This is a genomic window from Rhizobium sp. 22-785-1, assembly GCF_053521965.1.
Genome location: NZ_JBNWDI010000004.1, coordinates 56,005 through 171,347, shown reverse-complemented (window position 1 = coordinate 171,347; position 115,343 = coordinate 56,005). Strand labels below are relative to the sequence as shown.

At 57.6% G+C, this 115,343-nt stretch carries 97 protein-coding genes and 1 tRNA gene (2 of these 98 only partly in view); 56 read left to right on the top strand and 42 right to left on the bottom strand.

Features of this window, described 5'->3' with window-relative positions:
* Both ACQZ5M_RS10565 and ACQZ5M_RS10560 read right to left on the bottom strand, forming a co-directional pair.
* A protein-coding gene (locus ACQZ5M_RS10565; protein WP_449079697.1) for an oligosaccharide repeat unit polymerase crosses the window boundary here: on the bottom strand, positions 1 to 953 show its 5' portion. Its footprint begins 346 nt before the window's first position; only the first 953 of its 1,299 coding nucleotides appear in the window; the start codon lies at positions 951 to 953; its stop codon lies beyond the left edge, outside the window.
* Positions 954 to 1,102: 149 nt separating this feature from the next.
* Entirely contained in the window at positions 1,103 to 2,365 is a 1,263-nt protein-coding gene (locus tag ACQZ5M_RS10560; RefSeq protein ID WP_449079696.1) for a glycosyltransferase, read from the bottom strand.
* A gap of 180 nt (positions 2,366 to 2,545) precedes the next feature.
* On the opposite strand from ACQZ5M_RS10560, the gene ACQZ5M_RS10555 reads away from it, so the two are divergent.
* The 4 genes from ACQZ5M_RS10555 (at position 2,546) to ACQZ5M_RS10540 (ending at position 8,051) form a co-directional block, all read left to right on the top strand.
* The gene (locus tag ACQZ5M_RS10555) at positions 2,546 to 3,745 is read left to right on the top strand and encodes a glycosyltransferase (RefSeq protein WP_449079695.1); all 1,200 of its coding nucleotides are present in this window, start codon (positions 2,546 to 2,548) and stop codon (positions 3,743 to 3,745) included.
* Positions 3,742 to 4,812, top strand: a complete 1,071-nt coding sequence (locus ACQZ5M_RS10550; protein ID WP_296081350.1) for a glycosyltransferase family 4 protein — start codon at positions 3,742 to 3,744, stop codon at positions 4,810 to 4,812. Before ACQZ5M_RS10555 ends, ACQZ5M_RS10550 begins: the two co-directional genes overlap by 4 nt.
* A gap of 71 nt (positions 4,813 to 4,883) precedes the next feature.
* Positions 4,884 to 6,164, top strand: a complete 1,281-nt coding sequence (locus ACQZ5M_RS10545; RefSeq protein ID WP_296016058.1) for a glycosyltransferase — start codon at positions 4,884 to 4,886, stop codon at positions 6,162 to 6,164.
* 72 nt (positions 6,165 to 6,236) lie between these two features.
* Positions 6,237 to 8,051, top strand: a complete 1,815-nt coding sequence (locus ACQZ5M_RS10540; protein WP_449079694.1) for an alpha/beta fold hydrolase — start codon at positions 6,237 to 6,239, stop codon at positions 8,049 to 8,051.
* Between the two features lie 129 nt (positions 8,052 to 8,180).
* On the opposite strand, the gene secA is transcribed toward ACQZ5M_RS10540, so the two are convergent.
* Complete coding sequence (gene secA, locus ACQZ5M_RS10535) at positions 8,181 to 10,898, bottom strand: preprotein translocase subunit SecA (protein ID WP_449079693.1); 2,718 nt, start codon at positions 10,896 to 10,898, stop codon at positions 8,181 to 8,183.
* A gap of 242 nt (positions 10,899 to 11,140) precedes the next feature.
* Here secA and ACQZ5M_RS10530 point away from each other — a divergent pair, with 242 nt between their 5' ends.
* The 6 genes from ACQZ5M_RS10530 (at position 11,141) to ACQZ5M_RS10505 (ending at position 15,379) form a co-directional block, all read left to right on the top strand.
* Positions 11,141 to 12,004 carry a peptidylprolyl isomerase gene (locus tag ACQZ5M_RS10530; RefSeq protein ID WP_296081344.1) on the top strand — a complete coding sequence of 288 codons (864 nt, stop codon included), beginning with the start codon at positions 11,141 to 11,143 and terminating at the stop codon, positions 12,002 to 12,004.
* A gap of 73 nt (positions 12,005 to 12,077) precedes the next feature.
* Positions 12,078 to 13,319 (top strand): bifunctional glutamate N-acetyltransferase/amino-acid acetyltransferase ArgJ, encoded by a 1,242-nt coding sequence (argJ, locus tag ACQZ5M_RS10525; RefSeq protein WP_449079692.1) that lies wholly within the window; start codon positions 12,078 to 12,080, stop codon positions 13,317 to 13,319.
* 18 nt (positions 13,320 to 13,337) lie between these two features.
* Positions 13,338 to 14,108: a GNAT family N-acetyltransferase gene (locus ACQZ5M_RS10520; protein ID WP_449079691.1), complete on the top strand. Its 771-nt coding sequence runs from the start codon at positions 13,338 to 13,340 to the stop codon at positions 14,106 to 14,108.
* Entirely contained in the window at positions 14,108 to 14,521 is a 414-nt protein-coding gene (gene mutT / locus ACQZ5M_RS10515) for an 8-oxo-dGTP diphosphatase MutT (RefSeq protein ID WP_449079690.1), read from the top strand. Before ACQZ5M_RS10520 ends, mutT begins: the two co-directional genes overlap by 1 nt.
* Before the next feature lie 142 nt (positions 14,522 to 14,663).
* Entirely contained in the window at positions 14,664 to 14,981 is a 318-nt protein-coding gene (locus tag ACQZ5M_RS10510; RefSeq protein ID WP_296020626.1) for a hypothetical protein, read from the top strand.
* A 185-nt stretch (positions 14,982 to 15,166) separates the two neighbouring features.
* Positions 15,167 to 15,379: a Flp family type IVb pilin gene (locus ACQZ5M_RS10505; protein WP_449079689.1), complete on the top strand. Its 213-nt coding sequence runs from the start codon at positions 15,167 to 15,169 to the stop codon at positions 15,377 to 15,379.
* Positions 15,380 to 15,486: 107 nt separating this feature from the next.
* Here ACQZ5M_RS10505 and ACQZ5M_RS10500 read toward each other — a convergent pair whose 3' ends face one another.
* Positions 15,487 to 16,368: a methyltransferase domain-containing protein gene (locus ACQZ5M_RS10500; protein ID WP_449079688.1), complete on the bottom strand. Its 882-nt coding sequence runs from the start codon at positions 16,366 to 16,368 to the stop codon at positions 15,487 to 15,489.
* Positions 16,369 to 16,449: 81 nt separating this feature from the next.
* Between ACQZ5M_RS10500 and ACQZ5M_RS10495 the strand changes: the two genes are divergently transcribed.
* The 4 genes from ACQZ5M_RS10495 to ACQZ5M_RS10480 are packed head-to-tail and all read left to right on the top strand — an operon-like array spanning position 16,450 to position 18,827.
* Positions 16,450 to 17,205 (top strand): ComF family protein, encoded by a 756-nt coding sequence (locus ACQZ5M_RS10495; protein ID WP_449079687.1) that lies wholly within the window; start codon positions 16,450 to 16,452, stop codon positions 17,203 to 17,205.
* 44 nt (positions 17,206 to 17,249) lie between these two features.
* On the top strand, positions 17,250 to 17,504 hold the full coding sequence (gene grxC, locus ACQZ5M_RS10490; protein WP_296020633.1) for a glutaredoxin 3: 255 nt from the start codon (positions 17,250 to 17,252) through the stop codon (positions 17,502 to 17,504).
* Positions 17,505 to 17,541: 37 nt separating this feature from the next.
* On the top strand, positions 17,542 to 18,402 hold the full coding sequence (locus ACQZ5M_RS10485) for a carbon-nitrogen hydrolase family protein (protein ID WP_449079686.1): 861 nt from the start codon (positions 17,542 to 17,544) through the stop codon (positions 18,400 to 18,402).
* Positions 18,399 to 18,827 (top strand): DUF1178 family protein, encoded by a 429-nt coding sequence (locus ACQZ5M_RS10480; RefSeq protein ID WP_296020637.1) that lies wholly within the window; start codon positions 18,399 to 18,401, stop codon positions 18,825 to 18,827. The genes ACQZ5M_RS10485 and ACQZ5M_RS10480 overlap by 4 nt, the downstream gene beginning before the upstream one ends.
* Before the next feature lie 928 nt (positions 18,828 to 19,755).
* Here the strand turns inward: ACQZ5M_RS10480 and ACQZ5M_RS10475 are convergent.
* On the bottom strand, positions 19,756 to 20,760 hold the full coding sequence (locus ACQZ5M_RS10475) for a substrate-binding domain-containing protein (protein WP_153310798.1): 1,005 nt from the start codon (positions 20,758 to 20,760) through the stop codon (positions 19,756 to 19,758).
* A 9-nt stretch (positions 20,761 to 20,769) separates the two neighbouring features.
* A complete protein-coding gene (locus ACQZ5M_RS10470) occupies positions 20,770 to 22,095 on the bottom strand; it encodes an ROK family protein (RefSeq protein ID WP_449079685.1) in 1,326 nt (441 codons plus the stop codon).
* Between the two features lie 218 nt (positions 22,096 to 22,313).
* Between ACQZ5M_RS10470 and ACQZ5M_RS10465 the strand changes: the two genes are divergently transcribed.
* From ACQZ5M_RS10465 to ACQZ5M_RS10440, 6 genes are all read left to right on the top strand, one after another.
* The gene (locus ACQZ5M_RS10465; protein ID WP_112953492.1) at positions 22,314 to 23,141 is read left to right on the top strand and encodes a sugar phosphate isomerase/epimerase family protein; all 828 of its coding nucleotides are present in this window, start codon (positions 22,314 to 22,316) and stop codon (positions 23,139 to 23,141) included.
* A 38-nt stretch (positions 23,142 to 23,179) separates the two neighbouring features.
* A complete protein-coding gene (locus ACQZ5M_RS10460; RefSeq protein ID WP_449079684.1) occupies positions 23,180 to 24,301 on the top strand; it encodes a substrate-binding domain-containing protein in 1,122 nt (373 codons plus the stop codon).
* Between the two features lie 121 nt (positions 24,302 to 24,422).
* Complete coding sequence (locus ACQZ5M_RS10455) at positions 24,423 to 25,589, top strand: levoglucosan dehydrogenase (protein WP_449079683.1); 1,167 nt, start codon at positions 24,423 to 24,425, stop codon at positions 25,587 to 25,589.
* The gene (locus tag ACQZ5M_RS10450) at positions 25,586 to 27,160 is read left to right on the top strand and encodes a sugar ABC transporter ATP-binding protein (protein WP_449079682.1); all 1,575 of its coding nucleotides are present in this window, start codon (positions 25,586 to 25,588) and stop codon (positions 27,158 to 27,160) included. Before ACQZ5M_RS10455 ends, ACQZ5M_RS10450 begins: the two co-directional genes overlap by 4 nt.
* A complete protein-coding gene (locus ACQZ5M_RS10445; protein ID WP_112953155.1) occupies positions 27,153 to 28,094 on the top strand; it encodes an ABC transporter permease in 942 nt (313 codons plus the stop codon). Before ACQZ5M_RS10450 ends, ACQZ5M_RS10445 begins: the two co-directional genes overlap by 8 nt.
* On the top strand, positions 28,091 to 28,426 hold the full coding sequence (locus tag ACQZ5M_RS10440; RefSeq protein WP_296103416.1) for a putative quinol monooxygenase: 336 nt from the start codon (positions 28,091 to 28,093) through the stop codon (positions 28,424 to 28,426). The genes ACQZ5M_RS10445 and ACQZ5M_RS10440 overlap by 4 nt, the downstream gene beginning before the upstream one ends.
* Before the next feature lie 810 nt (positions 28,427 to 29,236).
* Here ACQZ5M_RS10440 and ACQZ5M_RS10435 read toward each other — a convergent pair.
* The 5 genes from ACQZ5M_RS10435 to ACQZ5M_RS10415 form a co-directional block, all read right to left on the bottom strand.
* Positions 29,237 to 31,090, bottom strand: a complete 1,854-nt coding sequence (locus ACQZ5M_RS10435; RefSeq protein WP_449079681.1) for a UvrD-helicase domain-containing protein — start codon at positions 31,088 to 31,090, stop codon at positions 29,237 to 29,239.
* On the bottom strand, positions 31,087 to 33,054 hold the full coding sequence (locus ACQZ5M_RS10430; protein ID WP_449079680.1) for an ATP-dependent nuclease: 1,968 nt from the start codon (positions 33,052 to 33,054) through the stop codon (positions 31,087 to 31,089). The genes ACQZ5M_RS10435 and ACQZ5M_RS10430 overlap by 4 nt, the downstream gene beginning before the upstream one ends.
* A gap of 1,045 nt (positions 33,055 to 34,099) precedes the next feature.
* On the bottom strand, positions 34,100 to 35,311 hold the full coding sequence (locus ACQZ5M_RS10425) for a hypothetical protein (RefSeq protein WP_142858530.1): 1,212 nt from the start codon (positions 35,309 to 35,311) through the stop codon (positions 34,100 to 34,102).
* Entirely contained in the window at positions 35,308 to 37,644 is a 2,337-nt protein-coding gene (locus ACQZ5M_RS10420) for a hypothetical protein (RefSeq protein WP_449079679.1), read from the bottom strand. Before ACQZ5M_RS10420 ends, ACQZ5M_RS10425 begins: the two co-directional genes overlap by 4 nt.
* Positions 37,641 to 39,155: a hypothetical protein gene (locus ACQZ5M_RS10415; RefSeq protein ID WP_449079678.1), complete on the bottom strand. Its 1,515-nt coding sequence runs from the start codon at positions 39,153 to 39,155 to the stop codon at positions 37,641 to 37,643. The genes ACQZ5M_RS10420 and ACQZ5M_RS10415 overlap by 4 nt, the downstream gene beginning before the upstream one ends.
* A gap of 432 nt (positions 39,156 to 39,587) precedes the next feature.
* Here ACQZ5M_RS10415 and ACQZ5M_RS10410 point away from each other — a divergent pair, with 432 nt between their 5' ends.
* From ACQZ5M_RS10410 to ACQZ5M_RS10385, 6 genes are read left to right on the top strand one after another with little or no spacing between them, the layout of a single operon-like run.
* Positions 39,588 to 42,860 (top strand): helicase-related protein, encoded by a 3,273-nt coding sequence (locus ACQZ5M_RS10410; RefSeq protein WP_449079677.1) that lies wholly within the window; start codon positions 39,588 to 39,590, stop codon positions 42,858 to 42,860.
* The gene (locus ACQZ5M_RS10405) at positions 42,860 to 43,618 is read left to right on the top strand and encodes a DUF4391 domain-containing protein (protein WP_449079676.1); all 759 of its coding nucleotides are present in this window, start codon (positions 42,860 to 42,862) and stop codon (positions 43,616 to 43,618) included. Before ACQZ5M_RS10410 ends, ACQZ5M_RS10405 begins: the two co-directional genes overlap by 1 nt.
* A 10-nt stretch (positions 43,619 to 43,628) precedes the next feature.
* Positions 43,629 to 45,608, top strand: coding sequence for a site-specific DNA-methyltransferase (locus ACQZ5M_RS10400; RefSeq protein ID WP_449079675.1), 1,980 nt, complete (start codon positions 43,629 to 43,631; stop codon positions 45,606 to 45,608).
* 1 nt (position 45,609) lies between these two features.
* The gene (locus ACQZ5M_RS10395) at positions 45,610 to 47,274 is read left to right on the top strand and encodes an RNA-binding domain-containing protein (protein ID WP_449079674.1); all 1,665 of its coding nucleotides are present in this window, start codon (positions 45,610 to 45,612) and stop codon (positions 47,272 to 47,274) included.
* Between the two features lie 57 nt (positions 47,275 to 47,331).
* Entirely contained in the window at positions 47,332 to 50,433 is a 3,102-nt protein-coding gene (locus tag ACQZ5M_RS10390; RefSeq protein ID WP_449079673.1) for a type III restriction-modification system endonuclease, read from the top strand.
* Between the two features lie 33 nt (positions 50,434 to 50,466).
* Positions 50,467 to 51,390, top strand: a complete 924-nt coding sequence (locus ACQZ5M_RS10385) for a restriction endonuclease (protein ID WP_449079672.1) — start codon at positions 50,467 to 50,469, stop codon at positions 51,388 to 51,390.
* Positions 51,391 to 51,425: 35 nt separating this feature from the next.
* On the opposite strand, the gene ACQZ5M_RS10380 is transcribed toward ACQZ5M_RS10385, so the two are convergent.
* Positions 51,426 to 52,361 carry an HNH endonuclease gene (locus ACQZ5M_RS10380; protein WP_449079671.1) on the bottom strand — a complete coding sequence of 312 codons (936 nt, stop codon included), beginning with the start codon at positions 52,359 to 52,361 and terminating at the stop codon, positions 51,426 to 51,428.
* A gap of 355 nt (positions 52,362 to 52,716) precedes the next feature.
* Between ACQZ5M_RS10380 and ACQZ5M_RS10375 the strand changes: the two genes are divergently transcribed.
* The 8 genes from ACQZ5M_RS10375 to ACQZ5M_RS10340 all read left to right on the top strand — a co-directional run bounded on the left by ACQZ5M_RS10375 (position 52,717) and on the right by ACQZ5M_RS10340 (position 60,327).
* Positions 52,717 to 53,943 carry a hypothetical protein gene (locus ACQZ5M_RS10375; protein ID WP_449079670.1) on the top strand — a complete coding sequence of 409 codons (1,227 nt, stop codon included), beginning with the start codon at positions 52,717 to 52,719 and terminating at the stop codon, positions 53,941 to 53,943.
* A gap of 338 nt (positions 53,944 to 54,281) precedes the next feature.
* Positions 54,282 to 55,346: a hypothetical protein gene (locus ACQZ5M_RS10370; RefSeq protein WP_142858552.1), complete on the top strand. Its 1,065-nt coding sequence runs from the start codon at positions 54,282 to 54,284 to the stop codon at positions 55,344 to 55,346.
* Between the two features lie 117 nt (positions 55,347 to 55,463).
* Positions 55,464 to 56,000: a hypothetical protein gene (locus ACQZ5M_RS10365; RefSeq protein ID WP_449079669.1), complete on the top strand. Its 537-nt coding sequence runs from the start codon at positions 55,464 to 55,466 to the stop codon at positions 55,998 to 56,000.
* Complete coding sequence (locus tag ACQZ5M_RS10360; RefSeq protein ID WP_449079668.1) at positions 55,993 to 57,969, top strand: AAA family ATPase; 1,977 nt, start codon at positions 55,993 to 55,995, stop codon at positions 57,967 to 57,969. The genes ACQZ5M_RS10365 and ACQZ5M_RS10360 overlap by 8 nt, the downstream gene beginning before the upstream one ends.
* Positions 57,966 to 58,742, top strand: a complete 777-nt coding sequence (locus ACQZ5M_RS10355; RefSeq protein ID WP_449079667.1) for an ATP-dependent Zn protease — start codon at positions 57,966 to 57,968, stop codon at positions 58,740 to 58,742. Before ACQZ5M_RS10360 ends, ACQZ5M_RS10355 begins: the two co-directional genes overlap by 4 nt.
* Before the next feature lie 42 nt (positions 58,743 to 58,784).
* Positions 58,785 to 59,693 carry a DUF429 domain-containing protein gene (locus tag ACQZ5M_RS10350; protein WP_449079666.1) on the top strand — a complete coding sequence of 303 codons (909 nt, stop codon included), beginning with the start codon at positions 58,785 to 58,787 and terminating at the stop codon, positions 59,691 to 59,693.
* Positions 59,694 to 59,756: 63 nt separating this feature from the next.
* Positions 59,757 to 59,855, top strand: coding sequence for a hypothetical protein (locus ACQZ5M_RS10345; protein ID WP_449079665.1), 99 nt, complete (start codon positions 59,757 to 59,759; stop codon positions 59,853 to 59,855).
* A gap of 157 nt (positions 59,856 to 60,012) precedes the next feature.
* A complete protein-coding gene (locus tag ACQZ5M_RS10340; protein ID WP_234634312.1) occupies positions 60,013 to 60,327 on the top strand; it encodes a hypothetical protein in 315 nt (104 codons plus the stop codon).
* Positions 60,328 to 60,547: 220 nt separating this feature from the next.
* On the opposite strand, the gene ACQZ5M_RS10335 is transcribed toward ACQZ5M_RS10340, so the two are convergent.
* From ACQZ5M_RS10335 to ACQZ5M_RS10325, 3 genes are all read right to left on the bottom strand, one after another.
* Positions 60,548 to 62,623 carry a DUF6538 domain-containing protein gene (locus ACQZ5M_RS10335; protein WP_449079664.1) on the bottom strand — a complete coding sequence of 692 codons (2,076 nt, stop codon included), beginning with the start codon at positions 62,621 to 62,623 and terminating at the stop codon, positions 60,548 to 60,550.
* Positions 62,624 to 62,781: 158 nt separating this feature from the next.
* Positions 62,782 to 62,855, bottom strand: a tRNA-Gln gene (locus ACQZ5M_RS10330).
* A gap of 109 nt (positions 62,856 to 62,964) precedes the next feature.
* Complete coding sequence (locus tag ACQZ5M_RS10325) at positions 62,965 to 63,402, bottom strand: Lrp/AsnC family transcriptional regulator (RefSeq protein ID WP_449079663.1); 438 nt, start codon at positions 63,400 to 63,402, stop codon at positions 62,965 to 62,967.
* 132 nt (positions 63,403 to 63,534) lie between these two features.
* Here ACQZ5M_RS10325 and rocF point away from each other — a divergent pair, with 132 nt between their 5' ends.
* Both rocF and ACQZ5M_RS10315 read left to right on the top strand, forming a co-directional pair.
* A complete protein-coding gene (gene rocF, locus ACQZ5M_RS10320; RefSeq protein ID WP_449079662.1) occupies positions 63,535 to 64,455 on the top strand; it encodes an arginase in 921 nt (306 codons plus the stop codon).
* A 13-nt stretch (positions 64,456 to 64,468) separates the two neighbouring features.
* Entirely contained in the window at positions 64,469 to 65,557 is a 1,089-nt protein-coding gene (locus ACQZ5M_RS10315) for an ornithine cyclodeaminase (RefSeq protein WP_449079661.1), read from the top strand.
* On the opposite strand, the gene ACQZ5M_RS10310 is transcribed toward ACQZ5M_RS10315, so the two are convergent.
* Positions 65,552 to 66,436, bottom strand: a complete 885-nt coding sequence (locus ACQZ5M_RS10310) for a DMT family transporter (protein WP_296020645.1) — start codon at positions 66,434 to 66,436, stop codon at positions 65,552 to 65,554. The genes ACQZ5M_RS10315 and ACQZ5M_RS10310 overlap by 6 nt on opposite strands.
* Before the next feature lie 231 nt (positions 66,437 to 66,667).
* Here ACQZ5M_RS10310 and ACQZ5M_RS10305 point away from each other — a divergent pair, with 231 nt between their 5' ends.
* Complete coding sequence (locus ACQZ5M_RS10305; protein ID WP_449079660.1) at positions 66,668 to 68,950, top strand: heavy metal translocating P-type ATPase; 2,283 nt, start codon at positions 66,668 to 66,670, stop codon at positions 68,948 to 68,950.
* An 80-nt stretch (positions 68,951 to 69,030) separates the two neighbouring features.
* Here the strand turns inward: ACQZ5M_RS10305 and ACQZ5M_RS10300 are convergent, their stop codons facing one another.
* From ACQZ5M_RS10300 to ACQZ5M_RS10280, 5 genes are all read right to left on the bottom strand, one after another.
* Positions 69,031 to 69,492, bottom strand: a complete 462-nt coding sequence (locus ACQZ5M_RS10300) for a molybdenum cofactor biosynthesis protein MoaE (protein WP_296103383.1) — start codon at positions 69,490 to 69,492, stop codon at positions 69,031 to 69,033.
* A gap of 3 nt (positions 69,493 to 69,495) precedes the next feature.
* Positions 69,496 to 69,750 carry a molybdopterin converting factor subunit 1 gene (moaD, locus tag ACQZ5M_RS10295; RefSeq protein WP_296039281.1) on the bottom strand — a complete coding sequence of 85 codons (255 nt, stop codon included), beginning with the start codon at positions 69,748 to 69,750 and terminating at the stop codon, positions 69,496 to 69,498.
* Positions 69,750 to 70,337 (bottom strand): CDP-diacylglycerol--glycerol-3-phosphate 3-phosphatidyltransferase, encoded by a 588-nt coding sequence (gene pgsA, locus ACQZ5M_RS10290; RefSeq protein ID WP_296018134.1) that lies wholly within the window; start codon positions 70,335 to 70,337, stop codon positions 69,750 to 69,752. Before pgsA ends, moaD begins: the two co-directional genes overlap by 1 nt.
* A gap of 102 nt (positions 70,338 to 70,439) precedes the next feature.
* Positions 70,440 to 72,482 carry an excinuclease ABC subunit UvrC gene (gene uvrC, locus ACQZ5M_RS10285; protein ID WP_449079659.1) on the bottom strand — a complete coding sequence of 681 codons (2,043 nt, stop codon included), beginning with the start codon at positions 72,480 to 72,482 and terminating at the stop codon, positions 70,440 to 70,442.
* Entirely contained in the window at positions 72,479 to 73,246 is a 768-nt protein-coding gene (locus ACQZ5M_RS10280) for an SDR family oxidoreductase (RefSeq protein ID WP_449079658.1), read from the bottom strand. The genes uvrC and ACQZ5M_RS10280 overlap by 4 nt, the downstream gene beginning before the upstream one ends.
* Before the next feature lie 370 nt (positions 73,247 to 73,616).
* Here ACQZ5M_RS10280 and ACQZ5M_RS10275 point away from each other — a divergent pair, with 370 nt between their 5' ends.
* Entirely contained in the window at positions 73,617 to 74,267 is a 651-nt protein-coding gene (locus ACQZ5M_RS10275; RefSeq protein ID WP_296080184.1) for an outer membrane protein, read from the top strand.
* Between the two features lie 76 nt (positions 74,268 to 74,343).
* Here ACQZ5M_RS10275 and ACQZ5M_RS10270 read toward each other — a convergent pair whose 3' ends face one another.
* Positions 74,344 to 74,937: a glutathione S-transferase family protein gene (locus ACQZ5M_RS10270; RefSeq protein ID WP_296018126.1), complete on the bottom strand. Its 594-nt coding sequence runs from the start codon at positions 74,935 to 74,937 to the stop codon at positions 74,344 to 74,346.
* A gap of 18 nt (positions 74,938 to 74,955) precedes the next feature.
* Positions 74,956 to 75,684 (bottom strand): ribonuclease T2 family protein, encoded by a 729-nt coding sequence (locus ACQZ5M_RS10265; protein ID WP_449079657.1) that lies wholly within the window; start codon positions 75,682 to 75,684, stop codon positions 74,956 to 74,958.
* 205 nt (positions 75,685 to 75,889) lie between these two features.
* Between ACQZ5M_RS10265 and ACQZ5M_RS10260 the strand changes: the two genes are divergently transcribed.
* Positions 75,890 to 76,846, top strand: a complete 957-nt coding sequence (locus tag ACQZ5M_RS10260; RefSeq protein ID WP_296099503.1) for a lysylphosphatidylglycerol synthase domain-containing protein — start codon at positions 75,890 to 75,892, stop codon at positions 76,844 to 76,846.
* Positions 76,847 to 76,955: 109 nt separating this feature from the next.
* On the opposite strand, the gene ACQZ5M_RS10255 is transcribed toward ACQZ5M_RS10260, so the two are convergent.
* Positions 76,956 to 77,804, bottom strand: coding sequence for a 23S rRNA (adenine(2030)-N(6))-methyltransferase RlmJ (locus ACQZ5M_RS10255; protein ID WP_296103371.1), 849 nt, complete (start codon positions 77,802 to 77,804; stop codon positions 76,956 to 76,958).
* Positions 77,805 to 77,821: 17 nt separating this feature from the next.
* Here ACQZ5M_RS10255 and ACQZ5M_RS10250 point away from each other — a divergent pair, with 17 nt between their 5' ends.
* Both ACQZ5M_RS10250 and ACQZ5M_RS10245 read left to right on the top strand, forming a co-directional pair.
* Positions 77,822 to 80,020: a molybdopterin-containing oxidoreductase family protein gene (locus ACQZ5M_RS10250; RefSeq protein ID WP_449079656.1), complete on the top strand. Its 2,199-nt coding sequence runs from the start codon at positions 77,822 to 77,824 to the stop codon at positions 80,018 to 80,020.
* Between the two features lie 12 nt (positions 80,021 to 80,032).
* The gene (locus tag ACQZ5M_RS10245; RefSeq protein WP_449079655.1) at positions 80,033 to 80,650 is read left to right on the top strand and encodes an NUDIX domain-containing protein; all 618 of its coding nucleotides are present in this window, start codon (positions 80,033 to 80,035) and stop codon (positions 80,648 to 80,650) included.
* A gap of 11 nt (positions 80,651 to 80,661) precedes the next feature.
* On the opposite strand, the gene ACQZ5M_RS10240 is transcribed toward ACQZ5M_RS10245, so the two are convergent.
* Positions 80,662 to 81,513 (bottom strand): helix-turn-helix domain-containing protein, encoded by an 852-nt coding sequence (locus tag ACQZ5M_RS10240; RefSeq protein WP_449079654.1) that lies wholly within the window; start codon positions 81,511 to 81,513, stop codon positions 80,662 to 80,664.
* Between the two features lie 130 nt (positions 81,514 to 81,643).
* On the opposite strand from ACQZ5M_RS10240, the gene ACQZ5M_RS10235 reads away from it, so the two are divergent.
* Positions 81,644 to 82,582 carry a phytanoyl-CoA dioxygenase family protein gene (locus ACQZ5M_RS10235; protein WP_449079653.1) on the top strand — a complete coding sequence of 313 codons (939 nt, stop codon included), beginning with the start codon at positions 81,644 to 81,646 and terminating at the stop codon, positions 82,580 to 82,582.
* Between the two features lie 67 nt (positions 82,583 to 82,649).
* Here ACQZ5M_RS10235 and purN read toward each other — a convergent pair whose 3' ends face one another.
* Both purN and purM read right to left on the bottom strand, forming a co-directional pair.
* Positions 82,650 to 83,309 (bottom strand): phosphoribosylglycinamide formyltransferase, encoded by a 660-nt coding sequence (gene purN / locus ACQZ5M_RS10230; protein WP_296103361.1) that lies wholly within the window; start codon positions 83,307 to 83,309, stop codon positions 82,650 to 82,652.
* Positions 83,306 to 84,379 (bottom strand): phosphoribosylformylglycinamidine cyclo-ligase, encoded by a 1,074-nt coding sequence (gene purM, locus ACQZ5M_RS10225; RefSeq protein WP_296039306.1) that lies wholly within the window; start codon positions 84,377 to 84,379, stop codon positions 83,306 to 83,308. Before purM ends, purN begins: the two co-directional genes overlap by 4 nt.
* Before the next feature lie 234 nt (positions 84,380 to 84,613).
* Between purM and ACQZ5M_RS10220 the strand changes: the two genes are divergently transcribed.
* The 4 genes from ACQZ5M_RS10220 (at position 84,614) to ppx (ending at position 90,270) form a co-directional block, all read left to right on the top strand.
* On the top strand, positions 84,614 to 85,768 hold the full coding sequence (locus tag ACQZ5M_RS10220) for an AI-2E family transporter (RefSeq protein WP_296080211.1): 1,155 nt from the start codon (positions 84,614 to 84,616) through the stop codon (positions 85,766 to 85,768).
* The gene (gene hdaA, locus ACQZ5M_RS10215; RefSeq protein ID WP_449079652.1) at positions 85,768 to 86,481 is read left to right on the top strand and encodes a DnaA regulatory inactivator HdaA; all 714 of its coding nucleotides are present in this window, start codon (positions 85,768 to 85,770) and stop codon (positions 86,479 to 86,481) included. The genes ACQZ5M_RS10220 and hdaA overlap by 1 nt, the downstream gene beginning before the upstream one ends.
* A gap of 64 nt (positions 86,482 to 86,545) precedes the next feature.
* Positions 86,546 to 88,750 (top strand): RNA degradosome polyphosphate kinase, encoded by a 2,205-nt coding sequence (locus ACQZ5M_RS10210; protein ID WP_296018106.1) that lies wholly within the window; start codon positions 86,546 to 86,548, stop codon positions 88,748 to 88,750.
* A complete protein-coding gene (ppx, locus tag ACQZ5M_RS10205; protein ID WP_296080164.1) occupies positions 88,747 to 90,270 on the top strand; it encodes an exopolyphosphatase in 1,524 nt (507 codons plus the stop codon). The genes ACQZ5M_RS10210 and ppx overlap by 4 nt, the downstream gene beginning before the upstream one ends.
* A gap of 76 nt (positions 90,271 to 90,346) precedes the next feature.
* Here the strand turns inward: ppx and ACQZ5M_RS10200 are convergent, their stop codons facing one another.
* From ACQZ5M_RS10200 to rnd, 3 genes are all read right to left on the bottom strand, one after another.
* Positions 90,347 to 91,708: an esterase-like activity of phytase family protein gene (locus ACQZ5M_RS10200; RefSeq protein ID WP_449079651.1), complete on the bottom strand. Its 1,362-nt coding sequence runs from the start codon at positions 91,706 to 91,708 to the stop codon at positions 90,347 to 90,349.
* Positions 91,709 to 91,913: 205 nt separating this feature from the next.
* The gene (locus tag ACQZ5M_RS10195; protein ID WP_296018100.1) at positions 91,914 to 92,936 is read right to left on the bottom strand and encodes an adenylate/guanylate cyclase domain-containing protein; all 1,023 of its coding nucleotides are present in this window, start codon (positions 92,934 to 92,936) and stop codon (positions 91,914 to 91,916) included.
* A 170-nt stretch (positions 92,937 to 93,106) separates the two neighbouring features.
* On the bottom strand, positions 93,107 to 94,276 hold the full coding sequence (rnd, locus tag ACQZ5M_RS10190; protein ID WP_449079650.1) for a ribonuclease D: 1,170 nt from the start codon (positions 94,274 to 94,276) through the stop codon (positions 93,107 to 93,109).
* Positions 94,277 to 94,562: 286 nt separating this feature from the next.
* On the opposite strand from rnd, the gene aspS reads away from it, so the two are divergent.
* Positions 94,563 to 96,350, top strand: a complete 1,788-nt coding sequence (gene aspS, locus ACQZ5M_RS10185; RefSeq protein ID WP_296039319.1) for an aspartate--tRNA ligase — start codon at positions 94,563 to 94,565, stop codon at positions 96,348 to 96,350.
* Between the two features lie 5 nt (positions 96,351 to 96,355).
* Positions 96,356 to 96,832: an FUSC family protein gene (locus ACQZ5M_RS10180; protein ID WP_296080154.1), complete on the top strand. Its 477-nt coding sequence runs from the start codon at positions 96,356 to 96,358 to the stop codon at positions 96,830 to 96,832.
* A gap of 103 nt (positions 96,833 to 96,935) precedes the next feature.
* Here the strand turns inward: ACQZ5M_RS10180 and ACQZ5M_RS10175 are convergent, their stop codons facing one another.
* Both ACQZ5M_RS10175 and rpmB read right to left on the bottom strand, forming a co-directional pair.
* On the bottom strand, positions 96,936 to 97,571 hold the full coding sequence (locus tag ACQZ5M_RS10175; protein WP_449079649.1) for a queuosine precursor transporter: 636 nt from the start codon (positions 97,569 to 97,571) through the stop codon (positions 96,936 to 96,938).
* A 193-nt stretch (positions 97,572 to 97,764) separates the two neighbouring features.
* Complete coding sequence (rpmB, locus tag ACQZ5M_RS10170) at positions 97,765 to 98,055, bottom strand: 50S ribosomal protein L28 (RefSeq protein ID WP_296018092.1); 291 nt, start codon at positions 98,053 to 98,055, stop codon at positions 97,765 to 97,767.
* 251 nt (positions 98,056 to 98,306) lie between these two features.
* Here rpmB and ACQZ5M_RS10165 point away from each other — a divergent pair, with 251 nt between their 5' ends.
* Entirely contained in the window at positions 98,307 to 99,080 is a 774-nt protein-coding gene (locus tag ACQZ5M_RS10165) for a DUF3108 domain-containing protein (RefSeq protein WP_296018091.1), read from the top strand.
* An 11-nt stretch (positions 99,081 to 99,091) separates the two neighbouring features.
* On the opposite strand, the gene ACQZ5M_RS10160 is transcribed toward ACQZ5M_RS10165, so the two are convergent.
* Together ACQZ5M_RS10160 and gloB are read right to left on the bottom strand one after the other, a co-directional pair.
* Positions 99,092 to 99,523: a cupin domain-containing protein gene (locus ACQZ5M_RS10160; RefSeq protein ID WP_449079648.1), complete on the bottom strand. Its 432-nt coding sequence runs from the start codon at positions 99,521 to 99,523 to the stop codon at positions 99,092 to 99,094.
* Entirely contained in the window at positions 99,523 to 100,293 is a 771-nt protein-coding gene (gene gloB / locus ACQZ5M_RS10155) for a hydroxyacylglutathione hydrolase (protein WP_449079647.1), read from the bottom strand. The genes ACQZ5M_RS10160 and gloB overlap by 1 nt, the downstream gene beginning before the upstream one ends.
* A 101-nt stretch (positions 100,294 to 100,394) precedes the next feature.
* Here gloB and ACQZ5M_RS10150 point away from each other — a divergent pair, with 101 nt between their 5' ends.
* The 6 genes from ACQZ5M_RS10150 to ACQZ5M_RS10125 all read left to right on the top strand — a co-directional run bounded on the left by ACQZ5M_RS10150 (position 100,395) and on the right by ACQZ5M_RS10125 (position 105,124).
* Positions 100,395 to 101,168 (top strand): class I SAM-dependent methyltransferase, encoded by a 774-nt coding sequence (locus tag ACQZ5M_RS10150; RefSeq protein ID WP_296018084.1) that lies wholly within the window; start codon positions 100,395 to 100,397, stop codon positions 101,166 to 101,168.
* Between the two features lie 83 nt (positions 101,169 to 101,251).
* Positions 101,252 to 102,358, top strand: a complete 1,107-nt coding sequence (gene hisC / locus ACQZ5M_RS10145; RefSeq protein WP_296018082.1) for a histidinol-phosphate transaminase — start codon at positions 101,252 to 101,254, stop codon at positions 102,356 to 102,358.
* Positions 102,358 to 103,287 (top strand): prephenate/arogenate dehydrogenase family protein, encoded by a 930-nt coding sequence (locus tag ACQZ5M_RS10140; RefSeq protein WP_449079646.1) that lies wholly within the window; start codon positions 102,358 to 102,360, stop codon positions 103,285 to 103,287. The genes hisC and ACQZ5M_RS10140 overlap by 1 nt, the downstream gene beginning before the upstream one ends.
* Positions 103,288 to 103,399: 112 nt before the next feature.
* Entirely contained in the window at positions 103,400 to 103,996 is a 597-nt protein-coding gene (locus ACQZ5M_RS10135; RefSeq protein ID WP_449079645.1) for a hypothetical protein, read from the top strand.
* On the top strand, positions 103,993 to 104,556 hold the full coding sequence (locus ACQZ5M_RS10130) for a hypothetical protein (RefSeq protein ID WP_449079644.1): 564 nt from the start codon (positions 103,993 to 103,995) through the stop codon (positions 104,554 to 104,556). Before ACQZ5M_RS10135 ends, ACQZ5M_RS10130 begins: the two co-directional genes overlap by 4 nt.
* On the top strand, positions 104,543 to 105,124 hold the full coding sequence (locus ACQZ5M_RS10125) for a hypothetical protein (RefSeq protein WP_449079643.1): 582 nt from the start codon (positions 104,543 to 104,545) through the stop codon (positions 105,122 to 105,124). The genes ACQZ5M_RS10130 and ACQZ5M_RS10125 overlap by 14 nt, the downstream gene beginning before the upstream one ends.
* A 22-nt stretch (positions 105,125 to 105,146) precedes the next feature.
* On the opposite strand, the gene ACQZ5M_RS10120 is transcribed toward ACQZ5M_RS10125, so the two are convergent.
* Complete coding sequence (locus ACQZ5M_RS10120; RefSeq protein WP_449079642.1) at positions 105,147 to 106,451, bottom strand: hypothetical protein; 1,305 nt, start codon at positions 106,449 to 106,451, stop codon at positions 105,147 to 105,149.
* A gap of 88 nt (positions 106,452 to 106,539) precedes the next feature.
* Positions 106,540 to 107,541 (bottom strand): DUF2125 domain-containing protein, encoded by a 1,002-nt coding sequence (locus ACQZ5M_RS10115; protein WP_296018073.1) that lies wholly within the window; start codon positions 107,539 to 107,541, stop codon positions 106,540 to 106,542.
* 48 nt (positions 107,542 to 107,589) lie between these two features.
* On the opposite strand from ACQZ5M_RS10115, the gene ACQZ5M_RS10110 reads away from it, so the two are divergent.
* Positions 107,590 to 108,123, top strand: a complete 534-nt coding sequence (locus ACQZ5M_RS10110) for a gamma-glutamylcyclotransferase (RefSeq protein ID WP_112953097.1) — start codon at positions 107,590 to 107,592, stop codon at positions 108,121 to 108,123.
* Between the two features lie 78 nt (positions 108,124 to 108,201).
* Here the strand turns inward: ACQZ5M_RS10110 and ACQZ5M_RS10105 are convergent, their stop codons facing one another.
* The 6 genes from ACQZ5M_RS10105 to ACQZ5M_RS10080 form a co-directional block, all read right to left on the bottom strand.
* Entirely contained in the window at positions 108,202 to 111,357 is a 3,156-nt protein-coding gene (locus ACQZ5M_RS10105; protein ID WP_449079641.1) for a multidrug efflux RND transporter permease subunit, read from the bottom strand.
* A 9-nt stretch (positions 111,358 to 111,366) separates the two neighbouring features.
* Positions 111,367 to 112,500 (bottom strand): efflux RND transporter periplasmic adaptor subunit, encoded by a 1,134-nt coding sequence (locus ACQZ5M_RS10100; RefSeq protein ID WP_296018141.1) that lies wholly within the window; start codon positions 112,498 to 112,500, stop codon positions 111,367 to 111,369.
* Positions 112,501 to 112,589: 89 nt separating this feature from the next.
* Positions 112,590 to 113,147, bottom strand: a complete 558-nt coding sequence (locus ACQZ5M_RS10095; RefSeq protein ID WP_449079640.1) for a TetR/AcrR family transcriptional regulator — start codon at positions 113,145 to 113,147, stop codon at positions 112,590 to 112,592.
* A 197-nt stretch (positions 113,148 to 113,344) separates the two neighbouring features.
* A complete protein-coding gene (locus ACQZ5M_RS10090; RefSeq protein WP_296080120.1) occupies positions 113,345 to 114,103 on the bottom strand; it encodes an amino acid ABC transporter ATP-binding protein in 759 nt (252 codons plus the stop codon).
* The gene (locus ACQZ5M_RS10085; RefSeq protein ID WP_296018060.1) at positions 114,100 to 114,780 is read right to left on the bottom strand and encodes an amino acid ABC transporter permease; all 681 of its coding nucleotides are present in this window, start codon (positions 114,778 to 114,780) and stop codon (positions 114,100 to 114,102) included. Before ACQZ5M_RS10085 ends, ACQZ5M_RS10090 begins: the two co-directional genes overlap by 4 nt.
* A 111-nt stretch (positions 114,781 to 114,891) precedes the next feature.
* Positions 114,892 to 115,343: the 3' portion of an amino acid ABC transporter substrate-binding protein gene (locus tag ACQZ5M_RS10080; protein ID WP_449079821.1), read on the bottom strand. It continues 313 nt past the right edge of the window; 452 of the gene's 765 nt are visible here — the last part of the coding sequence; the start codon falls outside the window, past its right edge; it ends in the stop codon at positions 114,892 to 114,894.

Sequence of the window (115,343 nt, the reverse complement as noted above, 5' to 3'; positions counted from 1 at the left end):
GTGGTGGTGATGACGCCGGTTCGGTAATCGTTTCTAAACTCGCTGATCGAGGCTGGTATGAGCGCGGTATAGCCGGCAAGATAGGTCATGCCGTGATAGAACTGCCCTTTGAAACCGCTCAAAATCCAAGCGTAGTCTCGAAAGTCGGAGAAGTTGTTACCGTAGAAGATTTGAGCCGTGAGGCTGTCGAGCAGGCCCGGTCCTACCTGCCCGTCCGCGCTTGAGCGCAATATGCCAATGCCAATTGCCACGAGGATGAAGGCAGTTGCCGAGAGACCGAACACCAGAAGGTTTCTATAGCGGTAGGCGATGATGACGCAAATGACAAAGGCGAAAAGAGCCTCGATGCTGGCTCCACGCGTGCCGATCATCAGACCAAACGCACTGCAGAAAACACCCATGGCGATAAACAGGCGACCGCGACCGAAACCGTAGACAAGCAGGCTGATCGCCGTAGTGGGCAGGATGACGGAGTAGAGATTGATGACTGGACGGATCGACGGGTTCTCGAAAGCAAATTCCCGCCCCTCGAATGGGCGTACTCCGAGACCGAAGAGGCCCGCCGTCGCCAAGAGAATGATTAGAAATGACAGCCACGCTCCGGTCCGTGTCTGCCAGAAAGAATAGCCGCTCTCGATAAAGTCAAAGAGATAGCTTCTACCGGAACTGAAGGCCGCAAGAGCCATGCCGACGATCAGGAATACGACGCCGAGAATCGAAAGAAAGAACGCTTGGTCTATATGCTGACGGATTACAAAAAGCGCATTGCCGACTGCTTCGATATTCTTGTCCGATCCGGCGAAGATCGGCATGATGAGTACCGGTAGAACGGTGTAACGGAGCCAGAAGTAGGACGATAAGGTCAGGACGCCCCATTTGAAGAAGGAGCTGACGTAATAGATGAGAAAGATCAGCCAGCCGAGAATGAGGATGAGCCAGGCGAGATTGGACATTTCCAAACCTTGTTCACGTGTCTGGCACTGAGTGACGGCCATTTGAACCTGTGTTCTCGGTTCAGGCTACGTCGTTGACCTTAACATGCCCGCAATCTCTTAAGATATTGTTGACCATGTTCGGGAGAGCTGCGGCAGAACGCATCTCGTCAAGACCGCATGGCGTTTTTACGCGTCACCGTGCCGATAGCAATCTGGGTGAGGATTTGTTCCAGCCTGTCGTAATATCCAGATTGTTCCGCCGTGCCATCGAAGCCGGCAATGCCCGGAAAGAGTTCGTCGCGCCTTTGCCACCACTGCTCAGGCCCGATCGATACCGCCTTTTCAAGCATGTTCAAAAGAGCACCGCGCTTGTGAGGGTCATAGCACCAGCCGGTTCGCCCCTCTTCAAGGATTTCAGGCGTTCCGCCACGGTTGGTGCCGATCACCGGAACGCCGTAGACGGCTGCTTCGACCAGAATCCGGCTTTGCGGTTCGTGCCATAGCGAAGGAACGACGATTGCATCGGCTATGCGGTAAATTTCCTGCGGCGTGACGAAGCCGCGAAACTCAATATTTCGCGAGGATGCGAGACGTCTAATGCAGTCCTCCTCGCCGGAACGTCCGCGACCGGCGATAACCAGACGCGCCTTTGCTCCCGAGGGCAGGCCGTTGAAAGCTCCGACGAGATCGGCAATTCCCTTTTCTTTTGCCAAGGCTCCCAGATAGCCGAACGTAAAGGTTTGGTCTGCGGGTCTGCTTCGCCCGATGACGCTCTTGTCGAAGGAATGGAGTGGTGTGTTCTTGTTATGCATCACGTGCCAGTCGGCTTGTGAAAGAACTCCGTTTTCGAGAAAGCGCTGCTTAACGAAGTGACTGACGGCAATCACCGTCATTCCCTCGCCCTGCATTTTCAGGCGACGGTTGATGAGGCTGCAATCGAGGCAAGGCTTTTCGCAATTGTCCTCTCTGCGAAACATGCTGGTCTTGGGACAGAGCATCGCATAGTCGCGCAGGTGAAGGCAGACGGGAATACTCGCATCTTCGGCCGCATGAAACAGAGCGGGCTGCATGGAAGACGAGTTTTGCGCATAAATGAGATTGAAGTTCTCGTCCTTGAAGAACTGCGTCAACCCCTTTACGCAGAGCGCACCGAGCGCTGTTCGCAGGTGCCAGCGGGCACGATGCGCAACACTGACCGAAGGCTTGCGAGGACCTGGGAGGTAACTGTTCTTCCAGGGGAGCCGGACGACGCGGATGTTGCTCGCCAGTCTTGTTTCTCCGGGCGGTACCAGCGGGTCGCCCTCTTTTCCGAGTGCGAGGACCGTTACGTCGTGTTTCTTGGCGAGTTCGATCGCTCCGGCGCGTGCCGACATCTCGGCGCCGCCCTCTTCCTGGGGGGCAAAAGTCTGCGACACGATGCAGATTTTCACACGCGTTGTCCCTTTCCGTTGGGAAGTGTTCGTTACGATTGAAACTAAATCGCAAATAACTCTTTAAATATGTTGAATAAACGTTCGTTGAGAAAGCCGCGTTACAGTCGCGTCATCTATCACCGGCTCCTTTCTTTCACGATGTGAGGGAGGCGTGTCCGGCAAAGCGGTGGCGAATTGATGAATTCTGTTTTACTTAACAGTTGGACGACCAACGTCAAGAAACTGCGCATCCGCGCCAAAGGCGGTCGTCCAGGGGAAGAGAAAATGAGGGTTCTGCACGTCTTTGAAACGCTACCGGGCGGGCCAGCAACCTATCTGAATGAAGTCGTGCCTCACCAGATCGCCAAATACGGCGCGAAGAATGTCCGTGTCCTCGTGCCCGATGCCCATCTTTCGCATGTGCAGAACATACCATCCTCGTGTATCATAACCTTCAAAAGACAGGGACGCTACAAATCGCTTCCCGCGCTGGCGCGAGCGGTAATGGCCGAGGTGAAATCGTTCCGTCCGGATGTGGTGCATGCCCATTCAACCTTCGCAGGTGCGGTCACGCGCGCCATCGGCGCGCTCAGCAGGCGTTTCCCGCCCATCATCTATTGCGCGCATGGCTGGTCGTTCGACATGGAGACACTCGGGCCTTTGCGTCTGGTTGCACGATGGGGTGAGCGATTGCTTGCGCCATTTTGCCAGAAGATCGTTGCCATCTCCCAGCACGAATATGACAGGGGTGTTGAAATCGGCATCTCGCCGAGCCGCATGGTGGTGATCGAAAACGGATTGTCGCGGAAAAATCCTGTCGCGGTTCCTGCCGAATGGAAGGATCCGATCACCAAGGTTCTGTTCGTCGGACGTCTCGACCGGCAAAAGGGCGTCGATATTCTGTTGAAATCCGCGGCCACCCTTGAAGGTAGGGCAAGCTTCAAAGTGATCGGCGCGACGGTCACGACAAAGAGCGAGCAGAATGCGGTCTCGTTTGTTCCCGACAATGTCGAGCTTCTCGGCTGGAAATCTCCGATGGAAATTGCCGGATATCTTGCCGCATGCGATGTGGTCGTCATGCCATCGCGCTGGGAGGGCTTCGGTCTCGTCGCGCTGGAAGCCATGCGTGCGAAAAAGCCTGTCATCGCATCCGCCGTCGGCGGCCTTCGTCAGATCGTCCGGCACGGACAAACCGGCTTTTTGTTTCCGTCCGGCGACAGCGCGGCATTGGCCGAAGCAATTCTCGGGCAGGATGCTGCAGGCTGGCGGGATATGGGGTTAGCCGGGTATCGACGTTTCCACGCACGATATCAGAGCGACAGAATGAATGATGAGCTGATTGCTCTTTATGACGAGGTTTTGAGAAAAGAAACCGCCGGAGAGCGTGTTCTCGTATGACCGTCTTCATCAATGGCCGCTTTCTGACGCAAAAGACGAGCGGCGTTCAACGGTTTGCCAGAGCGATCGTTACGGCGCTCGACAAGCGTCTTGCTGAACAAGCGGCAACGGACGACTGGATTATCCTGACGCCGGAAGGCGTTGTGGAGGAACTGCCGCTACAGACCATCGAGCAACGGACCGTGGGTGGCCTTTCCGGTCATGTCTGGGAGCAGACGAACCTTTATGCAGCGGCGCGACGGGGCAGGCTCCTGAACCTTTGCAACAGCGGTCCCGTCCTGCATCCACGCGCGGTCACCGTCATTCACGATGCAATGATCTTTCGCACGCCCGAAAACTTTTCCCGCAAGTATCGCATGGCGCATGGCACGCTAGGGCGCGTCCTGGCGCGTCGGGGCAGGATTGCCACCGTGTCCGATTTCTCCAAGCGGGAGTTGGAGGCCACCATTGGCGCGAGGGACGTCGCTGTTGTCCACAATAGCAGCGAGCACATGGCGGCGATCGGAAAGGACGAGTCAGTGATTGCGCGGCTGGGTCTGGACGAGCAGCCTTTTCTTCTGTTTGTCGGCTCGCCGACACCAAACAAGAATATTGGTCGCGCGATCGAGGCGATCCGCATGATGGGGCCTCGAGCGCCAAAGTTCGTCGTTGTTGGAGCCGTTGCCTCAAGCGTTTTTCAAGCCGGGACCGATGTCGAAAGGCCGGAGGATGAGAAGGTGATTTTCACCGGACGCCTGTCCGACGAGGAAATCGCTGCGCTTTATTCCCGTGCGACGGCTCTCTTCTTTCCCAGCCTTTACGAGGGTTTCGGCATCCCGCCGCTTGAGGCGATGTTCCTCGGTTGTCCGGTGCTGTCTTCCAATATTGCCCCCGCTCGGGAAGTGTGCGGCGATGCCGCCCTGTTCTTCGATCCGCTGCGCCCTGAGGACATGGTGAGGGCTGTGGACGAGTTACTGCAAAACCCTGAAGGTCGCGTATCGATGATTGAAAAAGGCTATCGACGTGCAGCCGGGTTTTCCTGGGATATGAGCGCAAAGCGGCTTGTCGATATTATTGGGCAGATTTAAATAAATTAAAGATACAGGCGTGCAATGGTGGATCGCCCTTAAGAGGCGGTCTAAAGAAAGTGAATTAGTCGATGCGGATCTGTATCGTATCCCAGACATTCGCGCCCCAGGAAGAGGGCGGCGCAGAGATCGTCGCGCGTATGAGCGCCCAGGAGTTGTCGCGCCATCACGATGTTTTCGTGCTCTCGCTTGGTAAGCGCGGTGACAGACTGATGCCCACGGGTGAACGCGTCGGTGATGACGGTATTCGGGTGGTTCGGGTAAACTGGCGTAACAGCTATCTGCCCGAACACAAAAAGCCTTCCGTTGGTCGATTGGAAAAAGCCCGCTGGCACATCAAGGCATCCGTAGGCGCCGTCTCCGCCAGGGACGTCAAAGAGATATTAAAGCGTGAGCAGGTCGATCTGATCTATGCGCATAATTGCGCTCGCATGCAGCCGGCACTCTTCGAGGCTAGCCGCGAGCTCAATATTCCCATGTGCTTGCATCTTCATGATTACGCGCTGATTTGTCCTAAATCGAGCATGTTCAACGCCACGGGGAATTGTGAAAGTCCCTGCTTCAAGTGCCGAGTCCTGACATCGAGGTTGAAGTCCGACGGTGACGGCATGACCGTGATTGCCGTCAGCGACGCCTTGAAGCAAAGCTACCTGCGTGCGGGCGTTCTCGACAAGGCAACGTGGCATGTCCTTAGAAATGAGAACATAAGCAAAGCCAGGCTCTACCAACCGCTCATAGGTCGCGACGAGGCCAGGAGCGATGTCTTCACCTTCGGCTATCTCGGTGCGCTGGCGGAAGAGAAGGGTATCGAAGACCTGATACGCGCCTTCGTCACCATGCCGAACAGAAATTCCGCTCGGTTGATCGTTGCCGGCCGGGGGCGCGACGACTACGTTGCTCACCTGCGCTCCATTGCAGGCGATGCGCCCATCACCTTTTTGGGGTTCAGACCTCCCGAGGATGTCTATGGAGTGGCGGACGCGATCGTGCTTCCTTCTCACTGGCGGGAGCCACAAAGTCTCATCTTGATCGAGGCTGCTGTGTATGGTGTGCCCGTAATTGCGACCCGGCTCGGTGGAACGCCGGAGATCGTCGAAGAGATGAGCACCGGCTGGTGTTATGATCCGGGCATTCCAGACGCGCTATCGGATAAGATGGAAAAGGCATTATCCATCGGCCACCAAACATGGTGGGCTGAGCGCGACCATCTGTTTCCAGGTATTCGCAACTTCAAGGGTACGGCAGAAGACTCACGCTATTACGAAAGATTGAATGCGCTTCTTCTGAAGATGCAAAGACCTCTCACTCATCACATGCAAGCATTTGTAAATATTGCTCAAGAAAAACCATAGGTGCTTCAGGATTTCTTTAGCCGATTGTTCGATTTTAGCGCTGATGAGGCGGTGAAATAAGGGAAGTCGACCATGAATGCCGGTTTTTCGTTGGCTGATAGATCGTCGGCAGAGCAGGCATCTGCTGACCATCCTGTCACATTCGCCAATACCGTCGGCCTTTACAGGCCACCAAATGCTACATCGAACATGAACTCTGCGGATGTGGCTGTTCTGTTCCTGAGTTCGTGGGGGTTCGAAGAGCTTTGTGCGCGCAAGTTCTGGCGTTTGCTGGCCGCCGATCTGGCAAGCCAGGGCTTGGCAAGCATGCGGTTCGATTATCCAGGCACAGGCGATGCGCTCGACCCGCTTGATGAAAAACAGGGCCTCGATACCTGGCTCGACAGCATTCAGATGGCGGCATCGACTCTTCGAGAACTATCCGGGGCTCGTCATCTTATCCTCGTCGGTCACGGGCTTGGCGGCCTGCTGGCATGGAAGGCTGCTGAAACTTTGGAAAACGTGGCGGGGCTCGCGATGGCTGCACCGGCGCTTTCCGGACGCAACTGGCTTCGCGAGTTCGCGGCCTTGAGCCGTGTGGCCAATCCGGACGCGTTGCAGCATAAGGCGCCGTCCTCGGGCCCTGCGATGGGCGAGCAGGTTTTTCCGGACGCCGTGGCGGCGAGCCTTCGAGCGCTCAACATATCGTCTCCCGCTGAGGCGCCTTCTTCCGAGATCCTCCTTTTGAAACAGGACAATCGCCCGGCGGATGCGCAGTTTGAGTTGCACCTTTCGCAGCTCGGAGTAACTCTTCATGCAGAGGTCTTTCCGAACTACAATGAGTTCGTGCGCGACGTGCTGTTTTCCGTTCCGTCGAAGAAAGCCATTGGATCGATCACGCGTTGGTCGGTTCAGGTTGCATCGAAGTATGCTGCAGAAACCGTGCTGCCGCAGAGGGATCAAAGTTCACGCATACCTCCTGCCCAACCATTGGATGCCGATGGGTTTCGAGAAAGACCAGTGCGGTTTGGCGAAAAGGACCGTCTTTACGGCATTCTCTGCGAGCCTCTTTGCCGGCGACGCGGTGCGACGGTGATCGTCGCGCCGACCGGCTATGAGCGCATGTCCGGCTGGGGCCGGATTTCCGCGCAACTTTGCCGAAATCTCGCTCGGGAAGGGATCGCATCATTCCGGTTTGATATGGCAAATGTGGCCGACAGTCCTTGCGTGCCGGGTGCGCCCGAGCAAGTGCTGTATCGTAAAGATCAACTGAGAGACGTAAGCGCTGCCATCGACTTTCTCGAGCGGGAAAAGCTTCTCCCTGTCGTCGTCAGCGGTCGTTGCAGTGGCGCCTGGACTGCATTCAAGAGCGGCGTGATGGATAAGCGCGTCAGCGGTATCGTGCCAGTCAATGCCTTCGATTTCTACATCCCGGAAGACATCAATGTAGATGACTTCCTGCGTTCCACGCGGCAATCGCTGTCCGGCTATGGCTCGAAGCTTCTCAGCGGATCGCTGTGGAAGCGCGTTCTCAAGGGGGAGGTGCGTGTTTTCCGTGGTGTACTCAATCTCGGCGTCACGCTCCTCAAGAAGGCCTTGGCATTCCTCACGCCGCTTGCAGTGAAATATCCGTATTTTTCCGAGCGCCACCGTTCTCTCAAAGACGATTTTGCCTCCCTTCGCGCCAACCAAACGAAGGTGACGCTGGTCTACACTCAAGGTGACGTCGGCATGAGCATGCTGGAGAGTAATTTCGGCGCTGGAGCACGCTTATTGAGCGGTCGATATGGCGATCCAAAAATCGTTCTGATTTCGGATGCGGACCACAACCTGACGACGGCTGAGGCGCGCAGGGAATGGACCCGCGAACTCATGACCCTTGCGCTTCAGTTCCAACCGCAAGCTTGAGGGCTTGGTGGGATTTTTCCTGACATCGCGCCCCGCGGCGACCTTATCGACCTATCCTAGAGACAAATAAAAAAGCGCGGCACCCGATGACCATCGGGTGCCGCGCTTTGTATCTTATACTTGAAAAATTCAGGCCTGTTCGAACACGCCGTGGCAGTGCTTGTATTTCTTGCCAGAACCACAAGGGCACGCCTCGTTGCGACCGACCTTGCCCCATGTGGCAGGATCGTTCGGATTGCGCTGCTCCGGCGGTACATAGATATCGGCACCGGCGGCTGAAGCGATGGCAAACTCGTCTTCGCCAGTGACGGGATCGAGGTGATGCGCCGTCATTTCCGGCAGTTCGGCTGGCGCAGGTGTGTCAACCATAAGTTCCACGCGCATCAGCTGGGCGGTGACCGCTTCACGCAGGTTGGCGAGCAAGGCCTGGAAAAGCTCGAAGGCTTCGGCCTTGTATTCTTGAAGCGGGTCGCGCTGTGCATATCCACGGAAGCCGACGACGGAACGCAGGTGGTCGAGGTTGACGATGTGTTCGCGCCACAGATGATCGATCGTCTGCAGAATGACCGAGCGTTCGACATAGGTCATCACTTCAGGGCCGAAACGTTCGGCCTTGTCGGCCATGACCTTGTCCGCAGCCTCGGCGATGCGCTGAAGAATATCGTCTTCGGCAATTCCCTCTTCCTTGGCCCAGTCATCGAGCGGCAGGTCCAGATTGAGGGACTGCTGAACGCCAGCCTTCAGGCCCTCGATATCCCACTGTTCCGCGTAGGCATTTTCAGGAATGTGCTTGCCGACGAGAGCTTCGATCACTTCGTTGCGCATATCGGCTGCGGTTTCGCCGATATTGTCGGCTTCCATCAGTTCGAGGCGCTGTTCGAAAATGACCTTACGCTGATCGTTCAAGACGTCGTCATATTTCAACAGGTTCTTACGCGTTTCGAAGTTACGGGCTTCAACCTTCTTCTGTGCGCGCTCAAGAGCCTTGTTGATCCACGGATGGACGATTGCTTCGCCCTCTTTCAGGCCAAGCTTCTGCAGCATCGAATCCATACGGTCGGAGCCGAAAATGCGCATCAGGTCGTCCTGGAGCGACAAGTAGAACTTGGAGCGTCCTGGGTCACCCTGGCGACCGGAACGGCCACGCAGCTGGTTGTCGATACGGCGGCTTTCGTGGCGCTCGGTAGCGATGACGTATAGACCTCCACCCGCAAGCGCCTTTTCCTTCAGAACCTTGATCTCTTCGCGGATCGCCTGCTCCTTGGCATCGCGCTCCGGTCCAGGCTCCATGCCCTCCAGCTCGCGCTCAAGGCGCATGTCGACATTGCCGCCGAGCTGAATATCCGTACCACGGCCGGCCATGTTGGTCGCGATGGTCACAGCACCCGGCACGCCCGCCTGCGAGACGATGTAGGCTTCCTGCTCATGGTAGCGAGCGTTCAGAACCTGGAAGTTCTCAAACCCGGTCTGGCGCAGCATGGTCGCAAGCAGTTCGGACTTTTCGATCGAGGTGGTGCCGACGAGAACCGGCTGATTGCGCTCATGCGCTGCACGTATCTCTTCGATGATCGCCTTGAACTTTTCTTCGCCGGTCCGGTAGACCTCGTCGTCTTCGTCGATACGCTGAATAGGCAGGTTGGTCGGAACTTCGACCACGTCGAGGCCGTAAATGTTGTTGAATTCTTCCGCTTCCGTTGAGGCCGTACCGGTCATGCCAGCAAGCTTTGAATACATGCGGAAATAGTTCTGGAAGGTGACGGAAGACAGCGTCTGGTTTTCCGGCTGGATCTGCACCTTTTCCTTGGCTTCAAGCGCCTGGTGCTGACCTTCGGAGTAACGGCGGCCCGGCATCATGCGACCGGTGAACTCGTCGATGATGACGATCTCGCCATTGCGGACGATATAGTCCTTGTCGCGCTGGAAGAGCTTGTGGGCCTTCAGTGCATTGTTGATGTGGTGAACGATCGCGACGTTTTCGACGTCATAGAGCGATTCACCCTTGAGAAGTCCTGCCTGGCGCAGAAGATTTTCGAGTTTCTCTGTGCCTTCCTCGGAGAAGTTTGCCGAGCGCTGTTTCTCATCGATTTCGTAATCGTCTGGTGTCAGCATCGGGATGAAGGCGTCGATCGTGTTGTAGAGATCGGAGCGGTCATCCAGCGGGCCGGAAATGATCAGCGGCGTGCGCGCTTCGTCAACGAGAATTGAGTCGACTTCGTCCACGATGGCGTAGTTGTGGCCGCGCTGGACCATCTGCGCCTTGTCGTACTTCATATTGTCGCGAAGATAATCGAAGCCGAGCTCGTTGTTCGTCGCATAGGTGATATCGCAGGCGTAAGCCGCGCGGCGCTCGTCGTCGTCCAGACCATGAACGATCACGCCGGTGGTCAGGCCGAGGAAGCCATAAAGGCGTCCCATGATGCTGGCGTCACGCTTGGCGAGGTAGTCGTTGACGGTCACCACATGCACGCCCTTGCCGGCAAGCGCATTGAGATAAACGGCAAGCGTCGCCACCAGCGTCTTACCTTCACCGGTCTTCATCTCGGCAATGGCGCCCTCGTTCAGGATCATGCCACCGGTCAACTGAACGTCGAAGGGGCGCATGCCGAGCACGCGGCGCGAAGCCTCACGCGCAACGGCGAAAGCCGGGATGAGAAGACTATCCAGCGTTTTGCCTTCGGCGAGTTGCTGGCGGAATTCCACGGTCTTTGCCGCGAGCGCCTCATCAGAGAGCGCCTTGGTCTGCTCTTCGAGAGCGGCAATGGCAGCGATATTGGAGCGATAGGAACGAACGCGACGATCGTTTGACGAGCCAAACAATTTGCGGGCGATTCCGCCGAGACTGACCATCCAACTGGCCCTTTCTGAAATTTCGTTTCGTCGGGCGGTTTTTGTCCGTCATCGGCAATAACGCACAAATGACGAACGACACCCCGAAACGCATCTGGACGCGAGATTGCGTGACAGATAAGAGGGGGGGCAAATGATGTCAACGGTTCTGCCCGTTACAGAATGGCCACATTCCGGTGTTTGGAAGATTTTTCAGCCGGGAAACCACGTCTGGAGCCGGCTTTGTCTCCGAAAGGTTCAATATGTTGCGCTACAATAGAATCGCCGCTGCTGTGATCGTGGCTGGTCTTGGTCTGCACCTCCCTGCTTTTGCGGCTGAAGACGCCGTGGTCGCCAAGGTCGGCGATCTCGAGATTCGTCAGTCGGAACTCGAGCTGGCTATGAACAGCCTCGATTCACAGCTGGCCCAGCTTCCCGATGAGCAGAAGAAGGTCGCTGCTCTTTCCAGCGCCATCGAGGTGAAGCTCCTGGTCAAGCAGGCGACTGCCGAAGGACTGGACAAGACCGACGACTTCAAGAAGCGCATGGCCTTCCTCTCCGACCGCGAATTGCACGGCGCCTATTTCCGCAAGCACGTTGCCGACTCCATCACGGACGCCGAAGTGAAGGCACGTTACGACAAGGAAGTCGCAGCCCTGCCGAAGGAAGAGGAAGTCAAGGCCGCTCACATTCTGGTTGCGACCGAAGAGGAAGCCAAGGACGTGATCAAGCAGCTCGACGCAGGGAAGGATTTTGCCGCGTTGGCGAAGGAGAAGTCGACCGATTCCAATAAGGACGATGGCGGCGATCTCGGTTGGTTCGGCAAGGGCCGCATGGTTCCGGAATTCGAAGAGGCGGCATTCAAGCTCGAAAAGGGCGCCTATACCAAGGAGCCGGTCAAATCGGAATTCGGCTTCCACGTCATCAAGGTCGAAGACAAGCGGGTCACGCCTCCGCCTGCATTCGAGCAGGTCGAGCCGCAGGTCCGTCAGCTGGTAATGCGTGACAAGTATTTCGCGCTGATCAAAAAGGAGAAGGCCGAGCAGAAGGTCGAAATCTCCGACGAGACGCTTCGCAAGGAGTATGATGAGGCGTCCAAGAAGCAGGACGAGCAGCTTCAGCAGTAAGCGTATTACATCAGGGCGGCGCAAAGCCGCCCTTTTTCCGTGTTAATTTCTTTCTTTGATGCAGGTCGATTTCATGTCCGCTGCCGTTTCCCCACTTGCCCCGAAATCCTATCCTGAGATGCCATCCATCCGCGGTGTGCGCATGGCGACGGCCGCTGCTGGCATCAAGTACAAGAACCGTACAGACGTGCTTTTGATGGTGTTCGATCAACCTGCGTCGGTTGCTGGCGTCTTTACCAAGTCTCGTTGCCCATCCGCTCCTGTCGATTATTGCCGCGCCAACCTTTCTGGCGGCGTCGCGCGCGCCGTCGTGGTCAATTCCGGTAACGCCAACGCCTTCACCGGCAAAAAGGGCAAGGCGGCAACTGAACTCACCGGCCAGTCTGCTGCAGCCGCTGTAGGCTGCAACGAAAGCGAAGTCTTTCTGGCCTCCACCGGTGTCATCGGCGAGCCATTGGATGCGTCCAAGTTTGCCGGTGTACTGAGTCAGATGAATGCCGATGCTAATGGCGACTTCTGGCTTGAGGCTGCCAAGGCCATCATGACGACGGACACCTATCCGAAGGTTGCGACCCGCACTGCAGAGATCGGCGGTGTTACGGTCACGATCAACGGCATCGCCAAGGGCGCGGGCATGATCGCACCGGACATGGCGACCATGCTCTCCTACGTCGTCACAGATGCCGATATCGCTTCTGCGGCGCTACAATCACTTCTCTCTGCCGGTGTCGAACCCACCTTCAATTCGGTGACCGTCGACAGCGACACCTCGACATCCGATACGCTGATGCTGTTTGCCACAGGCGCAGCTGCCTCGGACGGGCAGGCACGCATCGAAAGCGCAAATGATCCGAAACTCGACGCTTTCCGCACTGCCCTCCACGATCTACTGAAAGATCTGGCCCTACAGGTCGTGCGCGATGGCGAAGGCGCGCGCAAGATGGTCGAGGTTAGCGTCGTGGGAGCTGAAAGCGACACTGCGGCCAAGAAGATCGCACTTTCGATTGCCAACTCCCCGCTGGTCAAAACCGCAGTTGCGGGAGAAGACGCCAATTGGGGCCGGGTCGTCATGGCCGTCGGGAAATCTGGCGAGCTGGCCGATCGTGACCGGTTGGCGATCTGGTTCGGGCATGTGCGCGTTGCCGTCGATGGCGAGCGTGATCCGTCCTATTCCGAAGCCGAGGCGTCTGCCGTCATGAAGCAGCAAGACATTTCCGTGAAGGTGGATATCGGACTTGGCAACGGCAAGGCGACCGTCTGGACTTGCGACCTCACCAAGGAATATGTCGAAATCAACGGCGACTACCGGAGCTGAACGGTGGAGGCCACACCGATGCATAACAGTGCCGTCAATCTGCCGCTGGTACGCCGTCTCGAGGCCGTGAGTTTTCGCGCCTGGCCTGCGTCGTCGGTCACGTATGACGGCAGCTGGCAGGTCCGGCTCACGGGCTCGCACCCTTCCAAGCGCATCAATTGCGTTGTCCCATTGGATCCTTCCGACTACGGCAATTGCGATCTGCGGCTGGAAAAAGCGCGTCGCCGTTTCGAGGATTTCGGCAGACCTCTCATCATCCGCGAAACCACGCTGATGCCCGCGCAGTTAAGAGCCCATCTCTACGACAATGGCTGGACCGTTTTCGAAGAGGTCAAGGTGATGACGGCGGATCTCGTCAACGCGGAGCTACCGGAGGCGCTGGCCCACTTACCAAGTCACGATATCGGCAGGTTCGTCGAAGCCAGCCTCAGGGTGAGTGGCGACGATCCCTCACTGCGATCGGCAATTGCCGAGATCGTCAGTTCCATCAAACCCAATCTCGGTCTCTTCATCAAGGAAGAGGTCGAAGGCGACCCTCATGCGACCGTTATCTGTGTTCAGGACAACGATCTGGCAGGTGTGCTTTCGCTTGAGGTTGCAAGTGCGGCCCGTCGCATGGGTGTCGGCCGTGAAATCTTGACATCGGCGCTTCGCTGGGCGCGTATCAGCGGGGCGAAGACCGCGTGGTTGCAGGTGGGCGCGACCAATGTGGCAGCCCTTGGACTGTACGAAACATTCGGCTTTGAAGAGGCCTATACCTATCGGTACTGGGGCAAGGACGCGTCATAATGGATCAGGCGGTCAAAAAAATCCTGCTTGTAGTGGCATGCGCTTTGCTCGATCAGGACGGACGCATTCTTCTTGCCCAGAGGCCACTGGGCAAATCGCTCGCGGGGCTTTGGGAATTTCCGGGCGGCAAGGTCGAGCAGGGCGAAACGCCTGAAGAAACGCTCGTGCGCGAACTCCATGAAGAACTGGGCATCACCACGAAGATCGCCTGTCTTGCGCCGTTGACGTTTGCAAGCCACACCTACGAAGCATTCCATCTGCTGATGCCGCTTTATGTCTGCCGCCGATATGAAGGGATCCCGCATGGCCGCGAAGGGCAAAACGTGAAATGGGTGAAACCTCAGTCGTTGCGCGATTATCCTATGCCTCCCGCCGACGAACCCCTGATCCCATACCTTCAGGATCTCCTTTAAAATTCCTGTGAATAAGCCGGAATCCGACGGCTTTCAGCGTCTCTTAAGTGCCGAAACGGCACGGCATTAACCTATCGTTTAGCAAGCTCTGGCAAATTTCAAGGCTGACGATTTGGTAAATGGCGCGTAGCGAGGCCGAGTTATGAATGAGGATTTCTGGAAAACCGTTGAGGACCGCCAGTCCTATTCCGCCAAGTCACGCCGGATCGGCGTTTTGAATGTTGCACTTCTGTTTGGAATGGTGGCCATCGCGCTTTCACTGATCGTGACGCCCATGCTGGCCGGGAAAACTCCGTCTGCCCGCTTTGCGCAGGTGCCTGACAATGTCGATATGATCAGCACCGGCTCTATCAAGCGGGGCGATCAGCCAACGAGCTACAGTATTCGTCGCAGCATCACTCAGCCTACACCAGGCTCTGTCTGCATTGTGGATGGTTATTCCAGCGGCCGCGACTGCTGATCGCCTGAAACAGGTTCGCCAGCAATAAAATCGCCACGTTCTCATCAATATCCGATTAACCTTGCATCGTAATGCTTGCGTTTGGGCGTCGCTGGCGGCGTACAACCGTAGCGTAGTAACGAAATAAACATTTTATCTGCGCATAGTCATGGCCATGTCTACTCGAGATGCTGCACGGCATCTGCTTGGCAAGGATTTTCGATTTGCACGGGCAAAATATTATTTGGCGTTATTTACAGAACTTCATTGCTGATAACAGCGGAGCGACAGCGATAGAATACGGCATGATTGTCGGCCTGATTGCCGGCGTTATTATTTTGGCTGTGGGAAACATCGGAAATAGGCTGGAAACGATCCTTAATGTCATTCGAGATGCCTTGGTGGGTGCTGCCGGCTGAGACGGATGAGATTTGCCGAGTGTAGGGTCAGACCAAAACTGTAGCGCGCAGCGCGTCCCGCTGGCGGCAAAAAGGACGCTCTATTCTTTTGAATTCACGCTCGTGTTTCAGGATTGGTCCAAGTTCTTACCCTTGAGGACATCGGCAAGGCGAACATTGGCGGAACCAGGTTTCAGTGGCTTCTGCTGGCTTTCATGCGGCGCCCAGCCTGACATGTAGATGATCGAGAACGTAGCTCTGATGCGGCCATCGGCATCGCTGTATCGTTGCGCATAGATTTCGGCGGCGCGCATGAAGAAGAGGCGGGTCAGCGGTGTTCGGCTGCGCCCGAGCAGCGGATTTGCCATTCCCATGGCGCGCAAGTCTCTCATAAGCGGGAAGATGGAATCGTAGCGCACCGTATAGGTTTCCGTATCCGTCACAGGCAAGGCGAAACCTGCACGTTGCAACAGGGCACCGATGTCTCGCACATCCGCAAAAGGGATGACGCGCGGGCTTGCGCCTCCAAGCAACTCCGCTTCCGTAGCGAGAAGGACGTCCCGAAGCTCCTGTAAGGTTCCGCTGCCGGGAAGGGCGGCCAGAAACAAGCCGTCCGGTTTCAGCGCCTTACGGATCTGGATCAGCGTGCCGGGCGTGTCATTCGTCAGGTGCAGGGAGAGCGGTGAAATGACGAGGTTGCTGGAGGCGGGCTCGAGCGCCAAATCTTCGAGGGATGCGACTTTTGCAGTCCCATCGTCTGGCAGAAAATCGCGGCTGGTCTCAATGCGGGTTATCGAGCCGACCTTGCCGGTTTCCAGGACGCGCCGTGCGGTAATGCCTGTTGCGCCATGTAGTTCGATCGCGCTGTCGAAATGGCGCTCGACGATGACAATACGTTCGGCAATTTCGGTTGCGGCAATATCGAGCAGGAAATGTGCTTGACGATCTCCAAACCGCCATGCGCGGTGGCGATGTCGTTCGATAAGCGCCGGGTCAAAGAGAATATCCATGGGGGAACCTGTCAAAACTTTGCTGTCGCAGAGGCACCCCTTTCCCATTAATGTCAAGCATAGAGGGGAAGGAACACGATGATGCCAAGGCAGATTGTCATGCAGCCACTGCGCAGGCTGCTTCGTCTCATCGGCGACTTCATTTATCCACCGGCCTGCGCCGGTTGCAGTCGTGCCACAGGTGGCGCCGGGGCTTTCTGTTTTCAATGCTGGTCCGAGATCAAGTTCATTGAGCGACCCTATTGTGAGGTCTTGGGGACTCCCTTCATCTACGATCACGGTGAAGGTATGGTCAGCGCCGAAGCCATATCCGATCCACCGAGTTTTGATCGTCTGCGCTCCGCCACCATCCACGAAGGTCCGGCGCGCAGGCTCGTTCATCAGTTGAAGTACCAGGATCGTACCGATCTTGCGGAGTTGATGGCTCTGTGGATGGCCAGGGCAGGTGGCGAGGCGCTCTGTGAATGCGATTGCATTCTTCCGGTTCCGCTTCATCGTTGGCGCTTTTTCTCCCGCCGGTTCAACCAGTCCGCCGAACTAGCGCGCCATCTCGCCGCAATATCCGGCAAGCCTTATCTCCCCGCGACGCTGATCCGTGTGAAGTCGACGACCCGCCAGGTCGGGCTTTCTGCCGTTGCGCGCAGGAATAATGTCAAGGGAGCCTTCGCGGTTTCGCCGGGCAGTGAGGTCGATATTCTCGGCAAGCGCGTTATTCTCGTCGATGATGTCTATACGACGGGCGCCACCGTCTCGGCGGCGGCAAAACGGTTGAAAAAATCCGGCGCGACAGATGTGACGGTTTTGACCTTTGCAAGGGCTATATCCGGGCCTATATGACATGCCAATTGACGTCTCAGGCACCATTGTGGAGGTTCAGATACATGGCATCCGTAACGATTTATACGCGCGACTTCTGCGGTTATTGCGCTCGCGCCAAGGCTTTGCTGCAAAGCAAGAACGTGAACTTCACCGAATATAATGCGACCGAGAACGCTCAGTATCGTCAGGAGATGATGGATAAATCCGGCCGCAACACCTTTCCGCAGATTTTTATTGGTGACCAGCATGTGGGCGGTTGCGACGACCTCCACGCGCTTGATCGGGATGGGAAGCTCGATCCGCTTCTAGCAGCATAACATTCGATTAATGCGAACTGACATTGGGAAGAGAGACATGAGCTTCAAGGCCGCTGCAATTCAGATGTGCTCGGGAACAGACCCGAAAAAGAACGCTGAAGCTATGGAGAGGCTAGTGCGGGAGGCGGTGGCTCAAGGCGCCGTCTATGTGCAGACGCCGGAGATGACCGGTGCGCTACAGCGAGATCGGGCCGCGCTGCAGGCCGTCCTCAAAGACGAGGCGTGCGACATCATCGTTGCCACGGCCGGCCGCCTTTCTCGCGAACTCGGTATCTACGTCCATGTTGGCTCCACCGCGATTGCCCGTCCCGATGGCAAGATCGCCAATCGCGGATTTCTCTTCGCGCCCGATGGCGGTCGCATCTGCACCTATGACAAGATCCATATGTTCGATGTCGATCTCGATAATGGCGAAAGCTGGCGCGAAAGCGCGACCTATCATCCCGGTGAAGCGGCGAGGATTGCTGAACTGCCTTTGGCGACGTTCGGCTTCGCGATCTGCTACGACGTGCGTTTTCCCACGCTCTTCCGTGCGGAGGCAGTGGCCGGCGCTCAGGTCCTTACCGTTCCTGCAGCCTTCACCAAACAAACCGGTGAAGCGCACTGGGAAATTCTCTTGCGCGCCCGCGCTATCGAGAACGGGGCATTTGTGATTGCCGCTGCTCAAGGGGGAACGCATGAAGACGGGCGTGAAACGTTTGGTCACTCGATGATCATCGATCCGTGGGGTAAGGTTCTGGCAGCCGCAGGCGGCTCTGGCGAGGAGGTCATTCTGGCCGATATCGATCCTGAGGAGGTCGCAGCCGTCCGAGGTAAGATCCCAAATCTGAAGAATGCCCGCGATTTCCAACTCGATACGGTGGCTTCAGGCGCGCGCTCCCGGAGTAATTTTGCTTGATACGCTACTCGCTGACCTGTGACCATGCGCATGCCTTTGAGGGATGGTTCTCCGGCAGCGCTGATTTCGACAGCCAGGTCGAACGCGGGCTGATCGAGTGCCCGGTATGCAACTCGCGCACTGTGACCAAGACGCTAATGGCCCCTTCCGTCGCAACCGCGCGCAAGAGGGATGCTATGCGGACGCTTGCCATGGACACCGCACAACGGGAAGTCCTGGCAAAGATTAGGGAAGCCGTCGCCGCTGTTCGGGCCAATGCCGAAGATGTTGGCGACAAATTCCCCGAAGAAGCTCGCAAGATCCATTACGGAGAAGCGCAAGAGCGCGGCATTATCGGTCAGGCATCACTCGAAGATGCCAAGGCGCTTTTGGAGGAGGGGATAGAGGTCGCGCCTCTCCCCCTGCTGCCTGACGATGTGAACTAAGACGCTTCTCGTCGACTTTAACTTGCCGATCGCGCTCATCCCTTTGTCGCCCGTCTGCATCAGCGTGATGGTGTCTCGTTGAAGCAATGGTCTAGGACCAAGCTATGCCCGAATTCCACCGGAGGCTGAGGAACCATACCTGCGGTTCAGCCACAACGAAAGCCACTCCAGCAAGAAACCGTCACGGTTCCAGCGCCAGCAGCAGCTTGTCCGGCTCCGCCTTAGTGACTCCGAGACCCACGCCTTGATTACCCCCTAGTCGCGCATCCGGTCCAGCGCCTGGATTTCGGCATGGCGTGCCTCTTCGAACCTGCCGAGCCAAAGCCTTTCGATCACGGAAATAATGAAGGCCGAGTGAAAGCCGGCTACCGGAACGGAAATGCATTAAAGCGCTCGGAATCCAGCGACGCTAGTAGGGATGTTTCCGCGCGAGGCTCAGATTCCGACCTCGTGACGCACGCCCCTGGCAAATGCCCCGCCTTCGCTTAAAGGGGCGGCTGCGGCACGCTAGTGCCTAAGCATCACGGCGCCCATCATACCAAAACGGGATCCGGCACGACTGGAAAATCAAGGAATTAAGGGATTTTAGAGAGAATTGGCTGGGGAACCTGGATTCTCACATGATTTCAATGACTTAATTCAAGAGCCTTGAAATTCCCTCTGTTTTCCAATCGCGAGCGACCGTGGATGCCACCTTTGTGCCCTGGCTTTGGGCCTCAGTCAACAGGGCGCTAAAGCGGCAATTATTTCCGGATCGATGCGCTGAACTTTACGCGCAAAAGGGTGGGATATCACGCAGCGCACCGAAGTTGTGCGTGTGGCGGCACGGCGCCCATCGCATGAGACCAATCCGGGTTCTGGTCTCATCAGTCCAAATTTTGGACCGACGAAGGATCTCCTCACAACAAAATCGTCAGATGAGCCAAACTCAGCGGAGAAGCTTCTGCTGCCTCAAGACTTCTCGAGGCGCCGGAGACCGCCAGATCGTCTGGAACGATTCCACCACATTTGTGGCAGTTACCGCAACGCCGGGCAGGGCTACCCAGGCTGGCGTAAGGCGACTGAGGAGAGCGGTTACCGTTGTCGAGGCGGCCGTCTGCCCCTGCCGGAATGGCTGCTGGGCGGCAATTGTTACAATTGGCCCGCCGCCCGAGAGGCTGATGGCCGCCTCCTTGCCGAGGTCGACTGTGGCGATCGGAACAGACAGGCCAGCGGAGACGAGAGCCGCGGCCGCCGCGATGGCCGGCGTATCCCAGACCACGAACAGCCCTTTTAGGTCCGGAAGCTTTTTTGCTAACGCCGAAGCCGTCGCGCCCGCCTCCGTGAGGGAAGGGAATCGGGCGACATGCAGGTGGTGGCGCGGTCGGTTGATACGCATCCATTTCACAAAGGCGATCTCGCGCTCGTTGGTCGCGAAGAAATCCGATTCGTAGCCGAGCACACCAACCTCGGCTTCCTCGCCGAGATGGGGCGCGAGACCTTCTGCCGCCATCTTGCCGAGACCGAAGTTATCTGCTGAAATCAGCGATACGTAATCCTTGCCCGGCAGTAGACCAGTCGGGACATTATCAAGCAGCACGAGCTTGATTCCGGCGGCGGAAACGCGCGCATGGGCGGCGGCGACCTTGGCATTGGCGACCGGGAGCGAAATTATGGCGTCCGGTGCTTCGCGGATCAGACGGTCCAGCGCCTCGATCTGCACCTCGGGCGTGAAACCGCAGTCGACGACATCGATAACTGCCACACCGCAGTCGCCGAGCGTTCCGACGATACCGGCCAGTTGCTGCTTGGCCCAGTCGCTCGCCAGCGTATGCAGGACGATGGCAATGCGTAGGCCCGCAGCCCGTGCCCGTGCCTTGTCCTCAGGAAGAAGCAAGACCCGCTCTGGTGCGGATGCGCGTTCGCCATGGGGACCAAGTCCTTCAATCACCATCGACACGCCTCAAGTTTTGGGCGGCGGCATGACCGCTGCAACGGCTGCGGTCTGCGCCTCTAATCGGCCGCGAACGGCCTCGAATTGTGGATGCGCCTGCGGGCGCCCTGCCATAATCCAGTCACGGAGTACGGCTGGCGAGAACAGGCTTTCCGTCGCCACGATAGCAGCCCCGACGAGGCCGGAGGAACTGCCCATCTGTGAGCGGATGATCTGTAGGTCGCGACTGACCAGCGGGTGGGATGCGCCATAGATGGCCTCGCGAGCGGCTGCCAGCAGTATATCGTTGCTCTGAGCGATCGACCCGGAGAGCACGATCAGTTCCGGGTTCAGCATGTTTGCAAGCGTCGCCACGACCTGGCCGATCATACGCCCGCTTTGCGAGAGGATATCGATGGCCGCCGCGTCGCCCATATGCGCCGCCTGCGCCACTTCGACCGCCGTGATCTCGGCGCCGCGCCGGGCATGCTCGGCGAGGATCGGGCTCAAGCCCTTCTCCGCCTGTATCCGGCCGTCACGAATTATCGCCTCCGAGCCGGCCATGGTCTCTAGGGTACCGTGCCTATCACCCGAACTCACCGGCACGGAGCCGATCAAGCCGACCGCGCCTTGTGCGCCCCGGAACAGCGCACCGTCGCTGACCAGCCCGGCGCCGATACGTTTACCGATCTTGACGAACAGCATCGCCCGGTGGCCGACGCCAGCGCCGGAGTGAAATTCACCCATGGTCATGGTCTCGACGCTGGACCGCAGCCAGACGGGAACGTCGAATCCCTCGACCAGTTTCTCGACCAGCGGAAAGCTCTCCCATCCCGGCAGCACCGGGGGCGTGCCATTCTGAAAAAAGCTTTCGCCAGCGTCGGTCACGACGCCAGGCACCGAGATGGAAATGCCCCATAGCTCGCCGGCGTCCGGCTGCATATCGAGGATCCAGCGAAACAGCATGGTGAGCCGGTCGAGCAGCGTAGAGACAGGTTGCGTCAGGTCCGCTGCCTCGTGATGTTCCATCCTCAGATGGCCGCCGAGATCGGCAAGGCCGACGCCAAGCGCAGTCTGGTCGAGGGTGGCGACGAGGATGCTGCCGCGATTTGCGGAAAACCGCACGAGCCGCGGCGCCCGACCGCCTGTAGCCGTCCCAAGCTCGCTCTCATCAACGAGCCGGAGTTCCGCGAGCGTCCCCAGGCGATCTGCCACCACGGCGCGGCCGAGTTCGCTTTCACGCTCCAGTTCCTGACGGGTCGTAGCCTTTTCCGTGCGCACCAGGTTAAGAATTTCCACAAGGCTGGGCGCAGCCGTTTCCGCCGTGCGCGGGCGCCCCTTTCGTCGCGGGTGCATATCGGCGTCCATCTTCGCCGTAGCAGGCATGTCTATTCCTTTCATCCGAACCAAGCGGATAAGCCTTGATAAATCCTCACCTTGAGACGTGCAACAACAAACTTTTGTATTAAAACAGCATAAGTTTGCCGATAAATGCATTTTAAATGTTGACATGAGTGGTTTAAGGGCGCAATCAAGGCGATATAAGGTGGAAATGTCTTGAGGAGGAGATGACCATGGAGCGTTGCAAGCTGGCTTATCATGCCAATTGCTGGGGGGAGCTCGGCGGAAGTGCCGTTGGCGTCACCTCGATTACACAGCTCTCCTACCGAACCTTCGGTGACATGCGGCGTGCCTTCGCCGATATTGCAGCGGCAGGATATGAAGGTGTGGAGCTTTTCGATGGCAACCTGCTCGATTTCTCCACGGCGGATATGCGTGCCCTGCTGTCCGACAATGGTTTGAGCCTTGTCGCCGCATATGCTGGTGGAAACTTCATCTTCGACGATATCCTTCCAGAGGAGTTGGCCCGCGTGACGCGCGCTGCGGAACGGGCCGCCGAACTCGGTGCTCCGCATCTCGTTGTCGGCGGCGGCGCAAAGCGTTTCGACGGAACGCGGGAGGCGGATTTTCACAAGCTCGCGGCAGCGCTTGATCGGGTAGGGGAAATTGCGAGCGCACACGGTTTGCGCGGCCATTATCATCCCCACCTCTCCACAATCGTGGAGGGACCGGAGGAGGTCGCAAAGATCTTCGGCCTGACGGGTATCGATTTCTGCCCGGACACGGCGCATCTCGCAGCAGCAGGCGGCGATCCTGCGCAGCTTATACGCGATCATGCGTCCCGTATTTCCTATGTCCACCTCAAGGGCTTGCAGCGCGAGCCGTTTGCCTTCACGCCTCTTGATCGTGGTGACGTACCGACCGACGGCATTATTGCCGCCTTGCGCGAGATCGGCTTCGCCGGCTGGATCTGCGCGGAACTCGATGCCTGGACCGATCCGCTGGAGGGCGCTCGTGCCAGTATGACTTATCTGAAATCGGCCGATCTCAAGACGGATTGAAGGCCACCGGGGCTGTGCCCCATCCACGGGAGGAAACCATGATTACCAGACGCATTCTTTTGTGCTCCGCGGCCATCGCGGCAGTGCTGTCCGTTGCTGCGCCTACATTCGCTGCCGATCCCGATGCCGCGCTTGCCAAGCTGCAGGAGTCGGTCTTGTCGAAGGGGCCGTCGGGTGAAGACCCGTCACCTGCCTCCGGCGTCTCGCTGACTGCAGAGGAACTCGCCAAGATCAAGGCAATGGGCGCTACGGCTGCCATCGTCATGCATTATGGCGGCAACGACTGGTCTCGCGCCCAGATCAACGGCTTGCAGACGCAGTTCGCGGCTATGGGCATAAAGGTCATTGCGGTGACCGATGCCGGCTTCAAGCCCGAGAAGCAGGTGGCCGACCTCGAAACCATCATGGCGCAGAAGCCGAATATCATCGTTTCCATCCCAACTGATCCGACTTCGACGGCCTCGGCCTACAAGGCCGCAGCGGATGCTGGCACCAAGCTGGTGTTCATGGATAACGTGCCTACCGGCTTCAAGGCTGGCAAGGATTATGTCTCCGTCGTCTCCGCCGACAATTACGGTAATGGCGTTGCCTCGGCGCATCTGATGGCCAAGGCACTCGGTGGCAAGGGCGAGATCGGTCTGGTGTTCCACGCTGCGGATTTCTTCGTTACCAAGCAGCGCTATGACGCCTTCAAGAAAACCATCGCGTCGGACTATCCCGATATCAAGATCGTAGCCGAGCAGGGCATCGGCGGCCCGGATTTCTCCGGTGACGCAGAAAAGGCCGCCGGCGCAATTCTGACGTCCAACCCGAACGTTAAGGGCATCTGGGCGGTCTGGGACGTGCCCGCCGAAGGCGTCATCGCCGCAGCGCGAAATGCCGGACGGGACGACCTGATCATCACCACGATCGACCTCGGCGAAAACGTGGCGATCTCGATGGCGCAGAACGGTTTCGTCAAGGGCCTCGGCGCCCAACGTCCCTATGATGCGGGCGTCGTGGAAGCCAAACTTGCCGGCTATGCCCTTCTGGGCAAGACGGCCCCAGCCTTTGTCGCCCTGCCGGCTCTGCCTGTCACCCGCGACAGCCTGCTAGATGCGTGGAAAACGGTCTATTCGACCGAAGCGACCGCCAACGTCAAGTCCAGCCTCGGCAACTAAATCGCTTACAGCGCGCGGTGCGTAAAAACCGCGCCGCGCCAGGAGAGCCCCGGTAAGGCGATCGCTGATCCTGCCGGCATGTTGAGCAGCGTGTGGCTGCACCAAATTAGGAGATACCTCGATGACGAAAGTGATGAACGTCGCCATGATTGGCGGCGGCTTCATGGGCAAGGCGCATGCCATGGCCTATGCCGCTATGCCGATGTTCTTTTGGCCGGCTCCGGCGATCCCGCACCGCAAGGTGATAGTGGATGTGACCGACGGCATGGCCGAGGACGCCCGCCAACGCTTCGGTTTCGAGGAAGCTTCCTCGGATTGGCGCGCCACGGTCAACCGGCCGGATGTTGACGTTGTCGATATCTGCACGCCGAACAATGTCCACGCTGAGATCGCCATAGAGGCGGCAAAGGCCGGCAAGCATATCATCTGCGAGAAGCCGTTGGCTCGCACCGTGGAAGAAGCCCGCGCCATGGCCGAAGCGGTCAAACAAGCCGGCGTGATCAACATGGTGGCTTTCAACTACCGTCGCACCCCAGCCGTTGCTCTGGCGAGGAAGTACATCGATGAGGGTCGGATCGGTCGCATCCTCAATTTCCGTGGCACCTATCTGCAGGACTGGTCGGCGGATCCGGATTCACCGCTTTCCTGGCGCTTTCAGAAGAAGATCGCAGGCTCGGGCGCGGTCGGCGATATCGGCACCCATGTGGTCGATCTCGCGCACTATCTGGTAGGGCCGATTGCGGAGGTCATCGCGCTGACCACGACCTACAACAAGACCCGTCCGCTTCAACAGGGCGGTATCGACAAACTTGGTGCGGCGGAAAAAGCGGCCGACGCTGAACGTGGCGACGTGGATGTGGACGACGAAGTCGTATCCATGCTGAAATTTGCCAATGGTGCGATCGGTAGCCTTGAGGCGACCCGCAATGCCTATGGGCGCAACAATTTCATCACGCTCGAAATCCACGGTACAAAGGGCTCGATCCACTTCAACTACGAACGCCGTGACGAGTTGCAGGTCATGTTTGCGGACGACCCGGCTGATGCGCGCGGCTTCCGCACCGTGTATACCGGTCCGGCGCACCCCTATGGTGGCGGTCTCTGGCCGATCCCCGGCCTTGGCATCGGATATTCGGAAACGAAGATCGTCGAGTGCTACGACTTCTTCCAGGCGATCGCGAAGGGCAAGCAGCCGAGCCCCAATTTTGAAGACGGCCTGCTGACCGAACTTGTCGCGGATGCTTTCATCCGCTCCGGTGAGTCGGGTGTATGGGAGAAGGTGGGATGAACGACAGCGCCGCAGCCGTTCGGATGACAGGCATTTCGAAATCCTTCGGGGGCGTCCGCGCCCTTGAAGGCGTCGATCTCGAGGTGTTGCCCGGCGAGGTTCATGCCCTGTTGGGCGGCAACGGCGCTGGCAAATCCACGATCCTGAAGATACTGAACGGGGTTCATCGTCCTGATCAGGGTACGATCGTCGTCGCCGGACGCGCATTGACGGCTCACACGCCGGAAGAATCACGTGACGCCGGCATTGCCATGAACTACCAGGAAATGAGCCTTATCCCGACGCTGACGGTGGCGCAGAACGTGTTCCTGACGCGTGAAAGCCGCACCGGCACCGGATTGATCGACGATGCGGACGCGGAGCGCCGCGCCGCTGAACTTTTTGCGCGGCTTGAGGTCTCGGTCGATCCCCGCGCCCTGGTCGGCGATCTCGGTGCTGGCCAGAAGCAGTTAACCGAGATCGCCAAGGCGATTTCGCAGGATGCGAAGGTTCTCGTTTTGGACGAACCCTCGACGGCGCTCGCGGTCTCCGACGTCGAACGCCTCTTTGTCTTCCTTCAAAAGCTTAAGGCCGAGGGTGTCGCAATCATCTATGTCAGCCACCGCATGGACGAGATCGCCCGCATCGCCGACCGCGCCACCATTCTGCGTGACGGCCGGCACGTCGTCACCGCGCCGCTTTCCGAGCTGCCGATCGACACCATGATCGAGCATATCGTCGGCAAGCGCTCGAAAGGACTTTCGGACGTCGTGCGCGGCTCTTCCGTCAGGGGAAAGGTCCTGCTGGAGGTCAGCAATCTCAGCGGTGCGCACAAGCCTGAGCATGTGTCCTTCGCGCTCCACGCCGGCGAAGTCCTCGGCCTGGCCGGGCTTTTGGGTTCTGGACGGTCTTCGCTTGCGCGGCTGCTCGCCGGTATCGATCCTGCTGCAAGCGGCACGATCAGCATCAAGGGCAGGGAGGTCTCGATCCGTAAGCCCGGCGATGCGATCGACAACGGCGTGGCGCTGGTTCCAGAGGCGCGGGCCACCCAGGGCATTATTCCTGCGCATTCGGTGGCATCGAACATGGTGCTCGCGGTCATCGAACGGCTGTCGCGTGCCGGTGTGGTCGACCGCAAGGCCGTGGTCGACCTCACGGACAGGCAGATTGCGCGGCTTTCGATCAAAACGGCGAGCCGCGACCACGCGGTGGCCACGCTATCCGGCGGCAACCAGCAGAAGGTGGTGATCGGCAAGTGGCTGGCCACAGATCCCGACATACTCATTCTCGACGAACCGACAGCCGGAATCGACATAGGCTCGAAGTCGGAGATCATTCGTCTGGTGCGGGATCTTGCCGCCTCCGGCAAGGCCATCATCATGATCTCCTCGGAGCTTTCGGAACTGTTGACCGCTTGCGACCGCATTCTCGTCATGGCGGATGGACGCGTTCACTCGGACCTTCCCCGCGAGGCTTTCGACGATCCGGCAGTGGCGGTGGACGACCCGGCGCATCGCCTGCAGGCAGCGGAGCAAAAGCTCCAGACCGAAATACAGCGGGCGCTCGCAGCCCAGGAGACGATCAATGCTTAAGGCTTTCGCCGCCAACTGGCGCCAGAACATCATCTATATCGGCTTCATCGCCATCTTTGTCGTGTTCGCGGTGACGCTGAACGACAAGGGCTTCCTGACAGCCAACAATCTGCTCAACATCGTACGCCAGACGGCGATGATCGCTGTCATGGCAATAGCCATCACCTTCGTGCTGTCGGCGGGCGAGATCGATCTCTCGGTCGGCGCGGTGGCAGGCCTGACGACGGTGACCGTCGCCATGGCGATAGCCGTCGGCGGACCTTTTGCAGGCGTGCTGGCAGGGATTGCCACAGGTCTAGCGGTCGGGTCCTTCAACGGCTGGCTGACCACGCGCATCGGCATTCCATCCTTTCTCACGACGCTGGCGATGATGGGCATCGCCAAGGGCGTCGCCATGTGGATTTCCGCGACCGCTGCGGTTCCGATCCTTTCGCCCGGCTATTCGTGGCTGTTCGGCGGTGGCAATCTTGGTCGGATTCCCGTGCTGCTAGTGTGGATGCTCGTGCTTGGCGTCATCGGCCATATGGTGCTGCGGCGCACAGGATTTGGTCGCCGTGTGCTCGCGACCGGCGGCGGCGAAACCGCTGCACGCTATTCCGGTATCGATACCCGCAACATCAAATTCAAGGTTCTGGTAATGTCGTCCTGTGCGGCGGCTCTGGCAGGCATGCTGTATGCAGGGCGTCTGCAATCAGGCCGCTTCCAGCTTGGCGAGGGTGACGAACTCTCGGTCATCGCAGCGGCGGTGCTTGGCGGCACCAGCCTGTTCGGCGGGAAGGGTACCGTGGTCGGTACCATCGTCGGGGCCTTGATGATCGGGCTTATCAACAACGGCCTCATTCTGATGGGTCTGGAATTCAGCCAGCAGTTGATCGCCCGCGGCGGCATCATCATCCTGGCCGTCGCCCTCAGCCAGAAGAAGTCGGCATCATGACCATCACCATTATCGGAACCGTAACGGCTCGCCCCGAATACCGGGATGAGCTACAGGCTATCCTCAGTCGTCAGGTAGCCCCGACACGGGCGGAAGGCGGCTGCATCAACTACGACTTCCATGTGGATGCGGCAGATGACTGTGTCTTCGTTTTCTACGAGAACTGGAGAAGCCAAGAGCATCTCGACCAGCACATGAAAATGCCGCATCTCGTACCGCTTCTATCGCAGATAGACAGACTGCTGGCAAAGCCGGTCGAGATCCGACACCTGCGGATGATCGGCAACCCGGCCACATTAGCGAGCATTCAGGGCATTGGCCTCCTTGATTAAGGCTAAAAGCGGCCTGGTTCTCCTGGCTCCCTTGTCTTCTTCCATAGTGGCGAATGTCGAAACCGACTATATCGGTGAGTACACAGATACGCCCGTCAATTTCCGCGGCGATGTGCCGGAAGGGTTTGCGGGGACGGAGAAGTAGCTATCGACATCGGACCAATGTGAGGTACACCTCTGGATAGATGGCAAACGGTCGGCCTCATTGCAAGAAGTCCGCGATGAAGCAGATAGCCGACGACAATACCTGTCTCAACGTAAGCTTGGTCTTTTTCCAACGCAATATTCGACAGTCAGATCCTGGCCCCGTTGCGTGCGGATCCCCAGCCCATTTTCTGGCCGCCTTAGAATGCGACGGATGCTCCAATCACTGCAGCCGAGATCGCCCAACTCATTGAAAGGAAGCCACTTTTCCCTGCGGGAGATGTTCGCCGATTTAGATCGAAAAATTAGTCAAAAACGACTTTCCTGGGAGACCTGGATTCTCACATGATTTCAATGACTTGAGTTAAAAGCCTTGAAATTCCCTCTGTTTTCCTGCCGCGAGCGACCGTGGATGCCACCTTTGTGCCCTGGCTTTGGGCATCAGTCAACTAGACGGGCTAACGGCAATAATTTCCGCTCTCGGGCCTCAAGTTTGCGGTGAGGCAGCCACAGAGCGCCCGGCAGCTTTGCACTTTCATTTGAGACGTTAGGTCCACTTCAACGATGTCCCAAAAGCAGTCGCTCACAAGCCAGCGTCGGCAATCGGGTGGTTTGCCGACGGTCTGGTAATGGGCAGCGGACATCATAAGAAGACGTTCGGCGTGCTCAGGCGATATCCTCGCTCGCGATGCGAGGCACGTGTGCACCGAGCAAATTTTCCAGCCAGGCAATCCTGCCACCGCGAGCGCTGCAGTTGGTAAAGAACGCACGCTGTTTTGCGCGTGTGAGTGCCACGAAGAACGAGTTCATCTCCTCGGGTCTATTGGGGGTCAGGCTCCACCAGCTATTACTATCGAGGCCGAAGAAGACGATCGTATGGAACTCCATCCCCTTGCTCTTGTGGATGGTCATCAACGGCACCTGGTTGCGCCCTTCGAAGCGGTCCAGGGCCTCGCTCCAGCTGTCGGCGTCGCCAAGGCACTCGGACAACAGGAGTTTGAAACCTTCCTCCACGCGAGCGAAGTCGGAATTGCGTGTGTATGACGGTGTAGCACGCCTTATGACGGTCTCACCAATTTGCTCGATTAGAAGCGCGACCGCGCCCGACACGTTGCTAACCTCCGGATCATGCGAGGCCATGTAGGCTCTAATCGATTTCACCAGGGCTTCGGTGCGCGCTGCCGATCGCTGGAGTCCGAGGTCGTCGTCGAGAGATATCGCTCCGAGCCTTCGCAGTTGCTCTTGAACCGACGCCCATGCCGCGGGGTTTCGCTTTTCCGCCCCCAGCCTCAGCAGCGGGAGGAGAATCTCGGATAGCTCTTCGGCGAGCAAGTCCTGGATCGCGATCGACCCGACGTTCCGCGCGACGTTTCGAAGTGGGAAGCCGAGTTCGGCGAGAGCCGGGCCTAACTCTTTTTCCAAGCGTTCGGGGTGGTTCCGCACAAGGACTGCCAGTTCGTGGGCCGGAACGCCGTCATCGACCTGCTCGGATATCCAGCCTGCCAAGCCTTTGATCTCTTCTTCCTCGCTCCCGAAATCCCAAATCGAGCAGACATCCCCGTCGACCGCCTTTTCCCCGCGTGCGACCGCATGCTCTACATTGGGGTCAATGCTCTGCGCGACGATATGCTGTATCGCCACGAGATCGGTATGCGAGCGCCAGTTCAAGAGCAGCGATATGGGTCTTGCATCAAACTCTTGCGTGTATACCTCGAAGCCGTTCGGCATTGCGCCCGCCCAACCCATGATGCGCTGCTTGTCGTCTCCGACCGCCGTAAATGTGTTGTGGTCTTTGTCGAAGGCGGAGGTGAGCAGCTCGAACTGAGCTGGCTGAGTGTCCTGGAACTCATCGAGGAAAATGACAGGGTAAGTCATCCGGATCGCGGCGTGGATACGGGGGCTGGCGCGTACGAGATACTCTGCGAGACGATTTATCATCGGAAACGTCAGATAGGCGGTCGGTTGGCCATTTAGCTGGTCGTTCCAATATTCTTCAAACGCCGATCGAAGATTCTCGGGTACATTCTGGTTAGGGTCGCGGATCCGGACTCCTGCGATAGTGCGTGTGAGTTGCTGAGTGTTGATGTTGTGAATTCCCGCGCGCCGTAGAAAGTCGTTCAACGCGTCGTTGCTCGGAAACGCGATCTCATAGTTTGCCGGCGGTCTGTACAAAGCCGGCACTGCCATCCGAAACTGATCGACAAGCCTTTTGGCAAATCCATCGAATGTCAGGGACACAAACCGGCGTGCCTGTCTCTCTGGACAGCGTTTCCGAACACGGGCCGAAAGCGTCTCCGCGGCGTCGCGCTTGAAGCTGATCGCAAGGATTCGTTTGGGCGCAGGACAGAGACCGGTCTGCAGGAGGTAGGACGCTTTTTGCGCAAGGAACTCGGTCTTGCCGGCGCCCGCTCCGGCCGTGACGCATACGCTGCGGTCAGTCTCCCGAAGTGCCTCCCAAGCGCGGTCTTCGAGCTCTTCTATGCCTTGAGGCACCCAATCTTCTGGACGAACGAGGCTCATGGGACGACTTTACGCTTCACGTAGGCGATGAGCTTCGTCAGCTCTTCGGGTGCATCCTCTTCAAGATCTTCTGAGTCGATTTCGCTCAAGGCGCGAAGGTGCGCTTCGGGCTTGCTCTCGCTTAAGAATAGGTACGGATACCAGATGAAGCTATCGTCCCACCCATTATCGTAGAGATCGGGATCGCCTTCGGTCTTTAGCGTCACATTCTTCTTGTCTTCAAGCGCATTCGCGCTCTTCTTGGGACCGCGACCGCCTGGTCTCGGTTTCTGGTAAACGTCGGGGAACATCTCCAGCATCGCGAAATCAATATCGAGCGGGGATGAGAAGAACACGCCTTCTCGCCTCAGCGCCTTGAGCCACGGATGGTCCTGATCTTGGTCGATCAATTCCTGATCGTCGATCTCGTCAAGATCATCGAGGTCGATTTCCTCATCGACGACGAGCTTGTTGGTGCTGAGGTCGTTACCGACAGCGGCGAGTTGCTCCACGACATACTGCACCGTCTTCGCGCCGCCGTGCTGCCGTCCGGCATCAAGGTCCAGCAGGGTGGCATAGGGGATTTCGATATCCGACAAGAGGCGCCAGAAATGAGCGACGAACCGTCCTGCCAAGGGCACAATGGGAACGAATGAGCGGTCGAGCGGGAAGTCCGACGCCTCGGCGATGGCGGGGAGCACGATCGCCTCCGATTCGCCCTCAGCCAGTACGACGAACCGCGCGAAGTAGAGCTCGGGATATGCACGTACGGCCAAACGCACATACTTGCGAGCTTCCGTGCCTTCTTCTGGAAGGGTCAGGAGCCTCACCGAAGATTTGCGGGTCTCGGAGTTCAGGCGTGCGTATCGCACCTCTTCGGGTTCTATCCGACTGAGAATGCTGGCGCTATGACTGGAGAGGATGACCTGCGCTTCGGCAGCGCCGCCGATGTCGCGTGCCTGGCGCATGATACGGGACAGAAAAAACGGCGAGAGGGAGTTTTCCGGCTCTTCTATCGCAAGGATGGTCAGATAAGTTCGGCGGAGTTTCTCCTGATCGAACACGCTGTCCGCGGGGGTCTCCCGTAGAGCATCGCGTTCTATCTCGAGAGTCGCTGCCGTCAGTGCGATATGGAAGAGAGAGCGTTGTCCATCGCTGAGATCGTCGAGGCGGCGCTCCCGCCCAGCCTCGTCCGGGAAGAACACGAACTCCGCGCGCCGAACGAGCTCTTCAAGCCTGGTCTCGACCAGTCGGAGCTTCGGCGTCGTGTCCGTGTCGCCAGTATAAACCTCCGACCATCGGGTTGCGAGGCGTTCCAGAATAAACTCCGTGACCCCTTCGGTATCAAATTCGTCTTGAAGTGCGACCGCCGACGTCTCTGCCTGTTCGATCATCTGTTGAGACCATTTAGCGGCGCGCCATAGACGTCCTTTGAGTAGGTTCGTGACCTGATCAGCTGCGTTGCGGTTGGCGGGGATGTAGACGAGTTGGATGTAGTTTCGCTCGACGGCCTGCACCGCCTGGCACTCGTCCCATTCGAAATCGTCGTCCGTCGCGCACACCCATCGGAACGCCTCTTCTATCGTTCCTTCGGGCGTGCCGTCGTCGATCCACTTCGCTTCGAGGCGCATACGCACTTTCAGCGGCTCATCTTCTCCGCTCGTGGCCATCTGATTGAAGAATTCGGGTATCGCATCCGTATCCGCATCGTCTTTTTCCAGCTCCGGGAAGCCAAGCAAGCAATCGACGAGCATCAAGGTTTCCGACTGGAGCTCCTCGTTCTCCTTGGGCACATGGAAGTCGGATTTCCGGATTGTCCGTTGGGCGCTCGATGTGCCGAAAGCTTTTTGGATGGCGGCGAAAATTGCCGTCTTGCCGGAGCCGTTGTTGCCGACGAAGGCCGTAACAGCCTCTTCGAGGGTGAGCGTCACTCCCTCTGGCCCAAAGCATCTAAAATTGCGGATGGTCAGCTGCTCAATTTTCATAAATTCCCCCCTGCCAAGCAACAAATCAAAACCTTGCGCTGGCATTGTTCATCTACCACTTTCCTTCTACTTGCGCGACCTTCCGGAAACGGCCTCTACGTGCACCGCTCCTGCGAACAGCAGGTTTCGGAACAGCGCAATAGGTCATCTGGTGTCCTCAATGGGGCCGAGAGCGGTCGTTCTCCCTAGTCTGCTCGTGGCACTCGGGTGGGGTACCCAGCCGTCATTTTGAGAGCTCTAAGCTTCTTCGAAATCTGGAGAGCGTCACATTTCAACTGAGGTGAATCGCGCCAAGTAGCTGAAAAGATGCCGTTTTACAGCGGACAACAGCAACATATGCTTCAATGTGAGTGTTACCTTTCCCTGCCACGCGATGTCCGACAGCCAAATTTCGGCCCCCGTTGCGGTCGGGTTCTCAGCCAATTTTTCTAGCCGCCTTGGAACACGAAGGATGGCCCAAGGAACTGCGGCCGAGATCGCCTAACGTATTGACAAGACGCCACTTTTCAGAGGGAGATGGGTGCCAATCAAGATCAAAATCGATCGAAATTGACTCGCCTGGGGGTCTTGGATTCTGGAATGATTTTAATAGGTTAATGGAAAAACCTTGAAATTTCCTATGTTTCCCTGTCGCGAGCGACCGTGGATGCCACCTTTGTGCCTTGGCCTTGGGCATCAGTCAACAGCAACGGGCGAGCGGCAATAATTTCCGCTCGGGAGCGCTAACTCGGAGGTGAGGTAAGAATTGTCGCGTGGCCGCTTTGCGCCTTCATCGCGGTTATGGAGATGACATGCATAGGGATGTTACTCATTCAGCGTATAAACCTGAATGCGAGATGCCATGGCTACGAATCCTTTTAAGGGCTTCGCATGCCCCCCCGCGCGCTCTTCGGCGGCTTCAAGCAGTCTGGCATAGGCCATAAAATCCGAGCCTCCGTGCCAGAATTCTACAACGTTAACCAATCAGCATCGTAACTTCCTGTAGAAATTAGATCTAACTAGGACTCTTTCCGAGTAGACAAGTGCCGAGCCCGCGATGTCTAAGTCACATATCAGCTAGCCGATCTGCGAGTTTGATCCTGCCCAATCGCTTCGCAGAGCCTCTAACGTGTTGAAGAAGGCTCGTTTTTTCAAGCAAGTGACGCATTTCCTCTTTAGGACGGCCAGCCGCAGCGTGCTCCTTCAGTTTTCTTGATACCAATTCCTCGTAGTACTCTGAAAAACATCGATCGCGCTCTAAGTAGAACATGACCTCAAGGTCTGCCAGCTTTCCTGCGTCTAGGTGGTCGCTGAGGTTGTCAATGACTTCGCGGTAGAGCCGCCCCCGCTCCTGCGCACCCTTCAAGCGAGCAAAATCGAAGTAGTCTATGCCGGTTTCCTCGGCGGCTGGCTCTCGGACTGGATGCAGCCTGCGCCATTGCTCGATCACCCAAACCACATCATCATCGGAAAGATACAGCAGTGAACTCTCTATGCCGATCAAGGCAGCAAGCTCTCGCGTTCCTTCGATCTTTTTGCACGCTGTGCTGAGCTTTCCGCCGCTTAGCGAAAAACGCTCCTTTATTGAGTTCCTGACATCGTCAAACTTAGGATCGCTCCACTGATCCCGGGGAAGCAGCATTCCTGCGATTTCTAACAGATCACGCCGTGAACAATCCTGAGTGAAAGTGCCGGTAGAATGCTCATCCGCAAAGCTGAGCGTACGGTATTTGAGGTCGGATAATAACTCCTGCAGTATGCGCAGGTTACGCCGCATGAGCCCCACATTCACGATGGCAAATTTTTCAAGGCTGCGTTTGTTGTCGCGAGTGACGTGATATCGAAGCTCTTGTCCATCATTATCGACCAGCTCCAAACTGCGTACGAAAGACTGAAGCGCCTCTAGGACGCTGCGGAGTTTAACATCGCCGATCTTGGAGTCATAAAGGTGCCGCCAATAGGCTGAAATGTTATGATCGAGCCCGTGACCATTGTCTTGGATAGCACCGAGAGAAATGAGCTTTGCATGAGCGAACTTGATGTTCAACTCCGTCGCGTGACGAGCGTTGTAGAGGATCGGTAGGATGAGAGTATCACGCTTTTCGTATAGTCGTTTTTCAACGATGGCATCGGCAAGCTCTATGGCAGCCTCGATGTAACCATCGAGATAGTTTTCCTCATCGCCCTGACGGCCTATGGTCGCGTTCCATTCACCGTCGTGAATGACCTCAAAAAATGGATCGCCCTTAAAATCTTCGTCACTGTCTATATCGCTCATCGTGAGTTCCCCAAGGCCAATCGAGCTGCAAACCGCTCTGTGAGCTTGGCCTGAATCTGATCGTAGTAAAGCTGATCTTGCGACAGGACCGCGAAAATCGCCGTCGTCTGCACCGCGAGGTCGGCCGTGACACGCAAGAGAGGCTGCACGAGAGTGACGGCCTTTTTCTCAAATTTCACGGCTTGCAGCGCTGCTTGGCCAGCCCAGTTTGCTAGAGCGAGATACTCGATGACGCGGTGTTGCTCCGCTTCATCCGGCTGGACAGTTAAGTGTTGCAGCGCCCTGGTCGCGGAACCGAAATGCAGTAGTAGTAGACGTCCTATAAGTCTCGGCCAATCATGCCCGTCGGCCTTATAAATAGGCAGAATTTGGGAGGAGGTAGCTTTTCCTGAGATAGGCTGCGCGTGAGCCAGAATGATCTGCAACAGCGCCCTCACCCTAACCATCTCAGATGTTGTGATGCTTTGCCCTGCCTGAGCCTTACAACGCCTGCTGAAAGCATTCACCGCATCTTGAAACTTCTTAGCAGTTGCGAGGTTTGCTGCGGCCTCAGCCTTGCTTTCAGGACTTTTAGGCAGAACCTCTTCCATATTGCCCGGTTCTTCGGTTGAGATGGGCTCTCTCGAACGCAAGTCGATGTTGTTTTCATTCTCAATAGCCTGGTCCTCAAGGGCGGCAAGATCCACGCCGACGAGATCTATCATTCGGTTCAGGCAAATGCTGAGCATGTTCACAGCTCTGTCCCGAGAACTGTGAAGATAAAGTCCGTAGCGGCTACCCATAAGTTCGGACCGGGTTCGCGCCTTTATGAACTCATCGTAGGTCAACGGCTGATATGTTTTCGCCTCGCTGTCGGCCTTTTCATGCGTCGCCCGCGCACGATCAGTCTGCTGTCCCGCGAGCTCGGCATCCTCGATTTCCTCGAGGTCGCTAAGACACTCGTAAATGTCCAGCCCCTCGAAGTCTGCCTCAAGAAGCTTGTCGAAGAGACGCTTTTTCTTGCCTCGCTTTGGCGGAAGCGTTGATTGGGCAAGCGTATCCAGATCAACTACAGCAATGGGTGCGGAAACAGAGCCACCTGAAAAGACGGTCTTTCCATAGCGCGGCTTTTGCTCAGAGAGTACGGCAGCAACAGCGATGCTTTGATCTTCGGGGTCCAAACTTGGAAGATAGTTCCCATCCTTATCGAAGAGTTCTATCCGCTCCACACCGCCATGCAGTTTCTGAGGCGCTTTCCATTTAAGTACGCCAGATTGGAGCGTCAGCGTGCCACCATCAGCCGCCACTTCGACAGCGTCCTGTTCTGCTAGTGGCAGCTCTAGCTTCGCAACCTCCTCCATCTTTAGCGCCTTTTGCCGATAATCACTGAGGCCCAGCAGACCAAGCGCTGTACCAGCAGTGTTGCGTTTATAAATTGCTGCCTCGGCATTGCCTCCGGCAGCCGGCCCCATCAAGGCCGGATAGGTGCAATTTACACTACCTGAAATGACGTGATCGAAGGCTTTACCACGCGCGATGATCAGCTTGGCGTGCAAGAAGCGGTTCGCCGCGTTTTCGCTAATATCAAAGAGGGAAACCCCTGGAAGTTTGGAAAGCGCGGCGGTCGGGAACCCATTTCCTCGGTCTATCAGCAGATGTGTTATTGGGCTTCCTAACGCTCCTTGGAGGCGGGCCAGGCCCTCAAGTTGAGTATCCCAATAAGGCGATACGACAACTAGTTCGCTGATGGGGTCCCCACCAACCGAGAGTCTGATCTGCTCCAGAACGCTAAGGTCTGGCCGATCGAATAGAACGTTTAGCTCTCCTGCTTGAGATGCGTTGAAAGCAGGTTCACTTCCGTATCCTTGCAGCCAGTTTGCGCCCGCTATGGCGCGCTCCAGGCTAACTCTAAACCACTGATCATCTTCAGGCACATAGCGCCTTAAATATCCGATAACACTGGCAAAGAGCGCCGCAGTTTCTGGCGTCTCCTCCGAATAGGAAATACTTGCCACTTGCTCTTTATTGCCGCCAAGCCCCAAAGCCGTAAGATTGGCGGAGCCGATCAGCAGGCGTCCCTTTTTCTCGCCGATCAGCATCGTGATCTTTGGGTGGAAGGCACGCGGAGCTTTCGCCTTGATAAGATGATAGCTGGTACCAGCAAAGGTCGGTGGACCAAATTCTGCGAAGGCGTTATTCACCATCGTTCGATCCGCAAAGACCACTATGTTGCGGCATCCTGATCCGCGAAGACGCGGAAAAGGAATGTCCTCAAACGCCAGAGTTCCGAAGGCATATGTCGTCATGAAAGCGGAGTGAAAGCCACCGACGCCAAAGACATCATAGTACTTCATGCGGCCGCCATTTCTGCACGGCCGTAGGAGGTCAAACCGTTGTCATCGATCAGACTAATGTCTTTGAGAAATCGTAGTGCTTGCTCGATACGAGGGCTACTTGGAGCCACATGGAATTGGCTTCGATAGCGGATCAGTCCATCTTCTGGCTCGAGATGATAAGTGTAGGCTTTCTGCTTTCGGAATTTTCGTGACGCAACCCAGAGGTGACGCTTGAGCACACGATCCGAAATAAGATGCGAGACGACAGCCTTCGCGGGGAGCGCTGAAATGCCATTCAAGAAACGCTGCTCGGTACGCAGCGAGTAGAAATAGTCTTCTCCGCTCAGCGCTTTCTGGATCAGGTCTTCACCGACAGGAGTATTGCGCCAAAGGCACGAAACCAGCTTTACTGCGCGTTGCACCCGCTCCTCACCAATCCCATCCAGCATCTGCTGGGCGTGAGCGCGCGCGGTATCCCCGTCAGTGCCTTGCTGGGAAACAAAATCCTTCCAGGTCGCGTTCTCCGGAACATTCGCCTGCTCTACGAGCTCTTCGACAAGAGCGGTTAGCGGCATCCGATTTCGCGGCGCATCGGATAGAGCAACAAGAGCCGCCGACAGAATCGTCTCATAGGCAAGTCTGATGAGGTCGCATGCTTGGAATAACGCCCAAAGCTCGGGGACACGAAGCTCGCTTTGTGGAGCCTCTGCCGCGCCATCGAACCATTGCCACTTGATGGCTTCCACCTGTGGGATCGCACCCTTTTGGTCAGCACTTTGCAAAAGCATCGTAAGAGTGGCCTGGCGCACGAGATCTTGTTCCGCCTGACCGCCCGCCTTTCCGAGAAGGATATCTCTGAGGAGTGTATGCTCCTTGCTTCCCAGCCGCAGCTTAGAGGGCTTCATCACTTCGAAATGGGCAAGCTCGGCGACGCTAACCTGAGCCCGATTAACAAGCTCGAAAAACCTCGGCGCTAGGTCACCAACTTCTTCGGCAAACGCTTCTGCGAGAGGCAGCGCAAGCCTTGCGCAGACGGGATTCGGATTTGGATCGTTCTTCGCCGCGAAGATGAGTAGGCCCATCTCCCGCATCTGCGTTGAGTAGATAGCGCCAAAAGCTCCGGCTTTGTTTTTGAGATAGCGAAGTTTTTCGTCCGCGTCGGCATCGGCACCTTGAGCAAAGTCGATAACGCCTCCTGCCGCCTGGCTTACAAGAATGTCTGCGGCCCAGTCGGAGCCAGTGATGCCGAGCTCACGTTGCCCGTGCGTACATATCAGGGCGTATAGGGCTTCGCAGCGACGGTAGAAGGCGCGGAAGACCGCAGGATCCGGATCCCGGATCGTGTCTTCGTAGTGCTTTAAGATGAACGGGAAAAAAGAGTAGTAGCGGTAGCGGAGCGTGATCGTGCTTATTCCTGGAATAAGCGATTGGTAGATCGCCTCAATAGGCCTTTGCATCCCAAGTGGATCGAGACCGCTATCTTGTCCCAGCTCTGTCCAGTCAGGAAACCCTTCTTCAACTGCCTCCATAAGCCCCCCCAATTAATTTGTTGTAGTCCCAACCTAGCTTCTGATGAAATGCTCATTCTCGCAAGGTGGCCGAAGATCATGCTGCTCTTCGCCGCAAGATCGTCTTCGAAAAATGCCCTTCATTTCCCTATATCTTCACGCCGCGAGTGACCTTGAAAGCCATTTTGTGCAGGTTTGGGTCAACGTCAACAAGGCTGGAAAGCGGCAACAAATTATGTTCGAAGGCGCTGACCTTGCTAGGCAATTTTCGGATGCAAGGGGATCGGCAGTGATTTCTGCTGCGCGGAAATAATTTCCCTATCGGTGTGACCTCAAGTCAATCCGCAATCTTGCTCATTGAGCTTGTCTGGTCACTCTACTCAAGGCATATCTGTATCGATTGTTCTTGCTCGTTCCACGGGTGGTTCGTTTCTCGCAAGGCTAGCTTGGCTGATGAAAATCATAGACAACATTTCGCAGCTTTTAGGTGACGATCTGAAGGAAGCCGTTGCCCGAGGATCTCGTGTTAAAATTGCAGCCTCATGCTTCTCGATTTACGCCTACGAGGCCCTTAAATCCGAGCTTTCCAAGATCGAGAGCTTCCAGTTCATTTTCACGGCTCCGACGTTCGTGCCCACGGAAGCAACCGATAAACTGCGGAAAGAGAAACGCGAGTTCTTTATTCCAAAAGCTGGGCGCGAAAGCAGTCTTTACGGGAGCGAATTCGAGATCAAGCTCCGGAACAAGCTGACTCAACGCGCTGTAGCGCGGGAATGCGCAGCGTGGATCCGAAAGAAAGCTCGGTTCAAATCCAATGCGACCCCGGCTGCCATGCAGCCTTTCGCTCATGTCGAGACCAGTAGCGCCGCAGTCGCCTACATGCCGATTAGTGGCTTCACAGCCGTCGATCTCGGATACCAGAAAGGAAACGCTGTTTCGAACTTTGTGACCCGTATGGATGAGTCGGTCCACGCCAGCGTTTACCTCCAGCTCTTTAACCAGATCTGGAACGATGCGGACAAGCTCCGGGATGTGACCGACGCTGTATGCGACCACATCGAGTCTGTCTACCAGGAGAACGCCCCCGAGCGCGTCTACTTCTTTATGCTGTACAACATCTTCCGAGAGTTCCTAGAGGATATCGATGAAGACGTTCTACCGAATGATCTCACCGGCTATAGAGACAGCATCGTCTGGAACAAGCTGTTCAACTATCAGCGAGACGCGGCAACGGGGATCATCAACAAGCTCGAAACCTATAACGGCTGCATCTTGGCGGACTCTGTCGGACTGGGCAAAACCTTCACCGCACTGTCTGTCGTCAAATATTATGAGCTCCGAAACAAATCCGTGCTGGTGCTCTGCCCGAAAAAGCTGGCGGATAACTGGCGAAACTACAACACCAATCTTACCACGAACATCTTCGCCAAAGACCGCTTCAGCTATGATGTCCTCTGCCACACCGATCTGTCACGCACGTCGGGCGAGTCATTCGGCATACCGTTGAACCGGGTGAACTGGGGCAACTATGATCTGGTTGTGATCGACGAGTCCCATAACTTCCGGAACAATGACGTCTACAAGGACCGGGAGACGCGGTACCAGAAGCTGATGAACAAGGTCATCCGCGCCGGGGTCAAGACCAAGGTGCTGATGCTGTCCGCAACGCCGGTCAACAACCGATTCAACGATCTACGCAATCAGCTCGCCCTTGCCTATGAGGGGCAGTCAGATGCGCTTAGCAGAAGCTTGAAGTCTCAGACCAGCATCGAGGAGATTTTTCGCCGTGCACAGAAGGCGTTCAATGAATGGTCCGCCCTGCCGCCCAATGAGCGGACAGCGGCGTCAATCCTGCGCACCCTCGATTTCGATTTTTTCGAGCTGCTGGACGCTGTGACGATCGCGAGGTCGCGCAAGCACATCGAGACTTTTTACGATACCAAGGACATCGGCAAATTCCCCGAGCGACGTAAACCTCTCTCATTCCATCGGCCGATTACAGAGCGTCCCGATGTGATGGGCCTGAACGAGATCTTTGGGCAACTGTCTCTGTTGAAGCTCGCGGTCTATGCGCCGATCAGTTACATTCTGTCCAGCCGCTTGGCAAAGTACGAGGCAATCTACGACACGCAGGTTGAGGGCGGGCGAGGCAAGCTGCGGCAGGCCGATCGTGAAAAAAGCCTTCAGGCCCTGATGACCACCAACTTGCTGAAGCGCTTGGAAAGCTCGGTTGAAGCCTTCCGCCTCACGCTTCGAGCTCTGGGCGACAATATCACGCGGGCACTCGACGCCATCGCGGAATATGAGCGGACTGGGCGTAGCTGCAGTATCACCGATCATTTCGAGGATATGAGTGATTTCGATCCGGAGGATGAGGACCTCTTAGGGCTCGATGAGTTCACCGTTGGCAAGAAGGTTCAGATCAGTCTTGCCGACATGGACCTCCCTTCTTGGAAACATGACCTCTCGGCCGATCGAACCTTGATCGATGCGCTGATTGCTTCGATGGACAAGGTGACGCCTGCGGACGATGCCAAACTGCAGCACCTGATTGGGCTGCTGAAGCAGAAAGTTGCGGAGCCTTTGAATACGGGTAACAGCAAGGTCATCGTGTTCACTGCTTTCGCCGATACGGCCGATTATCTCTTCAAGAACCTGGCTCCCGTCGCGCAGGGTCTAGGGCTTCAAGTCGGGGAGGTGACAGGCTCCGGCTCGCCGAAAACGACCCTCAAGAAATCCTATGACTTCCAGAGCGTCCTGACCCTCTTCTCGCCACGCTCGAAAGAAAAGTCTGTCGTCCTGCCGGACGAGACGGCGGAGCTGGACATCCTCATCGGCACAGACTGCATATCCGAGGGCCAGAACCTGCAGGACTGCGACTTCCTGGTGAACTACGACATCCATTGGAACCCGGTCCGTATTATCCAGCGGTTTGGCCGTATCGATCGTATCGGTTCGCCCAATGACCAGATCCAGCTCGTCAACTATTGGCCGGACATCACGCTCGACGAATACATCAATCTGAAGGAACGCGTCGAGAACCGGATGGTGATCGCCGACGTGACCGCGACGGGCGACGATAACGTTCTGACCGCAAAGTCGAGCGATATCGCCTATCGCAAGGAGCAACTGAAGCGGTTGCAGGATGAGGTTATCGAGCTGGAGGACGTGAAGGCCGGCATCTCGATTACAGACCTGGGGCTGAACGACTTCAGGATGGACCTCTTGAACTACGTCAAGGATCATGGCGATCTGGAAAGCATGCCTTATGGCATGCATGCCGTTGTCTCGGCCGCCCCGGAACTGGGGCTGCGTCCCGGCATGATCTTCGCACTGAAGAACATTCACGACAGCGTCAACATCAACCAGCAAAACCGCCTGCATCCCTTCTACCTCGTATATATTGATGACGACGGTGAGATCGTTGCGGATCATACGGAGGTGAAACGGTTGCTCGATCTGATCCGCACGAGCTGCAAGGGGCGGTTGGAACCGGCCCCGGAAGTCTGCCGGCTGTTCAATGAAAAGACGGATGATGGGCGACAGATGGGGCGCTATTCCGATCTGCTCAGCCAGGCCATCAGGTCGATGATCGAGGCGAAGGAAGAGAAGGACATCGATAGCCTTTTCAGTGGCGGGCGCACGACCGCACTGACGCATACCATTCAGGGGCTGGATGATTTCGAGCTCATCGCCTTTCTGCGGGTCGAGGAGGCAGTCGCCTGATGCTCTACGACTGGCCGCGGGCAACCGCCTTCGGGCGTGTGATCCCCAAAAACAAGATCTACGAGCATGCGGGTGCCAGCACCACGCTCAAAGATCTGTTCGTGCGCGAGGTGGACCAGATCATCTGGGCGCACAAGCTGGCACAGGAAACGATCAACCTGCCAGCCTCGAAATCCGTCAGCGAGATCCAGGTATTTCGGGTCAGTCAGCGGCAGAGCAGCCTCGATCTGGACGCCCTGCGCGCGATTGATCGCGCCATCCCTTTTCCTTTGTTGTTCGAGCTGACCCATAGCGGCAGGATCAAATTCGTGGCGGCTTACAAGCGGCCGAGCGAGGCGGACAGCTCCAAATGGGTCCTTGGTGATTACTTCGAAGGCGAATGGCAGCCAGAGGAGACGCCGCGCGTGCCGCTCCCGGTGGCGCTGAACATGGGTGCGCTCTATGAACTACTGCTCAGCCCGCTGGTCGAAGAACAGGCGGCCAAGCTGCTCTCTAAGCCTGCGGCGGGGTTCGCAGAAGACCCGCAAGCGCCTTTTGGTCCGGTGTCCTCGGACGAACCGCTGTCGCTCGAAGCAAGGATCGCCCATGCTGAGGCAGTGAAGGCGAAGACGCGCGAGATCGAGCGGATCAAGACGCGCTTGGCGCGCGAGAAACAATTCAATAAACGTGTCGCCATCAATGCAGAGCTGCGCACCGCCAAGCAGGAGCTGGAGCGGCTGGTGAGTGCAGGTGCGGCAAGCGCACCGAGCACGGAATAAGAGGAAGAGCATGGACAAGCTGAAGATGCACAGCCCCGACCTGACCCAGGAGAACATCGCCCGGATCCGCGACCTGTTTCCCGGTTGCGTGACCGAGGCGCGGGACGCGGTGACCGGCAGACTGCTTTTGGCCGTGGACTTCGATCAGCTTCGTCAGGAATTGAACGATAGTATCGTGGAGGGGCCGCAGGAACGCTATCGGCTGGATTGGCCGGGCAAACGTGAATCTCTGATCACCGCAAATGCTCCGATCGCCAAGACCCTACGTCCACTCTTGCAGGAAAGCACCAATTTCTATGGGACGACCAACTTGTTTGTGGAGGGCGACAATCTTGATGCATTGAAGTTACTTCAAAGTGCATTCCTGGGTACAGTGAAGTTCATCTACATTGACCCACCTTATAATACCGGGAATGACTTCGTTTACGATGACGATTTTTCGGTCGCAAGCAATGTATTTTTTGAAAGATCCATGCAGTCCGATGAAAGTGGAAACAGGCTCGTTGCGAACCTCGATTCAAATGGGCGGTTTCACTCTGACTGGCTGTCAATGATATATCCACGTCTCAAGCTCGCGCGAAATCTTTTGCGTGACGACGGTTTCATTGCTGTGAGTATCGACGATGTCGAATGCCACTCGCTGAAGAGGATCATGGACGAGATTTTTGGGGAATCAAATTTCGTTGCCACTCTTGTTTGGGATCGGAATCGAAAAAACGACGCGAAGTACTTTTCTGTCGGTCATGAATATATGCTTGTATACGTAAAATCTCTCCAGGAGCTAAAGGATCATGACGTTAAACTTCGCGCGCCTAAGGAAGGCGTCGACGAGGTTAGGGAGGTCTTTCTGTCTCTACGAGAAAAGTATGGTGAGAACTGGGACGCGATATCCGCTGGCCTACGGGACCACTACCGTACTTTCGAGGAAGATGATGCACGAGCCCCTTTGGCACGCTTCACCAAGGTTGACCAGAAAGGTCCCTACCGTGATGACGGAAACATCAACTGGCCTGGAGGTGGCGGGCCGACCTACGAGGTGCTGCACCCTATCACCGGACGGGCCTGCAAGCTGCCCAAGAGTGGTTGGCGTTATCCTACAAAGAAGCGCTTCGACGAGGAAGTTGAGAAGGGACGAATTGTTTTCGGTCCCGACGAAACGACAGTTCCGCGGGTGCGAACCAACTTGTTCGAGAACAATGACCAGGTATTGACCTCCGTAAGGTACAGTTACGCTCAGACCGCTACATTGGAATTTGAGGGCCTTTTCGATGGAGTCAGGGTTTTTGAGAATCCGAAGAACTATAAAGACATATCGCTCCTTGTGAACTATCTGTCAGGGCCGGATGATCTTGTTGTGGATTTCTTCGCTGGATCCGGATCCACGGCGCATGGTGTTATGCACGCAAACGCAAATTTTGGCGGGAATCGTCGTTGGATAAGTGTCCAAATTGCCGAGGAGGCACCAGAGGATAGCCTAGCTAAAGAAGCTGGCTATTCCACCATTGCCGATATTTGTAGGGAGCGGATTCGACGCGGCGGTAATAAGATTCTTGAAGGCGATTGCCATCCGGATTGGAACCAAGACGTCGGTTTCCGTGTCCTGAAGGTCGATACGTCCAACATGAAGGACGTCTACTACCGTCCCGACGAGCTGAAGCAGGGCGACCTGCTGGATATGGTCGACAACGTCAAGGAGGACCGCACCTCTGAGGACCTGCTGTTCCAGGTGCTGGTCGATTGGGGCGTTGACCTGACTCTGCCAATCCGCCGCGAGACGGTGCAGGGCAAGACCGTGTTCTTTGTGGACGACAACGCCCTAGTCGCCTGCTTTGACAAGGGCGTGACCGAAGACCTGGTGAAGGAACTGGCAAAGCGCGAACCGCTGCGCGTCGTCTTCCGTGACAATGGCTTCGTGTCCGATGCGGTCAAGATCAATGTCGAGCAGATTTTCCGCCAGCTCTCCCCGACCACCGATGTGAAGAGCATCTGATATGGACCAATCTGCGCTGAAAGACTTGCTTGATCGGCTGATCGCGACTTGGGAGAATGAAGTTTTTGAATTCAAACAGGCTGGTAAAGATTACGACACAGACAAAATAGGTGAATACTTTTCAGCTCTTAGCAATGAAGCCAACTTGCAGAACGCAAGGGCAGGTTGGCTTGTTTTTGGCGTAAACAATAAGACACGCACAGTTGTAGGGACGGACTATCGCCGTGATTCCGAGCGTTTGCAAAGCCTGAAGCTTCAGATTGCGCAAGGCGCTGAACCCAGCATCAGCTTTCGAAACATCTATGAACTCCATCATCCCACAGGCCGCGTTGTCCTATTTGAGATTCCCGCAGCACCCAGAGGCATCCCGATCGCATGGAAAGGTCATTATTATGCCCGCGCCAACGAAAGCTTAGTGCCGCTTGGGCTAGACAAATTGGACAGTATTCGACAGCAGACCTTGGCTGAAGATTGGACTGCCAAGCTTGTCGAAGGTGCCAGCCTCGACGATCTTGACCCACATGCGCTGAAGGTTGCGCGCGAGCGTTTCGCCGCCAAACATGCCAACCGCTTCAGCGGAGAGGATATTGCAGGCTGGAGTGATGCAACGTTTCTCAATAGAGCAAAACTGACGCAAAGTGGTGCGATAACACGAACTGCACTTCTCTTGTTGGGTAAAGCCGAGTCCGCCTGGAGGTTAAGTCCGCATCCTGTTGAGATTACCTGGAAGCTCGAAGGAGAAGAGCGTGCCTACGAGCACTTTGGGCCGCCCTTCCTGCTGACATCGTCACAGATCTTTGCTCGTATCAGGAACATTCAGCTCCGGCTTCTGCCTGAGAATGAGCTGTTGGCGCATGAGGTTGCAAAATACGATCAGAAAGTGGTTCTGGAGGCGCTGCACAACTGCATCGCCCATCAGGATTATACTCGGGCGGCGCGGATCATTGTGATTGAGCAGCCAGATCGGTTGGTTCTGGTCAATGAGGGTGGTTTCTTTGAGGGTGAGCCCAACGACTACGTGTTGCACGAGCACACGCCTCTGCGTTATCGAAACCCATTCCTCAGTCAGGCGATGACCGAACTAAATATGATCGACCATATGGGCTATGGAATTCAGGACATTTACAAACGACAACGTCAGCGCTTTTTTCCACTGCCAGACTACGACCTGACCAAGCCTGATGTTGTCCGCCTGACTATTCACGGTCGCGTTGTCGATGAGGCTTATAGCAAGTTGCTTATGCAGCAGACGGGACTGCCGCTTGTTGATGTTCTGGCGCTGGACCGAATTCAAAAGCATCTGCCTGTTACAGATGAAGCTGTACGCCACCTGAGGCAGGCGCGCCTGATCGAAGGCCGGAAACCCAATTTCTTCATATCGGCCGGCATCGCTGATGCGACCTCTCAGAAGGCGCGGTACATAAGAACGCGAGCCTTCGATGACCAGCACTACGAAGGGCTGGTCATCGAATTTCTAAGAAAGTTTAAGCGCGCCTCAAGAAAGGACATCGACGATCTTCTCTGGGACAAACTCAGCGAAGCTCTCGATGAAGTTCAGAAAAAGCGAAAAATTGGCAATCTTTTGAGTAGCTTAAGAATAAAGGGGCGTATTCATAATGCAGGCTCCAAAGCGATCCCTGAATGGCGTTTGCCGGACGAACAGTGAACATTCTAAGAAAGCTCTAAGAGAGCTAAGTAAGAAAGTTAAGAAAGCCGACGTCCTATGAAGCTCAAATTCAAGGTCCAGCCATACCAGACCAACGCCGTCGAGGCTGTCGTCGATTGCTTCGAGGGGCAAATCAAATCCGACGCTTTGAGCTACCGGATCGATCCAGGTCGCAAGGCGCAAACGAGCGCATTCGAGGAAGGGTTCAAGAACGCCGACTTTTCAATCAGCGAGGCGCAAATCCTTGAAAACATCCGCAAGGTTCAGCGGCGCCAGAACCTGCCGCTATCTCAGTCGCTGACCGACTTTACCACGTTCAACCCACGCGGCGAGCGCGTCGCCGTTGCCGCCGCTTACAAAAGGGATGCCGTCGCGGCAACGCGCGTGCATCTCGACGTCGAGATGGAAACCGGCACGGGCAAGACCTACTGCTATATCAAGACCATCTTCGAGATGAACAAGCGCTACGGCTGGTCGAAGTTCATCATTATGGTGCCTTCGATTGCCATTCGCGAGGGCGTGGCGAAGTCGCTGCAGATTACGGCAGATCACTTCACAGAAAGCTATGGCAAGAAGGCGAGGTTCTTCACCTACAACTCGAAGCGCCTGCATGAGTTGGAAAGCTTCTCGTCCGATGCCGGAATCAATGTGATGATCATCAACATCCAGGCGTTCAATGCGCGTGGAGCAGACAATCGCCGTATCTATGACGAGCTGGACGACTTCCAGTCACGAAAGCCGATCGATGTCATCGCGTCGAACCGCCCGATCCTAATCCTCGACGAGCCCCAGAAGATGGAGGGGGCCGCAACTACTGAAGCCCTGCCGAAGTTCAAGCCGCTGATGATCCTGCGGTATTCCGCCACCCATAAGACGCAGCACAACCGCATCCATCGCCTCGACGCTCTCGACGCCTATAACCAGAAGCTGGTGAAGAAGATCGCTGTCCGCGGCATCCAGGCACGCGGTCTGGCGGGTACAAATGCCTACCTTTATCTCGAAGGGATCGAGATCTCGAAGAAGGCTCCGGTGGCCCGGATCGAGCTGGAGCTGAAGCTGGCCTCGGGTGAAATCAAGCGTCAGCTTCGCCGCTTGGAGTTTAAGGACGATCTCTTTACCTTGTCCGGCGAACTCGATCAGTATCGGGGTTTCACGGTCAGCCAGATCGACGCGGTCAGTGAAACGGTCGAATTCACGAACGGGGTAGTCCTCAAGGCGGGAGAGCCCAATGGCGACGTCTCCGAGCGAGACATTCGCCGGATCCAGATTCGTGAGACGATTAAGGCGCATATGGAAAAGGAGAAGCAGCTCCATTCTCGCGGGATCAAGGTGCTTTCCCTATTCTTCATCGACGAGGTCGCGAAGTACCGGGACTACAGCCAGCCTGACGAGCGCGGTGAATATGCTCGCGTTTTTGAGGAGGAATATGCCCTTCTCAAGGAGGAATATCTGTCCGAGCTTGCGATCGACAACGAGGCCTACCGAAAATATCTGGCCGGTATCGATCCTGCGAAGACTCACAACGGCTATTTCTCGATCGACAAGAAGACAAACCGCCTCAAGGACCCCGATGTCGCCAAGACGGGGGACAATAAGGGGCAATCTGAGGATCCAGACGCCTATGACCTCATTCTGAAGGACAAGGAGAGGCTGCTTGCGTTTGTAGAGCCGACCCGGTTCATCTTCTCCCACTCCGCGTTGCGTGAGGGCTGGGACAATCCGAACGTCTTCGTGATGTGCATGTTGAAGCACAGCGAGAACCAAATCTCGCGGCGCCAGGAGGTCGGTCGTGGTCTGCGTTTGAGCGTGGACCAGAACGGCGATCGCATGGACAATCCGGTCACTGTGCACGACATCAACGTGCTGACGGTGGTCGCCAGCGAAAGCTACAGGAATTTTGTGGATGCGCTTCAGAAGGAAATGGTCGAAGCGCTGACTGCCCGACCGCGTCAGGCGAACGAGGAGTATTTCAAGGGTAAGCTCATTCAGGCGGATGGCGCGCCGATCGAGGTATCGTCCGACATGGCAGCGGGCATCGAGTTCTATCTCGTGCAAAACGGCTATGTTGACCGGCAGAAGAACATCACTGAAAAGTATCAAAGCGCCCGTGAGAACGGGACGCTGGCTGAGCTACCGGAAGATTTGAAGTCCTACACCGACCAGATTGTGGAACTGATTGACGGCGTCTTCAATGAACGGCAGTTGCCAAAGATGCAGGACGACCGCCGCTCGAAGCGCAACCCGCTGAATGACAACTTCCACCGGAAGGAATTTCAGGAGCTCTGGAGGCGTATCAACCAGAAGGCAGTCTACAAGGTCGAGTTCGAGCCGGCGGAACTGATCCGCAAGAGCATCAGCGCGCTGGACAGCCATCTTAGAGTCGCACCGCTGCAATATACGGTCACCTCAGGCATGCAACGAGACGGGTTGACCTATGACGCGGTCGGGGATGGCAAGAGCTTCCGCGAAAATGAGCAGGAGACGTACCAGGCCGAAACGGTTGTCTCGCTCGTCAAGTACGATTTGCTGGCAAAGCTAGCAGAAGGGACCCAACTCACCCGCCAGACCATCGCGGAGATCCTGTCTGGGATCCAGTCGAGTGTGTTCGGCCAATTCAAGCAGAACCCGGAACACTTTATCAGCGAAGCTTCCCGCCTGATCATCGAGCAAAAGGCTACCATGGTCATCGAGCGGCTGACATACGATGCAGTCGCGGAACGCTACGACGCCGACATTTTCACAGCCAGCCAGACCGTCCAGGATTTCTCGCGAGCCAGCGAAAAACTGAAGAAGCATGTCTACGATTATGCGCTTCTGGATTCAGACACGGAGCGCAAGTTCGTCGAGCAGTTGGACAACAGCAACGAGATTATCGTCTACGCCAAGCTGCCGAAGGGCTTCGCGATCCCGACACCCGTCGGAGACTACAATCCGGACTGGGCCATCTCGTTCAAGGAGGGGGCGGTGCGCCACATTTACTTTGTCGCGGAGACGAAGGGCACCTTGTCATCTCTGAAGCTTCGCGAGTTCGAAAGTACCAAGATCGAATGTGCCCGAAGGTTCTTTGAGAAGATCGGAAGCTCAGTGAGTGCAGACCAGGTGAAGTATGATGTGGTAACGGACTTCTCGCGTCTCATGGACGTGGTGAGGAGCGCATGAAGTCTGACTCGACTGCGCTGTGGAGCTATACCAATGATCCCTGACTATCAGACTTTAATGCTGCCGGTTCTGCACCTTGCCGCCGAAGCAGAAACCCGCGTGGCCGATGTTGCCGAACGCATTGCCGATGACCTTGGCTTGACCCAGGAAGAGCGCGACGAGATGCTGCCAAGTGGCCGCCAGCGCGTGCTGCACAATCGCATCCACTGGGCCAAATTCTATATGAGCAAGGCAGAACTCATCGCCTCGCCTACACGTGGTCGTTTTGTTGCAACTGACAAGGGCAAGGCGCTGCTGGCGAAATCCCCGGAACGCATCGACGTGGCTCTCCTGATGCAGGAGCCTGAGTTTCGCGAATTCTACAAAAACGAAAGTACGGCTGCGCAAGAGGTTAGTATTCCTGCCAAGACCACCCAAGACACCTCTGCCAGGACGACGCCGGAAGAGCAGATTGATGCCGCTTATGTGTCTCTGCAGGCGGCCCTGCGCGATGAATTGCTTCAGCGCATCCTCTCCAACAGTCCTACCTTTTTCGAGCAGCTTATCGTCGATCTCCTGGTTGCCATGGGCTATGGTGGTAGCCACAAGGACGCCGCTACCCAGCTCGGTCGCTCCGGCGACGGCGGTGTCGATGGCATCATCAACGAGGATCGCCTTGGCCTCGACCGCATCTATATCCAGGCCAAGCGCTATGCGCCCGGCAATCCCGTCGGTCGTCCGGATGTCAACGGCTTCGTTGGCAGCCTCGTCGGCCTCGGCGCCACTAAGGGCGTTTTCGTCACCACTTCCACCTTCAGCCAGCCTGCGCGAGACTACGTCAGGCATCTGTCGCAGCGCGTCATCCTCATTGATGGGCAGGAACTGGCCGACCTGATGATCGAACACGGCGTCGGCGTCCGCAGCTATCGCACGGTCGAGTTCAAGCGGCTGGACGAGGATTTCTTCGGCGAGGAGTGAGGACCGGGTTTCCAGCGGAAATTATTTCCGCCTCGTCACCCCTTGAACACTTGTCTGCGGTGATATTGCAGAAACTGCGAATGGGGCCGTTCATCGGGGCGTGACGGCACCAGCAGGCGTCGCTCCGGATTGACGAGGCGCGTGATGGCATCAGGAACGCCGCTACTCGCGATCAGCAGGCTGTAATCGTCATCGACCGAGATCAGGCCACGGTCGAACATCCAGTGGACGGTGCCGGAGAGAGCGAGGCCGTTTCGTACGCTGTCTGGCCCCCTGTCGGCCACTGGGCGGATCTGTGCGGCCTGAACCTCAGAACGGCCACCGCCATTGATCAGTTTCAGGCCTGTGACGGCGCAGGTGTCGTGATAGGCCGCCTTGATCGCCGCGGAAAACGCCCTGTCCCGGAAAGGACGTTGCACGATCTGAGCGTCGATCCGGCGGTCTATACTGTCGATCTCATATGGCATCTGCGGATTGTCACCAAAGCCTAGGCGCGCTTCTTCCGCTGGATCGGGCACCGGACGTTCCCGATCCCGTCGCCCGAGCACATGCGCGAAGCCAGCAGCGAGGATCAGATCGTATTCCTCATCTGGGATATTGCGCACGGCGCGCCCAAAGGCCCCCTTGTTCGTTGAGCCGTCTTCCTTGCGCAGGCCGCTCTCATAATAGTGGTCGTTCTCCTTGAACGGCACTGGATGATCGAAGTGCAGAAAGTCATCAATTAGCGCATAGAAATGGTTGGCCTTTGACGGATCCTCGATAATGTCGTTGATCCGGGCTGTCGCGAAATAAGCCTGCTTGCCACCCGTCTTCATCAGGTCGCTGCTTGGCCGCCGGGGCTCATAGTAGACGATCCAGTCTCCCCGTGCGGCCTCGACCTGGCGCAGATATGTGCGTGGGAAATGATACCTCTGTTCCGGGAGATCGTCGTAGGTCGGATCTATTTTCGTCGTGAGTATGGCCTTCGTCATGGGTTGGACTTACTCTCACTTTGCTAACTTGTCGGCCCGGCCTTGGTACCAGGTGGCAGGTCGATTTGAAAAGACCCGAATGCGCCAGCCGTTTCAGTCCTGCTGCAGGGGCGCAGTGCGCGTATTAAGTGTAATTAATACTTGCGTTTGGACAAGTGAAAAATTTTTATTTTGACGCTCATAATAAGTAAATTTGTGTATTTATAGGTGTTCTTGAGCGTATAAATCGAATTTTTACTCGGAAACAATTTATTGCAAAACTTTGGATTGCTTTCATGTTTGCCGTTGATCGGAGATAATATAGGGGTAGAGGCGGTTCTGCTTCTACGAATATCCCTCTTACATGGAGATGATCATGAACAAGACTTCTAAAGCTTCCGCTCTCTCGTCCGCCGCCTACACCTTCTACGAAACCAACGCTGTCACAGAAGACATCAAGAGCCAGCTCGAAGAGACGGCCATGTTCCTCATCGGCGTTTCGCGCCGTTCGACGGAGGAAACCTTCAAGCTCGGTGAGCATCTTGAACGCGCTGCCGGGCTGCTGCCGGAAGGAACACTAGAAAAGTGGGCCGTCGAGCGCTGCGGCTATACAGCGCGCCACGTCCGGACACAGCGCGCGGTGTTTCGTAATCTTGATCGCTACAGGGAGATCCTGGTGGAACTGGCCGTGGGTCCGACGGTTCTTGGAAAGTTGAGTGCAGCGGAGCCCGAACAGATCGAGCAGGCTATCGGCTTTGCTGCGCAAAACGGCAAACTCAGGGTGCAGGACGTCACCGCGATTACGGCCGGATCGAAAAACGAGGCAGCGGCAGGACCGCAGATTGATCCGTACGATGTCGGCGGCCTTGAGGGGCTCAAAGCGATCATCGCGATTAAGGTCCGGGATGGCATCAAATCCTTCATTGGGCACTTGGAGGAGATCCGCGCACATGTCAATGAAGCGTTGCCGAAGAAGAACATCGTCAAGAAAACGCTCTCCGGAAAGACGCATCTGGTGGCGCGCCTTGCCAACGAAGAGCTGAAAAGTCTGGCGCAGTTCGTCAGGCCCTATCCAACTGCAGCACACGTGATCTCGCCCACCTCCATTCCGGCCAAGACTGGCTGGGGCGCGGTCAGCACGATGCTTTATAAGATGGGCAGCGAAACGACGTGGCCGGACAAAGGCGAGCTTCGGACCTGGTTGGAAACGGAAGTCGTGCCGATCCTGGAATGGGCCAGCTCCAAATCAAGCGCCCCGACCTGGCCAGGCACGGAAACAAGTGAAGCACCGAGCGCGAACGTTCCTTACGAGGTCGGCTCCGACGGACCGATTCCTGCTGAGGTCCGCGGCAGTGCCGATCTGGTAGTCACCGGCATCCCCTCGATGGAAAAAAGGATGGAGTCTATCGCTGCAGCTTTTGGAGCCATTGCCACGATCGAGGCGCCCAAGTCTAAGCGCACTTCGGACGTTGACGTTCCTTCCGTCGCTGAAGCACTTGCCCAGCCTGAAAAGCGCCTGACCCGCAATGACATTGTTAAGCAGATCAAGTCAGAGTGGAGCGCCGCGAAAAATTCGGCAACATCACCAAACGCCGCAGTGTGATGCGCTTAGCCCAAGACTGGGCGGCCGGAATCCCGGGCCTTCCCTCCGAACTCGAAGGGGCCGCATGTCGGCCCTTTTCCTTTTGCCTGATGATGGCGAGCGGAAACACTGAGGTCGAGCGTTGCGATCAGGGGGCGCGTTCATCGGCCTGGACTTCGTGAGCCCGCCGTTAACCTTGTACCGGCTTTGTTCTTTTTTGTGCTTCCGGGTCCTTGAGCCCGGCTCCCGGTCCTGCCAGGTTAGGGCCGTTCGAAAGACCGGACACGAAACGGCCCAAGGCAGCGCGCCAACGCTACCAAGGGCCTGACCCACAGCCTTCTCGAAAAAGGAATCGGGCTATGACAACGCATACTCTCTCTACCCCCACCGGGGAAGTTCTTCGTTCGACTGTCGCTGCGGCATCGATGTTCTCCTATGGCTCATTCGGTATCGCTCCCTACAGCATCGACGAACCGCCCGCGCTCCGCCGCCATCCGCACATCGTTCGCTTCCGTGACGTCGAGGCCGATCTGGATTTGCTGATCGATCGCGCGATTGCGGCGATTGCCGACGGCGAACCGGTCGAAGACGATATCCTCGGGCACTACATTCATATCGCTTCGCTCGTTCGCGCCGTGTCCTTCCGGGAAGGCAAGCTTCTTGAGCAGGCGGTCGAGCGTCTGGCGAAAGCAAATCCAAACATCACCGTGCTGACGCAGTCGCTGAAGCTGCCGCTGGTGAAGGCGGCGCTCGAAGCCGTGTCCGGAAACGACTGGCAGAGTCTCGATGGTGTGAAGCTCGATTGCGAGGCACCGGCCAAGGGCAGCTATACGCCAGACCTGATCCTCGTGAATCGCGCCCGGCATACCGCCTACATCCTCGACCTGAAGCGGTCGCTCGCGTCGTATGGCGACACCAGCCGTCTGGAAGAATTGAAGCTGAAGATGATGGCGTCGGCGATGGTGTTGCCGGACTGGCTCTACAAAAACCACAAGCGCTTGATGGTCGATACCGTTGAAGTTGCCATCGTCGATGGCGCCAGCCGCCCGAGCGATCATGCCACCGGCATCTGGGCATTGTCGGAGATCGATGACCTGCTGGAAATTGATGGTGTCGCCGCCTGCATGGCCGAACTGCGCCTGCGCTTCGGTCGCCGCGTGCAGCAGCTTCTGGAAGTTGAAGCTCGTAAGGCTCTCGGTGTCGTGGCGGGGGCCGTGTCGGGTGCGACCGCTACCTCGACGGTATTGGGAAAGCCGCTGATCGCGCTGAACGGTTCGTCTCGCACCTACGAAGAAGAGCGGGCCATGGCTGCGGATGAAGATCACGACGGTCGTTACGATCTCGGCTACTTCGACGATCAGGACGACGAACCGGAGCCCGTCCGCATCCGGGTCGGCTTCGCCCGCCGTCCGCGCAGGCACTGAAAAACCGCTAGCCTAGCGACGCTGATCGCGGCCGCGCCTGAAGCGCGTCTCCGGTTTATCCAGTCCTTTCCATTCCACCAACGCCGGATGCCGATGTGCTCCGGTGAGGAGACAGTCATGTCCATCGACACCCATAGTCCGTCTTTGGCCGGCTTCCGTTGCGAAGCGGTCACGACCGATACCATCGGGTTCGCCTGCCTTCACGGCAGGCTCGTGAATATCACTCCCGTCCAATCCGATGACCTTGATCACGGTTCAAGCAATCGCGACGACCCTGCTGTTTTGATTGGGCTCACGCTTGCCTCCGTCAGACATGGTCGTTCGTTGAACGGCCTTGTTCCGGAACCGCTGATGCTCCGTCTGCGTGCGACTGCCGACAGCGGCAATGCCGCCTGCCGCCTGTTGCTCGACTGGCTGCAGAACCGCAATCGCGATATCGATCAGTCTTGGAACGAGCCGACTGGTTGGGCTTCGGTCACTCCTCGGGGCGGCTCTTGTCCGCCACGCCGTTCGCCGCGCGAGCGTGTGTTGACGCGGGTCCCGCAGCTCGCTGCCATTAATGGGCGGCGTGGTCGGACGCGTCCGCGGGATCCGGTACAGGACGCCCGGACGGCAATTATTGCCGCGCAGATGGGAGGGCGCACAGATGGATAAGCTCGCTCGTCTGTTTATCCGTCGCCTTCGTCATCTTGCCCGGCGCGAGGCACGCCGGACCGCACTGCGCAACGGTCTGCTGGAAAGCAAGATCGTTGATGTCGGCGGCCATCTTCTCCTCCGCTATTCCCCGGCCTTCGACACGACACGACTGACCGGCGATCCGATCCGTGACGATACCTGGTTCCGCAAGAACTTTGGCGACTGGCTTGTCCCGAAGGAGAGCGACAATCCCGCGCCCGGCTCTGTGGGCGATGGTGCCATGACCGACGAGGTCAAGCATCCGTCGTTCGCCGCGCAACTGGTGAACATCCGTCGCATGCGTCATGGCGTAATCGGAGAGAGCGCTGTGCTGGGCAACGGTATCGATCGGCGTGCCTACGCGATCGGTCTTGTGGATGGAGCCGCCGCTCAGCCAATGGTCAGTCAAATCGTTGCGACCCTGGTTCTGGCGCGTGCGGTGCGTGGCAGCGGACGGTCGCTTCGGGAGATCGTTTATACGCTGACCCGTGTGACACCGGTCGTTACCCTCCATGCGCCGCTTGCAGGCTTCGAGCGTGAGGTGCTGCGGCTCCTGGAGAAAACCCGGCTTGTACCAGGCGGCCCGTTCGCAGCCACGGAATCCGATCACATGTACAACGATGACCACTTCGATGCCCTCGAAGCTGAGACGCGCAGGCGTCTGATGACCTTCTCGGGTGCGGGCGTGCATCGTGTCACGGGCAATGCGCTGCGGCGGCGGATGATCAGCGCGCTGTCGCGCGACTTGTCGATTCTTGCCATCGCAGAAAAACGGTCGGACATTCCGTCGCTCTTGCAGATCTCCGCCGACCTCTCTCTGGAGACGGGAAAGCTCGACCGGCGGTTCGTCACCAATCTGGTCGAAGTACTTTACCCGGACGAGGTGATCGAGACGCTGGGCCTGCCATCGGATTCCGATGCGCGCTGGCTGTCGCTGGAGGATCTGGTTCTTGCGTTTCGCCCCGGGCGACATGTTCGCGACGTGCTTCATGTTCTTGCCACGCTCATTGAGCGCAATCGCAGTGACTTCGAGGAGGAGGAGGACGGCGGTGGCGGAAGCAATGACAGGGCATCCGCATCGGCATCGTCGAGCACATCCGCCGAAAAGCCCCAAGGCTCACACGAAAAGTCCAAATCGACCGACACGGATAGTAACGGTCGCTGGAAGAGAGACAAGCCGTCGGGAGCCGAGGTGATCCAGCCGGAACCTTTGCCGACGGCAGGCGAGATCGGCCACAAGCCGCCAATGATCGTTGAGACCCTCTCCGGATATGGCAAGGCGAAAGACTGGGCGCTCGATCTCAAGGCAGATCTGGACGATTATCGAGCAAGCATCCTGTCTTGGTCGGAAATGAGCACCAAGCTTTTGCTGTCCGGTCCACCCGGGACCGGCAAGACCACCTTTGCCCGGGCACTGTGCAACAGCCTGCAAATCCCACTGGTCGTCACATCCGTCTCCACATGGCTGCAGGGTGGTCATTTGAATGACGTGATCGACAAGATGGCGAAAACGTTTGTCGAAGCGCGTGCCATGGCACCGGCGATTTTGTTTATCGACGAGATCGACGGCATCGGCAAAAGGCAGCCCGCCGAGCGTGAACATGCCGACTACTGGAATACCATCGTCAACAAGGCGCTGGAATTGCTCGATGGCGCGATCAAAAACGAGGGGCTGATCGTCGTCGGCGCGACCAACCGGCCCGATCATATCGACGAGGCCCTCAGGCGTTCGGGGCGGCTGGAGACCCATATCGAAATCCCCAGGCCCGACATCCCGACGCTGGCCGAAATCCTTGCCCATCATCTCGGTGAGGATGTGATGTCGCTGATCCAGGAGCCGGTACCGAAAACCCGGTCGGGAGCCGAGGACGGATTCTCGCTGAAGATGATCGTTGCCGACTATCTGGAGGAAGACGCAGAAAGTGAACGGAAGGGAGCCAGCCGATGACTGAGCCACAGAAGACCAACGCGTCGGAATTGTCGGCAGCCGCGCAACACGCCAATTCTGCCGATGCTATCCTCAGGCGTCTCGCCACGCGGGCGATGGGGCTGACGGGCGCGGATATCGAGCGCATCGTCCGGGAAGCGCGATTGAAGGCGCGTCGCGGTAAGCGGGCGATCCGCTATGAGGACATCGAAGAGGGCATCCGCGGCCACCGTCCTCCAGTGCCTCATAATCTGCGCTGGCGCTACGCCTTCCACGAGGCGGGGCATGCGGTCGTCCATCATACGCTCGATCTAGGACCTGTTCGCGGTCTCAACATCGATACCGGCGAGGGAGGCTACAATCTCGTCGGCTTCCACATCTGGGCCACCGACACGCGTGACTGGTATGAAAACATGCTCACCATGCTGATGGCCGGGCGGGCTGCCGAGCAACTGCTGCTTAAACGGGTCTCGAGCGGTTCCGGTGGCAGTGACGACAGCGATCTGGCGCGAGCCACGCGGCTTGCCTTTGATATGGAACGCACTCTTGGCTTCGGGACCGACCATCCGCTGCTCTATCGTCCGCATCGCGATCCGGGTGCGGTGTTTGACCGTGATCCCGAACTGGCCGCTCGTGTTCATGCCAACCTGGTAGCGGCACTCGACCGGGCAGAGAAGATCCTCAGAACGCGCAGACCCACCTTCCATGCCCTCGCAAAGGCGCTGTTCGACGCGCAGGCGATGGATGAAGGGGCCGTATTGCACATTCTGACGGACGGTGATCTGCGGCCCTAAAGCTGATAGGCATGCGACCGATCATGAGAAGCGGAGAGCAGGATGCGCGTCGCGGTTGTCGCCCATTGCGATTGGAGCATGGACCAGAAAAAGCGATGGATGGCTTTGGCTATCAAACACGGCAGACACTGGCATGTCCAGTCTCCTGAACTCGTCGGCGACAAGTCGATCCTGTTTGACCGGCTGCAGCGTCGCGCCGTCGATCAGGGTGCGCTTCTCATCGGCTTTGACTTCCCGATCGGTCTGCCGGAGGCCTATGCACGGGCAGCAGGCGTCGGTTCTTTCCGGGAGGCACTGACACTATTCGGGTCGGGAATCTGGTCTGACTGGTATAGTGTCGCCGATCACCGCGATCAAATCTCGCTGCATCGCCCGTTCTATCCCGTCCGCCCGGGTGGCACGGCACGTGTCCATCTGTTCGATGCGCTTGGGATTTCTGGTGCGTCATCGCTCCTGCGTGTGTGCGAACGGGCGACCGCCGATCGGCAGGCGGCCTGCATGCTGTTCTGGACGCTTGGCGGCAATCAGGTGGGCAAGGGTGCGATCTCGGGATGGCGGGAAATCATCATTCCGAGCTTGGACCAAATCGGCTTGTGGCCGTTCGATGGAAGCTTGGCCGAGCTCGCCAACAGCAAGCCAGTCATCGTTGCAGAAACTTATCCTGGCGACGTGTACCGTCAGATCGGCATGCCACGGACTGGATGGAGCAAGCGGCGTCAGGCAGACCGGATTGTGATGGGACAGAGTATCTTGCCTTGGCTCGCAGCGCGGCCGCAACTCGATGCAGATTTGCTTCTGCCCTTCATTGACGATGGCTTCGATGCTGTGGTCGGACTGCTGGGTATGCTTGATGTCGTCGATGAGCGGCGCGGTGAAGGCATCCCAGCACTTGATGCCGTTCGCAAATGGGAAGGCTGGATCCTCGGACACCACCGGGATGATGTGACGTGATTTGAGATGTCGTGTGACACCTTGTCGGCAACTCACATCAAGTCTCCGGCAACGTGAAACAAATTGCGCTCATTTGATTCCGAACACAGGATTTTTGGTTCGGAACTCGAATACGTTGATTCATCAACGCTGTTCGCGGCCGAACAGGTCGTTTTGACGTGAGATAACGTGCCCGCAACTCGAAACAAATTGCGGTCATTTGATTCATTGCTCCGCGCCGTCGATTCACAGTTCGAGATTTCCGATTCAGCCGAACAAGGCTTGCGCCGGCAGGCCGGTCCCCTGACCATAGAGGAGGTTGAGGATCGGGAGGAGCGCCATGAATCAGAAGGTAGCAAGGCAGCGACAGAAGGCACTTCGTGATGCCAACAGAAGGGCGAAGCGGCCTGACAGAGATGACGTCGCGAGAGTGGCGCTGTTCTGGCTGATCCGGCGGGCGATCGACAAGGATCAGCAGATGGAACTCGAGAAGTTCCAGAATAAGATCGTCTCAATGTTGACGGATCAGGGGTTCGATGAGCGCGAATGCGATGCGGTGTTCGACGATCTTGTCGCCAAGTATCGGACAGGCGGCTCACCGTTTCGTAGGAAAATCCACCTGATCTATCCCGATGGCGCCGACGATGAGGTCTGAGCGTCCGCTCTCTACTTGGTCTTTCGGTGTCGGAGCCGCTTGCTCGACGAGGCCGACCCAACGCCTAACGGCGTTTGATGGAATGACGACTTCTCCCCCCATTACTTCGTAAAACGCCGTTTGATTCTGAATCGGATTTCCAGAGTTCGAAACCGAGCTGAGCTCGGTGTCGCATTACCAGCCGAACACAGTCCGAGCGGAAATCATTTCCGCCCGGTCTTCACTTCTTGCCTTCTCGCGCCCATGGCGGCGGCTGCTTGTTCTCGATCCATGGCAGAAGTTGCAGCGGCTTCGGTTCGATGGTTGACGTAACGATCGGATAGTGCTTGAGGGCGCCGCGCATCAACGGAAGGCCAGCCGGATTTGTGTATCGCGTATTCGTTTCACTGCCCTCGCTCAATCGCCCGGAGATGTCATCGATCACTTCAGACGAGACGCCGGCCTGCTTCAGGGTGTCCGCCATCCCGTGGCGAAGGGCATGAATGGCTCGCTCCCACATTTTTTCGCCGAGCGCGCCCCGCATGATAGGGATGAAAGTGTCGTAGAAGCGGTCTCCCGGATCGTTATCCGTCTTATCCGAGAACAGGTCAGGGAAGAGAGCTTCGTAGCCTAGTCCCTTGATCGCCTGATAGTAATCGAGGAAGCCCAATCGGATCAATTCGTCGGGCATGGGCAGCAGTCTTTTTGATTGCGCGGTCTTCAATCGCCTGATGCCATTGTTGCGAAGGAGGATGACATATCCGTCTTCGTCCTTCGCAATGTCGTCGACGGAAAGTCCTGCGAACTCTTTGCGTCGAGGCCCCAGGTAAGTGAACAGGATCGGCAGGTAATAAAGCGAATCATGGAAAACTTGGCTCCCCGGTTTTCTTCGTTTTCCGCGCAGATGATCCAGAGAGCCAGTGTAGACGGTGCTCGAGAAAATCGGAGCGATGTCTTCCGGCTTCGGTTTGTATTGCTGGTGACGGATGTCTCCTGTTTTGGGCTTTCGTGGACGCAGGCCTTCAAAGGTCCAGTTTTCGATTTCGAACCCGTGGCCTTTCAGATGCTTCAGAAAGTGCTGTAGATTTCCGAAGTGCTTGCGGATCGTTCCTGGAGCCAGACCAACCTTCGCCTTGGTTCCTGAAATCTCCGCAGCCTTGCGCAGCTTGTCGCCTTCCACACGAAGTTCCGGCGCTGACATGACGCGCATCCTGCTGCTTCTACCCCAGTCCGTTGGAATGTGATTGAAGTGCTGGCGCAACTGTCCAATGTGATATTGTTCGATCTGCCCGGAATGCTCTACCCCATGCTCGATGAGCACCGACTTGAACATCCGAACCAGCGCCATGGCATCCCGCCCGGTTTCAGTTGTCCAATCCTCGCCCATGTTGTCGATGAGCTTCTCACACTCCTGCTCGAAGTCGGCAATAGGAACGACCCTCTGCTCGGCACTGGGAGCTTTCGGCTGTGCCGTGATTTTCTCCGGGCGCGGTGTGAGATCCAGATAAGCGACGCCCGGTTCTCCTGAAATGATCTGTAAAGCCGATAAGGACGATTGTTCATCGTGCCGCGTCGGCGGCTCAGGCGCTGCAGTTTCAGGAACGAGAACCTCGGCAATCGGCATGATGGCTCTTTCGCCGCCCGTGAACTCGCTCTGGCTTCTGTCGACAAGCTCGTGCCGCTCATCAATGTCGAGGAGGGCAGCAGCGCGACCCTCAAAGATCTTCGACATGGCGCGCTGACGATTAGCGACAGTGTCGTCGATTTCGAAATTGTAGATCAGTCGCCGGATGCTGTCTTCAAACCCCGGGCTGCGCGCGATCGCCAGTTCGCCGCGGTAGTTCGCCCTGATGGCGTCGATGTGCGAGATCGGGACACGGTTGTTGAGGAGATAGGTTAGGCCCGCGCAACCGCTCTCCAGCGTCAGCTCCGTCCGGCTCCCGAACTTCGCGACGAGCTGACAGGCCCAACCGGCCTCGAGATCGAGTTCCATCTCCTCGACATTCCCGCCACGGCCGTTGCGCCGGGCAAGCGTATTGATCTCGTCGAGTCGCTCGAGTTCCTTGTCACGCTCATGCTCGAACAGTTTCTGAAGCTGTTGCTTGGACATCATTTCCTTCGAGTTCAACTTCAATTCGGCCAGTCGCGTGTTGAGCTTCCGGCCAATGATCTGAGCCCTTCTATGGTCGGAACAATGAAGGCTGAGTGAAAGGCGGCTACCGGGACCGCAGTTGATGAGAGCGGCCGGGACGCGTGGCCGCCAATAGAAGATGTTTCCGCGGCGGATGAGATTCTCGACCTCGTGGCGCACAGCCATGACGAACAGACCCTGTATCGAGCCCGAAGGTTCGACCGCGCCGAATTCGGCTGGGCATCACCTTTGGGCATCAGTTCTGGGCATCAGGTCGCCAATGATGCCAAAACGATATCCGGCACGACTGGAAAATCAAGGAATTAAGGGCTTTTCGGGAGAATTGGCTGGGGAACCTGGATTCGAACCAAGATCGACGGAGTCAGAGTCCGCTGTTCTACCATTGAACTATTCCCCAACTTCGAAGAGCGCCGGGCGCTTTCGTTTGGTGGGTCGTCATATAGATGATTTGGTTGGCTATGCAAGCCGAAAAATGCATTTTTCCCAAAGCTTATTCTTCGGCCGTATCAAAGCCTTGCTTTCGTGGACCTTTGTGTCGAAAGGATCAGGCTGGTCTCGCTGCCGGTGATGCCGGGAACAAGGCGTATGCGGCGCAGCACAGCGTCGAATTCGCTCAGCGTTGCCGCGCTCAGTTCGACGATCAGATCCCATCGCCCGTTGGTGGAATGGATTTCGGAAACCTCTGAGATGCCGCCAAGGGCGCGGATGACGCGGTCGGTGACGTGGCCTTCGATTTCTATCATCATAATGCCGCGTACTGCATTCGCTACTGCATCCGCCCGAAGGATCACGGTGTAGCCGATGATCGCGCCGTTTTGCTCCAGCTTTTCCATTCTGGTGCGGATGGTGGCCCGGGAAGCGCCGGTTTCAACCGCAAGGTCCGATATACTTCGTCTGCCGTTATGGCGCAGAAGGGTGATGAGCTTTTCGTCGAGATTATCCATACGGATAGCCTTATATGGCAGGTTTATTAAACATAATGATAAGCCAATCGCAGAAATTTGCCAATCAGTGCTGTTCATTCTGCCATCTTGATGTGGTGTCATGTCTCAAGGTTTCGAAAGCTGGAGATAGCGATGGACTGCAAGTTGATCGGAGTGCCTCTGCAGATTGGTGCAGGGCAGTTGGGATGCGAGATGGGACCGAGTGCTCTGCGCATTGCCGGCTTGAAAGCCGCGCTTGAGGAGCTTGGGCATGATGTTGCCGATCTTGGCAATGTGGCGCTCGCACCGTTGCGCGATCTTCAGCATCCGAACGCGGCCGTACATCATTTGTCTGAAACAGTCGCCTGGACCGAAACGCTGATTGAAACCGCCTATCGGGAAAGCGCGGACGCCATGCCGATTTTCCTGGGCGGCGACCACGCGCTTTCTGCCGGCACGGTTGCCGGGCTATCGCGCCGGTCTACCGAGCAAGGACGTCCGCTCTTCGTTCTTTGGCTGGATGCGCATACCGATTTTCATACGCTTGAAACGACACGTAGCGGTAATCTGCATGGCACACCTGTCGCCTATTATACCGGCAGAACTGGTTTTGAAGGGTATTTCCCGCCGCTCACACACCCCGTCGATCCGGGCAATGTCTGTATGATCGGAATTCGAAGCGTCGATCCGGCCGAGCGTGCGGCGCTCAAGGATTCCGGCGTTACAGTGCATGACATGCGCATGATCGACGAGCATGGCGTGGCGGTCCTGCTCAGAGATTTCCTTGCAAGGGTCGAGGCTGCAAACGGGATGCTGCATGTCAGCTTCGATGTCGATTTTCTCGATCCGTCGATTGCGCCAGCAGTTGGCACCACGGTGCCCGGCGGGGCGACCTTCCGCGAGGCGCATCTGGTGATGGAGATGTTGCACGATAGCGGTCTCGTCAGCAGCCTCGATCTCGTTGAGCTCAACCCGTTTCTGGATGAGCGTGGGCGCACCGCAACCCTTATGGTGGATTTGACCGCAAGCCTGATGGGCAAGCGTGTTCTCGATCGGCCCACGCGTGCAGGGTAAGGAGGAGAGGATCATGACCGCTATGGCAAAACTCAACGTCGTTCCTTTCGTCAGCGTCGACCATATGATGAGGCTGGTGCTGAAAGTGGGTATCGATACCTTCCTGCGTGAACTCGCGGACGTCATCGAAGAGGATTTTCTGCGGTGGGAGAGCTTCGACAAGACACCACGTGTTGCCTCTCACTCACGCGAGGGCGTGATCGAGCTTATGCCGACGAGTGACGGCACGCTTTACGGCTTCAAATACGTGAACGGCCATCCGAAGAACACCCGTGAGGGTCGCCAGACGGTTACGGCTTTCGGCGTTCTTTCCGATGTCGGCAACGGCTACCCGATGCTCCTGTCCGAGATGACGATCCTGACAGCGCTTAGAACGGCTGCCACCTCGGCGGTTGCCGCAAGGCATCTGGCAAGAGCGGATGCGCGGTCCATGGCCATCATCGGCAATGGTGCACAGAGCGAGTTTCAGGCGCGCGCGTTCAAGGCAATTCTCGGTATAGATCATTTGCGACTTTATGACATCGACCTCGATGCCAGCCGCAAATGTGAAGCCAATCTACGCGGGTTGGGCTTCTCGATCACGATCTGTGACAGTGCCGAGCAGGCTGTCGAGGGCGCCGATATTATCACCACGGTTACCGCAGATAAGCAGTATGCCACGATCTTGACGGATAATATGGTCGGCCCGGGGGTGCACATCAACGCAATTGGGGGCGATTGTCCCGGCAAGACGGAATTACACCGCGATATTCTGCTGCGCTCGGATATCTTCGTCGAGTATCCGCCGCAGACTCGCATCGAGGGCGAAATCCAGCAACTGGACGCGGATCATCCGGTCGTTGAACTGTGGCAGGTTATGGGGGGCAGGACTGCCGGTCGCACAGATGAGCGACAGATCACGCTTTTCGATAGTGTCGGCTTTGCCATCGAGGACTTTTCAGCGCTGCGCTATGTGCGCTCCAAACTGATGGAAACCGGCCTGTTCGATGAACTGGACCTTCTCGCCGATCCGGACGAGCCGCGCGATCTTTATGGCATGCTGCTTCGATGCGAAGCGGCGATGTCCGTCACTGATACGAACAAGCAGGCCGCACTGTCATAGTCCTTGAAGTCGGCGTTTTCTGGCGGTGAGTTGCTCGCGCCAGATGGTGAAGAGACCGGCTGCGATAACGATGATGGCGCCGACGACCATATGGGCGGTCAACACCTCGCCATAGATCGTAACGCCGACGATGGAGACCAGCACAAGCTGATAGTAGGAGAAGGGCTGCACCGTTGCCGCATTGGCCACTTCGAAGGCTCGGATCAGCAAGTAGTGGCCGCTCATGCCAGTGATACAGAGTGCAAGCATCCAAAGCCAGTCATGCGGCGCCATATTGACCCAATAGAACGGGCCAACGAAGGTCAGCGCTACCGCGCCGGCGACGCCTGTGTAAAAGAAGCTGGTCATCGACGTATCGTCGCGGCTGGCAAGCCGGGTCAGGACACTGTAGAGCGCCAGCATGAACGCGGCGACAAAGGTCAAGAGCAGCGTCAGGTCGATGCCGGTTTCGCCGGGATTGATGATGATCAAAACACCGGCAAAGCCGACGAGGATGGCACACCATCGTCGCCACCCCACTTTTTCGCCCAACATCGGCACCGATAGTGCCGCGACGATCAGAGGAATGCAGGCAAAGATCGAATGGGTGTGGGCAAGGCCCACCAGCTTGAACGAAAAGATCGAAAGAACGATCTGGGCGGCCAGCAGCACACCCCGGCTGATCTGCAACCAAAGCCGTTTGGACTGCATGGTCGCCTTCAGCCCGTCGCGAGAGCGTGCGGCGAGGATGACGGCAAAGACCGCAAACGCCCAGTATCGCACCATCACGACGAAGACGGGCGGATAGTACTGGCCGAGATGTTTGGAAATGCCATCCTGCACGGCAAATATTGTGAATGCCCCAAGGGCGTAAAGAAGTCCGGTGGATTGGCTGGGCATCGCTCTCTCTCGGCATATCGGCGGGAGGGAGGACATGCCGATAGTCTGATCACCGAACAATCTAACGAAAAATGACGGGGCGGAAAGGTCCGATTGAATCTCTTCCGTTCCCTCGCTCCTGTATGTGCGGCGCGGTCTGCAACGAATGCTGCGCATAAATCTCATTTTTGCTCTTGTAGCTCTAGTGGCTAGAGGTCGTAAGACGTGTGCAGCATGAAAGGGACCCATCGGATGAGCACGGACTTACAGACCAGATTTCGGATCGGCGGCATGGATTGCGCATCTTGCGCGAGCAAGATCGATACAACCGTTCGGCGCATGCAGGGCGTGGAAGATGTCTCGGTTTCGGTCACCGCGGGAACGATGAGCATTCGCCACGATCAGACGAGCGATCTTGACGCCATCGGGAAGAAGGTTCGTGGTCTTGGCTATTCAGTCGAGCGCTTGGTGGCAGGCCACGCTGGTAATATGACAACGCCGGATCGTCATGTGGCCTGCTGCGGCGGTCATGCGCATGATCATGCGGGTGATGAGGATCATACGCATTGCGGTCAGGTTCACGACCACGATAGCCGTGAACATGGCAAGCACGATCATATCGATCGTGCCGCCGCTGTAGAGGGATTGCATGGCCACGACCATGGGGCGAGCGAAGGCCCATGGTGGAAGGGCAAGAAAGGCCGCGCAATGCTGTTGGCGGGTGCTTCGCTGGTCACGGCTTATGTGATCGGTCATCTTGTGCCGCCCATCCAGCTTTATGCTTTCGCCGCAGCCATGCTGGTTGGCTTGGTGCCGATTGCGCGCCGAGCCGTCATGGCAGCGCTTGCCGGCACGCCTTTCTCTATTGAAATGCTGATGACCATTGCTGCCGTCGGCGCGCTGGCGATCAACGCCACGGAAGAGGCGGCGGCTGTCGTCTTCCTTTTTTTGGTGGGCGAATTGCTGGAAGGTGTGGCAGCCGGAAAGGCTCGTGACAGCATCAAGTCTCTCTCCGCTCTGGTTCCGAAAACTGCATTGCTGGAAGAGGCGGGCAAAACCAATGAGGTGCCAGCCGAAAGCCTGCAGATCGGCGCGATTATCCTCGTTCGTCCGGGTGATCGCATATCGGCAGACGGTGTCATCGTGTCTGGCGATAGCGCCATCAACGAGGCTCCAGTCACGGGTGAGAGCGTACCGGTTCAAAAGAATGCCGATGACAGCGTGTTCGCTGGAACGATCAATGGCGATGCCGTATTGCGGGTCCGTGTCACGGCAGCCGCTGCCGATAACACCATCGCACGCGTGGTTAAGCTGGTGGAGGAGGCGCAGGAAAGCAAAGCGCCAACCGAACGCTTCATCGATCGCTTCTCTAAATATTATACGCCGGGCGTCGTGGCCGTCGCAGCACTTGTGGCCCTTACACCGCCGCTTCTCTGGGGGGCGAATTGGGATGAGTGGATCTATAAAGGGCTCGCTATTCTCCTGATCGGTTGTCCATGCGCACTCGTTATCTCGACACCTGCGGCCATTGCCGCCTCGCTCTCGGCGGGCGCTCGCCGAGGTTTGTTGTTGAAAGGCGGGTCTGTCCTGGAAGGGCTCGGCCGCTTGACGGCGGTGGCGCTCGACAAGACGGGTACGCTGACGGAAGGCAAGCCTAAGGTCACGGAGATCGTATCGTTCGAGTTGTCAGAAATTGAGATCCTGCGTCTGGCCGCCGCGCTCGAAACGGGCTCCAGCCATCCGCTTGGGATTGCCATCTTGGAAAAGGCATCGGTAAGCCAGATCGTGGTGCCGTCCGTGAGTGAGGCCAAGGCGCTGGGCGGCAAGGGCGTCTCGGCAACCGTGGAAGGACACTCGGTCTTTCTTGTATCGCCGAAAGCCGCATCCGCGCTGGTCGATATTCCACTCGCGCACCAGAACACCATCACGGCACTCAATGATGAAGGCAAGACAGTGTCGGTGCTCATTGTGGATGGCAAGCTTGCGGGTGCAATCGCCATGCGCGATGAGCCACGTGCGGATGCCGCGGATGGTCTGAAGGCGCTGGAGGATGCGGGCGTCAAGGTCGTCATGCTGACGGGCGATAATGCTCGCACGGCAAGTGCTATCGGCAAAGCGCTCGGCATCGAAGTGCGTGCTGACCTTCTGCCGGAAGACAAACAGCGTATCGTCGGTGAATTGAAGGGCCAGGGCTTTGTTGTCGGCAAGGTTGGAGATGGCATCAATGATGCGCCCGCTCTTGCTGCTGCGGATGTCGGCATCGCCATGGGTGGCGGAACGGATGTGGCGCTGGAAACAGCGGATGCAGCGATCCTGCATGGCCGCATCGGCGATGTGGCGAGGATGATCGATCTTTCCAAACGCACGATGCGCAACATCTATCAGAATATTGCGATCTCGCTCGGTCTTAAGGCCGTCTTCCTCGTCACCACCATCATAGGCGTGACCGGCCTGTGGCCTGCAATTCTTGCCGACACAGGAGCCACCGTGCTTGTCACGATGAATGCGCTACGCCTGCTGAGAGTGGCGAAGTAGGGAGCCACCCGAAACGAGCGGCTATCCGTGTCTCAGGCTTCGCATCCGCGATGTCTGAGCTCGTTGGTGAAATTAAGACCTTAACGCCACTTTTCCTTGGCGCTCTCATCGGCGTCTTTTGCCGACACCCAAGTGCCCGCAGTCCCATCCGTCGCGTGCTCCTTCTTCCAGAAGGGGGCGGCGGTCTTCAGATAGTCCATGACGAAATTGGCACCATCAAAGGCGGCTTGGCGGTGGGACGAGGCAGCGATGACAAGGACGATATTGTCGCCGGTGGTGATCTTGCCATAGCGATGGATGACGGTCAGTCCTCGAAGGTCAAAGCGCTCTATGGCGAGCGTGGCGATGCGCATCATTTCCGCTTCCGCCATCCCGGGATAATGTTCCAGCTCCAGCGCAGATAGAGCGCCACCTTCATCGCGGCAGAGACCCGTGAAGGTAACGAGGGCGCCGATCCCAGCGTCGTTGCTGCTGAGCAGTTTGGCTTCCGCCGCGGTGTCGAAGTCTTGGGCCTGCACGCGGATGGTCGGGGTAACACCCATTGATCAGCCACCCGTCATGGGCGGGAAGATACCGATTTCGCGCGCGCCGATAATGCTTTCGTGATGTTCGATATGTTCCTGATTGACCGCGACACGAATGACATTCGGATATTCGAACGCAGCTTCGTATTCTTCGCCAAGGCTTTTCAGGTAATGGATCAGCTCGCGCGCGGTGTTCACCTCAGCGGGGATATCGATATCCTCTTCCGACTTCCCTATCTTCTCACGCACCCAGGCAAAGTAAACGACATGGGTCATCACTCTTCATCCACGATGTGGCGCAGCCCCGCCTTGAAGTAATCGTAGCCGGTATAGATCGTAAGCGCCGCGGCTATCCACAGCAAGCCAATGCCGATTTCGGTGGTGTGGGGCAGGATCGTATCGCCTGCCGGTCCGGCCAGAAGGAAAGCGATGGCAACCATCTGGATCGTGGTTTTCCACTTGGCAATGCGCGTCACGGGCACGGAGACTTTCAACGCCGCGAGGTATTCGCGCAGGCCGGAGACCAGGATTTCACGGCACAGAATGGTGATCGCCGCCCAGAGCGACCAGCCGGCAATGGTGCCGTCTGCTGCCAGAAGCAACAGAATCGAGGCAATCAACAACTTGTCGGCAATGGGGTCCAGCATGCGGCCGATATTGGACGTCTGGTTCCAGATACGTGCCAGATAACCATCAAGAAAATCGGTGATGGAGGCGATGATGAAAAGCCACAGCGCGGTCCATCGTGCAAAATCCGAACTCTCAAGTTTTCCTTCCACGAAGAAACACAAAACGATGACCGGTACGGCCAGAATCCGGCCATAGGTCAGAAGGTTCGGGATGTTGTAGGTACGCGAAGCCATGGAAAACCTGTCTATCGATATCAAAGCGTTGATGACGCTCCGAGGTGGAAGCGTCAACACCTCTTTGTGTTTTTTTAGCGGGCGGCGGCAAAAGCCGCCCGGTCACTCGCGGCCGCTCTCGTGGAAGTGATTGTAAATCTGTTTTGCAACAGTTTCTGAAATGCCGCCCACGGCCATCAGGTCACTGAGCGCTGCGCGGGAGACGGCTTTGGCGGTGCCAAAATGCTGGAGAAGCGCACGCTTTCTACCCGGTCCGATGCCGCTGACCTCATCGAGAGGATTCTTGATCATCTCCTTCTTGCGCCGCGCCCGGTGCGAACCGATGGCGAAACGGTGCGCCTCGTCGCGCAGGCGCTGGACGAAGTAGAGAACGGGATCGCGCGGCGGCAGCGAAAAGTCGCTGCGCGTATCGGTAAAGAAGCGCTCGCGTCCTGCATCGCGGTCGACGCCCTTGGCAACGCCGATCGCTGTCACACAGTCACGGATGCCGAGTTCGTCGAGTATGGAACGCACTGCCGTCATCTGTCCTTGACCGCCGTCAATCAGAATGACATCCGGCCAGGTCGGGAAGGGCATATCTGCTGCATCTTCCGGAGAAACCGGCTGACTGCGGTCGGGTTTGCCTTCTTCCTTGAGCAACCTTGAAAAGCGGCGCGTCATCACTTCCCGCATCATGCCGAAGTCGTCGCCGGGCGTGATGTCAGTCGATTTGATGTTGAACTTGCGATACTGGTTTTTGACGAAGCCGTCTGGCCCGGCCACCACCATGCCGCCTACCGCGTTGGTGCCCATGATATGGGAGTTATCGTAAATCTCGATACGGCGCGGGATCTGGGTCAGGCCGAACGTTTCGGCAAAGCCCTTGAGAAGACGTGCCTGGGACGAGGTCTCGGCAAGCTTGCGCCCATGGGCTTCGCGCGCATTGCCGAGTACATGGTCAACGACATCCTTCTTTTCTCCGCGCTGCGGCACTGAAAGCACGACCTTGTGCCCGGCCTTTTCGCTAAAGGCTGCCGCCAGCAATTCCTGCTCTTCTACGCTTTCAGACAAGAGAATTTGTCTTGGCACCGGTTTGTCATCGTAGAACTGGGCGAGGAATGCATTCAAAATTTCCGAGCCCGGCAAAGACGGGTCGGCCTTGGGGAAATAGGCGCGGTTGCCCCAGTTCTGTCCCGTGCGGAAGAAGAAGACCTGAATGCAGGAAACACCACCTTCGTGATGGATGGCGAAGACGTCCGCCTCGTCGATGCCGGCAGGGTTGATGCCCTGGTGGCTTTGCACATGCGATAATGCGGCCAGCCTGTCGCGATAAACGGCGGCGCGTTCGAAATCGAGATCTTCCGAGGCCTCGTTCATCTGTCGGGCGATGGTGGATTTCACGCTCTGGCTTTTTCCAGAGAGGAAGTCCTTGGCTTCCTGTACGAGCTCTGCATAAGCCTCATCGCTGACCTCGTGGGTGCAAGGGCCAGAGCAGCGCTTGATTTGGTAGAGCAGGCAAGGCCGCGTACGGCTCTCGAACACGCTGTCGGTGCAGGTGCGGATCAGAAAGGCACGCTGTAGTGAGTTGATGGTCCGACCGACAGCACCGGCAGAGGCGAAGGGACCGAAATAGGCGCCCTTGCGCGCTCTCGCACCGCGATGTTTGAAGATGGCGGGCGCGCGGTTGTCGGCAGTGATCAGAATGTAGGGAAACGACTTGTCGTCGCGCAGAAGCACGTTGAAGCGCGGACGAAAGCGCTTGATGAGATTGGCTTCCAGCAGCAGGGCTTCAGTTTCGGTACGAGTGGTGACGAATTCCATGTGAGTCGTCAGCCGCACCATCTGGCCGATGCGGTTGGAATGAACCCGGCCCTGCGCATAGTTGCTGACACGCTTCTTCAGCGAGCGCGCCTTGCCCACATAAAGAACATCGCCAGCCTCGTTGAACATGCGATAGACGCCGGGATTGTTCGGCAGGTGTTTGACGAACTCGCCGATCAGATCCATGCCCTTCAAGCCGGACTCGTTCTTCCACCCGGCGTTCCAGTCGATACCTGCATTGTCCCGCTCCCCGGCGCTCTCGCCGGTGGACGGTGCAATATCGTCTTCATCGTCGTCGGTTTCATCGAAGAGAACACCGCCATCCGGCAGCTTCTTTCCGTTCATTCATTAATCTCCGCCACGTCCGGGGTTTCCCAGCCAAGGTGCTGGCCCCCGTCGAGTGCGATCATCTGGCCGGTCATCGAGGGGGTGTCGTAAAGAAAGCGAATCGTCCGCCCGAACTCATCGGGCTTCGGACCTGTCTTTAATATAAGGGCGTCGACCTGCGCCTGAAAGTCCTCGGGGCTTTGTCTCTCATTTTTAAACGTCGGGCCGGGGCCGATGGCATTGACCCGGATACGTGGCGCAAAGCTCTGCGCCAGTGTTTGCGTCGCGGTCCAAAGCGCCGCCTTCGATAGCGTATAGGAATAAAAGCGCGGATTGAGCGCCAGCACGCGCTGATCGATGATGTTGACTATCAGGCCCGAATGCTCCTGCGGCAGTTGTCTTGCAAAGGCGGCTGAGAGAATGGACGGCGCGCGCACGTGGACGGCAAAGTGCGCTTCGAACGTTTCCGCGTCGAAGGTTTCGGCCTCGTCTTTATGAAAAACAGAGGCGTTGTTGACCAGAACGCCTATCGGTCCAAGCGCATTTGTCGCCTTTTCCATCAATTCTGCAGTAGAGGTGCAATCCATAAGGTCGGCCTGCAAGACGACAGCTTTGCCACCTTTCTGCCGTAAAGCGTTAGCGAATTCCTCGGCTTCGGCCAAAGAGGAGCGCGCGTGGATCGCCACCGCAAACCCTTCGCAAGCAAGATACTCGGCGATAGCCTTGCCGATGCGGCGGGCAGCGCCCGTGATCAAGACGGTCTTCGGTATAGTCTCTGTCAAAGCCAATCCATGCTCTGCTTATTCCACATTTACCTTCAGATATAGATCGAAACGAAGAGGTTTGCCCACCTCACAATGGCGTTATACAGATTTATGGCGCACGAGTTTTTTCAATTTAATCCGATGTAAATACAAGTAAAAATGCTACTTGCTTCAATTAACGATGTATTATCCTTAATGGATTTCTGTGTCCTTTTAGCAACGTCCAATTTCTGTCACGGCTGCGCCTCAATCAATTCACATTTTGGCTCTGTGATTTCCTCATTCCCCCATCATTTTGCATTTCCAGACGGGCAGGGAACTAACTGTTTTGTACCGCGTTGGGACCGAGTGTTTTGAGTGCCCCCGCGGGTTTAAAAAGGAGAATAGCATGCGTACTATCGTTGCAACACTTTTGGCTTCTACCATGGCCGCGGCAGCTTTCTCGGCAGCACAGGCAGCCGATGCGGTCAACGAAGTTCCGCAGGCGCCAGTCGCAGTTGAGCAGCCCGCACCGGTCAAGGATTGGTCTGGCGCCTACCTCGGTGGTACCGTGAACTACGACTGGGGTCGTTTCAGCGGCAGCACGAACGGTCGCGACGCTGACGGTTTCGGCGGTGGCGTTTACGGCGGTTACAACTGGCAGAACGGCCAGATCGTATACGGTGGTGAAGCCGATCTCGCTTATGGCGATGAAAAGGGCTCTGCCGGCGGCAACCTTCAGGGCAAGCAGAAGCTCAATGGCTCGTTGCGCGCTCGCGTCGGTTACGACATGAACCCCTTCCTGATCTATGGTACGGGTGGTCTTGCAGTATCGAACAACGAACTGCGTGACACTGTCACCGGCAGCAAGGACGACAAGACGGCTCTCGGCTACACGGTTGGTGCCGGTGTCGAAGCTCTCGTCACCGACAACATCACGGCACGTCTTGAGTATCGTTACACTGATTACCAGGACAAGGACTTCGCCATCAACGGTGGCAACGTCTCGCGCGGCTTCGATGACCACAGCGTCAAGGCTGGTATCGGCGTCAAGTTCTGATCAGTCAGGCATAATGCGGAAAAGCCGGGGTTCGCGCCCCGGCTTTTCTGTTTTTATACCAAGGAAAACTCCACGATCAGCCAGCGGACTTTAGCTCCGTGTATTGCTTGAACTTCTTGCCGAACTTTTCCGGCCAATCCGCTAGCCGCTTGCGGCCATCCGCCCATTGCCCAGAGAAGCGCAGATCGAGATAGCCGATCATCGCAGCCAGTGCGAAGTGGCCACCATGCAATTTCTTGCCGGTCTTCGGCAGATTATCGTTCAGGTAATCAAGCGCTTTCACCACCTTGCGCCATTGCTTATCGATCCACTCCTGGTGGACCTTCTCCTCCGGTCGGAAGCGTTTTTCGTAGACGATCGCCAGCAGGCAGTCCATCACACCGTCGCAAAGGGCTTCGAGGATCTCGGCTTCGGTGCGCTTGGTGTGTTTCTTAGGATAGAGCTTTCCACGGGAAACGCGATCGAGATAATGCATGATCGCCACGCTGTCATAGACGGAGCCACCCTCGTGCAAGAGCACGGGGATCTTGCCGAGCGGATTGTTGTCGATCAACGTTGCTGGCTCTGCATTGGTGTCAACGCGAACATCGGTGATGCCGATATCCAGATAGCGCGCCGCCATGCGCACCTTGGCGGAATAAGGGGAGGCCGGAGCATATAGCAGTTCCATTGCATTTTTCCTGTTTCACTAACGGATGGGGATAATCTCTGCGACGTTTGACCGGCAACCCTGGCGATCGACCTCAGGGCAGTCGCGGAAGGACAGATCCTTTGACAGGCAGATCCGCACTTCCTCCAGTCGCGGTCCGTCGCAACTGATGGCGATACCACCCTTCGTCATGCCCGGATTGGCATTCACAAAAGCGGTCTCTATGGCGTCGGCGGAAAGCCGCTTGCTCTGATCGCCGGTCGAGATGTCGGCGGGGAGCTTGATGCGATCATAAGCATGACGGGTCTTATCGAAATATTGTTTCTGGGTCAGGCCGCTGCAACTGCCGTGCTTGCGCCATTGATGGCCGATGAGCCCCATGGACGGCATGATATCGAACATGCTTCGCCCGAGGTTGTCAGGAACGCGCTCCTGTTTGTCGGCCCCGCAGAATTCCGGATAGCCTTGAGCGTTTTGAGGCCAAAGCCCGTGAACCACAAAACCGAACTTCCGATCCGCGCCGCATTGCTGATGGCTATTGCGTCCAGCGTCACTGGCGCAGAAGGCCGGAGACCAGGAGAGCGAGAGTACATAGAAATCAAAACCGGATTCTGAGGTTTCTGTTTTTGTGCTTGAGTTCGGCGATGGGCGGGTTTCAGTTCTTTGCGCCACAGGACCGGGTGCAGGCTGAGGTTGGCCGAGGATAAGCCACCCAACTGCTGCCAGTGACAGGGCGCCAAGTGCGATAAAACCGAAATACTGTTTCATCGAGGACGGTGTCTTTCTGGCAAGGATGACGATGTGTTGAACGGGCTTCGGGTTTTATATCATCTTCCCCCTATGGCAAATAGACTGCCAAAAAATCATCTCTGCGGCATCCTTCGTGTTGAACCGGAGTTGGTATAGTGAATAAGCTTATCGAATCCGGCGTAATGCATCTGCCGGAGGGAGGATTGAGCCTGGGCATGTCCGCATGAAAATGAAAAAGTATCTCTGGCCTGTCGTCGGGATTGCGACGATCTGCTTTTCCGTGTGGCTGCTTTATAAGGAACTGCGCCATCTCTCGCTCGATGATGTCTGGGATAGCCTGATTGCCATCAATACGCATCACTGGTTCATGTCGGGGCTCTGTACGCTGGTTGCCTACGCCGCTCTTGCCGGTTACGACCGCATCGCCTTGCAACACCTGAAACGCAAGGTCGGCTGGCTCTTCATCACGTTGACATCGTTCACCACCTATGCCCTCTCCCACAATGTGGGTGCGTCGGTCTTTTCCGGTGCTGTGGTACGCTACCGCGCGTATACCTCCAAAGGGCTGAGCGCTGCGGAAGTGGGAATTCTCGTTGCGCTCTGCTCCTTCACCTTCCTTATCGGCACGATCATGCTGGTCGGATTCATCCTGGTTTATGAGCCGGAGATCACCGAGCGTTTCGTCGATGTCCTGCCTGTGGAAGCCTCGCGCACCACCGGAATCCTGCTGCTCGCAATCGTCGCGCTTTACATTCTCGGCAGCCTGATGAAGCTGAAGCCGCTAAAAATAGGCTCTTTCACACTGTTCTACCCGGTGCCGAAGCTGGTTGTGCAGCAGCTGGTCATCGGGCCGATCGAATTGATCGGCGCGGCCGGCATCATCTATTTCGCGCTGCCTGAGGTGGGCAACCCCGGCTTTATGGTGATCCTGGGGATTTTCCTGATTTCCTTTTCCGCCGCACTGATCTCGCATGCGCCGGGAGGGCTGGGTGTGCTAGAGCTCGTCTTCGTCATGGGCCTGCCGGATATGAACCCGGCAGACGTCATCGCCGCACTTCTCGTCTTCCGCCTTCTCTACCTTATCATCCCGTTCGTCATCGGGCTGTTCGTCATCTTGTTCTTCGAACGCTCACAGCTTGCTGCCGCCGAGCGGGAGGAAAGACGGTTGCAGCAGAAGTAGCGTTTCTAAAGCGTGCCGCGATCTTTCAGATTCGCTCCTTCCGCTTTAGCTCCGTCTTCTGCCGCATGCCGTTATCGCAAAACCGCTGAACACTTTTGCGCGATATGCTCTATTCTTCGCCGCGCAGCCAGAAGGCGCGATGCGAGGCGTATCGGTCCTGCGCCATGATCGACTTCAGCACTGGCAGCATCACGTGCAGCTCATCCTTTAACGTGTAGGGTGGGTTGACGATAATCAGGCCAGAGCCGCTCAAGCCCTCAAGCCGGTCGCTTCTGACAGACAGCTCGGTACAGAGCATTTTGGGAATCTCATAGGATTGCAGGCGCTCGTGGAAGTCCTTGATAGGCGCGTTCTTTTTTAGCGGATACCAGAGGCAATAAGTGCCTGTGGCAAAGCGGCGGTACGCCTTGTGCAAACCATCCGCGAGACGCTCATACTCGTTTTCCTTTTCGAAGGGCGGATCGACCAGAACGAGTCCACGCTTTTCCTTCGGCGGCAAGTGCGCGCCCAGCGACAGCCAGCCATCAAGTTCGGTGATGCGCGCCTGATAATCACCTTCGAACAGGCGTGACAGTGCACGGAAATCGTCCGGGTGCAGTTCCATGGCTGAAAGCCGATCCTGCGGACGAAACAGCATCCGGGCGAGCTTTGGGGAGCCTGGATAGTATTTGAGCCCGCCCTCCGGGTTCAATTCCCGAACGGCTGAGAGATAAGGCTCCATCAGTTCAGCGACGTCTGCCGGAAGATCGGCGTCCAGTATCTTGCCGATGCCGGTCTGCCACTCACCCGTCTTCTGCGCCTCTTCGGAGGAAAGATCGTAGAGGCCGATGCCGGCATGGGTATCCAGAACGCGGAACGCCTTGTCCTTGTTCTGCAGATAGCGGACGAGCCGCGCCATAACGGCGTGTTTGAGAACATCGGCAAAGTTGCCTGCATGGTAGATGTGCCGGTAGTTCATCTGGGGCGATGCCTTTTATGAATTATCTTGATGCGCGTCACTTCGCCCTTTTGGCGACCTTTGACATGCCATATAGAAAATCCATGAATGTTGCGACCCCGATTTCCGCCAAAGCCGTGACCGAAGCGACCCGCACCGGCCACACCGTCTGTCCGCATGACTGTCCGAGCGCCTGCGCGCTTGAGGTCGATATCAACGCTGATGGCCGCATAGGCCGTGTGCGTGGCGCCAATGCCAACACTTACACGGCGGGGGTGATCTGCGCCAAGGTGGCGCGCTATTCCGAGCGCATCTATCATCCGGGCCGGTTGCTGACGCCAAAGCGTCGCAAGGGCGCGAAAGGCGCTGGCGACTGGCAGGAGATCGGTTGGAACGATGCGCTGGACGAGATCGCCAATGCCTTCATCAAGGCGGAAGCTGCGCATGGTGCCGAGGCCGTTTGGCCGTATTTTTATGCCGGTACCATGGGGCAGGTCCAGCGCGACAGCATCGAACGGCTTCGCCACGCCAAGAAATATTCCGGCTTCTTCGGCTCGATCTGCACAAATATGGCCTGGACCGGCTATGTAATGGGCACCGGCGCGCTTCGCGGCCCGGACCCACGCGAGATGGCGAGAGCCGATGTCGTGGTCATCTGGGGTACCAATGCGGTCGCTACACAGGTCAATGTCATGACCCACGCGGTCAAGGCGCGCAAGGAACGCGGTGCTAAGATCGTCGTCGTCGATATCTACGACAACCCGACGATGAAGCAGGCAGATATGAAGCTTGTCGTGCGCCCTGGCACGGATGCCGCGCTTGCCTGTGCGGTTATGCATATCGCCTTCCGCGATGGCTATGCCGACCGCGCCTACATGGAAAAATTCGCCGACGATCCGGCTGGGTTGGAAGCGCATCTTGCGTCGAAGACGCCGCGATGGGCCGCAGAGATCACCGGGCTTTCGGTGGAGGAGATCGAGGCTTTCGCTAAGCTCGTGGGCACCACGAAGAAAAGCTTTTTCCGTCTGGGCTATGGTTTTGCGAGGCAGCGTAACGGCGCGGTTGCCATGCATGCTGCACTGTCGATCGCTACGGTTCTCGGCTCATGGCAATATGAGGGCGGCGGCGCTTTCCACAACAATGGCGATATCTTCCGGCTGAACAAGGCGGAATTGATGGGAACGGCCTATGCCGATCCCAATGTCCGCCAGCTCGATCAGTCGCAGGTCGGTCGTATCCTGACCGGCGACTCCGATGCACTACGCGGCGGCGGACCGGTGACGGCGATGTTGATCCAGAATACCAACCCGGCCAATGTCTGCCCCGAACAAAGGCTGGTCAGCCAAGGCTTCCAGCGCGAGGACCTGTTCGTTGCCGTGCATGAGCAGTTCATGACGGAAACGGCTGAGATTGCCGATATCGTTCTGCCAGCGACCATGTTCCTTGAGCACGACGATCTCTATCGCGCTGGTGGCCAGAACCATATCCTGCTTGGGCCCAAGCTGGTCGAACCGCCGGAAACGGTACGCACCAATCTCTTCGTGATCGAAGAACTCGCCAAGCGTCTTGGTGTCGACCATATGCCGGGCTTTGGCCTCAGTGAGCGCGAGCATGTCGAGACCATTCTTCAAGCGAGTGGGTGGGGCAGCTTCGACAATCTGGCTGAGGAGAAGTGGATCGATGCGCAGCCTGAATTCGACATCGCGCATTATCTCCAAGGGTTTGGCTATGGCGACGGCAAGTTCCGTTTCAGCCCGGATTGGCAGAACGGACCTTCGCCCAACAAGCCGCCGAAAAATGTCGGCGTCATGGGTCCGGCCGACGCCTTTCCAAAATTCCCCGATCAGGTCGACGTGATCGAAACGGTGGATTCGGAACATCCTTTCCGGCTTGCCACGTCTCCGGCCCGCAACTTCCTGAATTCGACCTTCGCGGAAACCAAGACCTCGGTGCAAAAGGAAGGCCGTCCGGAATTGATGATTTCGCCCGTCGACGCTCTGAGGCTCGACATCGCGGAAGGTGATGTGGTGCAGATCGGCAATGGGCGTGGCGAAGTGCGCATCCACGCCAAAATCGTCGATGGCGCTCGCCCCGGGGTGCTGATCGCTGAAGGGCTATGGCCCAACAAGGCACATCTCGACGGCGAGGGCATCAATGTCTTGACGGGTGCCGATGCTGTTGCTCCTTACGGCGGCGCTGCGTTCCACGATAACAAGGTGTGGCTCAAGAAAGCCTGACAGGAGTTTTCCATGACGCAGTCCACCGCTATTCCAGTCTCGCAGGTCGATGACGAAGCACGCGTCAGGCTCATCGAACAGCAGACGGTCTGGAGAAACTTCATCCACCTGCAAACGATGATCTTCGAACAGACGGCTCGCGATGGGCGGATGTTCCGCGTCCATCGCGAAGTCCATGATCATGGCGTGGCGGCGGCCATCCTGCTTTTTGATCCAAAGCGGGAGGAAGTGGTGCTGGTGCGCCAGTTCCGCCCCGGCGCTTACGTGAATGGCGATCCAAGCTTCATGCTGGAAATCCCGGCCGGTCTGACGGACGGCGATCAGCCGGACGAGGCCATTCGCCGCGAATCCATGGAAGAGACGGGTTATGCCGTCAGTGCGCCACGTTACCTCTTCGATGCCTATGCAAGCCCCGGCACTTTGACCGAAAAGGTCAGCCTTTTCTACGCCCGCGTCGATCTGGACGAGAAGGCGGGAGAGGGTGGCGGTCTCGAAAACGAGGGGGAGGACATCGAAGTTCTGACCGTGTCCCTCGACGCTGCCTATGGCATGATCGCAACAGGTGAGATCACCGACTCCAAGACGATCATCATGCTGCAATGGGCGATGCTTAATCGAACGAGCTTATAAACTGACTTTGCCTAACGCTGAAACGATGTGCGGTAAGCGCGCGGCGACATGCCGCGCAGACGGCGGAACTGCCGGTTGAAGTTGGCGAGCGACGCGTAGCCTACTTCTGCCGCGATGAATTGAATAGGCTGGTTCGTCGCCGAAAGACGCGAGCAGGCTTCGCCGATCCGCAGACCGATCAGATACTCCGAAACACTGAGCTGCGTGTGCTTGCGAAAGAGCCGATGCAGGCCCGAAACGCTGAGTGCGGCAATCTCGGCGAGATCTTCCATGCGCAACGGCTGCTGATAGGACTGATGAAGGTGCTGCAGAACGCGATCGATCCGCTCGCGACTGGCCTCTGCCTGCGGTGGCGCCGTTGCTGATAGTGGTTGCGCCTCGAGTGCGGAGATGCGCAGCAGAATGTCCAGCAGGCCGAAGAGGCTCTGGGCTGGCGGCCTGGAATAGATGGCTTCGAAGTCCGTCGCCAGCGACAGGCCGATGGATGGATCGAAAGCAAGACCGCCGCCAGCGCGGTCGATCAGGCGGCGGATGGGGCGCAACTCCACCGTTTCGGTCGTCAACTGCTCAATCCATGCACGGCTGAACCAGAAGACGAGTGCGGTATGCGGTTCGCCTTCCCGGATTCTATCCCGGGATGCCCATGTGTGCGGCAGGTTCGGTCCGATGAGAACGAGATCGCCGTCGTCGTAGCGATCCACATGGTCACCGATAAAGCGCTGACCGCGGGAGTTCAGCGTCAGTGTCAGTTCGAATTCGGGATGGTGATGCCACTCGAATGGAATACCGTCGTCGAGACGCCTGTTGAGCCTGCTCCAGGATGAGCCGGGCGGCAGGAGTAGGTGTTCGAGATATGACCGCATTGCGCACTCACCGAGTTGGAGACGCCAGAATAGTATCGAAATTGGCCAGTGTTCGACAACACTAATATCTTGCAGCGCTTAGTCTCCATCCATCGCCTGTTGTTCAGGGAGATTTCGATGGGAGAGGAAAATGCAGACTAGCGCAGCTTTGAAACGCGACAGCCATCCGACGACGACTGCTACAACGCAGCTTAAGGATATCCAAAAAACCTTGCCGCTACGGGTTTTATCGCAGGCCGATTGGGAGCATTGGATCACCAAGGGCTATATCATTGTCCGTCAGGCGGTGCCTGCGGCCAATGTGGAGCGACTTGTCGATTTGCTTTGGCGCTTCGACGAGAAGGATCCGAAAGATCCTTCCACCTGGTACGCGCCGCAACGGCGCGAACACAAGATGAAGGAACTCAACAATACCGGCATGCTGGAGATCTATAACCATCAGCATCTCTGGGATAACCGTATGGAGCAGCGCGTCTATGATATTTTCGTCGATATCTGGGATAGGGAGGACCTGTGGGTCACCATCGACCGGGCCAATCTCAACCCACCCAAAAAAGTGAAGGGCAATCCGAACGGCTTCATCCACTGGGATGTCGATACATCCATCCGCCCCTTGCCGATCGGCGTTCAAGGTGTGCTAAGTCTCCAGAAGCAGGACGGCGATGTCGGAGGCTTCCAATGCGTCCCGTATCTTTTCGAGCATTTTGACGAGTGGGTGGAGACGCAGCCTGAGGATCGTGACCCGATGCACCCGGATATGACCGGTCTTTCGATCGTCAACATCGACATGGAGCCGGGCGATCTAATGATCTTCAACTCGCTTCTGGCGCACGGCGTCAGACCAAACCACTCCGATGATCGGGTGCGCATGGCGCAATATATCTCTATGCATCCTGCCGAGTTCGATAACGAAGAAGAACGACTGGAGCGAATTCGACTGTGGAAGGAACGCGATCACCCGCGCCGAGATGCTTTTCCTGGTGACCCCCGCGAGTGGGAAAAGCAAAATGCACAGACGGCAAAACTTAACCCGCTGGGTGAAAAGCTGCTTGGGTTGCAGCGCTGGTGAGGATGCTGCGGGGTCGCCTTCCATATGGGATGGCGACCCGATCGCGACTTCCGGCTAACAACCTCAGTTAGACAGAGATGAGCGTCTGGAGTTCGGAACTGCTGTCTGTGCTCCGGGCGACCTTCCCGCCTTCCATCCGCACTTTGCCTTCAGCCAGCAAACGAAGTGACAGCGGATAAAGCTTGTGCTCAACCGTCAGAACGCGGGCGGCGAGGCTGTCCGCCGTGTCGCCAGCGGTAACAGGCACGGCGGCCTGGCCGATGACCGGTCCCTCATCCATGCCCTCAGTCACGAAATGCACTGTACAGCCGGTGATCTTCATGCCGCTGTCGATGGCGCGTTGATGGGTATGGAGGCCGGGGAAAAGCGGCAGGAGCGAGGGATGGATATTGATGATCCGACCCTCATAAGGCGCAATGAACTCGCCGGAGATCAGGCGCATATAGCCGGCGAGGCAGATGATATCGGGCGCAAGCTCGCCGAGTGCTGCCAAGATTGCGGCCTCATGCTCGCTCTTGCTCGCATAATTCTTGCGCTCAAAAACCAGCGTCGGGATGCCAAAGCCTTGCGCCTTGGCAAGCCCGCCTGCCGTTGGCTTGTCGGAGATGACGCAGGTGATCTCTGCGGGAAAATCAGGGGCTTGGCAGGCTTGTGCCAGCGCCACCATGTTCGAACCGCTGCCGGAAATGAAGACGACGACACGCTTGCGTGGAGCACTGAGGCTCATAGTCCGAGCGTACCCTTGTAGATCGTGCCATGCGCGCCCTCTTCACGGGCCACCATGCGTCCCAGCGGGAACACAGTCTCGCCTTGCGCCGTCAAGGCATCTGTCACCGTCTTGGCATTCTCGGCGGAAACGACAACGATCATGCCGACGCCGCAGTTGAAGGTGCGCAGCATTTCATTTGCCGCAACGCCGCCGGTCTTGGCGAGCCAGGAGAATACCGCAGGCACTTCGATGGAGTTGAGATCGATTTCCGCCGCTAGATGCTTTGGCAGTACGCGCGGAATGTTTTCCGGGAAACCGCCGCCAGTGATGTGGGCCAGTGCCTTCAGCGCACCCGTCTCGCGGATCGCCTTCAGGAGCGGCTTTACATAGATGCGTGTTGGCGTGAGCAGAGCCTCGCCGAGCTTCTTGCCTTCGGCAAAAGGAGCGGGCGCATCCCAGCCGAGGCCGGACAGCGAGACGATCTTGCGCACCAGCGAGAAGCCGTTGGAGTGAACGCCCGATGAAGAGAGGCCAAGGATCAAGTCGCCTTCGGCGATATCGCCAGCTGGTAGAAGCTTTCCGCGTTCGGCAGCGCCAACCGCAAAGCCTGCGAGATCATAATCGCCATCGGAATACATTCCGGGCATTTCAGCCGTCTCGCCGCCGATCAGCGCACAACCGGATTCCAGGCAACCTGCGGCAATGCCGTTGACGATGGCAGCACCCTGGTCTGGGTCGAGCTTTCCGGTGGCAAAGTAGTCGAGGAAGAAGAGCGGCTCTGCACCCTGAACCACGAGATCATTGACGCACATGGCGACGAGATCGATGCCAACGGTGTCGTGAAAATCCGCGTCGATCGCAATTTTGAGCTTGGTGCCGACGCCATCATTTGCAGCAACCAGAACAGGGTCGGTGAAGCCCGCAGCTTTCAGATCGAACAGACCGCCGAAACCGCCGATTTCGCCATCCGCACCCGGGCGGCGGGTGGAGCGAACCGCTGGCTTGATCTTCTCGACCATCAGGTTTCCGGCATCGATATCAACGCCTGCATCACTGTAGGTAAGACCGTTCTTGCCCGACTGGCTCATGGCTCTCGTCTCCGCTGGTTTTCTTGGGCTCGCCATTCGCATGAGACGGGTGTCGATGCAAGCATAAGAGCGCTGCAGCCGACGTTTTTCGTGCCTTTTTGCCCGCGTCGAGGCCTTAAGCAATGCGCTGTTGAGGTGTCTGACCACCTGTCGTCACCCTTGACCTCTCCCACCGGGGCATCCTATCTCGTTGCAGTGCGTTATGAGGCATCACTTGCCGCGAAGGAAAACGAGATGCAGCCACAGATCAGAGGCATCAATCTAAGACGCCAGATATTTTTCTGGCTGGGTGCGCTCGTCGTCTTTGTCGTCTTCCTGATGGTGTTCAGTTCCATTCTGTTGCCTTTCGTTGCAGGCATGGCGCTCGCCTATTTCCTTGACCCGGTTGCCGACTGGCTGGAGCGCCGTGGCTTAAGCCGCATGATGGCGAGCATCTTCATCCTGATTTCCTTCGTGCTCCTGTTTGCGCTTTCGCTGATCATCATCATTCCATTGATCGCGGCGCAGGCGTCGGACTTCATCAGCCGCATTCCGTCCTACATCTCGGCGCTGCAGAATTTGATCGCCGGAGCGGATACGAACCTGTTGCCGTCGTGGGTCAGCGCGCAGATCGACACGGTCAAGGAGAACTTCTCCAAGCTTCTCGCCGAAGGGGCAGGATTCATCGGCACCTTGCTGACGCAGATCTGGAATTCCGGCAAATCGCTGATCGACGTCATTTCGCTTCTGGTCGTAACTCCGGTCGTCGCCTTTTATTTGCTCCTGGACTGGGACCGGATGATTGACAAGGTCGACAGTTGGGTCCCGCGCGATCATGTTGCAACCGTTCGTCAGATCGCGCGTGATATGGATTCGACCATCGCTGGCTTCATCCGCGGGCAGGGCTCGCTCTGCATCATCCTTGGCGTCTACTACGCGGTTGGCCTGTCGCTCGTCGGTCTGAACTTCGGCCTGCTGATCGGCATGTTTGCTGGCGCCATCAGCTTCATTCCCTATATAGGTTCGATGGTGGGTCTGGTTTTGGCTCTCGGCGTCGCTCTCGTCCAGTTCTGGCCGGACTATCTCTATGTGATCCTGACGCTTGCGGTCTTCTTCTCCGGACAGTTCATCGAGGGCAATATCCTGCAGCCAAAGCTCGTCGGTAGCAGCGTCGGTCTGCATCCGGTGTGGTTGATGTTCGCGCTCTTCGCTTTCGGCGCGCTTTTCGGCTTCGTCGGCCTGCTCGTTGCGGTACCGGCCGCGGCAGCCGTCGGCGTTCTTGTCCGCTTCGCTCTGTCACGCTATCTGGAGAGCGATCTCTATCATGGACGCGCAGCCAATCTGCCTTGGCAACCCGATGTGGTGCCGTCGCAGAAGATCGACGCGCAGATCGATTCCAGAGCTGATTGATGAACGAAAGTGATAAGCCCGGCCCGTTCCGGCCCAAGGCCGAACAGTTGCCGCTGGCCTTCTCTCATAGCAGCGCCACGGGGCGGGAAGATTTACTGGTCGCCGCGCCATTGGATGCGGCTGTCAGTATCGTGGATGAATGGCCGAAATGGCCGTCACCGGTCGTCATTCTTGCTGGCCCTCCCGGGTCTGGTAAGTCGCATCTTGCCGCGATCTGGAGAAACACCAGTGGTGCCGTGGCGATCAATCCTCAAAAGGGATCGGATGCCGCACGCGCTGCCGAGAAGGCGCCTGTCTTGCTTGAAGATGCCGACCGCGTCGGCTTCGACGACACCGAGCTTTTCCACGTCATCAACAGCGTGCGGGAAAACGGGACCTCGCTTTTGATCACGACACGGCAGTGGCCTGCTGCCTGGCACGTTGCGCTGCCGGATCTGCGCTCACGCCTTAAAGCGGCGACTGTGGTGGAGATCGGCGAGCCCGATGAGAACCTTTTGGCGCAGGTGCTGATGAAGCTCTTCGCCGATCGCCAGCTTTATATGGATGACAAACTCGTCAGTTATATCGTGGCGCGAATGGAACGGTCCCTCGACACCGCGCAGATCCTCGTCGAGCGGCTCGACCGGCTGGCGCTCTCTCGTGGTACACGGATCAGCCGGTCGCTGGCGGCGGAGGTTCTCACTGAACTGGGCGCGGCTTCGCAAGACGATTGACTGTCATAGTTCCGTCGTCAAACTGTTATACGGGCTTTGAAACTTATCAGGGGTGGGCGATTTGATGGATTCGGTTGTGCAGAAAGAGTTGGAAGGTAACAACTCGGCGTCGGCAACGGAGGTTGAAAATCTCTGGGAGAGCCCCAGTCGCTTTGTGAACCGTGAATTTTCCTGGCTGCAGTTCAACCGCCGTGTTCTGGAAGAGACGCTGAATCCCGCCCATCCGCTTCTGGAACGACTGCGCTTTCTCTCCATCTCCGCCGCCAATCTGGACGAGTTCTTCATGGTGCGCGTTGCCGGTCTGGAAGGGCAGGTGCGCCAGTCCATCAGCATGAAGACGCCTGATGGCAAGACGCCAGCCGAGCAGCTTGAGGAAATTCTCAAGGAAATCGACAATCTTCAGATGGAGCAGCAAGCCTCGCTTGCCGTTCTGCAGCAGTATCTTGCTAAAGAAGATATGTATATCGTTCGTCCGCCAGCGCTTTCGGACGAAGACCGCGCATGGCTGGAAAACGAGTTCGAGGAACGTATCTTCGCGGTATTGACGCCGCTCTCCATCGATCCGGCGCACCCCTTCCCCTTCATTCCCAATCTCGGCTTCTCCATGGGGCTCCAGTTGGAAAGCGTCAATGGGCGCGAGCCGATGACGGCGCTTTTGCGCCTGCCAACCGCACTTGATCGTTTTATCCGCCTGCCGGATGACAAGACGGCGATCCGTTACATCACGCTCGAAGATGTGGTGGGGCTCTTCATCCACCGGCTCTACCCGGGCTACACCGTCAAGGGCTTCGGCACATTCCGCATCATCCGCGACAGCGATATCGAGCTGGAAGAAGAGGCCGAAGATTTGGTTCGCTACTTCGAAAGCGCGCTGAAGCGTCGCCGCCGTGGTTCGGTGATCCGTATCGAAACCGATAGCGAAATGCCGCAGTCGCTTCGCCAATTCGTTGTCCAGGAGCTGGACGTTCCGGAAAACCGCGTGGCCGTCCTGCCGGGCTTGCTTGCGCTCAACACGATTTCGGAACTGGCGAAAGCACCACGCGAAGATCTCAAATTTGAAGCCTACAACGCTCGCTTCCCGGAGCGTGTTCGCGAACATATGGGCGACTGCCTGGCCGCCATTCGCGAAAAGGACATGGTGGTTCACCATCCTTACGAAAGCTTCGACGTCGTCGTGCAGTTCCTGCTGCAGGCGGCGCGCGATCCGGACGTTCTGGCGATCAAGCAGACGCTTTACCGCACCTCCAATGACAGCCCGATCGTTCGCGCTCTGATCGATGCCGCCGAACTCGGAAAGTCGGTGACGGCGCTCGTCGAATTGAAGGCGCGTTTCGACGAAGAGGCCAATATCCGCTGGGCACGCGATCTGGAGCGCGCCGGCGTGCAGGTCGTCTTCGGCTTCATCGAACTCAAGACCCACGCGAAGATGTCTATGGTTGTGCGTCGTGAAGATGGCAAACTACGCACCTATTGCCATCTTGGTACTGGCAACTACCATCCGGTGACGGCGAAGATCTACACGGATTTGTCCTTCTTCACCTGCAATCCGAAAATCGCCCATGACATGGCCAATATCTTCAACTTCATCACCGGCTATGGCGAGCCGGAAGAGGGCATGAAGCTGGCGGTTTCGCCCTATACGTTGCGCCCGCGCATCTTGAAGCATATCAACGACGAAATCGAGCATGCCAAGAACGGCGCGCCGGCTGCGATCTGGATGAAGATGAATTCTCTGGTCGACCCGGAAATCATCGATGCGCTTTATCGGGCAAGCGCTGCGGGTGTGGAGATCGATCTGGTCGTGCGCGGCATTTGCTGCCTTCGCCCGCAGGTCCCTGGTCTTTCTGACAATATCCGCGTCAAATCGATCGTTGGTCGCTTCCTCGAGCACAGCCGCATTTTCTGCTTCGGCAATGGCCAAGGCCTCCCGTCGGACAAGGCGCTGGTCTATATCGGTTCTGCCGATATGATGCCCCGTAACCTCGATCGACGCGTCGAGACCCTCGTGCCACTCGTCAATCCGACTGTGCATGAACAGGTTCTTTCACAGATCATGCTCGGCAATCTCATTGACAACCAGCAGAGCTACGAGATACTTCCCGACGGAACGTCCAGGCGTATCGAGGTGCGCAAGGGCGAGGAACCGTTCAACGCGCAGCACTATTTCATGACCAATCCCAGCCTGTCCGGACGTGGTGAAGCTTTGAAATCCAGTGCGCCAAAACTGATTGCCGGGTTGATCTCTTCCCGCAAGAAACAGGCTGAATGACACGATCAGAAGCACAGGGGCGGCTCGTCGGCCTTGCCCCCGTTTCCGTCATCGACATCGGTTCGAACTCGGTTCGCCTTGTCGTTTATGAAGGTCTATCGCGCGCGCCTGTGGTGCTGTTCAACGAAAAGGTACTTTGCGGTCTGGGCAAGGGGCTGGCGCTGACCGGGCGCATGGACGATGAAGGCGTAAGGCGAGCGCTGATGACGTTGCGCCGTTTTCGCGCGTTGTCCGATCAGGCGCAGGCCACCCAGGTGCATGTCTTGGCCACCGCAGCAGCACGAGAAGCCGAAAACGGACCTGACTTCATTCGCGATGCGGAAGAGATTCTCGGATGCGAGATCGAGGTTCTCTCCGGCGAGCGTGAGGCTCTCTATTCGGCCTATGGCGTCATCAGCGGGTTTCACGATCCCGATGGCATTGCCGGCGACTTGGGTGGCGGATCGCTCGAATTGATCGACATCAGGGGAAACACCTGCGGCAAGGGTATCACGCTGCCGCTCGGCGGCTTAAGGCTCTCCGAACAGGCAGGTGGCTCCCTCGAAAAGGCGACGGCTTTTGCCAAGAAGCAGGTCAAGAAAAGTGCCGATTTGCTGGCTGCGGGGGAAGGTCGCACCTTCTATGCCGTCGGCGGCACATGGCGAAACATCGCCAAGCTCCATATGGAGATCACTCACTACCCCCTGCACATGATGCAGGGCTACGAGCTCCCGCTTCAGGAGATGCTCAATTTCTTGAATGAGGTCATCGCCTCTAAGGACAGCAAGGACCCGGCCTGGCAGGCCGTTTCCAAGAACCGCCGATCGCTGCTGCCATTTGGCGCGGTTGCCATGCGTGAAGTGCTAGAAGCCATGAAGCCGGCAAAGATTGCGTTCTCGGCGCAGGGCGTGCGTGAAGGTTATCTTTACTCGCTGTTGTCCGAGACGGACAAGACCGCGGATCCGCTATTGGTCGCAGCCGACGAACTGGCGGTTCTGCGCGCCCGGTCTCCCGAGCACGCCCGTGAACTCGCGGATTGGACCGGCAGAACGGTCCCTGTATTCGGCATCGATGAAACGGAAGAAGAAGGACGATACCGGCAGGCGGCATGCTTGCTGGCGGATATCAGTTGGCGCGCCCATCCGGATTACCGCGGGCTACAAGCTCTGAACGTCATTGCTCATTCATCATTCGTGTCGATCACCCATCCAGGCCGCGCCTTTATTGCGCTCGCCAATTATTATCGCTTCGAAGGCCTGAACGATAATGGCACGACGCAGTCGCTTGCCGACATGGCCGGGCCGCGGCTGCTGGAGCTTGCCAAACTGCTGGGCGGGCTGCTCCGCGTCGTCTACCTCTTCTCGGCCTCCATGCCGGGCGTGGTGGATCACCTGCGGTTCCGCAAGTCGGATAACCCGGATCTCGATCTGGAATTCGTCGTGCCGCACGAGTATTGCGATTTCGCTGGCGAGCGGCTGGACGGACGCCTGCAGCAGTTGGCGAAGCTGACGGGAAAGCGGCTGGCCTTCGTTTTCGAGTAATCTGTGAACACTTAGCGCGGATAATAAGCTTCGCTGAAGGGAGAGAGCGCCGCCGAGAGGGCGACGCTCGTAATCGTCACTTCGCGTCGAGCAGGTCTTTCACGTCCAGGATGACGAACTCATTGTCGTCTGCCTTGTCCAGCGCACGACCGGCCGAGAAGGGTAGGTTGTTGTCATTGCCGACGATGATATGGTTGGCATCGACACGGTCGACGTTTTCAATGGTGACGAAAGGCATGGTGTAGATGCCGTTCTCGGAGCCCTGGCGAGCTTTCGTGTCGGGATCGGCGATCTTCATCAGATCGATGTAGCCGATCTTCCGGGCGGCCTTGCCGACATTGGCGTCGTTGAACTCGATCTTATAGATGCGTTTCACCTTGGCAGGTGCTGCAAAGCAGTTCGGCTCCGGCTTCTTCGGGTCGGCACAGGCCTTGTCGGACGTACCGGCACCGTTATCGCGCTCGATCACCAGCGCAGTGCTGTCGTCCAGCATGTTGAAGTCGCCGATTGCCTCGCCACCTTCTGCTAGAGGATAGAGCCATGTGCGGCCCGTCCATGCCTTAGACGCGACGTCGAGTTCGATGATACGCAGGCCAGTTGCACCGTCTTCCGTCTTTTCGACCTGACCGTCAGCGGTGTAGAGCGGGCCTTCCAGCAGGCCATAAATTTTCGTGCCATCCTTTGACATCGCCATGCCTTCAAAGCCACCAGAGCGCTTCAGGTTGAAGGCGGGAAGTTTCTGGGTAGGGTTGCCAGGGAGCGCCAGCATCGGGTTGTCGGGAGATTTGACTTCGATATCACCGGCCTTGGTAGCGATCACATCCGTCAGCTTGCCTTCTCGGCTGAACTTCAGAATATAGGGCCCGAACTCTTCGCCGACCCAGAAACCATCCGCGACCGGCTGGATGGATTCCACGTCGAAATCCGCGCCTGTCAGGTAGCGCTTATCCGAACCTTCCATGACGATCGGGAAGGGTGCCTTTTTGTCGGGATCGGACAGGAAGACCGTTTCGAGCGCGTTCACCTTGCCGGCATCCCAGTCGAATTTCAGGTGGTGAAGCATCAGCATCGCATCGCTGGAGTTCAGCTTTGAGCCAAAGCCGTTGTCGGAGAGGCTCCAGAAGGTACCATCGTCCATGGCCTTGATGCCGGAAAAGCCCTGCATCGCCTGACCGTCGAACGGCATGGAGAGGCCAGTCTGACGAACGCCGTCCTTGCCCGGCACAGTGCCGAGGCCGTCCGCACGTTTGCGGTCTGGCGTGGTGAACTTGCCTGCACTTTTCAAAAAGTCCGGAGCATCGGCCGGTGCCGGGATGATCGTTTTGGCTGGCAGAATGGCCTGCGATACGAGCTTTGCCGAAAACTCTTTCTCAGCGGCAAGCGCATTGAGGGTTCCGAGCGTGAGGAAGACAACTGAAGAAAGCAGGATTTTTTTCATGGAGCATACCTGTCTGTTGCATAGAGCGGCGTGCTTCCTTTAGGACGCACAAAGGACGCTCTAACTTTTTGGATCTACACATCGTGCTTTCCGAAAATCGATTCCGATTTTCGGGCCGATGCTGTGGAGGAGCAATGGACCGATAGGCGGGCTTTGTGACAGGCGCACAAAATCACTTTGAAGCTTTGATGACGGCCTTTGTTTCTTACAACGTCGGCTGGCGGCTGAGGGCGCAGACACCAAGTGTCTGACCGCGACCTTTGACGGCATGTTCGCCGAGATACTCGCTCTTTATGCCCTTGGGCAGGAGAAGTTGATGGGCAAGATCGGATGAGATCAGAATGGGGTGGCCAAGCATTTTGCTCAGCGATTCCAGTCGTGCCGTCGTGTTCACCGTATCGCCGAAATAGGTGATCTTGTGATGGTCCACGCCGATTTCGGCCGTGATCACCGGCCCGCCGTGAATGGCGAAACGAAGCTTCGGTACAGTACCGAACTGGGCAATCCAGGTCGCACGGCTGCTTTCGATTTGCGACAGGATATCGAAGACGCAGTTGATGCAGGCCGCACGACGGATCGCGAGATGATAGGGCCAGGTGATGATAGCCGCGTCGCCGATATAGTCGTCGATGACGCCGCCATGTTTCCTGACCGGAGCGGCATAGGCGGAGAAAAGCTCCCCTAGAAACTCCTGTGCCTTGAGGTCTCCATGGGTCTCGGCAAAGGAGGTGGAACCGACGAGATCGATGAAGAGAAAGACGCGTTCTTCGCTGACCGGCCTGCGATAGCGTCCCAGGATCAGGTCTATGAAGATGTCGCGTCCCAGGAGCTCTCGCACTCGCATGATGAAGACGATGATGGCGCAGACACCCAGCGTAAACACCATCGTCTGCATTTCCGCATGCACGGCGCGCGCCCAGCTTGTGGGAAGAACGCCGGTCGCCCACAGAATGGTGCCGCCGAGACCGAATCCACAAAAGACGAGGATGACATAGACGACCATGCCGACCGCAATATAAGCGGGGGTCGGCAGCATGCTGATCTTTTTAGAAAGGCCCGGGAGAATTTGGCCACGTTCAAAGGCGAGAATCGGCGCGCAGGCGAATAGGGCGTAGGTTGCCCCAATAAATGCGCCGCCGCCATATTCGAGGAATGCATAGACCACGCCGCTTCCGGCAACCGCCAGAAACAGCACGACATAGTCCAGCATCGCCAGAATTTTTCTCATCATCTGCCCTTAACTGAGGGGATTGGGTGTCACTTCCTCCCAAGTGAGCAGGTCGATTCCTCCCGGTGCGGGATCATAATGCGGATCAGATGCCGCCAAAAGAGATGTTCAAGCGATCGATCATGAAGAGGCGCGGTTGTGGCAGTTTTGCACGATCCCCGCTTTTCACCTTATTCGGTGGCCTGACCCTGGGCTGGCATCTCGACTGCCTCGACCTTCTTGCCTGCAAAGCGAAGGGCGACTTCTCCGCGGATGAGCTTCAAAGCGGGCTCACCGAAGAGTTCACGACGCCAGCCCGAGAGCGCCTGAACCTCTGCCTTTTCGCCTTCGGATGCGATCTTGTCGAGATCCTCGCTGTTGGCGATCACCTTGGCGGCGACACCGTGCTTGTCCGCCGAAAGCTTCAAGAGCACCTTCAACAGTTCTACGGCGGCACCCGAGCCTTCCGGCGAATGGCTGTGGCGCGGGGCCTGCGGCATGTCGGCCTTGGGAAGGGCTAGTGCCGCATTGACCGTCTCGATGATGGCCGTGCCGGAGGTGGAGCGCTCCCAACCCTTTGGAACGGTGCGCAGGCGTGACAGCGCTTCCGCATCCTTCGGCTGCTGCTGAGCGATCTCGAAAATCGCATCGTCTTTGAGCACGCGCGAACGCGGAACGTTGCGCGAGCGTGCTTCGCGCTCTCTCCAGGCTGCAACGAATTTCAGGATGGCAAGCTCGGTCGGCTTGCGAAGCCGCGACTTCAGACGCAGCCATGCATCGTCGGGATGCATGTCATAGGTCTCGCGCGCTTCCAGAATATCCATCTCTTCCTTCAGCCAGGATGAGCGCCCTTCGCGCTCCAACTGCAACTTCAGCGCCATATAGACATCGCGCAGATGGGTGACGTCCGCCAGCGCATAATCCAGTTGCTTTTCCGAGAGCGGACGGCGGCTCCAATCGGTAAAGCGGGAGGACTTGTCGATCTGGACGTTCTTGGTCTTCTGCACCAGTTGATCGTAAGAGATCGAATCGCCGAAGCCGCAAACCATGGCTGCGACCTGCGTGTCGAAGATCGGATGGGGGATGAGGCCGCCGAGATGATAGATGATCTCGATATCCTGGCGGGCGGCGTGAAAAACCTTCACCACATTCGGATCGGCCATCAGTTCGAACAGCGGCGTCAGATCGATACCCTTCACCATCGGGTCCACCAGCACTTCGAGCGTGGGGCTTGCCATCTGCACGAGACAGAGCTGCGGCCAGAAGGTGGTTTCGCGGAGAAACTCGGTGTCGATGGTGACGAATTCCGATTTCGCCAGCTCCTTGCAAGCGTCGGCGAGTGCTGCTGTCGTTTCAATCATTACGTTTGGCCAGTCCTGGAAAACACTCCGTCTTACTTTCCCTTTGGGCGCCGCATGTCAATATCAGAGGCGGCTTTACTCCACGCTTTTGCCCCGCCAATCGTCGATCTCGTGCCGTATTTTCTTCTTATCCGCCTCTCTTTGGCGTTCGGCAGTAAGTTCTGGCCGGGCGGCAAAGCCTCGTGCGTGGCGCTTTTCCTTGACAAATCGGTTCAGCCATGCGCTTTTCCGCCAAATTTCGAAAGTCGGCCCCAGAGGCCATGACACGCTTCTTCAGGATACAATCATGCATCGCTACCGCAGCCACACCTGTGCCGCTCTTCGCAAGTCTCACGTCGGCGAGACCGTCCGTCTTTCCGGTTGGGTGCATCGCGTTCGAGACCATGGCGGCGTTCTCTTCATCGACCTTCGCGACCATTACGGCATTACCCAGGTGGTTGCCGATCCCGACAGCCCGGCTTTCAAGGCGGCTGAGACTGTGCGCGGCGAGTGGGTGATCCGCATCGACGGCACAGTGAAGGCGCGTTCGGACGATACCGTCAACAAGGGCATGGCAACCGGCGAAATCGAGCTCTATGCACAAGAGATCGAAGTGCTGGGCGTTGCCAAGGAATTGCCGCTGCCGGTCTTCGGTGAGCCTGACTATCCGGAAGACGTTCGCCTGAAGTATCGCTTCCTCGATCTTCGCCGCGATACTCTTCACAAGAACATCGTCAAGCGAACCCAAATTATCTCCGCAATGCGCAATGGCATGGCCGAGGCTGGCTTTGCCGAATACACAACTCCGATCCTGACGGCTTCCTCGCCGGAAGGCGCGCGCGACTTTCTCGTGCCGAGCCGTATTCACGAAGGCAAGTTCTTCGCTCTGCCGCAGGCGCCGCAGCAGTATAAACAGCTTCTGATGGTGGCAGGCTTCGACCGCTACTTCCAGATTGCGCCTTGCTTCCGTGATGAAGATCCGCGTGCGGACCGTCTGCCGGGCGAGTTCTACCAGCTCGACGTGGAAATGAGCTTCGTGACGCAGGAAGATGTCTGGGCAACCATGGAGCCGATGATGACATCGGTTCTGGAGCAGTTCGCCGAAGGCAAACCCGTCACAAAAGAATGGCCGCGCATTCCTTACGACGAAGCGATCCGCAAATACGGCTCCGACAAGCCGGACCTGCGCAACCCGATCGTCATGCAGGCCGTGACCGAGCATTTCGCTGGTTCCGGCTTCAAGGTCTTCGCCAACATGATCGCGTCGAACCCGAAGGTCGAAGTCTGGGCAATCCCTGCCAAGACCGGCGGCAGCCGCGCGTTCTGCGACCGCATGAATGCCTGGGCGCAGGGTCAGGGCCAGCCGGGCCTCGGCTATATCTTCTGGAAGGAAGAGGACGGCAAGATCGCAGGCTCTGGTCCGCTTGCCAAGAATATCGGCGAGGAGCGCACCGAGGCACTGCGCACGCAGCTTGGCCTGGAAGCCGGTGATGCCTGCTTCTTCGTGGCGGGCGATCCTGCCAAGTTCTACAAGTTTGCCGGTGAAGCCCGCACCCGCGCCGGTGAGGAACTGAACCTCGTTGATCGTGACCGTTTCGAGCTGTGCTGGATCGTCGACTTCCCCTTCTTCGAATATAACGAAGAAGACAAGAAGATCGACTTCGCCCACAACCCCTTCTCCATGCCGCAGGGCGGTATGGAAGCGCTGGACGGTCAGGATCCGCTGTCGATCAAGGCCTACCAGTACGACGCCGTCTGCAACGGCTTCGAGATTGCGTCTGGCTCCATCCGTAACCAGTCTCCGGAACTGATGGTGAAGGCGTTCGAAAAAGTCGGTCTGTCGCAGAGCGACGTGGAAGAGCGCTTCGGCGGTCTTTACCGTGCCTTCCAGTATGGCGCACCTCCGCATGGCGGCTGTGCTTTCGGTATCGACCGTGTGGTCATGCTGCTGGTCGGGGCAAAGAACCTGCGCGAAATCACGCTGTTCCCGATGAACCAGCAGGCGCAGGACTTGCTGATGAATGCGCCGTCGCCTGCGACGCCGACACAGCTTCGCGAACTGGCTTTGCGCGTCGTTCCGTCCAAGAAGGACTAAGCGATATGCTCAGGCAGATCGCCGAGCGTCTCCAATCAGCATTCACTCGTGCACTTGCGGCAGCCCTGGCTGCCGCTTTTGCGTTCTGGGCCTCACGATATTTGCTCGGCCATCAGCAGCCCGTCTTCGCTGCGATCAGCGCGTTGATCTGTCTGGCGCCGGGCATTCCAAGCCAGATCCGTCAGGGTTTAGGCCTGATCGTTGGCGTCACCGTCGGCATTCTGGTGGGCGAGCTTGCGCTGATGATCCCGGCAGATCTTGCGGCGGTCCGGATGGCGTCAGCCACCTTCGTCGCCATGATGATCGCTGCTGCCTTCGGCATGGCGCCTGTGGTGCCGATACAGGCCGGCGCATCAGCCATGCTTGTGCTGTTGATGGGGCCACAGGTCGCGGGCCTTGCCCGTTTTCTCGACGTGCTGATCGGCGCCTCGACAGGCCTCATCGTCGCGCTCGTGTTCTTCCGTGAGCGGTTGAAGTTTTAGAGCGTTTCTGGCGCTGCTGGCTGTAAATCAAATAAAGCAGCGGAGGCGATCAGCCTTCACTGCTTTATTTCGAAATCCAAGACTTTATGTAGCGACGGTTGGCTTAGATCGAGCGTGCTGGCGGCATGGGTTTGAGCGTGTTCATCAGAGCGCCGTAGGGTAGCAAGAGGACGAGTCCGACGAGAACCTTCACCGACAGATCGCCGAGCGCCCAGGAGATCCAGCGCGGGGCTTCAGTTGAGAAGATGCCAAGGATCGGCGCATTCTCGATGGCGAAGGCATCGTTCGGACCAATGAAGGCAAAGCTCGCTGCAAAGGCGATCGAGAAGAACAGCATGGTATCGAGTACGGAGCCGAACATGGAGCCTGCCAGCGGCGCACGCCACCAGCTTTGGCGACGCAGACGATTGAACACCGAAATGTCGAGCAACTGGCCGATCAGATAAGCGGTGCCGGAAGCAATCGCGATCCGCGGCAGCGAGGTCCAGAAGGATAGCGTGACGCCAACGATGAAGCCGGCCAGCACGACGCGACGCGCAATGGAGGGGCCGAACTGCCGATTGGTCAGATCCGTGACCAGAAAGGCGACAGGGTAGGTGAAAGCACCCCAGGTGAGAAGATCACCAAGATTGATGCCGAAGAGCGTGCCGGACAGCGGATACTGAACGAGAATATTCGATGCGACGACGACGAGGGTCATCAGCAGCACATAGATAAATGTTTGGCGCAGATAAGGCATTTTTTTATCCTGGGTGATGCCACCAGTTGGAGCGAACATATGCAAGCGGCGAGCCGTCTCAAACAGCGATGCAGCCTTGCGCGAAAAACAGGGAAGCTGGACGCAAAGGCATCCGCTACCCCTAAAACAGACAAAAGGCTTGAGCGGCAGAGCCATTCAAGCCTTTTGAAAAGGATAGACGTTTGAGCGGCTATTAAGCGGCTTCAGCGGTCTTCTTTGCGATCTGGCGACGCAGCAGGCGGGCGCGCATCGAGAGCTCGTTTTCGTCAGACTTCAAAAGGAAGGCATCGAGGCCGCCACGATGTTCAACGGAGCGAAGAGCGGCTGCGGAAACGCGCAGACGGAAACGCTGGCCGAGAGAATCGGAAATCAGAGTAACCTGGCAAAGGTTCGGGAGGAACCGGCGCTTGGTTCTGTTATTGGCGTGGCTGACGTTGTTGCCCGTCTGGACGCCCTTGCCGGTCAATTCGCATACACGGGACATGGGTACACCTATTCGTTGTCACTGTAAGACTATCAGTCTGCTCTCCGGCAAAATCCGGTTCGCAATCCAACAGCCGATGATTGGAAAGTTGCGGTTCTATAGTCAGAGCCGTCCGTGCAGTCAAGCCGCTCGCGCCTTTTTGTGCGCGATTTCACCGGTTTTGCTGTGGCTTCCGCTTTTTTATTGCCACAAGTCAGCGTATATGATCGCCGGAAATGCACGGCTTTCGCCGTTGCCGAGGTGGTATCTCTATGATCGTCCATGCACAAAGACTTTTTGCCGTGACAGCGCTCGTGCTTTGCGGCCTTACGCCCGCATTGGCCGCCGAATCGCGCCATGACAGCGAATACTCAATCGCGCTCGGACCGTTGCCGATCGCGCGCGCCAACTTTTCGACGAAGATGAACGGCTCGACATACTCGATTTCCGGCTCTTTCAGTTCGGCGGGCATTGCCAGCGTGCTCAAGGATATTTCCGGCAAGACGACTGTCTCTGGCGCCAAGCGCGGCAACCGCATGCAGGCCAACGAATATTCGCTGGTGTATAAGGACGGCAAACGCACCCGCACCTATGATGTGCAGTATCGGAATGGCAACGTCACCTCCACGACCGTCAATCCGGCACCGAAGGCGCGGCCGGACAATTGGGTGGACGTGAAGGATCGCGATCTTCGTTCCGTGCTCGATCCGATTTCCGGCCTGATCTTCCCGGTTGGCGGCCGTATCTGCCCCAGCCGGTTGCCGATCTATGATGGTGAGTCGCGTCTCGATCTGGTGCTGAGTTCCAGTGGAACGAAACCGTTCAAGACCAATGGCTTCTCAGGCGACGCTGTTGTCTGCAACATGCGCTATGTTCCGAAATCCGGCTTCCGCAAGGGCCGCAAGGATATCGAATATCTGAAGTCAATCTCCATGGAGGTTTGGTTCGCCAAGGCCAGCAGCATGGATCTCTATGCGCCGGTCTATGCCCGGATCCCGACAAAGGTCGGTCAGGTCTATATCACCGCGACAAAGTATGGCGGCTGACGGGCAGGCGATTAACCCGGCGCCCAGCCGGGCTCTGCCATGACAAAGCTGTCGAAAACGAAGCCGGGCGCGACGGTGCAGCCAACGAGGGTGAACTCGCCAAGGCTTTCCGCTGCCTGCCACCAGTTTGCCGGCACGATCGCCTGCGGTTGTTCACCGTCCAGCACCGCTGGCCCAAGCCGCACGGTCGAGACATTCTTTCCATCTTCGCACATATGAAGCGATAGGGCTGAGCCGGCGTAATAGTGCCAGATTTCAACCGCGTCGATCACCTTGTGCCAGTGCGATCGCTGGCCCTTTTCGAGCAGATAATAGATCGCCGTCGAATGACCGCGCTCCGGGCCATCGGGATCGCGAAACGTCTGGCGATAAAAGCCACCTTCGGGATGCGGCTTGAGATTGAGTGCGGCGATGATGGCAGCAGCGGATTGTTCTACCGCCATCAGAACTTGTCCTTGCGGGCTCTGATCTCAGCAAAGACATCCTCGTCAGTAGCACCTTCCAAGCCAAGATGAGCACGAATGCTGGCGTCAGCCACGCGCATATAGGGGTTGGTCTGCTTCTCGAGCGCTATCGTCGTCGGAATGGTGAAGCGGCCCTCGTTGCGCAATGCTTCGACGTCACTCAGGCGGCGCGTCAATGCTTCGTTCTCGGGATCGACCGTCACAGCAAAGCGGGCGTTGGAGAGCGTATATTCGTGACCGAAGTAGACTAGGGTGTCATCCGGGAGCGCCATAAGCTTTTGGAAAGAGTGCCACATATCGGCGGCTGGGCGCTCGAACAGGCGGCCACAGCCCATGGCAAACAGCGTATCTGCGGCAAAGAGCAGGCCGTCATCTGGAAGATAGTAGCAGATATGTCCGGCGGTATGTCCCGGCGTGGAGATGATCTGCACGCGACGCCCGGCAATCTCGAATTCATCGCCGTCGGCAGCGGTCTTGTCGAGACCGGGAATGGCGACCGCCTCGTCATGCGGCCCCCGGATTTCGCAGTGGAAGCGCTCTTTCAAAGCCAGGTTGGCATCCACATGATCCTGATGGTGGTGGGTGGTGAAGATGTGGGTCAACTGCCAGCCGCGGCGCTTGAGAGCGTCCAGGATCGGCGCTTCTTCTGGAGCGTCGATGGTAATCGTCGTTCCGCTTTCGCTGTCATGCAGCAGCACACCAAAATTGTCACTTCGGCACGGAAAGACTTCGATATCCAGCGGCTTCATGGTTGGCTCCCTATCTCGCAATAAACCCGTCTCTTCTATTTAGGTGACACGCGCTTGAAGTCCAAGCTTGAAGTCCTTTCGCGACCCGCTACATTCCAGCGATGAACACCGATATCGTCGATCTGCGCGAATTTTATCATTCCCCGCTTGGCCGTTCTGCCGAACAGGCGATCACCATGGCGCTGTCGACGCTGTGGCCGACGCTTCCGGATGAGCGCCTCGTCGGGCTCGGCTATGCGGTGCCGTTTCTCGATCGGTTCCGCCACGACACCGAACGCACCTTTGCCTTCATGCCCGCAGGGCAGGGCGCGGTGAACTGGCCGGCGGGCGAACTCTCCTCCACAGCTCTTGTCTTCGACGAGGAACTGCCGCTGCCCGATTCCTCGATCGACCGCGTGTTGATGATCCACTCGCTGGAATTCGTCGAAAATCCGCGCGAGGCTCTCAAGGAACTCTGGCGCGTTTTGGCGCCCGGCGGCCGTCTGGTTATCGTGGTGCCCAATCGGCGAGGTGTGTGGGCGCGCATGGAGCATACGCCCTTCGGTTCCGGACGCCCCTATTCCCGCAGCCAGTTGACGGCCCTTCTCCGCGAGACGAACTTTACCCCTGGCGCCTCTGCCGAAGCGCTGTTCTTCCCGCCGTCCAAGGTGCGGTCCGTGTTGAAGTTTCGCCGCTACATGGAGACGATCGGGCGCAGGCTATGGCCGGTCTTTTCCGGCGTCATCATCGTTGAAGCGCAAAAGCGGCTCTATCAGGGTCTTCCGGTGACACAGCGAGCGTCCCGTCGCGTCTTCGTCCCGGTACTGGCGCCGCAAGGCGTGCCTAGTACCCGAACCACATTGACGCAGGGTCGGAAACAGCAAAAGCCGCGCTGATACTCGACAACGGGTTGCTTCCAGTCTAATGCCTTCGGCATTGTCAGGCCGGATTTCCCGGCGCTTTTTCGAAGGTCGATGAAATGAGTGCAGAGCTTAACCAACCTGTTCCGCGTCCAGGCATACTGGACATCGCCGCCTATGTTCCGGGTAAGGAGCATGTGGATGGTGTTGCGAAGGTCTATAAGCTCTCCTCCAACGAAACGCCGCTTGGCGCCAGTCCCAAGGCCATCGAGGCGTTCAAGGCGGCGGCCTCCAATCTGGAAATCTATCCGGACGGTCAGGCGGTGGCGCTACGCCAGGCGATCGCCGATGTGCACGGCTTGAACCCTGCCAACATTATCTGCGGCAATGGCTCCGATGAACTGCTCGGCCTGCTCTGCCATGTCTATCTTGGCGCGGGCGACGAGGCGATCATCACCGAGCATGGCTTTCTCGTCTACAAGATCCAGATCATGGGTGCGGGTGCCAAGCCAATTACCGTGAAAGAGACCGACTGCACGGTCAATGTCGACGCGATTCTCGATGCGGTGACACCGAACACGAAGATGGTGTTCATCGCCAATCCTGGCAATCCGACCGGCACTTATGTTCCCGTCTCGGAAATCCGCCGTCTCCAGGCCACCCTGCCAAAGAACGTCATTCTGGTTCTTGACGCGGCTTACGCCGAATATGTGCGCAAGAATGATTACGAAGCCGGCCTTGAGCTGGTTTCCGGCAATGCCAACGTCGTCATGACCCGCACTTTCTCCAAGGTCTATGGTCTGGCAGCGCTGCGCGTCGGCTGGATGTACGCCCCGTCTGCCATCATCGATGCGCTGAACCGAGTGCGTGGTCCGTTCAACATGAACGCGCCGGCGATTGCCGCTGGCGCTGCAGCCATTCGCGATCAGGCCTTCATGCAGCAGGCCGTGGCGCATAACCTGCTGTGGCTAGACAGATTGACCTCGGTCTTTACCGAACTCGGCCTGAAGGTCACGCCGTCGGTTACCAACTTCGTTCTCATTCATTTCCCGGATGAGGACGGCAAGCGCGCAGCCGATGCCGACGAATTCCTGAGCCGCCGTGGCTATATCTTACGTGCCGTGCGTGGTTATGGCTTTGCCAATGCTCTTCGCATGACAGTCGGCTCGGAAGAGGCGAACCTCGGCGTCATCGCAGCGCTCAAAGAGTTTATGGGTCAGGCGTGATGGAAGGCATTCTGTTCGAACGCATCGCGCTGATCGGCATTGGCCTCATCGGCTCGTCGATTGCCCGCGATATCAAGGAATTTGGACTTGCGCGCGAGGTCGTCGTCTCCACACGCCGGGAAGAAACGCTGAAGCGTGCCGAGGAACTGAAACTCGGCACCTCCTACACCGTCTCGGTCGCCGATGCGGTGAGCGACGCCGATCTTATTATCGTCTCGGTTCCCGTTGGCGCATCCGAAGAGGTGGCAAAGCAGATTGCGCCGCATCTGAAGGTGGGCGCGATCGTCACCGATGTCGGCTCCACCAAGGCCTCCGTGATTGCCCAGATGGCGCCTCATATGCCGGAGCATGTTCACTTCATTCCCGGCCACCCGCTGGCGGGTACGGAAAAATCTGGCCCGGATGCCGGTTTTTCCGGTCTCTTCCGTGATCGCTGGTGCATCTTCACGCCGCTGCCCGGTACGGATGCTGAAGCTCTTGATCGTCTGAAAGGCTTCTGGCTGGCGCTCGGCTCACGGGTCGACGAGATGGACCCGGAGCACCACGACAAGGTGCTGGCGATCGTCTCGCATCTTCCCCACATCATCGCCTACAATATCGTTGGCACGGCGGACGATCTTTCGACGGTAACGGAATCGGAAGTCATCAAATATTCGGCGTCCGGCTTTCGCGACTTTACCCGATTGGCTGCGTCGGACCCCACCATGTGGCGCGATATCTGCCTCCACAACAAGGATGCGATCCTTGAAATGCTGGCGCGGTTTTCGGAAGATCTTGCCTATCTGCAGCGCGCGATCCGCTGGGGCGAGGGCGACAAGCTGTTCGAGCTTTTTTCCCGCACCCGCGATATTCGCCGCTCCATCGTGCAGGCAGGCCAGGATGTCGATGCGCCGGACTTCGGCCGTCATACGCTAGACCAGAAGAAATAGGATCTGCATTTCCGGCGTCATTCTTGGGCCGGAATTGCGTTGAAGACTTTGGGTTCGCGTCTTCAGCGGATGTTGGAGTAGACTTCACAAGGGCGGCTATCGCTGATCGGCAATGGTGGGGAACGCTGAAACACAGGCTCGAAGAGGGCGTCTGCGGAAACTGATTGCAGGGGCGGGCGGTCTTGTTGCCGCCGGCCTGTCGCTTGGTTATTCCATGTATGAGCGGCGCGAGAGCGAGCTTGTCCCGGTGGTGGAAGCTAAAAAGACTATCGATGCCGGGCGTTGGCAAGTGGCGCTGGAATCTGCTCGTATCATCGCGCTCACGCCGAACGGGCTGAAGGTCACGCCCAGGAAACAGGCAGTTGCTGTCGAAATGCGCCTTGAGAACCTGTCCGCAGAAAGCTCAAACATCTATGGCGACCTTATCAAGCTGGACAACATTAAGGATGCACCGCGACCGGCGTTCTATCTCGATCGGGATCGTGATCTACTGGGCGACTTGCAGCCGGTGATGCCAGAGATGGTTACAGCCGTGTGGGAACTTCCCGCAGATGCTCCGGTGCCATCCTCACTGGACCTCTCTGTTCACGGTGAGGCTTTTCGTCCGCGCGATAACCTCTATGCGGCACCGGGTTGGTTTGCGAAGGGCGCTGTCGCGAGAGTCGTCCTACCATTGTCCGGTGGCGCATCCGTCGAGGGAGCACCATGATCCGCGCGGTGTTCTACGCTGCTCTCGTCGCGCTTTCGGTGGTCGTTCTGATAGCGCTAAAGGAAACGACGCCATCCTACGCCATGCTGACAGGTCCGATCGTCACGCGCGGACATGCGGGGGAAACGGTCTCCGGGCGCGCGTTCAGTGGTCAAGTCTCCCAGGTTCGCAAGGCCAAGGTGCTCTCCTATGAGAGCTTCGGACGGAAGGTGGAGCGCAGCACCTCGGGTGTCTGGCTTGTCGTCACAGTGGACGCTGCTGCATCGACCGAGACTTCGCCCCTCCAGGCCGCGGCAATCGTCGGCGCATCCGGCCGCTCATACAGGCAGTCTACGCGGGTGGACGGTGTGCCGGGCGCCCTGTCGACCAAGACCATCCAACCTGGCTTGCCGATGTCGGGCATATTCGTTTTCGAGTTGCCGGAGGTGGAGACCTCACGAATGTCGCTACTCTTGGCCAGGCAATATTTCCCGCAACTCAGCGACCAGCTCGATATCGCTATTGATGCGGACAAGATTGTCTCCCAAGCGGTATTGGAGATCGGCAATGATGGGCGCTGATCGCGAACGCACATTGTGGTGGATTTCGTTTATCAGCCTGCCTGCCCTGGTGGTGCTGGCTTTCTCGCTGAGCGCCTGGCGCAGCTTTCAGGAATATCAACGCCGTAATGAAATCGAGATCGTCGGCAATGCAGGCGATCGCATCTACGCCGGAGCGCTGTGGCAGGTCGAGGCGGCGCGTCTGCTGGGCGATGGCAAGGATATGCCGCTTCGGCTTCCCGGGGAACGACGGCTGGTCATCCTTCGGCTGAGCGCAACGGCGGTGAAAGACATCGGGGAAGATTGGTCCCAGTGTCAGATCAGTCTGGTCGATGGCGAAGGACGCCGGTGGTTGCCGCTGGATGTGACACTGTCTAACAATGTCAGTCGCGAACTCGATCCGAAGGCAACACCGATCAACGGCTGCGGCATCGCCTCGCTGACACCGCTTTCGAAAGGCGAGAACACCTTGATCGAGGAGAAATTCCTTGTACCGGCGCCGGTTGCAGGACGGCTTTCGGCGCGCATCAGTTTCGCCGCGTCCCGCCCCGCCGCACTTTCCATTCCGCTTCGTCTTGGTGCGCGATAGGAAAACTCAGACGAAAGCAGGCCTAAACGTCCAGCGTGCGTGCCCGCCATTCACGGCCTCGCGCAAAGCCGATTTCGAGCGTGGCGGCAAGCACGCAGATTTTCAGAGGTGAGACCAGCAGTCCCTCCCCGGGATCGCTGGGCGTGCCGAAAAGCAAGGAGATCCCTTGTGCGATGACTGGCCAGAGCGCCGTTTCCTGCGGACCGATCCATCGTGAGATCCCGAACCATGCCCATGCCGAGCCGAAATCGAGCAGGCGGTAGGAGAGAATGGCACAAAGGGTCAAAGCGAAACCGGAGCTGAGCGCCAGCCCAACGCCTTCCGCCAGGGTTCGGTAGCGCTTCAACGTGCCCGCGATGAAGTGAGCGACGAAGTCCTGCAAAAACTTCGGTAGCGCTTGCCATCTGGAGATTGCGGCAGAAAGACCGCGGGCCGGCAGCGGATGTTCGCCATTGATATCGTAGCCATAGATAAGTGCTGCGAGCGTCAGCCAGACAGCCGGATAGAGCGTATAGAGGAAGACAGATTGTAGACCTCGGCTGAATGAGGCCTCGGCAAACTCAGCGGGCGCAGCGAGATCCTGCGCGATGGCGCCGGGTACTGGGTCCAGCATCGTCAAGAGGTTGCCGATGACGTCCGGCAGATGCGTGAACCAGTTGCGAATGTCGTCCTGCCAAGTGGAAATGACAAAGATACCGATGAATGCCCAGTTCGCTTCGCAGATAACGATGACTATCGGCCATAAGGGCGACTTCGATCGCTTGCTCATGAATTTCGCAAAGCGTCTGATGGCCCAGGCAATCGCGACGGAAACGACGAGCCAGGCGCCACCCGTGACCTCCAGCAGCTTTGCGGTTTCGCCTGACAGCAAGAGGTCGAAGGAGAGCCTTGCATAATCTCGCAGCGTGTCGGCGAGGAAACCCCAGGCGGCATAGAAGGCGAAGAAGGGAACGAGCGTTAGTGCCAGCGCGGTGACGAAGTTCGTCTTCCTGGCCACGCCCGGCTCTGTCGCGCCCCGATCATTCTGAGCGGAAGCGGCGTGGAGCGTTGGAAGCCCACGCCGGACTGTCTCGAACAGCGCGACGAGGATGACCAACTTTAAGAGGACGACCAGCGATAATAGAGACAGGCCCGCCAGTGCATTCCACCGACCAACGAGAGCGGCGAGATTAGTCAGCGCGAGGCTTCCCGAGAAGCCGATCAACCACAGCGCCATGAGTTGCGGCCAGAAGCGTGCAAAGAGCATGAGCGTCAGATGCAGAGCCGCCGCGCAGTCAAGCAGCGGGTTGGTTTCAGACGGCTTTATCGACTCCAGAGATTGCTGCATCTGCCTATCAGCGTGTGTTTCAAACCGGACACTTTGACCGGCGCCCATCAATCGGTATGACGGGAGCCGGTCGTGCTCAGCTGGTTTGTCAGATCGGCGGAATTTTGCCGAGTGGAATGAAGCCGCTGACGGTGGCGCGGCCGCGATCGACCACGAGATCGACGGATGTGCGATCACCGCCCCCGGCCAGTGCGCCGAGAAGCTTGCGGGCGGTGTCGATGGTCGATTGAAGCTGCGGGAAGGCTTGCTTGGCATTGTCGGCCCAGTCGCCCAGCTTTTCGATTTCCAGCTTGAATTTGCCCGACAGATAACCCTGATCGTCAAAGGCAAACGGGCCGCTGATACGCATGATGCGACCTTCGCCAATATCGAGCATGACACGGCGTAGCTCGCCGCTTGCGCCGTAAAGCCCGGTCGTGTCGCTGCCGTCGATCATGCCGGCCTTGCCCGCAAGCGTCACGTCAGCGATGGCGTTAAGGCGTGGCAGAATCTGCGGCCAGCCTTGAACGACTGTCGCAGCGTTGTTCAATGTTATGGCACCGTCGAGATCAGCACCGTTCTGGCGAAGATGGACTTCGGTCTTTGCTGCATCGAAGTCGATGGTCTGATTGGTGACGGAAGAGACAGCCTGCGCCTTCAACCCATCAATAACCAGCGAGGTGCGATCGATGCCCTTCAGCTTGGTCACTAGGCTTGATCGTAAATCCGCCCATTGCGCCGAAACGGTCAGCCCATGCGGTGTGCGAATTTCAGCTGGCGAATCCAGCTCCCAGACGATATGGCCCGGCGCGTAGACCTGTGCCGCCGAGCGCAGAGCGCCGAAGGATGTCGTAACACCTGTTTTTTTATCTTCGACATTTACTTTTGAGCAAAAGAGGCCGATGCGGAAGGGATAACCGCGAAAGGCCATATCGGTGCATTCGCCCTGAATGCTGGAGGTGCCGCCCGGCGCGATGGCCTTGATCACAGTCTCTTCCAGCCGCTTGGCCGCATAAAACCAGCCAGCCGTGTAGATGGCGATGACAAGCACGATGCCGAGCCCGAGAAAAAGGAATTTTCTGCCTGTACGGGATTGGCTTGACGTTGCCATGATGATCTCCAATGCTGAGCGGCTTCGAATAGTGATTTGGCGTGCGATATGGACGATTTTTGGGTCTTTGGCTACGGTTCGCTGATGTGGAACCCCGGCTTCCCGTTTGAGGAGCGTCAGAGGGCGCGGTTGTTCGGCTACAGGCGAGCGCTCTGCATTCGCTCCAACCATTACCGCGGGACGGAGGAAAGACCGGGTCTGGTGCTGGGTCTTGAGCGCGGCGGCTCCTGCCTTGGCGTGGCTTTCCGGGTCAAGGCGTCGGGCCGCAAGCCCGTGCTCGATTACCTGCGAGAGCGAGAACTGGTGACGAATGTCTACAAGGAGCGCCTGATCATGGTGAGCCTTGAGGACGGTCGACGGCTGAACGCGCTGACCTACGTGGCAGACCCTTGCCACCCGCAATATGTCGGTGGACTGGAGGTGGATGATGCCGCCTCGATCATCCGCACGGCTGAAGGCAGTTCCGGACCCAATGCCGATTATGTCTTCAACACGGTGGAGCATCTGAAGGCCATCGGCATTCGCGATGCACTTCTGGAAAAGATCGCTGCTCATGTTGGGGATGGAGCCGAAGCGACGTAGTTCCAACCGGGATTTGCACGATCGGACAATAAAACGCCGCGGATATTTCGATCCGCGGCGTTTGTGTTTCAATCTTCGTCAGGACGAATGCGCTTCGGACGCCGGTGGCGGTGCCTCGCGGTGTTCGTCATGCTCCGCTACAGGCCGCTTGGTTCGCATCAGCGTCAGGACGAAGACGAAGAAGGCAGGCACGAAGAAGACGGCAAGAATTGTAGCCGAGATCATGCCGCCCAAAACGCCGGTGCCGATAGCGTTCTGGCTTGCCGCACTTGGGCCGGTCGCGATCGCCAGCGGTACGACGCCGAGCGTGAAGGCAAGCGAGGTCATGATGATCGGGCGGAAGCGGACGCGTGCAGCCTGTACCGCCGAATCCAGCAGTGACTTGCCTTCCGCATAATAATCCTTGGCAAATTCGACGATCAGGATCGCGTTCTTTGCCGACAGGCCGATGATAGCAATCAGACCCACCTTGAAGTAGATGTCGTTCGGCATATCCCGAACCATGACGGCCAGCACCGAGCCGATGATGCCGAGCGGCACGACCAGCATGACCGAGAGCGGAATGGACCAGCTTTCGTATAGACCCGCAAGAAGCAGGAAGACGAAGAGAATGCTGAGGCCAAACAGGAATGGTGCCTGCGAGCCCGACTTGATCTCTTCAAGTGCCTGGCCCGTCCATTCGTAGCCGATACCGGCCGGAAGTTCCGAGGCGATGCGTTCCATCTCGGTGATGGCGGCGCCAGTGGAATTGCCGGGCGCCGGAGCGCCGGCGATACGGATCGTCGGATAGCCGTTATAGCCAACCACCTGCGGAGAACCCTTTTGCCACTGGGCGATTGCAAAGGAACTCAGGGGCACCATGCCGCCGCTTGCGTTGCGGACATTGAGCTTCAGCAAATCTTCCACCTGAAGACGGTCGCGATCCTGTGCCTGCACGATGACACGCTGCATACGACCGGCATTGGGGAAGTCGTTGATGTAGGACGAACCGAGATTGGCAGTGATGGTGTTGTTGATATCCGCAAATGTGACACCGAAGGTGTTGGCCTTTTCGCGGTCTATCACCAGCAGCACCTGGGCCGCATCCGGCAGACCTTCAATACGCATGCCGGTGAGGATCGGGCTTTTGCCGGCCTTCTGCATCAGTTCTGCAGCTGCGGCAGAAAGGGCCGCCTGGCCGATGCCGTTTCGGTCCTGCAGGCGGAAGGAGAAGCCGCCGGACGTGCCGAAGCCTTCAATGGGCGGAGGCGAAAGCGCAAAGGTCGTCGCATCCTTGAGGCCGAAGAGCTTCATGTTGGCACGGTTGGCGATATCCTGCGCCGAATTGCCAGCACCACGCTCGCTCCAGTCTTTCAGTGTCACGAAGGCAAGGGCAGCGTTGGCGCCGTTGCCGGAGAAGCTGAATCCCTGGATCGCGACGATGTCCTTCACGGCAGGATCCGCCTTGAAGATGGTCTCGATCTGCTTGATGGAGGCGAGCGTACGGTTTGCGCTGGCCTCTGGCGGACCCTGGATATCGACGATCAGGAAGCCCTGATCCTCATCCGGGACGAAGGCGCTTGGCAGGTTGATGAAGAGGTAGCCGAGACCGGCGACCAGTGCCAGATAGATCACCATCATCCGGCCTGCCCGCTTGGCCGTGCCCGTTGCAGTCTTCGTGTAGCCATTCGTCAGGCTGTCGAACTTGCGGTTGAACCAGCCGCCGATGCCGCGCTTCTCATGATGTCCCTTGGGAATGGGTTTCAGGAAAGTGGCGCAGAGCGCGGGCGTCAGCGACAGGGCGAGGAAGGCGGAGAACAGGATCGACACCACCATGGTCAAGCTGAACTGGCGGTAGATGATACCCGTCGATCCGGGGAAGAAAGCCATCGGAATGAAGACGCAGGCGAGAACCAGCGTAATACCGAGGATGGCGCCGGTGATCTGGCGCATGGCTTTCTGCGTGGCAGCCTTGGGAGACAGACCCTCTTCGGCCATGATGCGCTCGACGTTCTCGACCACGACGATGGCGTCGTCGACGAGAATGCCGATGGCAAGCACCATGGCGAACATCGTTAGCACGTTGATGGAGAAGCCTGTCGCATACATGATGGCGCAGGTGCCGAGCAGCGCTACCGGAACAACCAATGTCGGGATGACGGTGTAGCGGAAGTTCTGGAGGAAGACGAACATCACCACGAAGACAAGGATAATGGCTTCGACCAGCGTATGCAGCACCTTCTCGATCGACGCCGAAACGAACGGGCTGGTATCATAGGGAACGCTATAGGCAACGCCTGACGGGAAGAAGCGGGAAAGCTCCTCAAGCTTGGCCGTCACCGCTTTCGAGGTGGCGACCGCGTTGCCGGTCGATGATAGCTGGATACCGACAGCAGCGCTTGGCTGGCCGTTCAGACGGCTCGAGAAGTTGTAGGTCTCCGCACCGAGTTCGATGCGGGCGACGTCCTTCAAGCGGACCGAACTGCCATCCGGATTGGCGCGAAGAACGATGTTGCCGAATTCCTTCGTGTCTGTCAGCTGACCCTTGACGAGAACCGTCGCCGTCAGATCTTGGGACACGGGGTTAGGGGCGGCGCCGATCTGGCCGGCGGCGACCTGAGCGTTTTGTGCAGTAATCGCGTTATTGATATCGGCGGCCGTCAGGTTGAGACCAACGAGTTTGTCGGCGTCGATCCAGACGCGCATGGCGCGCTGGGCAGAGAAGAGCTGCGCACGGCCAACCCCGTCGATACGACGCAGTTCACCCAGAACGTTGCGGTTGAGATAGTCGCCAAGCGCCACTTCATCCATCGTGCCGTCGGTGGAGGTCAGCGTAATGAACATGAGGAAGCCGGAGGAGGCTTCTTCAACGGTCACGCCCTGGGAAGCGACGGCTCTTGGAAGGCGGGCTTCTACGCGGCGGATGGCGTTCTGCACATCGACCGATGCCTGGTTGATGTTGGTTCCGGCTTCGAACGTAGCGTTGATCGAGACCTGACCCGACGTATCCGACGTCGATTCGAAGTACATCAGGCCTTCGACACCGTTCAACTCGTCTTCAATGAGACGGGTCACGCCTTGATAGATTTCCTGCGGCGAGGCGCCCGGATAGCTGGTGGAGATCGTCAGCTGCGGCGGCGCCACCTTCGGATACTGCGCGATCGGCAGGAAGGGGATGGCGATAATGCCGGCAATCGAGATGAACAGCGCAAAGACCCAGGCAAGGATCGGCCGTCTGATGAATAGCTGTGCCATGAGGTGACCTTACTGCTTCGGCGCTTGCGCTGCGGCTTCGGCAGGCTGTTGCTGCTGCCAGGGTTCTGCAGCGATCTTGCCGCCCGGCTGAACTTTCTGCACGCCATCGACGATGATCTTCTCACCCGCCGACAGGCCCTTTTCGACCACCCATTCGGTATCGAGAGCCTGCCCAAGCTCGATCGGGCGCGCCTCGGCAGTGCCGTCATCCTTGGCGATATAGACCATGGGCTTGCCTTCGGCGTTGCGAAGAACGGCGCGCTGGGGAATTGTGATGGCGTCCTGGCGCACGGCCTGTTCGATGCGCACGCGCACATACATGCCGGGCAGAAGGTTGCGCTTGGCGTTGGGGAATTCTGCACGCAGCGTCACCTGACCGGTGGTGGCATCGACGCTGGCGCTGGCAAAGAGCAGGCGGCCGGCATCTGCATAGACGGTGCCGTCATCGAAGACGAGACGCACGCTGGCCTGATCCGGTGCGGGGCTTGCGAGCTTGCCATCTTCGACAGCGCGCTTCAGCGCCAGCATGTCCTGTGCCGACTGCGTGAAGTCGGCATAGATGGGATCGATCTGCTGGATGAGCGCAAGGTTCTGGGTTCCATCCGCCGTTACCAGCGCGCCTTCGGTCACGAGTGCCGCACCGATGATGCCGGTGATGGGCGCGCGAACTTCGGTATAGTCAAGATTGATCTTGGCTTCATCGAGTGCCGCCTGCTGAAGTGCGACATCGGCATCCGCCTGCGCCAGGTTTACAGCGGCGGTGTCGTACTCGATGCCGGTCGCGACATTGCGCTCGCGCAGCGTCTTCTGGCGTTCAAGCTGCTGGCGGGCATTGGCCTGCGTTGCCTGGGCGCGCTGGAGCGCCGCCTGGGCACTTTCCACTCGAACCTTGAAGAGCTTTGGATCGATGCGATAGAGGACATCGTCCTTCTGCACCAGCGTCCCCTGCTGGAAGACGCGCTCCAGTAGAATACCGGAGACGCGGGCGCGCACTTCCGCCACACGCGTTGCGGCGACCCGACCCGGCAGTTCGTTGACCACGGGCACGGCGCGGGTCTTCAACTCAAGAACGCCGACCGCAGGCGGCGGCATCTGCATACCGCCTTCCTGCGCGTGCAGCGACGGTCCCGACAGCATGATCATGCCGCCAAGGAACAGGCTTGCAAGGCGTGGCAAAGCTTTTCTGCTCAGCATTTTATAAAGTCCTCGTCTTCATCGCTATCGAGCGATCGTCATTTTTTATCGGGTAGGGAAGCGTAGATGTCTTTGATGCCGTCGAGGATGTCGTGTCTCTCGCTGGTCTCCCAACGGTGGAAATCAAACAGTTCCATGCAACAGAGACCCGTCAGGGCAAGGTAGGCGAGAAGAGCCGCTTTCGGACGCGGCCCGGCTTTCATGGCTTCAAGGTCGGCCTTCGTCCATCCCCGCATGCGCTCATGAACATTTTCCTCGCTCGACATCGCGGCGGAAATGGCAAGACACACGGCTCGATCGATATCGTCCGGAGCCTCTTCTGCAAGGCTGATCCGGCCAAAAAGCTCGGGGTGAGGGGCCTCGCTGTGCGAGCCGACGGCTTCGCGAATGCGCGTTTCCTCGGCAGACATGTGCCGATCAATCAGAGCTTCAAGAAGCGCACTTTTGGACTTGTGGTCATAGACCACGCGCGACTTGCTGACACCGGCCTCCTGCGCCACCGCGTCGATAGAAAGGCCCGCCGCGCCGTCCCGCATGACAACACGCTCGGCGGCGTCAAGAATATCGTCGGTGCTGATTTTACGGGTTCTAGCCATGAAACGTCCTTTTTAAATTTAAGTACGAACGTTCGTTTTTAAAATCAAGCAGTTTTTGATACCCGCTCAAGCGGAAGATGTGGAAGAGAATACAATTCTAATGTGGCTGAGAATATAATGGCTTATGGGGAGGAAGCGCTCAATATGCGCGGCTTCCGTAAATTCGCCTTTGCCTTGTTATCACGCAGAGTTGAGCATCAAGAGAGTGTTTGAGCCGCATTGATGGAGGAAACGAAGCGACGCGTCCTTTCTTGATGCGGGCTGCGGAAAATGGCGTCGGAGGTGCCGGTCTCAACCACCTTTCCGGCTTCCAGGAACACGACGAGGCCAGCGATCGTCGAGGCAAGTCGAAGATCATGGGTTGCCATGACCATGGTGGTGCCTTCATGCGCCAATTGCCCCAGTACCTCTACCACTTCGGCTGACAATTCCGGATCGAGCGCTGAAGTAGGTTCGTCGCAGAGTAGGACCTTCGGCGAGGGAGCGAGAGCGCGGGCAATGGCGACGCGCTGCTGTTGGCCACCCGAAAGGTTCGCCGGCCAGGCATCCGCCTTGTGCGCCATGCCAACCTTTGTCAAAAGCTCCATCGCTCTCGCACGGGCCTTTTCCATCGACCACTTCTGCACGACGAGCAGGCCTTCCATGACATTCTCGATCGCGGTTCTGTGCGGGAAGAGCTGGAAGTTCTGAAATACCATGCCTGTCTGGCGGCGGATCTTCTGGATGTCCTGCCAGGCAACCTTGCGACCCTGCTGGAAGGAGACACTGTCCGCGCCGATGCGTACCGTGCCTTCGGTTGGCAGTTCAAGCAGGTTGATGCAGCGCAAAAGCGTGCTCTTGCCGCCGCCCGAAGGGCCGACAAGGGCCGTCACGCTGCCCTCTGGAAAGCTGAGCGAGATGTCCTTGAGGATCACCGCATCGCCGAAGCGCTTTTCGATGTTGTTAAGTTCGATCATCGGTTGCTCTCCATCATGCCGCCATATCGTGCAAAGCGGGTCTCAAGTCGCGCCTGAAGAGCTGACAGAACGGAGCTCAGCGCAAGATAGATGAGGGCTGCTTCGATATAGAGGATCAACGGCTCGTAGGTCGTAGCGACGATGCGCTGGGCGGATTGAAACAGTTCCGGCACGGTGATGGCTGCCGCAAGCGAGGTATCCTTGACCAGCGAGATAAAGGTGTTCGACAGAGGTGGAACCGCAACGCGTCCAGCCTGCGGCAGGATCGTGCGCTGCATAGCCTGGCGCCAGCTCATGCCGGTGGAGAAGGCGGCTTCCCACTGTCCTTTCGGCACGGACGAAATAGCGGCACGAATAATCTCGGACGTATAGGCGCCGACATTCAGCGTGAATCCGATAAGCGCTGCGGGAAATGCATCGAGAAGAATGCCGATGCTCGGCAGACCATAGAAGATAACGAAAAGCTGCACGAGAAGCGGCGTGCCTCGGATCACCCAGACATAAAAGCGGGCGAGCAGAGCAATCGGTGTCGGCCCGAACAGCCGCGCGACCGCGGTTGCAAGCCCAAGTGCCAGGCCGAGGACAAAGGATAGCAGGGTCAGCGGTATCGTGAACTTCACCCCGGCCCACAGAAGTGTGGGAAGTGAATCCATCATCAATTGCAGCCAGTGCGGCACGAAGAAACCCTCAAAACAAAAAGGAAGCCCGGCGCTGGCCGGACTTCGTCTGTGAATGATCAATGTCAGCAGAATATAGCAGATGCGGCGCGTCCGCTATTTAGAAAGCGCTTACTTGGAGACGTCCTGACCGAAATAGGTGTCGGAAATCTTCTTGTAGGTGCCATCAGCCTTGATGTCTGCGAGCGCCTTGTTGATTGCGGCAACCAGTTCATCATCGCCCTTGCGGACGATGATGCCCGAGTAGTCGGCATCCGGCTTTTCAGCCACGATCTTCACCGGGGCCTGCGGCTGCTTCTTCTTGAAATCCAGGAAGGACAGGCTGTCATTGACGGTCGCATCGGCGCGGCCGGTCAGAACCAGCTGGATGGACTGGTCGAAGCCATCGGTGCCGACGAGGTCAGCGCCCGCTTCGGTGGCAAGCTTGCCGAAGTTACTCGTCAGGGACTGTGCCGACTTCTTGCCCTTCAGGTCAGCGAAGCCCTTGATGTCGGTGTTCTTGTCGCTGACGATCAGCACGGCCTTCGAGGCAATGTAAGGCTCGGAGAAGGCGTATTTCTGCT

Coding starts and splice junctions, on each gene's coding strand:
- ACQZ5M_RS10445 (WP_112953155.1), top strand. CDS start 27,153: ATGCTTAAGGCTTTCGCCGCCAACTGGCGCCAGAACATCATCTATATC.
- grxC (WP_296020633.1), top strand. CDS start 17,250: ATGGCATCCGTAACGATTTATACGCGCGACTTCTGCGGTTATTGCGCT.
- ACQZ5M_RS10415 (WP_449079678.1), bottom strand. CDS start 39,155: ATGGAGGCAGTTGAAGAAGGGTTTCCTGACTGGACAGAGCTGGGACAA.
- ACQZ5M_RS10460 (WP_449079684.1), top strand. CDS start 23,180: ATGATTACCAGACGCATTCTTTTGTGCTCCGCGGCCATCGCGGCAGTG.
- ACQZ5M_RS10220 (WP_296080211.1), top strand. CDS start 84,614: ATGCAGCCACAGATCAGAGGCATCAATCTAAGACGCCAGATATTTTTC.
- gloB (WP_449079647.1), bottom strand. CDS start 100,293: ATGAAGCCGCTGGATATCGAAGTCTTTCCGTGCCGAAGTGACAATTTT.
- ACQZ5M_RS10435 (WP_449079681.1), bottom strand. CDS start 31,090: ATGAGCCTCGTTCGTCCAGAAGATTGGGTGCCTCAAGGCATAGAAGAG.
- ACQZ5M_RS10310 (WP_296020645.1), bottom strand. CDS start 66,436: ATGCCCAGCCAATCCACCGGACTTCTTTACGCCCTTGGGGCATTCACA.
- pgsA (WP_296018134.1), bottom strand. CDS start 70,337: ATGGCTTCGCGTACCTACAACATCCCGAACCTTCTGACCTATGGCCGG.
- ACQZ5M_RS10455 (WP_449079683.1), top strand. CDS start 24,423: ATGACGAAAGTGATGAACGTCGCCATGATTGGCGGCGGCTTCATGGGC.
- ACQZ5M_RS10180 (WP_296080154.1), top strand. CDS start 96,356: ATGCTCAGGCAGATCGCCGAGCGTCTCCAATCAGCATTCACTCGTGCA.
- ACQZ5M_RS10250 (WP_449079656.1), top strand. CDS start 77,822: ATGAATTATCTTGATGCGCGTCACTTCGCCCTTTTGGCGACCTTTGAC.
- ACQZ5M_RS10260 (WP_296099503.1), top strand. CDS start 75,890: ATGAAAATGAAAAAGTATCTCTGGCCTGTCGTCGGGATTGCGACGATC.
- ACQZ5M_RS10520 (WP_449079691.1), top strand. CDS start 13,338: ATGCATAACAGTGCCGTCAATCTGCCGCTGGTACGCCGTCTCGAGGCC.
- ACQZ5M_RS10270 (WP_296018126.1), bottom strand. CDS start 74,937: ATGGAACTGCTATATGCTCCGGCCTCCCCTTATTCCGCCAAGGTGCGC.
- ACQZ5M_RS10495 (WP_449079687.1), top strand. CDS start 16,450: ATGCCAAGGCAGATTGTCATGCAGCCACTGCGCAGGCTGCTTCGTCTC.
- ACQZ5M_RS10325 (WP_449079663.1), bottom strand. CDS start 63,402: ATGGATAATCTCGACGAAAAGCTCATCACCCTTCTGCGCCATAACGGC.
- ACQZ5M_RS10210 (WP_296018106.1), top strand. CDS start 86,546: ATGGATTCGGTTGTGCAGAAAGAGTTGGAAGGTAACAACTCGGCGTCG.
- ACQZ5M_RS10160 (WP_449079648.1), bottom strand. CDS start 99,523: ATGGCGGTAGAACAATCCGCTGCTGCCATCATCGCCGCACTCAATCTC.
- uvrC (WP_449079659.1), bottom strand. CDS start 72,482: ATGAACGGAAAGAAGCTGCCGGATGGCGGTGTTCTCTTCGATGAAACC.
- ppx (WP_296080164.1), top strand. CDS start 88,747: ATGACACGATCAGAAGCACAGGGGCGGCTCGTCGGCCTTGCCCCCGTT.
- aspS (WP_296039319.1), top strand. CDS start 94,563: ATGCATCGCTACCGCAGCCACACCTGTGCCGCTCTTCGCAAGTCTCAC.
- ACQZ5M_RS10400 (WP_449079675.1), top strand. CDS start 43,629: ATGGACAAGCTGAAGATGCACAGCCCCGACCTGACCCAGGAGAACATC.
- purN (WP_296103361.1), bottom strand. CDS start 83,309: ATGAGCCTCAGTGCTCCACGCAAGCGTGTCGTCGTCTTCATTTCCGGC.
- ACQZ5M_RS10440 (WP_296103416.1), top strand. CDS start 28,091: ATGACCATCACCATTATCGGAACCGTAACGGCTCGCCCCGAATACCGG.
- ACQZ5M_RS10500 (WP_449079688.1), bottom strand. CDS start 16,368: ATGGATATTCTCTTTGACCCGGCGCTTATCGAACGACATCGCCACCGC.
- ACQZ5M_RS10090 (WP_296080120.1), bottom strand. CDS start 114,103: ATGATCGAACTTAACAACATCGAAAAGCGCTTCGGCGATGCGGTGATC.
- ACQZ5M_RS10305 (WP_449079660.1), top strand. CDS start 66,668: ATGAGCACGGACTTACAGACCAGATTTCGGATCGGCGGCATGGATTGC.
- ACQZ5M_RS10335 (WP_449079664.1), bottom strand. CDS start 62,623: ATGGCTGTGCGCCACGAGGTCGAGAATCTCATCCGCCGCGGAAACATC.
- ACQZ5M_RS10370 (WP_142858552.1), top strand. CDS start 54,282: ATGACAACGCATACTCTCTCTACCCCCACCGGGGAAGTTCTTCGTTCG.
- ACQZ5M_RS10165 (WP_296018091.1), top strand. CDS start 98,307: ATGATCGTCCATGCACAAAGACTTTTTGCCGTGACAGCGCTCGTGCTT.
- ACQZ5M_RS10115 (WP_296018073.1), bottom strand. CDS start 107,541: ATGGCAACGTCAAGCCAATCCCGTACAGGCAGAAAATTCCTTTTTCTC.
- ACQZ5M_RS10420 (WP_449079679.1), bottom strand. CDS start 37,644: ATGAAGTACTATGATGTCTTTGGCGTCGGTGGCTTTCACTCCGCTTTC.
- hisC (WP_296018082.1), top strand. CDS start 101,252: ATGAGTGCAGAGCTTAACCAACCTGTTCCGCGTCCAGGCATACTGGAC.
- ACQZ5M_RS10140 (WP_449079646.1), top strand. CDS start 102,358: ATGGAAGGCATTCTGTTCGAACGCATCGCGCTGATCGGCATTGGCCTC.
- ACQZ5M_RS10265 (WP_449079657.1), bottom strand. CDS start 75,684: ATGAAACAGTATTTCGGTTTTATCGCACTTGGCGCCCTGTCACTGGCA.
- mutT (WP_449079690.1), top strand. CDS start 14,108: ATGGATCAGGCGGTCAAAAAAATCCTGCTTGTAGTGGCATGCGCTTTG.
- ACQZ5M_RS10175 (WP_449079649.1), bottom strand. CDS start 97,571: ATGCCTTATCTGCGCCAAACATTTATCTATGTGCTGCTGATGACCCTC.
- purM (WP_296039306.1), bottom strand. CDS start 84,379: ATGAGCCAGTCGGGCAAGAACGGTCTTACCTACAGTGATGCAGGCGTT.
- ACQZ5M_RS10485 (WP_449079686.1), top strand. CDS start 17,542: ATGAGCTTCAAGGCCGCTGCAATTCAGATGTGCTCGGGAACAGACCCG.
- ACQZ5M_RS10130 (WP_449079644.1), top strand. CDS start 103,993: ATGATCCGCGCGGTGTTCTACGCTGCTCTCGTCGCGCTTTCGGTGGTC.
- ACQZ5M_RS10365 (WP_449079669.1), top strand. CDS start 55,464: ATGTCCATCGACACCCATAGTCCGTCTTTGGCCGGCTTCCGTTGCGAA.
- ACQZ5M_RS10275 (WP_296080184.1), top strand. CDS start 73,617: ATGCGTACTATCGTTGCAACACTTTTGGCTTCTACCATGGCCGCGGCA.
- ACQZ5M_RS10545 (WP_296016058.1), top strand. CDS start 4,884: ATGCGGATCTGTATCGTATCCCAGACATTCGCGCCCCAGGAAGAGGGC.
- ACQZ5M_RS10235 (WP_449079653.1), top strand. CDS start 81,644: ATGCAGACTAGCGCAGCTTTGAAACGCGACAGCCATCCGACGACGACT.
- ACQZ5M_RS10300 (WP_296103383.1), bottom strand. CDS start 69,492: ATGGGTGTTACCCCGACCATCCGCGTGCAGGCCCAAGACTTCGACACC.
- ACQZ5M_RS10430 (WP_449079680.1), bottom strand. CDS start 33,054: ATGAAAATTGAGCAGCTGACCATCCGCAATTTTAGATGCTTTGGGCCA.
- ACQZ5M_RS10105 (WP_449079641.1), bottom strand. CDS start 111,357: ATGGCACAGCTATTCATCAGACGGCCGATCCTTGCCTGGGTCTTTGCG.
- ACQZ5M_RS10375 (WP_449079670.1), top strand. CDS start 52,717: ATGAACAAGACTTCTAAAGCTTCCGCTCTCTCGTCCGCCGCCTACACC.
- ACQZ5M_RS10340 (WP_234634312.1), top strand. CDS start 60,013: ATGAATCAGAAGGTAGCAAGGCAGCGACAGAAGGCACTTCGTGATGCC.
- ACQZ5M_RS10395 (WP_449079674.1), top strand. CDS start 45,610: ATGGACCAATCTGCGCTGAAAGACTTGCTTGATCGGCTGATCGCGACT.
- ACQZ5M_RS10530 (WP_296081344.1), top strand. CDS start 11,141: ATGTTGCGCTACAATAGAATCGCCGCTGCTGTGATCGTGGCTGGTCTT.
- argJ (WP_449079692.1), top strand. CDS start 12,078: ATGTCCGCTGCCGTTTCCCCACTTGCCCCGAAATCCTATCCTGAGATG.
- ACQZ5M_RS10125 (WP_449079643.1), top strand. CDS start 104,543: ATGATGGGCGCTGATCGCGAACGCACATTGTGGTGGATTTCGTTTATC.
- ACQZ5M_RS10315 (WP_449079661.1), top strand. CDS start 64,469: ATGACCGCTATGGCAAAACTCAACGTCGTTCCTTTCGTCAGCGTCGAC.
- ACQZ5M_RS10100 (WP_296018141.1), bottom strand. CDS start 112,500: ATGATCATGCTGTCGGGACCGTCGCTGCACGCGCAGGAAGGCGGTATG.
- ACQZ5M_RS10150 (WP_296018084.1), top strand. CDS start 100,395: ATGAACACCGATATCGTCGATCTGCGCGAATTTTATCATTCCCCGCTT.
- ACQZ5M_RS10425 (WP_142858530.1), bottom strand. CDS start 35,311: ATGAGCGATATAGACAGTGACGAAGATTTTAAGGGCGATCCATTTTTT.
- rnd (WP_449079650.1), bottom strand. CDS start 94,276: ATGATTGAAACGACAGCAGCACTCGCCGACGCTTGCAAGGAGCTGGCG.
- ACQZ5M_RS10200 (WP_449079651.1), bottom strand. CDS start 91,708: ATGAAAAAAATCCTGCTTTCTTCAGTTGTCTTCCTCACGCTCGGAACC.
- ACQZ5M_RS10095 (WP_449079640.1), bottom strand. CDS start 113,147: ATGGCTAGAACCCGTAAAATCAGCACCGACGATATTCTTGACGCCGCC.
- ACQZ5M_RS10390 (WP_449079673.1), top strand. CDS start 47,332: ATGAAGCTCAAATTCAAGGTCCAGCCATACCAGACCAACGCCGTCGAG.
- ACQZ5M_RS10450 (WP_449079682.1), top strand. CDS start 25,586: ATGAACGACAGCGCCGCAGCCGTTCGGATGACAGGCATTTCGAAATCC.
- ACQZ5M_RS10540 (WP_449079694.1), top strand. CDS start 6,237: ATGAATGCCGGTTTTTCGTTGGCTGATAGATCGTCGGCAGAGCAGGCA.
- ACQZ5M_RS10510 (WP_296020626.1), top strand. CDS start 14,664: ATGAATGAGGATTTCTGGAAAACCGTTGAGGACCGCCAGTCCTATTCC.
- ACQZ5M_RS10410 (WP_449079677.1), top strand. CDS start 39,588: ATGAAAATCATAGACAACATTTCGCAGCTTTTAGGTGACGATCTGAAG.
- ACQZ5M_RS10245 (WP_449079655.1), top strand. CDS start 80,033: ATGACGCAGTCCACCGCTATTCCAGTCTCGCAGGTCGATGACGAAGCA.
- rocF (WP_449079662.1), top strand. CDS start 63,535: ATGGACTGCAAGTTGATCGGAGTGCCTCTGCAGATTGGTGCAGGGCAG.
- ACQZ5M_RS10135 (WP_449079645.1), top strand. CDS start 103,400: ATGGTGGGGAACGCTGAAACACAGGCTCGAAGAGGGCGTCTGCGGAAA.
- ACQZ5M_RS10350 (WP_449079666.1), top strand. CDS start 58,785: ATGCGCGTCGCGGTTGTCGCCCATTGCGATTGGAGCATGGACCAGAAA.
- secA (WP_449079693.1), bottom strand. CDS start 10,898: ATGGTCAGTCTCGGCGGAATCGCCCGCAAATTGTTTGGCTCGTCAAAC.
- ACQZ5M_RS10470 (WP_449079685.1), bottom strand. CDS start 22,095: ATGCACCCGCGACGAAAGGGGCGCCCGCGCACGGCGGAAACGGCTGCG.
- ACQZ5M_RS10475 (WP_153310798.1), bottom strand. CDS start 20,760: ATGGTGATTGAAGGACTTGGTCCCCATGGCGAACGCGCATCCGCACCA.
- ACQZ5M_RS10355 (WP_449079667.1), top strand. CDS start 57,966: ATGACTGAGCCACAGAAGACCAACGCGTCGGAATTGTCGGCAGCCGCG.
- rpmB (WP_296018092.1), bottom strand. CDS start 98,055: ATGTCCCGTGTATGCGAATTGACCGGCAAGGGCGTCCAGACGGGCAAC.
- moaD (WP_296039281.1), bottom strand. CDS start 69,750: ATGACCCATGTCGTTTACTTTGCCTGGGTGCGTGAGAAGATAGGGAAG.
- ACQZ5M_RS10360 (WP_449079668.1), top strand. CDS start 55,993: ATGGATAAGCTCGCTCGTCTGTTTATCCGTCGCCTTCGTCATCTTGCC.
- ACQZ5M_RS10385 (WP_449079672.1), top strand. CDS start 50,467: ATGATCCCTGACTATCAGACTTTAATGCTGCCGGTTCTGCACCTTGCC.
- ACQZ5M_RS10240 (WP_449079654.1), bottom strand. CDS start 81,513: ATGCGGTCATATCTCGAACACCTACTCCTGCCGCCCGGCTCATCCTGG.
- hdaA (WP_449079652.1), top strand. CDS start 85,768: ATGAACGAAAGTGATAAGCCCGGCCCGTTCCGGCCCAAGGCCGAACAG.
- ACQZ5M_RS10195 (WP_296018100.1), bottom strand. CDS start 92,936: ATGAGAAAAATTCTGGCGATGCTGGACTATGTCGTGCTGTTTCTGGCG.
- ACQZ5M_RS10120 (WP_449079642.1), bottom strand. CDS start 106,451: ATGCAGCAATCTCTGGAGTCGATAAAGCCGTCTGAAACCAACCCGCTG.
- ACQZ5M_RS10255 (WP_296103371.1), bottom strand. CDS start 77,804: ATGAACTACCGGCACATCTACCATGCAGGCAACTTTGCCGATGTTCTC.
- ACQZ5M_RS10110 (WP_112953097.1), top strand. CDS start 107,590: ATGGACGATTTTTGGGTCTTTGGCTACGGTTCGCTGATGTGGAACCCC.
- ACQZ5M_RS10380 (WP_449079671.1), bottom strand. CDS start 52,361: ATGACGAAGGCCATACTCACGACGAAAATAGATCCGACCTACGACGAT.
- ACQZ5M_RS10550 (WP_296081350.1), top strand. CDS start 3,742: ATGACCGTCTTCATCAATGGCCGCTTTCTGACGCAAAAGACGAGCGGC.
- ACQZ5M_RS10465 (WP_112953492.1), top strand. CDS start 22,314: ATGGAGCGTTGCAAGCTGGCTTATCATGCCAATTGCTGGGGGGAGCTC.
- ACQZ5M_RS10555 (WP_449079695.1), top strand. CDS start 2,546: ATGAATTCTGTTTTACTTAACAGTTGGACGACCAACGTCAAGAAACTG.
- ACQZ5M_RS10405 (WP_449079676.1), top strand. CDS start 42,860: ATGCTCTACGACTGGCCGCGGGCAACCGCCTTCGGGCGTGTGATCCCC.